The organism is Halomonas sp. TG39a (genome assembly GCF_000744395.1).
In the GTDB taxonomy this organism is placed as follows: domain Bacteria; phylum Pseudomonadota; class Gammaproteobacteria; order Pseudomonadales; family Halomonadaceae; genus Vreelandella; species Vreelandella ventosae_B.
This window is the reverse complement of record NZ_JQLV01000001.1, coordinates 1614804-1730146: the sequence shown is the minus strand read 5'-3', so window position 1 is coordinate 1730146 and position 115343 is coordinate 1614804. Positions and strand designations below refer to the sequence as shown.

The following is a 115343-nucleotide window of genomic DNA, read 5'->3' as shown; positions in this document are numbered from 1 at the left end:
TGACCAAACTTTCAACGGGAGTGTGAACTCGGTCAGCACGGTAACGGATATCGATAATATGTCGAAACCCGACACTGATATCGAATTCGACTGGGAAGCTAAACTCCCTATTTTTGGCAAAGTCGAGGGAGATGCTAATTTACATATCGATAACTCGGATTGGGGGCTAGGAGAGCTAGGCGCGATTGAGAGCACCGCAACGGCGGTCGCCAATAACGGCAACCTTGTGACGGATGCAATGACTAACCTAGATGCCAGTCAGATTTGGAATGGCTCGGGAACCGTTACAGCTACATCTTACGTGGGGAACATCGACAACATGACAGTTGATAGCGCTGCAACGGCAGTCGCCAATAATCTGTCTGTGGATGTACAGCCTACCTATGGTTCAGACTCCATATTGTTGGCAAACATTGTACAAACAGGTACCGGTACAGTGTCAGCCTTCTCTACCGTAAACGATGTGGATCTAAGTGTCGCAGCTCCTAGCGGCTTCGAAGGCCCTCATATCAGCTCAGTTGCTACCGCAGTGGGCAACAACGTCAACGTTAGCGTGGGAAATCTAGGCAATTAGTAATTTTCAACATCAAGGATCCAGAGGGCTGGCTTCAGCCCTCTGGAGTAAAGGAGGCATCATGAAGCTTTACTCTTTTCGATTTGACTTAACTCTCTGCTGCTTTATGTTGGCCATGTTGTTAATGCCCACGCTCGCCATGGCCAGTGACGGCTCGCTAATCGGACCGAAACCTTATACTTTTCCGGCACGTAGCGCTCAGTCTGCCCTGATTCTCTATGAGAACAAGCGGAGCGGTAACCTAGGACAAGGCGTGGGTGCAACCACGATTTACAGCAATACGTCGATTTCAGCGAACAACTGGCAGCAGATCGAAATGACACTAGGAGACAATGCAGAAGCCGCACTAGACGTAGAGTCTAGTCAGAGCTCTGAGGGTAGCCAATCCACCACTAATTCGGATTTTCTTAATAGACGTGCAGAGACACAAGGCGAGGAAGAACTGCAAAACCAGGACTAGCTAATGAGCGAGACACGTATCAATAAATTGGTGTGATATGTCCAGCGCGGACCGTCTCATTTATGCCCCTAAACTTAATCATTAGTTCATTTTTAAAAATGAAGCAGTCAACCTATAAGGCTGACTGCTCCAGAACTAATTTAACCCACTTAGGCCATACAACAGCCTCTGAGGTCGGCAGCTATTTATCAGATGTAATACGCTAGCCTAACACTGGCGAATTGCTCCCCAGAACAGGGATCTGGCAGGCGCGCTTTATCAAGCAGCATGGCTTTCGTAACCTGCGACAACGCTTAGGCGATCAGAGCCACAGGCTCCATCCCCTTGTACTGAATCTTTTATTGCAGCCCAGCCCAGAACGCCTCTGCATAGGGGCTCAGCGGAGCGACAGGTCTGGTGAGGTGAATCTCCAGCGGGATATCCCAGCTCTGATCCAAAACACGATGCAGCCGCCCATCCGAGATCTCCTGCTCGGTAAGACTTCTGGGCAGCCAAGCGCCCCCTTTGTTCTCCAAAGCCATCGACATTAGAACCGCCGCTAAATGACTGCTAAAGCGCGGTTTCAGGTGCAATAACGCTTCTTTTCCTTGAAGCCTATGCGAAACGATACGCCCTAGCCCTGATTCTTCGGTGTAGGCAAGGTAAGGCAATGACTCAGGCGAGGCGTCGAACTGCGCTGATCCTCCAACTAAGGCAAGTAGAGTGTCGCGACCAATTTCTTTACTGACGAACTGATCAGCCGTTAAACGCGGGGGAACATCCGGGTGACGGTGGCAGAGTAAAAACTGTACTTGGCCATGCACCAACATTTGCTCGCAAGTGGCCATACTGTCGGAGTGCAACCGAACGGATTCGATGGGTGCGCCCTTTTCTGTGCTTCTGATCCAACGTGGAAAGAACGTAAACGACAGTGAATGGGTTGCCGCAAAGTGAAGTGTTTTAGCGGCCGTGCCTGCAACTTCTTGCGCCTCGGCTCTGATACGATAGAGCCTGCTAGCCGCATCTTGCGCGCTAGTCAGAATATGCTTGCCAGCTTCGGTCAACGTGGCGCCTTGGGGGGTGCGGATGAACAGATCTGCTCCAATCCAATTCTCCAATGAACGTATTCGTCGGCTGAATGCTGGCTGAGTGATGTGCCTAGCTTCTGCGGCACGGACGAAGCTGCCGTACTCGGCCAACGCTTCAAAATCTTCCAACCAAACGAGTTCCATAGGGCAATGCCGTCTCAGTATAGGGCGCGGCATTTATAGCATTGGGCGCGCCTCCTCGCCAACCTTACCATGGTCGCGTCAACCACAAGAGGAGCACGTCATGCGTATCGTAGAAATCCGAGAAAAAACTGTTTCTATTGCCTCACCTATCGCTAACGCCTACATCGATTTCTCCAAAATGACCTGCTCGGTCGTAGCTGTCATTACCGATGTCATTCGTGATGGAAAGCCTGTCATCGGCTATGGCTTCAATTCCAACGGCCGTTACGGCCAAGGCGCGTTGATGCGGGATCGTTTCCTGGATCGCATCAGCGAAGCGGATCCGGAATCGCTGATCGACCAAGAGAACGATAACCTCGATCCATTCGCCATCTGGAAGACCTTGATGACCAACGAGAAGCCGGGTGGCCATGGTGAGCGTTCGGTCGCTGTTGGCACCATTGATATGGCTGTCTGGGATGCTGTTGCCAAGATCGAAGGTAAGCCTTTATACCGCTTGCTGGCTGACCGTTATCGTGACGGCGTGGCCGATGACAAGGTCTGGGTTTATGCAGCGGGGGGTTATTACTATCCCGGTAAAGACCAATCCAGGCTCAAAGCTGAGATGCAGAGCTATCTGGATCGCGGCTATGACGTTGTAAAAATGAAGATCGGTGCCGTTCCTCTGGATGAAGACATTCGTCGCATTGAGGCCGTGCTAGAAGTCGTTGGTGACGGTCGCCGCCTGGCCGTTGATGCCAACGGTCGCTTCGATCTGAAAACAGCCATCGCTTACGCCGAGGCCATCAAGAAGTACAACCTGTTCTGGTACGAAGAGATCGGTGACCCACTCGACTATGCCTTGCAGGCCGAGATGGCGAATCACTACGAGCTACCGATGGCCACCGGTGAAAACCTGTTCTCCCACCAAGATGCCCGCAACCTGTTGCGTCACGGCGGTATGCGTCCTGATCGCGACTTCCTGCAGTTCGACTGCGCACTGTCCTACGGCCTGGTGGAATACATGCGCACTCTGGATGTAATGAAAGAACTTGGCTGGTCGTCGCGCCGCGTTGTACCGCACGGTGGTCACCAGATGTCGCTGAACATCGCTGCTGGATTGCACCTGGGCGGCAACGAGTCTTATCCGGATGTGTTCCAGCCATTCGGTGGTTTTGCTGATGGCATCAAGGTAGAGAACGGCTATGTCGCTTTACCTGATGTACCGGGCGTGGGCTTTGAAGCCAAGTCCGCACTGTACGCGGTCATGCGTGAACTCGGCGAAGGCTAAGTTATGTCTACGAATGCCCCGCCACGTGCGGGACATTCGTGCTTTTGGCATCAGCCCCTGATGCCAGCCACAATGCCCATAATAAGAATACCTGAGATGCGTCAGTGGAAACGTGCAAATCACGCTAGTACAGCCAGCTTTATGTACAAGTGCTGATCGACATAGCCATCGGCGCTGTGAACGGTACCAAGCTGCAGTCGTTTGCGGATGAAATGTCTAGCTAATCGTTATTGATCCAATGGATGGAGTAAGCTGGCTGCCTGAGGCGGCCAGCTTTGTGAAGGCGTTATTTAGCAGGTTCTCCAGGAAAAGGAATGAACTCAGCATCGTCTCCGGGGGGAAGACGAAAGCGACCATTCTCAAAATCTGCCTCTACCCAAGCCTGTTTGGCGGCCTCTAGCTTTTCTCGCGAAGAGGCAACGAAGTTCCAGGATATATAACGGGGGCCATTCAGCGTTTCACCGCCCAGTAGCATCAGCCGAGTTCCGGATTCGCCCGCTACCACCGTTATCGGGTCGCCTGGTCTGAACACCATCATGCAGCCAGCTTCAAAGGTTTCCCCTGCGATAATGACACTACCGGACATGACATAAATACCACGATCCTCATGGCCATCCGGCAAAGGAAGCTTTGCCCCTGGCTGCAGTATCGCATCTGCATAAAACATTTCAGAGAAGGTCTTTACTGGGGCCCGCTCTCCCCAGGCCGTGCCCAGGATCAAACGCACTTCCTTGCCCTCGCCTTCCAGCATCGGTAGTGACTCCTCGCTATGATGCTCAAAGCTGGCAGGCTGGTCTTCATAAGCTTCAGGGAGCGCTATCCACGTCTGTATCCCCAACACAGAGTGCTTGTTCTGACGAGTAATAGCACTGGTGCGCTCCGAATGGGTGACCCCATTACCAGCTACCATCCAATTAACCGCGCCAGGATGAATCATTTGGTTGGTGCCCAGGCTATCGCGGTGTTGGAACTCCCCTTGATATAGATACGTAACAGTGGCAAGCCCAATATGGGGATGTGGGCGAACATCAATGCCTTCGTCGTTAAGAAACTCAACGGGCCCCATCTGATCAAAAAAGATGAACGGCCCCACCATCTGCCGTTTTGGGGCAGGCAGTGCACGGCGCACCTCGAAACCACCTAAATCCCGAGCGCGTGGAACGATCAGTGTCTCTATATCATTCAAGCTACCGGCGGAGGGGCATTTTGGCTCTAAATCAGGCATCCAACTCATAGGTTTTCTCCAGAAGTGAGAGGTAGGAAAATGGAGTGCGCACCTTACAAGAGCACATCGTGCCACTCTGAGTGGCGTGCAAATTGTGCTTTTGCAAATGGGCATAACGGCATGATTTTCTTGCCCGAGGAGCGAACGTCTTCGACTGCTTTTGCGACTAACGCAACACCCACTTTTTGTCCGCGCATGGCATCAGGCACTTCAGTGCTATCAATGATGATCATCGAATCACCCGCTTTCGAATAGGTCATCTCTGCTTTAGCCCCATTGAGCTCAACTACATAGCGCCCCTTGGTATCACTGGTTTCATGCTCAATGGTAAAAGAAGCTTCAGGTGTACCAGACATTGCTTTCTCCTTATCGTATTACTCAGCAAACAACTCAGTATGTGTTTCTATAACTTAATAGTTATCAGGAGCCTTTTCTTTCAATAGCACTTAAGACCTGTACTTAAGACCTGTACTTAAAATTAGCACTAAGCTTAGTACTTAGCCCGCCGATTGCTGCGATGCAAGTTGGCTCGCCGGGTCCTTCAACAATTCTTTTGATGAACAACGCGCTGGTGCATGGCCCCAGCCGGGCCATCTTGATACTCACTGGAGATTTGGTGGCTATTGCCGGGCTCGCGGCTTGCTCACTCCTGGGAGTCGGGGCGTTGCTGGAGGCAAATCCAAATGTATTTATGGCTATCAAAGTTATCGGTGCTGTTTATCTTTTATGGCTAGGTATGCAGCAGTTTCTTATGGCACAAGCGATTCCTATGAGTAGCGGTCAGCCTACAACATTGCAAAGCATTCCCGTGCTTTGGCGACAATCGTTTATGGTTGGGCTCAGCAATCCCAAGGCGATTCTATTTTTCTCATCGCTATTGCCGCAATTTGTAAGTACCCAGCAAGACTCGCACATTTCTGCGTTGCTTCCTCTAATCCTGTTATTTGTGTTTATCAAACTGATCGTTTCGAGCGCTTACGCATTAGCCGCCCAAACAGTGGTCACGAAACTGGCGAAACCAGGTGCCGCCGTTTGGGGTAAGCGCGCGGCCGGAGGAGTGTTAATGGCTTTTGGGATCGTAATGGGCTTCACTGCTTTTTACTAAACACCCACGTGTTGGAAAAAAACCACTTCCAACACTGGAAATACCCTACGAAAGTTCAATCGCAAGTTTCCCCGAGTGCGCTGCTGGACGGGCGCTGCACAATAAAACCTTCCCCTCTGGTGGTGATATTCCTTCTGGGTAGGTCACTTCACCCGCTGTCATTGTGCAGGCGCATTCTCCACAGCTACCGCTGCGACATCCATAGGCAGGGTGAAGCCCTGCTTTTTCGGCGGTTTCTAACAGGCTTTCGCCCGGCTGCCATTGGGCAACCACGCATTGATGGGTAAAGCTAACGTCTATCGGTTGCTCGGCGACAGGCGCTGCGTATGCCTGCGTTAGCGCCGAAGGGCCGAACGCTTCCGTATGTATCTGCTCCGTCGAAAACCCAAGCTCTAGCGCCTCCTGATGGTAGCGCTGAACAAAAGCGGCGGGGCCACAAAGATACAGCTGCAACGCCGACAGCTGCTGATCAGCAACAACCTGTTTCAACGAAACCCGTCCAGCAATCCAACCATTAGGTGCAACCTCTGACCCCGTCACGTGACGCCGCAAATGCAGTCCTCGTGCCTGGAGGTCGAGCAGCTCCCTGCCGAAAGGGGCCTCGGCAACATCGCGCACGCTCTGAATCAACGTCACTGGGCCACGACCTGCATCGGTTAACTCATGGGCTAGGCTTACTAAAGGCGTAATCCCGATACCACCACCCAGCAGCACCCAATGGGCACGCTTCGAGCCGCTGGCCGTCGCTGTAAACGAACCCGTTGGCTGACTGACGGCTAGCTCCGAACCCACCTTCAGCGCTTTATGTAAGTAACGCGAGCCTTCACCGTCTGCCTTGATACTGATGCGATAGCTTGCTTGGCTGCTACTGCCTGATAGCGTATAGCTACGCACAAGCGGGGTTCCATCCAAGCGCGGCACACGCAGCGTAATGAACTGCCCCGCGTTAAAGGGTGCCAGCGCTTCGCCCTGTAAATAGAAGGAACGAATCTCAGGCGTCTCCTGCACCACGTCCACCACCTGAACTCGCTGCTGAGTGGAAGGGGCAAGCATCTGCCAAGGCCCAAGAGGATCCGCTTCAACCGCTACTCCACTGGCATGGCTACGCCAGCGCATGATGCCCGGCCGCCACACGATATGTCTCGGCGTCAGGCACCAGTAACGCTCAGCACCGAGGTAATGCGCCCCCGCTGTTTCCTCATCCACAAGCCGCGCCTCGCCGGAGAGGTGCAGCATATCTCCACTGGCGAAATCAGGTATTACCAAGGCAGCGCGACCGCTAGCCAACACATTGCCCAGCGTGTTGAAGAAGCGGTTGCCCGAAAAGTCTGGCAAGATCAGGTCAGCCCCCTGACGACGAATAAAGCCTGCTCGCCCACCGCGATGGGAAGCATCCACCTGCAGGCCCTGTTCGGTATGCGCGTAGCTGCCTACGAAAGCCGTGAGTGCCCGATCAATATGCGCTAGCACCGGCTCAGGCAACTGATCAAGAATCGAGTCGCGCATGGTAAGCACGGTGCCCGGCTGAGGCAGCACCGACTTCATCGCTGACCAGTCATGAATGTACTGGGGGCAATTGCCAAAGGCATGAGTTACCTCTAAATGCCATTGGCCGTTTGAGCCTCGCAACAAGCCGTTTACCCGATTACGGCGGCGCGTGTGCAGCTCGATACCCAGCAGCCCCAGGCTGGCGCCGCTGCTAAGCAACGGAGCAAGGGGATCACCCGAGGGCGGCGCTGCGTTTAATTCGAGCCGACCTTCATCATGCGCATCAACAAACCCCGGCGCGCCCTCCAGGAGAGTCACCCAAGGCCAGCCCTCAGCATCCACCGCAGCTGCCGCCACAAACGGCAACTGAGGAAAGAAGTGCTGAAGCTGTGGTGTTAAGAAAGGCCGCATCACTTTGCTGCCAATCTCTGCCATTTGTTGCTCCGCCCCGACTAAGCGCTGTAGGGCGAGCTCGCCCGCATGCCATGGGCTATTGGTGTCGGCATCATTCACTCTCGACTCCTGACGGGAAGGTAACCCGCTCCGTGCTGAGACGTTTTTTAGGCTGGCTTAGCTATTTAGTGTGACTTAGCTAAGTAGCCCTACCTTGGTAACGCCCATTGGCACGAAGCCTTTCAGCGCTTCGATGCGCTTCAGCCAGGCGCGTATATGCGGGTAAGGTTCCAGCGATACATTGCCTTCCGGCGCGTGAGCGATGTAGCTGTAAAGAGAAACCTCAGCCAGGGTGGCTTGGTCGCCCGCCAGAAAGGGCTGCTGCGCCAAATGCGCATCAACAATTGCAAATAGCTCATGCGCATCGGCAATTAGCGGTGCAGGGTCGAAAGGGGCATTAAAGACGGTGACCAAGCGAGCCTTCATAGCAGAGTTCGCCAACGGGCCTGCCGCGACGGACAGCCAGCGCTGAACCTGGGCTTGTTTCAACGGGTCATTTGGCAGCCAGCGACCAGAACCATAGCGACGTTCGAGATAGACCAAAATGGCATTAGAATCCGACAGAATGACGCCTTGGTCATCCAACACCGGTACCTGAGCGAAGGCGTTCAGATTTAAGAAAGGCGGTGCCTTATGCTCGCCTGCAGCGAGATCGACATCGATAAAGGTGGCGGGCAAACCGAGCAGCGAAAGCATTAACTCGATGCGGTGGCAGTGGCCTGAAAGTGCGTGACGATGGACCTTAATAACTTTGGACATGATCGGCTCCTTAATTAGCATCTTCAAGAACAGGTGGGCTTCAGTGAAGGAAGCAACATCACCTATCCTGAGCCAAAACAGGAACGACAAGAATAACGATTTCAATCAATAGAAAATTGCGTGAGATGAAATAATCAATCTAACAACTGTGCCCGCAACCAGGGGGTCGCTAGCTCCAAAAAAGCCATCACGCTGGCGGGCGCCCTTAGGCCAAGAGCGTAGGTTAACGCCAGAGAATCAGCCGCTGGCCAAAGGGGTGCGAGGACGGGTTCAAGCAGGCCCTGGGCGCAAGCGCGACGCGCCTCTAATTGGTAGCAGCGCACGACGCCCGCGCCCTCAATGGCCGCCCGCAGTGCCCCGGTACTGGTGCTGATACTCAACCTAGGCTGAAAGCGAAGGGATTGGCCTTCGGCCAACCGCCAAACCGGTGCCTGCCCCGCTTCTGTGCAGTGAATTAGCGCGTGGCGAGCCAAACTTTGCAGGCTATCAGGCCGCCCTGCTTTGTTCAGATAACGGGAGCTGGCAAACAGGCCAATGCGCAGGTCACCAAGGGATCTGGCGTATACCGTTTCAGGCAGGGGCCCCTGCATTAGGCGGATGTGAGCAGGAGCCACTGCGTCTATCCGATGGGGATGCTCATCAGCGAGTAGGCAGACCTGCAACGCCGGATACGCCGCTTGCACCCTCAGCACTAACGGCAACAGTAGTGGCTCCATCAACGCCTGAGGCGCCTGCAAATGTAACGTGCCGCTGAGTTCAAGGTGCTCCTGGCGGGCGTTGGTTTCAGCGTCGGCCACGGCGTGAATCAGCGCGTCGGCATGTGCGTGTAATCGCTGGCCCGCTGGCGTCAATGAACTGCCTTTAGCTGAGCTAGTGACTAAAGCGACACCCAGGCGCTGCTCCTGCGCACGAAGCAGGCGATGAAGTTTAGCTGCCGAGAAGCTACTCGCGTCAGTTGCGGCCTGCACACTGCCGTATTTAGCAACGGCAGACAGCGCCATCAAGGCCTCAAAACGCAGCGGTGATTCTGGGGAGAGCGCCATGGTCAGGCACGATAGCCGAGTGCCGGGTCGGCTCGTAGCCGCTCGGCAAGCAAATCAACGAAGGTACGTACGCTGGCGGCGCGCCCACGGCCCGCCGTTACCCAAATATTGATGGGAATGGCCGGTGGCTCAAAACGCGTTAGCACTCGCCGCACTCTGCCTTCCACTTCGCTAGCAGCTACCTGATAGGACAACAGCCGAGTAAGTCCAGCGCCCGCCTCGACCGCCGTTAACGCCGCGTGAATGGCGCTGATGCGCAGCCGTGGCGATGGCGTCACCTCAATGCGTTTGCCCTTCTCCTCAAACCACCAATGGTTGCCGAAATGGCTGCCTTCAGCCACCACCGTGGGCAGCGCCTCCAACTCATGCGGGTGCTGCGGCTCGCCATGCTGTGCTAACCAGTCAGGGCTGGCGCAGACTACCTGCCGCACTTCGCCGACAGGCACGATTATGTGCTGGCAATCCTCGGGCACATGCCCGATACGCACCGCCACATCAATGCCCTCCTCCTGCAGGTTAACCGGCCGATCAATCAGTTCGGCGCGAACCTGCACGTCAGGGTAGTGTTCTAAGTAGTTAACGATCTGCAGCGTAACGAAGTACTCGCCGAACAGCACAGGCGCAGTCACGCTTAAAAGGCCACGTGGAGTGAGATAGCTGCCGGTAGCGGAGGCTTCGGCCTCAGAAAGTTGCGCAAGTACCTGCTGAGCATCCTCCAGATAACGACGTCCCGCCTCGGTCACACGCACCTGCCGCGTAGTGCGCTGTAATAACGCAACGCCCAAACGCGCTTCAAGTGCCGCCACCGCCCGCGTAACACGAGGAGGCGACAGCTCAAGCTGCCGCGCGGCGACCGAAAAGCTTTCCAGCTGCGCCACGGAAGCAAAAACACGCATCTCTTCGAATCTGTCCAAAGCAGCTCCACGATCAGCGGTAGAAATCACTCTCAACATTCTACACACCCACAGGGTGCCCAGGCAGTTGTTGCATTGGTCTTTTAATGTGGGCCTTACGGTTCAACCCAGTGTAGTAAAAACAAGAATGCCAGCGACGACCCAACGGTCAACACGTTGTGGTTTTAAGCGCTAGAAAATGTCTAGAGGTTTTTGACTCGGGCATGACGAAGCTTGCGGGGATACATAGCATTACTATTTTCGTAGTAATAGGACAAAGCAATAGCATATGCCAAGTTTTTGGAAAATATGCCGAGGGTGAGGGTATAGGTGAAACCTACAATAGAAATTGTCGTTTCCACTTCAACCTGACATAGCCGAAACGAAAAAACAGTAACTTACATCACGTTCTCCACCTCAAAATGACATAAACTTTCCACTTCTTAATGACATAAAGTAAAACGATCGTTCATTCTGGTTATAAAATTACGTTATTAAAATACATGGAATAATGCATGCTGTTCCACATGACCAAATATCTGTCATGGACTCAAACTGCCCCTATCAAATAGTAGTGCTAGTCCTCAGCTATTCCTGCGGCCTGTAAACGACTTCTAAGGCGCTGATTCTCCTCGATCAGGTCAGTCGCTAGAGCGGCAAGCTCGGGTACTGCCTCGAAATCCCGCTCCAACTGACACATTCGTCGAGCACGGGTTAGGTCATAACTGGTAAAACGCCAGCTCGCCACATAGGGTGAACCATCAGCCAATAGGCCACTCTCAATCCTCTCGATCACCCAATTGGTTTCTACCGAGCAAGCGCGCGCCAGCTCTTCAAGCGTTAATGTCGCCTCGTCGATTAGTTCGCCGTTAACACAATGCTGTTGCGCCATGTCTAAACTCCCTTCCGTTGGCGCGGATCAAAAGCGAGTTCTTGCGCCATAGTCTCATACAGTTCCCGTGCTTTATCTGTATTGGCCAGGGGTAGCACCACTTCAAGTTCTACATAAAGATCGCCAGGCTCCTGCCCAGGTATACCTCTGCCCTTAAGGCGCAATCGCCGACCCGTCTGTGACCCAGCTGGGATCTTAAGCTTCACTGTCCCTGAAGGGGTTGGGGTTTCGATGTTCGCTCCCAAAGCGGCTTCCCAAGGGGTGACCGGTACGGTTTGATGTACATCCCGCCCTTCGACCCGATATCTCGAATCCGGTGTGAAGTGAATTTCCAAGTAAAGGTCACCAGCCGGGCCACCTCCAACACCTGGGCTGCCCTGCCCTGTCAGACGGATATGCTGGCCCGCTTTGATGCCTTTAGGTATTAGTACGCTGAGAGTGTGTTCACGAGAAGTCACACGGTCATGCGCGTCGACCTGGGGCACTTGCAGGGTAATCTTACGAGTTGCGCCTAGGAAGGCATCCGCAAGGTCGATGATAACCTTGGCATGACGATCCTCACCGCGTATCTGATAGCCGCTCCCGGATTGCCCTGCTCGCCCACCTTGACCAAAAAGATTGGCGAAGAAGTCACTGAACTCGCCGAGGTCAGCCTTCTCAAAACCACGACCACTGAACTCGAAACCTGCATCCCAATCAGGGGGTGGATGGAAATCCTGTCCCGACTGATACTGCTGCGCCAGTTGGTCATAGGCGACGCGCTTCTCCGGGTCGTACAGCACCGCCTTGGCCTCATTGACCTCTTGCATACGCTGTTCGGCTTCAGGCTCCTTGCTGACATCAGGGTGAAACTTACGCGCCAGCTTGCGATAAGCTTTCTTGATCTCCTCGGCCGTCGCGGTCTTCGACACCCCAAGCACCTGGTAGTAATCCTTGAATTCCACTTATAAGAAGCTCCAAGAGAGGAGATTTTTTAGACATATTTTGAACATTTATACGTTTGCTATATTCGTGGATAGCATCCGGGTGGGTCTGTTCGTTATAGCACCTAGCAGCAAATTTAGCTGTCGATCACACTAAATATGAAGTGATGCACTTAGAGCTCGCAGCGTTTTCACCACTGCTTCGCTCATCACCGATTGCAAAGCCTATGCGCGGTATCGCACCGACAGCCGACTGTACACCGGTTAATCTTCTTACACTGGTTCATATTTTGTGTAAAAACACGGCATTCGGTTGAATTCTGAGAACCCTCAGGTAGCGGATTATGCATTTTCGACTCGACGGCATTGCTTGTCGAATACTGATCGTTGACTGGGAGTAAGGCATGTCGTTAAAAGGGCCACAGGGTGACTCAATGGTCGTTGAGCGGGTTGCCCTGCAATCAACAGAAGCTGACACATCAAAAAGCAGCATCACTCGGGCCGAGTCTATTCTCAACTCAATCAGTGATGCGCTTATCAGCACAGATCTTAAGGGCAATGTCGACTACCTGAACCTTACGGCAGAACTCATGACGGGGTGGAAACTGAATCAGGTTCAGGGAAAACCGATAGACACGGTAATGCCACTGATTCACAGCAATAGTTCTACGGTTTGTCAGAATCCGATCAATCTGGTTCTGCAGCACAACAAGCCGGTCAGCATGGTGCCCGGCACTATGCTAGTGCGACGTAACGGTAGCACAGTGGCGATTGACGATTCGGCAGCACCTATCAGAGACTCCAACGGTGAGATCAGCGGCGCGGTTATCGTATTTCATGATGTCACTGTGGCTCGTGACCTAGCCATTAATATGGCCCATCAGGCGCACCATGACGCCCTTACACAACTGCCTAACCGTGTATTGCTTTACGACCGCTTAGACCAAGCCATTAGCTTTGCCGAGAGACAAGGCAATTCGCTGGCCGTCATGTTCCTCGACTTAGACAACTTCAAGAACATCAACGATTCGCTTGGGCACGCTGTGGGTGACAGCCTTCTTCAATCAGTGGCGCAACGATTAACTGCGTCTGTCAGGCGCACAGACACAGTCAGTCGCATCGGTGGAGATGAGTTCGTCCTCCTGCTAACTGAATGCCACAATACCCAGAATGCTGCCATAACGGCACAGAAACTACTCACAGCAGTGGCTGCTCCGTATCAGATAGATCAGCACAATTTGCAGATGACTAGCAGCATTGGCATTAGCGTTTATCCCGCCGATGCCCTTAATGCAGAAGCCCTGATTAAGAACGCAGACACTGCGATGTACCGCGCCAAGCAAGCTGGACGTAATAACTACCATTTCTTCAGGCAGGACATGAATATTCGGGCACTTGAAAGGGAGTCTATCGAAAAAAGTCTGAGGCAGGCGCTAGAACTACAAGAATTCAAGGTGGATTATCAGCCTCTTATCAACCTGCAAACCGGAGCAATTATAGGGGCCGAAGCCTTGCTACGCTGGGAGCACCCTGAATGGGGGAAGACCCTGCCTGAGCGTTTTATGATCGTGGCTGAAGAGAGTAGTTTGATACTGCCCATTGGCCGCTGGATATTAAGGAAAGCCTGTTTGCAGGGCCGTCGCTGGCGTGACGAAGGTCTGGTGTTGAGTTCAATTGCAGTCAATATTTCAGAACGAGAGTTCTTCCACCCTGATTTTGTAGATGGCGTTGGCACTATTCTCAGCGAAACTGGCTTGGAACCAGGTTGGCTTCAGTTGGACATCACCGAGCGAGTATTGATGCAAGATGCCAATACCAGCACTGATATTCTCAACAAGCTCAAAGGACTAGGTGTGCAGCTAGCCGTGGATAATTTTGGCACGGGTTATTCTAGCCTGGGTGCTCTTTTGAAGTACCCCATTGATGTGCTGAAGATTGATAATTCGTTCATCCACACCATTAGCGCACGAAATGACGGCAGTAAAGTCGCCAGTGCTGTCATTGCAATGGCCGATAGCTTTGGCTACAAGGTAGTCGCAGAAGGGGTAGAAACCCCAGCACAGCTGGATTTTCTGCGTATCCAGAACTGTAACGAAGGGCAAGGCTATTTGTTTAGTGGCGGCATAGCGGGCGCAGACTTCACGAAGCTAGTCCGGGCAAATTCAGTCACTTGAACTGACCCCAAGAGTATTCGCCTTCAATCACATGCTGCCTGTGGCCATACTGGCCTTTTCATTCCCTCAGCTTTTTTCAAATTGCCAGCACCCTTAGCGATGCTCTTACCCAGCAATCACCTTACCTATGTGTTCGTTAGCGCACGGTGATTAGGACGCACTACAGGCACGATGTCAGTCGCCATGATTTTGTATATACCTCTGATTTAAGTGTACAGATTCCATGCGCGACAACTGACGGGGGTCAAAGGTGCCAGAAAGCCAAGCGGGTGGTAAGGCAGAAACGGACAATATCGGCACTGTTGTAACGGTTCGAGGCAGCGTCATTGATATCCGCTTTGAAGGGGCATTGCCCTCAATTCACAACCTGCTTCACGCGGGTGCAGGTGATCGGGTGGCTATCGAGGTACTGGCCCAGCGCGATGAGCATCACGTTCGAGGAATCGCCCTAACCCCAACGCAAGGCTTGGCCCGCGGAATGCCGGTAAAAGATAGCGGAGGACCGCTAAAGGTACCCATTGGCAAACCCATTTTGTCGCGCATGTTCGATGTTTTCGGCAACACGGTTGACCGCGGTGCACCGCTGGAAGGTGTGCAATGGCGCTCGGTTCACAATGAGCCGCCGCCATTAGTACGCCGTTTGACCCAATCCAAGGTATTTGAAACTGGCATCAAGGCGATCGATGTGCTCACGCCACTGGAGCGCGGTGGAAAAGCTGGCCTATTCGGTGGTGCTGGCGTCGGCAAAACGGTGTTGTTGACGGAAATGATCCATAACATGATCGGCCATCAACAGGGCGTCAGTATCTTCTGTGGGATCGGCGAGCGCTCACGTGAAGGCGAAGAGCTTCACCGTGAGATGGAAGCCGCCGGTGTGTTGCCCAACATGGTGATGATTTTCGCCCAGATGAACGAACCACCCGGTGCCCGCTTTCGAGTAGGGCATGCGGCGCTGACCATGGCGGAGTACTTCCGTGATGACGAGCATCGCGATGTACTGCTACTCATCGACAACATTTTCCGTTTTATCCAGGCGGGCTCGGAAGTGTCTGGGCTGATGGGCCAGATGCCCTCGCGCCTAGGGTACCAACCCACCATGAGTACTGAACTGGCGGCATTGGAAGAGCGGATCGCTAACACCGATAGCGGCGCTATCACCTCACTGCAGGCGGTTTACGTGCCAGCGGACGACTTTACCGATCCTGCCGCCGTACATACGTTTTCGCATCTGTCAGCGTCGATTGTCCTGTCACGCAAACGGGCGAGTGAAGGCCTTTTCCCAGCCATCGACCCGCTACAATCCAGCTCAAAAATGATCACACCCGGCATCGTTGGCGATTATCACTATGCGATAGCGCAAGCGATTCGGCGCACGCTGGCACAGTACGCTGAGTTAAAGGACATCATCGCGATGCTCGGGTTGGAGCAGTTGTCGCCGGAGGATCGCAAGGTCGTCGCTCGTGCCCGCAGGTTGGAGCGTTTTCTTACCCAACCCTTCTTCACCACGGAGCAGTTCACTAACCTAAGCGGCAAATTAGTTAGTCTGAAAGACGCCCTTGATGGCTGTGAACGTATTCTGGCCGACGAGTTCAAGGATATGCCCGAAAGCGCGCTCTACATGATCGGGGCAATCAGCGAGGCACAGGAAAAAGCCACTCTCAGCACCCAGGCAAAAGAACAACCATCTAAAGAGACCACGCATGCTGTTGATGACGCTTAAGGTGCTACTGCCCTTCGAGGTATTCATCAACGAAACCCGCGTCTCCAACATCGTGGTTGAAACCGTACAGGGATCCTTTGGCTTACTGCCACAGCGCCTGGACTGTGTGGCAGCGGTGGTACCGGGCATCCTGAGTTTTGAAGACAACACGAAAAACGAAGTTTTTGTGGCCTTGGATGCAGGGGTATTGGTTAAGACAGGTCGCGATGTCGTGATTTCAGTGCGACAAGCGCTGCGAGGGAAAGATTTGGCTCACCTTCACGAAGCGATCGAGCAGCAGTTTCTAATCCGTGATGCTCAAGAAGAGGCCATGCAAGCAGCGATGGCTAAGGTGGAAGCGGGCTTCATGCGACGGTTTGCTTCTATGAGTGAACGTTCATCATGAGTCAGGAACCGAAGCGTAAACCACTCACTTCAGCACCAGAAGCATTTTCACGACAGGTAGGCGTCAAGGCTGCCCGCAAACTCAAGGCGCGCCGAAACGGTACGCCCGGAGTCTGGTTCGGGCTGGGGATGATGGGTCTGGTCGGATGGTCGGTGGCCGTGCCCACGCTGCTGGGGGCTGCCCTAGGCCTATGGCTCGATCAACACTACCCCGGAGGCCGTTCATGGACGCTAGCGCTGCTGATGGGTGGGCTCACCATCGGCTGCCTCAATGCCTGGCATTGGGTATCGAAAGAGAACCAGTCGATACATCAGGAACAGGAGGACGATGATGTCTGAAAACATTAACTGGGTGTTAGGAGGGTTAGCACTGCTTGCTGGCTGCACGCTAGGCGCATTTTTCTTTGGCGGCCTCTGGTGGACGGTGCAGCGTGGTGCCGCATCAAAAAACCCGGCGCGGTGGTTCATCAGTAGTCTGATCCTACGCATCGGTATCGTACTGAGCGGCTTCTATCTCATTGGTGCCAGCCAACTACTCTATTTGGGCTTTTGCATGCTGGGGTTTCTGCTAGCGCGAACGGTTGTCTTGCGTATAACAAGTGGCCTCTATGCCGCCACCGTACCCGCAATGGCAAGCCCACCAGGAAACCCGCCATGCGCATGACCCCTGATACCTGGATCTTCTGGCAGTACGGTGTTTTTACGCTCAATGCCACCATTGTGTTCACCTGGGTATTGATGGCAGTGCTGACGCTAGGCGCTTTTTTAATCACTCGCCGCCTGACCACCGACCACGAACGCACAAGCTGGCAGAATCTGCTGGAGATCGTGGTGACTTCGATCATGGGTCAGATAAAAGATGTCGGCCTGAAAAATCCACATCACTACCTTGGTTTTCTTGGCACGCTATTTCTGTTCGTGGCCGCTGCGGCGCTTTCCACCATGATACCCGGCTTCGAGCCACCCACCGCATCGCTATCCACCACTGTTGCACTGGCGCTTTGTGTGCTGGTATCCGTCCCTCTGTTTGGTATTTCCAGCCAAGGGCTTTTGGGTTACCTGAAAACGTATATACAGCCAACACCGCTCATGCTGCCTTTTAACCTGATCAGTGAAGCGTCACGCACCATGGCACTGGCCGTGCGCTTATTCGGTAACATGATGAGTGGCGCTATGATCATCGCCATTCTTTTAGCCATCACGCCTTTTTTCTTTCCCATTGTGATGACGCTGTTGGGTTTGCTAACCGGCATGGTGCAAGCCTACATCTTCACCATCTTGGCAGCGGTGTACATTGCTGCAGCCACCCGCAGTAGTAAGGCGGTCAAGGCACTTCCACCGACGCCAGTAACATGAACCTCTGCCCTACCCCCAATCCACCACCACAAAGGTACACTTTATGGACGCTCTCACCTGGATCGCCGTCGCTTCCATCGTCATGGCAGGCTTGACCACGGGCTTCGGTACCATGGGGCCGGCTTTGGCCGAGGGCAGAGCGGTCGCCGTTGCGCTTACCTCATTGGCCCAGCAGCCCGATGCTTCTGCAACCATCACGCGCACGCTATTCGTCGGCTTGGCGATGATCGAATCCACCGCCATTTATTGTTTCGTGGTGTCGATGATTCTTATCTTTGCCAATCCCTTCTGGAATGCCGCACTGGCGGCGGCCAGTCAGGCAATAGGCGAATAAACCATGCTCATCGATTGGTTTACTGTCGGCGCCCAGGTGCTGAATTTCATTATTCTGGTGTGGTTGATGAAGCGCTTTCTTTACCAGCCGGTACTGAACGCCATTGCTGCGCGTGAGCAAAAGATTGCTGCCGCACTGGCGGACGCCGCCAATACCAAGGCAGAAGCGCACAAGCAAAAAAGCGACTTTAAGCAAAAAAATCTAGCGTTCGAGCAACAGCGTACAGATTTATTGCAGCAAGCCACGGATTCAGCAGCGGCGGAGGGTGAACGCCTGCGTACCGAGGCAACCCAGGCCGCCGATAAAGCGAGCGCAGCGCGCGCGAAGGCATTATCGACGGACACCCAACATCTGCATGCAGAGATCGTTCGCCAGACCCAGCAACAGGTCTTTGATATCGCACGCCGCGTGCTAAGCGACCTTGCAAACACTAGCCTGGAGCAACGAACAAGCGACGTCTTTATTCAGCGCTTACAAAACGCCGACGGCGAGACATTGGCATCACTAAGCAAGGCACTCACGGACACTTCCGAATCTAATCCCGCCCTACTGCGCAGCGCTTTCATACTCCCAGCAGCTCAGCAGATGGCCATCCAAACTGCACTGGAGAATAAGATCGGCCATTCCATTGCACTTAGGTTCGAGACCACCCCTGATCTGATAGCAGGCATTGAAATCAGTGTCCAAGGACAGAAACTGGCATGGAGTATTGCAGACTACTTGAGTGCCTTGTCCTCAATTCCGCCTACGGCGCACGCCAAGTCCGATGCGACGGAGGCTGCATGACCGCCGCAATATCCGACAAAACAAGCCTACAGCGCGCTGTCGAAAGCGCGTTCGCAGCTATCCAGCAGCGTTTGCAGACATTCGAACCGCAACTAACACTACGCGAGGTGGGCACGATCAACAGTGTCTCCACCGGCATTGCACGTGTCCATGGGCTACAGCAAGCCAGCTCCGAGGAGCTGCTGATATTTCCCGGCGGACTATTCGGTATCGCATTCAATCTCAATGAAGACAGCATTGATGTGGTACTGCTAGGTGACTACGCACACCTTCATGCGGGGCAAGAAGTTCAGCGTACCGGCCGGGTAATGGACGTGGCCGTGGGCGACGCCTTGCTGGGCAGAATGATCGACCCGCTTGGGCGACCATTGGATGGTCTGGGGCCGGTGATGACACATCAGCGGCTGCCCATCGAACGGCCCGCGACCGCCATCATGGATCGCGCCCCGGTGACAGAGCCGCTGCAGACCGGACTGAAAGTCATAGACGCGCTGATTCCAATTGGTCGCGGCCAGCGTGAACTGATCCTGGGTGACCGCCAGACGGGCAAGACGGCGATTGCCATCGACACTATTTTTAATCAGCGCGGTAAAGACGTTCTTTGTGTGTATTGCGCCATTGGTCAACGGGCGTCTGCGGTGGCGAAGGCAGTCGCTAACCTGCGCGAGAAAGAGGCGCTTTCCTACACCGTGGTCGTTGTCGCCGAAGGTAACGAGGCCCCTGGTTTGGCCTACATTGCGCCCTACGCCGCCACGAGTATCGCCGAGCACTTCATGGAACAGGGCCGCGACGTACTGATCGTTTACGACGACCTCACCCACCACGCCCGCGCCTACCGCGAATTGTCGCTGTTACTGCGTCGGCCACCGGGGCGAGAAGCCTTTCCCGGCGACATCTTCTATATCCATTCACGCATGCTCGAACGCGCCACCCGCTTAAACAAAGAGCGTGGGGGCGGTTCGTTGACCGCGCTGCCCATTATCGAAACCGAGGCACAAAATATCTCGGCCTACATTCCGACCAACCTGATTTCTATTACCGATGGGCAGATAGTGCTGTCGCCATCGCTGTTCGAACTCGGCATTTTACCGGCCATTGACGTGGGTCAGTCGGTATCGCGTGTGGGTGGCAAGGCACAGCGTGCGGCCTATCGCGCAGTGGCAGGCGACCTTAAGCTGGCCTATGCACAGTTTGAAGAACTTGAAACCTTTGCCCGTTTTGGCGCTCGCCTGGATGAAGATACGCGGCAATCCATCGAGCACGGGAAACGCATTCGCGCCTGCCTCGGCCAGGCCGAATTTTCGCCGGTATCCGTGCCCGCCCAGATCGCCATCCTGCTGGTATTGAACGCAGCCTTGTTTGACGCCGTTCCACTTAAGCACATGTCGGCAGCACAACACGCCGTGGAAGAGATGGCCAATGACCTGCCTGATGACCTTAGCAAACGTCTCACCGCAGGCGATAAGTTGACCGACACGGATCGTCTGCAGATCATCGAAGCAGCCCGTCTAGCACTTGCAACTTTCCTGCCCCCAATTGATAACGCGCTACCACAAGCGACGACTGCTCATACTGAAATCAGTGCCCACCCATGAAAAGGCACAGCGTTAACAGTCCCTATAATAACGCCAATGAAGCGCAGCCTTAATGGCCACCACCCTCATTGCCCTACGCCGTCAGATTGATAGCGCCGGAGACCTCAAGTCCGTCGTCAGTACGATGAAGGCATCCGCCGCATCGGCCATTGGGCAGTATGAACGCTCAGTAGCAGCCTTGGCCGATTACGCACACACGGTCGAACTTGGGCTAGGTGTGTGTCTTCGCTCAGCCGAGCAGCGCGGTTTAAAGACGCAAACATTGCCACCACGAACCCATTCAAGTCGGCAGCACGTTGTAGTATTCGGCTCTGATCAAGGGCTGGTGGGACGATTCAACGAGGTGGCTGTCGACTATGCGGTGCAAGCACTGGCGAATACGGAAGCCAAGGTTTGGGCTGTTGGCGAGCGCGCGCATGCGCGTCTTGTCGATGCTGGCATTTCGCCCGAGGGCCTCTTTGCGGTTCCTGGATCGGTGGAACTGATCAGCCGATTGGTCGGCGATATTTTGCTAAACGTTCAAAGCTCAGACATCACAACGGAGGACGAAGGGCATTTTGCCACGCAAAGCACCGCGCTGACCCTCTTCTACAACCGGCCAAATGCTGCTGGCTATGCCCCAGTAAGCCAGCGCCTGCTGCCCCTGGATACTCAATGGCAGCATGGGCTCGCCAAGCAACCGTGGCCCACCCCCCAGATACCCGAAGTACTGGACATCTCTGCGCAGACACTGCGCGCCTTTATCCGCGAGCACCTCTTCGTCTCGCTGTTTCGCGCCAGCGCTGAGTCGTTAGCCAGTGAAAATGCTAGCCGACTGGCCGCTATGCAGCGCGCTGACCGCAATATCGCCGAGCTGCTGCAGTCACTGCACGCCCGCTTTCATCGCCTACGCCAAGCGGGCATCGACGAGGAGCTGTTCGACGTTATCTCCGGTTTCGACGCTTTAATGCCCAGCGACGGTACCAGCCTCAAGTCATGACGATGCTGCGTGCGTTGACGTACAGACAGGCTTAGATACTGGGAAGAGACTAAGCAGAGACTCCAGCCAACCTAAATCCCAGTCGCTGGCAGCAACCCGTACAGGTATCTGAGATGACTCAGCCACAGTCTGACGATTACCGCTCTACCAATGAACTCGCGCCCACAGACAATGAGCTAGGCCAAGCCTCGATCATCGCTGATGCTCTTCAGGCAAAGCTCAAGCGACAATGCCATCTACAGACTTCAGCGCGTGCGTTCACATGAAGAAGCCTAGCGCAGTTCACTCCGCAACATTCGCAGCAACTAGCGTCGATGACGTCACCACGCCCCACGTCCAAGCCAGTGCCGCCTCGCCTGCCAAATTGGGGCTCAGCCTGCTGGTGGCGCTTGTGGTCGGTTCGATCATCGGCAGCGGCATATTTGGGCTTCCGCAAAATATGGCCGCCGGTGCAGGTGCTGGCGCTATCCTGATCGGCTGGACCATTACCGGTATCGGTATGCTCCTGCTGGTAAGGGTTTATCAGATGCTCTCGATGCGCAAACCCGAACTGAACAATGGCGTTTATGCCTATGCCCGCGCGCTGTCAGGTGAATACGTGGGCTTCAACTCTGCCTGGGGCTACTGGGTAAGCGCCTGGATTGGCAATGTCGGTTATCTGGTGGCTGCCTTCAGTGCGCTTGGTTACTTCTTCCCTATATTTGGTGATGGCAACTCTCCGGCCGCCATCGCTGGCGCCTCCATCGTTTTGTGGGTCATACATCTATTGGTACTGCGCGGCATACAAGGTGCAGCAGTACTTAACGCGGTGATCACGTTAGCCAAGATAGTGCCTTTGCTGCTGTTCATTGCACTGGTAGCAATGGCCTTTGAGATAGACACTTTCCGTCTCGATTTCTGGGGAGACGCGGGTCTCGGTTCCGTGCTCGACCAGGTCAAGAGCACCATGCTGGTGACCGTCTGGGTGTTTATAGGCATCGAAGGTGCCAGCGTCTATTCGGCAAGAGCACGCAACCGTGAGGATGTAGGTCGCGCGACTATCATCGGCTTTCTAATTTGCCTGCTGTTGCTGATGGCGGTTTCGTTATTATCGTTGGGAGTGTTCAATCAACCGACACTGGCCGGTCTCAAAAACCCATCAATGGCGGGCGTGCTTGAAAATGCTGTTGGCACCTGGGGTGCCGTCCTGATCTACGTAGGTTTGATCGTCTCGGTGGGCGGTGGATTCCTGGCCTGGATGCTGCTCGCTGCTGAATCCCTGTTCACCCCTGCCGGTGGCGGCGTAATGCCAAAATGGCTGGGGCAGACAAATACAAAACACGTGCCTGCCAACGCCCTTTGGCTGACGAATGGCATGGTGCAGCTATTCCTGATACTGACGTTATTCTCCGAAGCTTCCTATTTGGCGCTGATCTCGCTATCTACCGCGATGATCCTGCTGCCCTACCTTTTCAGTGCCGCTTATGGCCTTTCACTGGCGTTGCGTGGTGAAGGTGTCAAGGCAGCAATCGGGCGTGCGGATGTTCCTGTTGCAGCGCTGGCCACAATGTACTGCTTGTGGCTGCTATACGCCGCCGGTTTCAAGTACTTGCTGCTGAGCGCCATGCTCTACGCGCCTGGCGTGCTGCTGTATGCCTGGGCCAAGCGCCAGCGCAAGGAACAAGTGTTTACTACTTGGGAGTGGCTAGTATTGGCGGCCTTGGTCGTACTGGCCAGCGTGGCAGCCACGCTGCTAGCCATGGGGCGACTCAGCCTGTGAACACGTACCCACTTTCACCCTCTCTCTGCTTGAACAGGAGAACGATGCGATGACGTCTCAAGGTGTACATTCTGAAGTTGGCCGTCTTCGCCGGGTACTGGTATGCCGGCCCGGCCTAGCGCAACAACGCCTGACGCCAGCTAATTGCCACGACTTATTGTTCGATGACGTTATCTGGGTTGAGCAGGCGCGCAATGACCACGACGCGTTCACCAATGCCATGGTGAGCCACGATGTCGAAGTACTGGAGTTGCATGATCTTCTGGCCACGACCATGGCCGACCCGATAGCCCGCACCTGGTTGCTAGATCGTAAATTAGGCCCAGGAACCGTTGATAGTGAGCTGGTCCAGGAGCTCCGCCCCTGGCTAGAAGAGCTGCCACCACAACGCTTGGCGGAACACCTGATCGGCGGTTTGGCACGCGCCGAACTGACGTTCGAACCAGCGGGCCTGTTGGCGAAATACGTTGCCGCAAACGATTTTCTGCTGCCGCCGCTACCCAACACGCTGTTCAGCCGTGACAGTAGTTGTTGGATCGGTAAGGGCGTGGTTCTGTGCCCAATGTACTGGCCCGCACGCCGGCAGGAAACACTGCTAACGGCAGCAGTGTATCGCTTCCATCCATTATTCGCCGGTCAGGTAACAACCTGGTGGGGTGACCCGGACGAAGAGCACGGCGGTGCGACAATGGAAGGGGGCGATGTGATGCCCCTAGGCAATGGCGTGGTGATGATAGGCATGGGTGAGCGTACGTCACCACAGGCCGTGAGCCAACTTGCCCGCAGCCTGTTTGCAAAGGGCGCGGCTACCCGCGTGCTGGCAGCACAGATACCAAAATCTCGCGGCGCCATGCATCTGGACACAGTATTTACCTTCTGCGACGTAGACTTAGTCACTAGCTTCCCAGAAATGGTCGATGAAATCCGTGTACACAGTCTCCGGCCGGGTGAAAAAGAAGGCAGTCTGGATGTACGTACTGAAACAAAGCCCTTCCTCGAAGTAGTCGCTGAGGCGCTGGGGTTGGCCAAGCTACGTTCGGTGGCTACTGGCGGGAATGCTTGGCAATCAGAGCGGGAACAGTGGGACGACGGCAACAACCTGCTGGCACTGTCGCCTGGGGTGGTGATGGGCTATGCCCGCAATACCCACACCAATACCTTGTTGCGTAAGGCAGGTGTGGAAGTTATCACAGTGCCAGGCTCCGAGCTGGGGCGTGGACGAGGCGGCAGCCACTGCATGTCCTGCCCGATTGAGCGCGACGCGCTCTGATCCTAACCCCTGATGAGACGATATCATGAGTTTTAATCTACACAATCGTAGCCTATTGGCGCTAAAGGACTTCACTCCAGATGAAATCCGTTTCCTTCTGGATCTGTCTGCCGAACTAAAGCGCTCTAAAGCGGTGGGCAATGAAGTGCCGCGCTTAAAGGGCAAAAATATCGTCCTGATCTTCGAGAAGCCATCAACCCGCACCCGCTGCGCCTTCGAAGTCGCGGTGCACGATCAGGGTGGTCACGTTACCTACCTCGATTCTGGCGCCTCGCAGCTAGGCCACAAGGAATCGCTGAAAGACACCGCACGAGTACTTGGGCGCTACTACGACGGCATCGAGTACCGCGGGTTTCACCAAAGCGTGGTTGAAGAGCTAGCGCAATATGCTGGAGTGCCTGTATGGAACGGCCTGACGGATGAAATGCATCCCACACAGATACTCGCCGATCTACTGACAATGCAGGAGTTCGGCGAGAAGCCACTGCACGAACTCAGTTTCTGCTATCTCGGAGACGCCAGTTTCAATATGGGCAGTTCGCTACTGGTCGGCGGCACCCTTATGGGCATGGACGTCCGCATCTGTTCGCCCGCAGAACTACAACCACCCGCCGAGCTGGTCGCCCAAATGCGCGAACTAGCCCGCGCCACCGGCGCACGCATCACACTGGAGACCGATCCATTGAAGGCGGTGACCGGCGCGGACTTTCTCTATACCGACGTCTGGGTCTCAATGGGTCAGGACGACGAGGTCTGGCAGAAACGCATCGACCAATTGCTGCCCTATCAGGTCAATACCGCACTGATGCAGGCAACTGGCAAACCCACCAGCCGATTCATGCACTGTCTGCCAGCCTTCCATAGCCTAGAAACTGAGGTGGGTCGCCAGGTCCATGAGAAATATGGCCTCAGCGAGATAGAAGTCACCGATGAGGTATTCGAATCAGACGCCTCGATTGTCTTCACCCAAGCCGAGAACCGTATGCACACCATCAAGGCCGTGCTGGTAGCGACCCTCGGATGAGACCTAACGGAGCCGAATCATGAGGATTGTCGTTGCGCTGGGCGGCAATGCACTCCTGCGCCGCGATCAACCACCCACGGCGGAAAACCAGTTGGAGAATATTCGTAGTGCAGCTTCTCAACTGGCGCGCGTGGCCGAAAAACACGATCTGGTGCTAACGCACGGAAATGGTCCGCAGGTCGGTCTATTGGCACTGCAGGCTGATGCCTATATAAAAGTGGATGCCTACCCGCTGGACGTATTGGGCGCCCAGACGGATGGCATGATCGGTTACCTGTTAGAGCAAGAGCTGGCTAATCGGCTACCTGCCACTCGGGAAGTGGCGACGCTGATAACCCGCGTAGAGGTCGACCCAAAGGACCCCGCCTTTAAACATCCAAGCAAGCCAATCGGCCCAGTCTACGAAAAGGTAGAATCTGAGCAAATAGCCATTGCCAAGGGCTGGAGTATGGCGCCGGATGGCAGTGCGTTTAGGCGCGTAGTTGCGTCCCCAAAACCAGTCCGGGTACTCGGAATACAAGCAATTCGCTGGTTGCTGGAACGTGGCGCTGTGGTCATAGCCGCTGGGGGCGGAGGCATACCAGTGGCACGCAACATGGGTACTAACGACCTCCAGGGCGTTGAGGCTGTGATCGATAAGGACCTATGCAGTAGCCTACTTGCACGTGAATTGCAGGCGGATCTGTTAGTCATCGCCACCGATGTATCAGCGGTTTTTCTAGATTGGGGAAAACCTACCCAGAACGCCCTCGAAAAAGTAACGCCCCAGAATTTAAGCCAATACGACTTCGCCGCGGGATCAATGGGACCAAAAGTCGAAGCAGCGCAAGCCTTTGTTCTCGCTACCGGTAAACGCGCGGTAATCGGCTCGCTAGAACAGATTGAGGGCATGCTCGAAGGAAGTGCCGGCACGCAGGTCTACTCTGCCAACGCAGGTAATGCTGATTAATGCAGTGCTCGCTTAATACTTGTTGGAATAGAGCCGCAATGCTTTAGCTATTCATTTATCTGCCTATCAGGCGCCAGAGAAACGTTCTCAATAATCATTTTTTTGGTGCTTACCTTTTTTTAAGCCTGCCATAAGTCACCTCATTTAGGATGATCCTTGTGCCAATCGACAAATATGTCTTGCACAGCCAACCATCATCGAAAAGAGGTATTACGTATGCGAACTCACATCACTAAGATTATAACGTCAGCTTTGTTACTGACGGCTAGCACGGCTGCGCTGGCCGAGACTCATTGTACTGATGCCCCCAGTGACGAATGGATCAGCCAAGCTGATATGCAGGAACGTATCAGCGAGATGGGTTACAAAATCAAAGAATTTAAGGTCACCGAGGGAAACTGCTACGAGATATACGGCTGGGACGAGCAGGAACGCCGGGTAGAGATCTATTTCAACCCCGTAGATGCCAGCATCGTGAAGCAGGAAGTCGAAGACTGATCAGGAGTTTACCATGGCCGATAATACCCGTATCCGTGTTTGGGATCCGTTGGTCAGGTTGGTACATTGGGCTTTGGTCGCTGGCGTAGGCGTTAACCTATGGGTAACCGAAGAAGGGGGCGATATACACCAATGGGTCGGTTATGCCTTGGTGGCATTAATCGTCGTACGCATCCTTTGGGGGTTTATCGGTCCCTGGAGCGCACGCTGGCGGAGCTTTTGGCCTACGGTGAGCCGACTTCAATGTGCGCTGCGCGGTCGCGACAGCAAGACAGTGCAAACCGGCATTACCCATACACCGCTGGGGGCCATCATGATGCTGGTGCTGCTTGGGCTAATCCTCGGTCTGGGACTTACTGGCTACATGATGGAAGAAACGGATCGTTTCTGGGGGGTTGGCTGGGTTGAAGAAACCCACGAACTCATGGCCAACGCGTTTCTTTTTCTAGTACCACTGCATGTATTGGGTGCTGTGGTAGGAAGCCTCAAGCAAGGCGATAATTTGATCGCTAGCATGTTGCATGGCTATCGCCGCCGCCCTACCTCTAACCCCAACGCTAAGGCTCACGATGTACAGTCTTAAAAGGTACTGTTAAGACGATACCATGATTGTGGCCACTCCTTAATTTTGCACGAGTGGCCTTTTAAGGCCTGCCTGACACAGCGCGATGGCTGCGCTATCTCTTATTTATGCCACGACGCCGAACAAGCGGCCTATGCCGAAGGTCAAGACCATCGCCAGTGCGCCCCAGAACATTACGCGCAACGAGGCTTTGAGTATCGGCGCGCCACCTACACGGGCAGCTGCCGCCCCCAGAAAGGCCAAAAACACTAGCGAGAAGAGCGCCACCAGAAGAATCAGCAAGGACGGCGGCGCCCACCAAGCGATCAGCAACGGCAACAGGGCGCCAGCCGTGAAGGTCACAGCCGATGAAAAGGCCGCCTGGAGTGGGCGAGCTTGGCTTGTCTCGGTAATGCCAATCTCATCTCTGGCGTGAGCGCCTAGCGCATCGCTTGCCATCAGCTGTTCAGCGACTTGAGTGGCCAGCGCCGGTGTTAACCCACGCGCTTCATAAATCGCTGCCAGCTCTTCCAGTTCAGCATCAAAATGCTCCATCAACGCTTGGCTTTCAAGCGCAAGATCCGCATGCTCGGTGTCAGACTGTGAGCTAACGGAGACGTATTCACCGGCGGCCATCGACATAGCCCCGGCCACTAGACCAGCAATACCCGCTAACATAATGTCGCTATGCGCGGTGCTCGCTGCCGCCACACCGAGGATCAGGCTGCTAGTCGAGACAAGGCCATCATTCGCGCCCATGACGGCTGCGCGCAGCCAACCTGAACGGTTAGATCGATGGTGTTCTGTATGTTGCATAGCTTCACCTCGTGATTAATCTCGCCTTTCTTTCCAAACTTAGCCTGATGCGTCGTCATCAGTTCTGCCTTTTCACAACAGCAGCGGCCCCGTTTGATCCAGATAGGTAGGATCAAAACCGACCAGCGTGGTCAACCCATGGTAATCATCAAAAGTCACCACACCATGGCGAAACGTCATCAGTCCTTTTTCGCGTAGTTGTCTAAGCAAACGGTTAACGTGAACCGCCGTCAGCCCTAATGCATCCGCCAAATGGTACTGCGTTAACGGGCAGTAATAGCCTTGTTTATTGCCCATCCCGACCAGTGTCAGTCGAGCGCCGAGTTCAAGTAGAAAATGCGCCATGCGCTCTATGGCACTTCGTCGACCGATATTCACCAGGTGTTCAACCACCATGGCCTCATCACGCGATGCTGCCCATAAAACCGCCGTAGCTAACCGCAGGTGTTGGGCAAAAATGTCCAATAAATCACTCACCAACACTTCAGATACTTCAATATCCGAGATGGCCTCAATACTGTGATCAGAGGTGTGAAGCAAGGCACTTCTCAGGCCTAGAAAATCGCCCGGGATTTGGAAATCGACGATCTGACGTGAGCCATCCAGCAGAATCTTATACGAGCAAACCCAGCCTGCGGCCAAAATGTAGGCTTTTTGGTCTGACTGGCCCTGATGGACGAGATCTCTTCCTGCTAACACGGCCTTACGCCGCTGGTGTAAACGCGAGATAACCGTAAGCTCGACCTCCGACAGAGCCACAAATGCCCCCAGTTTGCGAGCAAGCGGCGTCGTTTCAATCGCCGTCATAACGTTTCCCAATGGGAGAAAAAAAGCAGAAGTCCAAAGCGCTGACTGCTTTCGATTAGCTCAGCATAACGGGCTTTGTGCCAATCTGCTGCAACTCATATGTGAGACGCATTGATTTAACGCTCGCCACTTAACGGAATGGAGAAACTCAGATGTCACATCATGTATCAAAAGATAAGGAGTTCGCAGGGTTGGCCGCACTGGCTATCTGCGAATCGCTGTTGCTGGCCATCAACGATCACCAGCTATTATCGGAAAGCGAAATCATCGGTGTGCTCACGGATGCCGCCAACACCCATGAGAATGCAGTGGGCCTGGATGACGAGTCGGAGACACACGTAGGGGTGGCCGCGTTAATCAACGCCATCATCAGCGGCGGCAACTCGGTACGGCGGCTTTAAGACAACGGGTTGCTAAGCGTCAGCTCCCCCCCCCTTTGGGTCCTGGGCTGCCTTCTTCCGAGAGTCGAACATGCTGGCCCGGCTGGCCCACTTTCACACCTTTAAGTATCCACAAATTGAGGGTGCGTGTTCGTAAGGCGACACGCCCCTGAACATCTACCTCAGGCATCTGTACGGCCCAGAGAGAGGCAAAAAACACCGACTTTTAACCGGAATAACTGATGCTGATCAGCTTGTCACATGCGTGCAAGGGCTATCCTCTTTACATCTAGCGGATGGAACAGTTTGGGTGAAATCGTTTGGAGGTAACGGCGATTGAATTCATAAAGGAGCAACGATGTTAAAACGTCCGGCAACCACGGATACCGATAGGACCGTTACCGAAAGCGACACAGCGGCCGAAGACAACGCGGTATCGACCTTTTATCAAACCATCGACCAGTCCGCCCACCGGGCAGTGGCGAAAGCAACGTCAGGGCTTGCCCCTTCGGTGCTGGCGGTAGCGTGGATCGATTGGGCAGTCCACCTGTCTGTTTCACCGGGAAAGCAGTTGCAGCTGATGTCCTCAGCGATGCGAAATGCGCAGACGCTGTGGACACAGGTACTCGCATCACCAATGCGCGGGCCTCAAATGTTGGCCTCCCAAGCATCAGGCGACGAGCCCGACACCTTGGACCGGCGATTTGCTGATCAACGCTGGCGGCAATACCCCTTTAACATTTTGTCGCAGGCGCACCGCCAATACTGGCAATGGTGGCAAGAGGCCATGACCGGGGTCCATGGTGTGGCCCCTGCGCATGAAGACCTCATGGCGTTTGTCACCGGCCTTATGATTGACACAGCCTCGCCGTCCAATTTCGCCTTTACCAATCCGCAAGTCATCGCCGCTACGGTGGAGGAGAAAGGACAAAACGTTGTACGTGGTGCCAAGCAACTGGCCGAGGATGTCTACCGCAAGACCGGCAAAGCACAGCCTGCGGGCCCGCAGCCCTTTGAAGTAGGGCGCAATCTTGCGGTTACCCCCGGCAAGGTCGTCTTTCGTAACGATTTGATAGAGTTAATTCAATACACACCCAGCACCGAGACGGTTCGCCCTGAACCGATTTTTATCGTGCCTGCCTGGATCATGAAGTACTACATTCTTGATTTGTCAAAGACGAATTCACTGGTTCAATTTTTGGTGGCCCAGGGCTTCACCGTGTTCATCGTCTCTTGGAAGAACCCCGACGCAGAAGACCGTGAACTGGGCATGGATGAGTATCGTCAGCTGGGCATTATGGAAGCCATCGATGCCGTTCAAGCGATCACCCATGCTCCCAAACTCCATGCCGTCGGGTATTGTTTAGGTGGAACGCTCCTGGCTATCGCGGCGGCAACGATGGCGCGCGACGGCGATGAGCGTTTCGCGACCGTCACTTTCCTGGCCGCTCAAATCGATTTCACCGAGGCGGGACCGTTGCGTCTGTTCATCAACGACGCCCAGGTGACCATGATTGAAGACATGATGTCCGAGACCGGCTATCTGTCATCGGATCAGATGGCCGGCGCCTTTGCCTTGTTGCGCGCTCGCGATTTGATCTGGGCCCCTGCCATTCAGCGTTATTTGCTGGGGTTGCAGGGCCACTCCTTCGACCTGATGGCGTGGAATGCGGACGCAACGCGTATGCCCTCCCGGATGCACTCAGAGTACCTACGCTGGCTGTTCCTGAACAATGACCTGGCCGAAGGTCGCTACCAGGTGGATAGCAAAGCGATTGCGGTTACCGACATTCGTGCCCCCATCTTTGCCGTTGGCACTGAAGACGATCATGTGGCGCCCTGGCGTTCCGTCTACAAACTTCACCTATTAGTGAATGCTGATGTGACCTTCGTGCTCACCAGTGGCGGGCACAATGCGGGGATTGTGTCGGAACCGGGTCATCACAACCGCCATTTCCGCATCGCCGACACCGATGCAGATGCCTCTTACCGTTCACCTGATACCTGGTGCTCAGATACCGAGACACAGGCGGGATCGTGGTGGCCTGCGTTCACTGATTGGCTTGAAAAACAGTCGGGCGATCCCATCGCGCCTCCCCCACTGGGTGCCCGCTCAGGCCGGTATGCGGCACTGTGCGATGCGCCTGGCACCTATGTGAAGCAAACATGACCGCCCTCCACAACGGCCTGGAAAACGATCGGAAAGACGAGGAGCTTCCAGCGCTTGCTCTTAAAGACAAGGTCGCGCTGGTGGTCGGTGTCGCCAACGAGCACTCCATCGCCACCGGCTGCGCGCAAGCGTTTCGCTTAGCGGGTGCCGACGTTGCGCTGACCTATGCCACTGAACAGGCAAAGCCCTTTGTGATGCCCGTGGCTGATGCCATCGGCGCGGCGTTGCTGCTGCCCATGGACGTAGACGTTGAGGGCGAAATGGAGGCGGTCTTTAGCGCCATTGCCCAGCGCTGGGGACGACTCGACATCCTGGTCCACTCCATCGCTTATTGTCCTGCCGGGGATCTGCATGGGCGCGTCACCGATTGTTCACGCGCTGGCTTTGCCCAGGCCATGGATATATCCGTCCACTCACTGATACGTATGGCGCGCCTGGCCGAGCCACTGATGGTACAGGGTGGCTCAATCCTGACCATGACCTACTACGGGGGTGAGAAGGTCATCGATCATTACAACATCATGGGGCCCGTCAAAGCGGCGCTGGAGGGCACCATGCGTTCGCTGGCCGTTGAGCTGGGCCCCAAACGAATTCGCGTCAACGCCATCTCGCCAGGGCCGCTTAACACCAGAGCAGGCTCTGGGATTGCGCACTTCGATGAGCTCATAGACGCAGCGCGGTTACGGGCGCCGGAACAAGCGCTGGTGACGATTGAGGATGTCGGCCATATGGCGGTAATGCTTTCCAGTGATAACGCACGCTGCGTGTCAGGCGATACCGCCTATGTAGATGGAGGTTTTCATGTCCGAGCTTGAGCATGTCGAGGCGACACCTACCTATATAGAGAACAAAACCTACGACGAGATTTCGATCGGGGACAGCGCACAACTGACCCGGAGGTTAAAAACGCAGGACATTGAACTCTTTGCGGTCATGTCAGGCGACGTTAACCCCGCCCACGTGGATTCTGAATACGCTAAAACCGATATGTTTCATGGGGTCATTGCCCATGGCATGTGGGGCGGTGCCTTGATCTCGGCGGTTCTGGGCACTCAGCTACCCGGCCCCGGTACCATTTTCCTGACACAGAGCCTGAACTTCCTAGCCCCGGTCGGCCTAGGCGATACGGTCAAAGTGAGAGTGGAAGTCACCGAGAAACACCCCAAAGGCCGCTTGACCCTCGCCTGCACGTGCTTCAACGAGCACAACACGCTGGTGATTAACGGCACCGCGGAAGTCATCGCACCGCGTGAAAAAGTGCGCCGCCCTCGGGTTGTGTTGCCCGAAGTACACCTGCACGTGCAAGGCGCACACTATGCCAAGCTGATCGCCGCAACGCATCACCTATCCCCCATCCGAACCGCTGTCGTTCACCCCTGCGATGAACTGTCGATCACTGGCGCGCTGGAAGCCGCTCGCCAGGGCATGATTGTGCCCATCCTGGTGGGGCCCACGGCCAAGATTCACGCAGCGGCCAAGGCTGCCGGGGAGAGCCTGGCTGGCATAGAAATCGTCGATGCGGCGCATAGTCATGCCGCCGCGGATGCCGCCGTGGCGCTTGTCCGGGCCTCGCACGTGGCCGCGCTCATGAAGGGGTCGCTGCATACTGACGAACTCATGAACGCGGTCGTGAACACCGACACGGGCCTGCGCACTGAACGACGAATGAGCCATGTCTATGTGCTGGATGCTCCGCCCTACCCCAAACCCCTTTTCATTACCGATGCGGCGATCAATATTTACCCTGATATCGCGACTAAGCGTGACATCGTGCAGAACGCTATCGATCTTGCGCATACCCTAGGCATCCCACAACCCAAGGTGGCGATATTATCTGCGGTCGAAACCGTCAACCCCCACATCACCTCAACGCTGGATGCTGCAGCGTTGTGCAAAATGGCCGATCGAGGGCAAATCACCGGCGGTTTGCTCGATGGTCCGCTGGCCTTCGACAACGCCATTTCTGCCTCGGCAGCGGCCACCAAAGGGATCGTGTCTGACGTGGCGGGTGATGCCGACATATTGGTCGCCCCTGATCTCGAAGCAGCGAACATGATGGCAAAGCAGCTGATCTATTTGGCCGGTGCTGATGCGGCGGGCATTGTGCTGGGCGCGCGCGTGCCGATTATTCTGACCAGCCGAGCAGATAGCCCGATGGCGCGACTGGCCTCATGTGCCCTGGCACAGTGCTTTATCAGCTACGGGAACAATGGCTCTAGCGGGGAGAAAACAGCGCCATGACAGACGCGATTCTGGTGGTGAACGCGGGCTCATCGAGCCTCAAGTTTGCCCTCTACCCAGAGAGTTCCAACCCTACAGCGGCCCTCTTGCGAGGCAAGATTACCGGCGTTGGCAGCCGCTGTGTGTTTTCAGCGCGTGATGGCGAAGGCCGAGCCCTACCGCCAAGCGAAGGGATGTCTGTCGACGCTGTGGCAGCGCTTGATGATCTGATCCCTACGCTGCTTGAGTGGCTAAAAAATCACCGTGGGGGTGTCAATATCCTCGCGGCCGGTCACCGCGTCGTGCATGGCGGGCGCCACCACACCGGCCCCGCCAGGGTGACTGAGGCCCTGCTTGATGAACTGACAACCCTCGAACCGCTGGCGCCGCTTCATCAAGTCCACAATGTAAAGGCGATTCGCGCCGTGGCCGCTGCTCTCCCCGGTCTGCCTCAGGTCGCCTGCTTTGACACCAGCTTTCACCGCACCCAAGACCGGCTTGCCCAGCTGTTCGCACTGCCGCGCGCACTGACCGATGCGGGGATTATTCGCTATGGCTTTCACGGCCTGTCCTACGACTACATTGCCAGCACACTGCCTCACCATCTCGGCGCCAGGGCGGATGGACGCGTTATCGTGGCTCACTTAGGCAATGGCGCCAGCATGTGTGCCATGCAGGCTCGCCGCAGCGTGGCCACTAGCATGGGCTTCACTGCGCTTGATGGGCTCATGATGGGCCAGCGCTGCGGCACCATTGACCCCGGCGTTCTCTTGCATCTGCTTGACTGTTTGGGGATGACCACTCAGGAGGTCGGGCACCTACTTTATGAAGCGTCGGGGCTGTTAGGCGTATCGGGTATCAGTAATGATATGGCGATACTGCAATCAAGCCCTGCTGTCGAAGCGCGCGAGGCCATCGAGTTGTTTTGCTATCGCGCGGCAGGCGAACTGGCCATGCTGGCAACGGCCATCAAGGGGCTCGATACCATCGTGTTCACCGCCGGTATTGGCGAGCACTCGGCACTGGTCCGTCGTCTTATCTGTCAGCAGCTCGAATGGATGGGGGTGGCGTTGGACACTGACGCCAACGAACGTGATGCCGTCCGCATCAGTTCGACGGCATCAAGCGTTGACGTGCTGGTCATTCCCACTGATGAAGAGATCGTGATGGCCGGTGCGACGCACCGGCTAACCACGGGAGTGCATGCCCCCTTCCCGTCTCATGGCGCTAGTCATCCGTCGCCTCAGATCCGCACCCAAGGCCAGCAAGCTAATCAACGATCTTGATGCTGGTTTTCTCCCACGTCACACTGACCGCCAGCCCATTGGGTGTGCGATTATTAAGCGTAAGGTGTGCGTTTTGGCGCTGAGCCAACTCCGAGACAATCGATAAACCCAATCCGCTACCGGTGGTGCCCTGGCCAGACGCGCGCCGAAAGCGCTCCGTGACTTTATCCAACAGTGCCTCGGGGAGCCCGGGGCCAGTGTCTCTCACCGTGAGTTGAGGCAACCCCTCCCAAAGCGCCAACTCTACCTCTACTTGACCGCCTTCTGGCGTATAGCGCAAGGCGTTATCCAGTAGATTACGGAAGAGAATTCCCACCTCGACTTCGTCGGCGCGAACCTCCAACCGGGTTAAGCCGGTTAGCCTCAAGTGCTGATCTCGCTCTTCAGCGAGTGGCCACAGCTCAGCTACCAGTTCAGCAATAATCGGATAGAGGTCGATAGTGGCCGGTGAGGTTGTGGCAACTTGATCCAATCGAGCCAAAATAAGCAGTTGCTCTACCACCCGCTGAAGCCGCTCAACCCCGACATAAGCCTTTTGTAATGATTGCTCGCCCCCTGCCTGCGCATTATCTAAGTGGATTCTCAGCGCTGCCAAGGGCGTGCGTAATTCATGGGCCGCATCTGCAGTGAAGCGCCGCTCACGTTCTAACGTTGCTTTCAACCGGGCGATAAAGTCGTTTAGCGATTGACGTAATCCATTAAGCTCTTGAGGAACCGAATTATCAATTTGACGCAGGTCGTGGGCGGAGCGGCCTTGTACCTGGCTGGAAAGCGCTTGGATGGGTGCAATACCCCAACGAATAATTCGACTCATCAGCCAAAGAAGGAGTGGCAGCAACAGGAGCATCGGCAACACGTTGTTCCAGGTGATGCGCTCCACCACTTCATCATGAAACGACCCTCGCAGCCCCATGCTGATCCAGGTATCGCTGGCAACATCGAACATGCTGAAAACCCGCCAACGATGGCCATCGTAGCTTTCCCAGCGAAAACCCTCCTCTAAAGGCGCGGGGAAAGGCCCTGCATCACTCCATTTGCCCCCTAATAGCCTGGGTGAGCCATCGGGATTCCAAAAACCCAGTACTAATTTAAGCTCTTCCTCGTGGTAAAGCTTGGGACCTGATACAGAGCTGCTCACGGGGACTGCGTTACCGTCGCGATATAGCTGGGCCGGATGTTCTGGTAGGCCCATGCGTGAAGCCAAGCGAGCATAGTCGTCAATGGTCGCGTTGGGATCGAGCTGGCCAGCCACAATCCGGCTGTGCAGACTGAGCTGTGTATCGAGAATTTCTTCTAACTCGTGATCGGTAATTAAGTAAGCCGCGGTAACCGCCACGCCCCCGGCGACAACCATGGTAATGGCTAGCGTGCGAAGAAGATAACGCCGTATCGATCTCATTGCGCCTGGCTATCCAGCCGGTAGCCAATCCCACGCACGTTAATAATCAGATGCTTTTCAAGCTTTTTACGCAGATGATGAATGTGAACTTCCACCGTGTTGGACTCTACCTCTTCGCCCCAGCCGTAAAGCAAATTTTCTAAACGAGGGCGAGATAGCACCCTGTCAGGGTGCCTAGCTAGCTCTAGCAATAAGGCATACTCGCGTCGGCCCAACTTTACGTCTTTGCCCCGCCAACTCACCGCATGGCGAGCCTCATCAATACTCAGTGCACCCAGCGTCAATATTTGTGAGGCACGCCCCTCTGCGCGTCGCATGACGACACGCAAACGGGCAAGTAGCTCCTGCAAATTGAAAGGCTTGAGCACATAGTCATCCGCCCCCGCATCTAAACCGCCAATACGGTCTTCCATCGCATCGCGGGCCGTCAAAATCAGAATAGGCAGAGTAGATTGCTGTCGGAGTAAATGCAGTACCTGCATACCGTCCATATCAGGCAGTCCAAGATCCAAAATAATCACGCTGAAGGTCTCGCTGCCGATAGCACTAATTGCCTCGCGGCCAAGCATAAACCAATCGACCGCGTAGCCCTCGCGCTCTAGCGCCGTCTTAATGCCATCCCCAAGCAAGGGGTCATCTTCTATGAGCAGTGCACGCATGCTGATTCCCTCAATCGACAAGCCGCTATCTTGGCTACCAAAACTTAAGCTTTTCTTAAATGCGGCAACTTACTTCCCAAAAAGCGACCTCATCTGAATTCAATCAACAAGCCTAACACTCTATTTTTGCGAATCTCTTGCGCGGTTTAACTCTTCTTTAAGTTATTTAGGCTCAAGCTTCCTCTTTCGCCATGGGCAAAGCCAAAGCAGCGCCTTCAATGGCGGTCATTTTGAATCTGCCCTATCGCTACCGTGGGCAGGTCATTTTCAATTAACTGAACAGAGCGCCAGAGTATGCACTTACTAACCCTCATTAGAACAAACTATTATTTAAAAATAATGGCCCGTTTTTTAGAAAAAAAATGAAGCGATATTTACTGGGAGGCATAAAGTATATCGTCAAAGCGCCTGAACCAGAAACCATTGACAGCCTTGTGGGCATAGAAAAAATCCTAATTATTCGCCCCAATTTTCGTCTAGGCAACGCGCTAATTAGTACCCCTGTCATCGATGCTTTTCGTGAACGTTTTCCTTGCGCGCGCATAGACTATTTAGCGACTGATAAAACATGGCCACTGTTGCAACAACGACCTGTTGATTATTTCTTTTTACTGTCTAGAAGCGCCATTCTTCGACCTTGGCAGTGTGTGACATTATTACGACGTTTACGAGCACAACGCTATGACCTGGCGGTACAAGTGAGCGGAGGATCAACGAGCGGCTTTATCGTGACCCGGTTAATAGGGGCACGGTACAGCATGGGTTCACGTAAAGGTCACCAGCGCTGGTACAGCATTGAGGCGGAAGGTAAGTCATCACATGCCTACGATGCCATCGTCAACTTGACACGTCCGCTCGGTGTTGACTGCCGTAACCGGCCATTGCTCCAGCCAACAGAGCAGGAACGCAATTAGGCAATGACGAAAATACAGCAGCTTGTCAGCCTTCATAGCGATCATCCATCAGATACAAATTTTATTGCCATCTTCGTTGGTGGGCATCAAAACAAACGTTGGCCGTTGGAATTTTGGTTAATGCTCATCGATGCCATGGAAGCCAGTAAAATACGCTATGTCGTATTTCTTGGACCGGAGGAGTTTAGGCTTCTAGCACCTATTGAGCGGCGTTTGATGTCATCACTTTATGGCAGCTTATGCCCACCACTTCCTATCCGCCAATTTGCCGCCGTTTTGGAACGTGCGCGGTTACTCGTGACGCCAGACTCGGGGCCTATGCACTTAGCGGCAGCACTCGATGTCGCCACCATTTCCCTAGTACGTCAGAAAAAATCACTCGCTTTCGTACCACGAGAAGCCTATGACACTATTCTGTGGCGCCCAGAAATCAGCACGGTAATAGAAGCCATACGCGCTAATCTTGATGGCCAAAACTCAACGGCTCCCGTTCAATCGGCCTCGGCAACAAACCAACTAACACAGTGGGTAACACCACCACCCAGTGCTGACCCTTTGTATTCTAGCTACTGAATTAAAGTGCATAACTGTTCGTTAAGTTTTGCACTTTATAGTGACCCTACTGTTACGTTATCGAGAGTACTGCCTTGCCTATTTCAACGACGTCAAAACCCAATGGCACGGGTGTTAAACGCATATTCCGCGCCTCTAGAAATGCAGCATCGGGTTTAAAAGCTTGCTGGATAAATGAATCTGCCTTTCGACAAGAGGTAATGCTCTGTCTCATCCTCTACCCTTTTGTATTTTTTGTTAATGTCACTTCTGTGGAAAAAGCATTGCTGTTTTCTTCACTCACACTTGTATTGATAGTGGAGCTCATTAACTCCGCCATAGAAAGCACCATTGACCGTATCGGACTAGAACATAACGAACTTAGCGGACGTGCTAAAGACATGGGGGCTGCCGCCGTCATGATGACCCTTTTTATGATGATGGGTGTGTGGCTATGCGTACTACTCTACTAAATGTTCTCAAACCCGTAGCATCCACATGGATTTTATTTCTAATCGCCATGTCAGTTTTCAGCATTTTAAATATAGATTTCACGTTAACTGACTTTATATACCGTCTTCAGGGAAATTTCTGGGCATGGAAAGATACCTTAATTACCCAAAAAATACTTCACAAAGGCGGCAAATGGCTAAGCTTGACGATGGGTTTAGCCACATTACTCCTATTGATACTAAGTACCATGGTGACGCATCTTAAAGCGTATCGCACGCCGCTTTTATATCTTTTTTCCGCAACGCTTATTTCAACGCTGCTTGTCGCAACAATTAAGCACTTGGTGAGCATGGAATGCCCTTGGGATTTAGATCGCTATGGTGGGGCACGAGACTTTATTGGCTTGCTCAACAACCGGCCTTCTTCAATACCAGCGTCCGCCTGCTTTCCCGCCGGGCATGCCAGCGCAGGCTATACGTGGATAGCCTTCTACTTCTTTTTTGCCGCCATACGGCCCAACTGGCGATGGGCAGGGCTTGCACTGGGTTTAGGGCTTGGCCTTACGTTTGGGATCACTCAACAGTTACGCGGGGCGCACTTTCTCTCTCACGACCTCTGGACCGTCATGATTTGTTGGACCGTAAGCTTTGTCCTTTCAAGATTTTTATTAACCCCCAGCGTTCATTAATCTTTTCGTACAGAGAGCCTTTCGATGCCCCCTTTACTATCATTGCCTTCAAAAATTGTTGGCACCGCTTGGCATTATCGCCCGACATTAAGCACGGAGCAGCTTGTCTTATGGGTCGTTGTCATATTCAGTGTTTTTTACAATATGCCTTTTTGGCAACAAGCCTTTGCTGGCTATGACCTTCTTGCCGTCCAGACATGGCTAACCTTTGCCAATATGTTTTTGGTGATGACCTGCCTTAACTATTTGGTCTTCATTAGCCTTGCTTTTCGAACGCTGGTAAAACCCTTATTAATCTTACTGTTTCTGATTGCCGCCTTCGTCAGTTACTTTACTAGCTATTACGGCACCTATTTTGATACTTCAATGTTAGACAACGTGCTTCAAACGGATACTAACGAAGCACAGGAACTTTTCACAGCTGGTTTACTGATTCATTTGGCCATCTTTTTTGGCTTGCCTACCGTCATGATTTGGCGCGTTAACATCACACCTTCATCCTGGAAGAAGGCAATATTGCGTCGCTTGGCTTATTGCCTTGCCAGCACTGTTATATTGCTGTTAGCGCTCTTTTTATCTTATCAAGAAGTGTCGTCACTCATGCGCAACAATAAAGAGCTTCGCTACTTGGTGACCCCAGGTAATTATATTGTTTCGATGGCGCAGGCGCTTTCCAGCCAACACGCTTCCGCGAATACGGTGCGTTCCCCAGTGGGTGAGGACGCCAGTATCAGTTCACAAGCGGGTGACAAACCCACACTGCTCGTCATCGTGGTGGGCGAAACGGTACGGGCGGCGAATTGGGGGTTAAATGGTTATGAACGCCAAACCACACCTAAACTTGCCCTGCAGCCTGACGTTATCAATTTTTCAGATGTTTCCTCATGCGGCACAAGCACTGCAGTTTCATTACCCTGCATGTTTTCATTACCAGGGCGTGCTGATTACGATAAATCTTATGCTCAGCAACATGAATCCTTGCTGGACGTATTAGCCCACGCCGGGTTAGAGGTCACCTGGCTTGATAACCAGTCAGGCTGTAAAGGTGTCTGCGACGGAGTGACAACAAAAGCGCTCTCGCCAGAGGAGTATGCGTCTTTGTGTCCAGAAGGGCGATGCTTGGATGAAGCACTGGTTCAAGCCTTGAACAAGCAAATTAGCGGTACCTCAGCTGATCAGGTGGTCGTGCTGCATCAGCTAGGCAACCATGGCCCCAGCTATTACCAACGTTACCCTGATGACTACGAACGTTTTGTTCCCTCTTGTACCACTGCGGATTTAGCCAAGTGCTCAAGTGATGCTATTACCAACAGCTACGACAATGCCATTCTGTATACCGACACTGTGTTGGATCAGGTGATTGAGATGTTAAAGCGTCAGGATGACTACGCAACTGCGATGATCTATCTCTCTGATCATGGTGAATCATTAGGCGAAAAGGGGTTTTATTTGCACGGCATTCCCTACGCCATTGCCCCAGACGAACAGACGCATGTGCCTATGGTTTGGTGGCTGTCCAGTTCATTCTCACAGCAGCAAGGGCTTAATACGGACTGCTTACGCCAAGTCGCTGATGAAACTGCCTCGCACGATAACTTATTTCACAGCGTGCTGGGTTTGCTTAACGTAGCAACGGACGTTTACCAGCAGGCAAAAGATATTAGCCAAACGTGCCGGAGTCTCACCAATTAATAAATGCTTAAGTGATCGTTAAGTATTCCATGGCAAGCTGCTATCCACTCTGCTCAACTATTCTGGTGTATGCACATGGTTTTATCGCATTTATTGGACTCCAGCCAAGTTTTTTGGAGACGGCTGCTACCCAAAAAAATGGCAACCTCGGAGGACTTGGTAGGCGGCATCAATACATCTATTCATTCTGCTGAATGGCCTACCATTAGAGCCAGCGTTGTTTTAGTCACTTTACTAACGCTTCTTCTATGGATGACGGGAATAGAAAAAATCGAGATTATCATCGCCTCACTAAGTGTAATGTCAGCTGGTATATCACAGTTGCTCAGTCGCTATTTTCTTACAATGTATTAAAAATAGTAGAAATTGAGTTAATAGAAACGCTTGACGCTTTAGGAGCTGCAGGAGTTGGAACCTTAATAGCTTTATAGCTTTATAGCTTTATATTTATTGAATTAACAAACTTAATATTTAATTTAGGAAATAGGCCTCTTATTTATGCCGCTAGGTAAAATTGAAGAATGAAAAAATGGCGGATGCATAAACCCTCTGCGAAGACTCAACAATTATTAAGTTATAATTTTTTGCGCTGCAAATTTATAGAGATTTTTGACACGAGAGTGGCAGACTTTGCGCCTATACATGACACCACACCATTTCGTAGGATTACTACAAAAATCGGTTATGTCACGACAAACCGCAAATTATGTCATTTTGGCTGGAATTTATGTCACAACAGACTGGAAACGACAAGAAATGGAGGCGGCCCCAAAAGCCACATCCCGGCACACGCAGCCACCACTACCGTTGCTCCCTTCCGGGCCTGGCGGGGTTCGCAGTTTAGCGTTGCGGGAGGACCTAAGGGGCCACCATAACGGCACACTCTGTGATTTATCCTACTGCTTACAGGCAGTAGCGAGTGTGCTGAGGTTGATGTGGTGGCTACGCCCTGATTTGAACAGGGGACCCCATCATTATGAGTGATGTGCTCTAACCAGCTGAGCTACGTAGCCTTTTCCTCATCAACGGGTGCAGATTATGCCTACCTTAATGACGAAAGGCAAGCCGGATTCCGGCTTGCCCTGCTAGTCAAAAAGCGTACCGAAATTGGCTTACTGAATAGCGGCGCGAACAGCCTCTGCTCCAGGCTCGCCATCGCGGGTTGTCACACCTTCCAACCACTCATCCAGCACACCATCGTTGGCGTTCAAGTATTCCCGAGCGGCATCACGAGGGTCTTCACCATCATCCATGATCGCGCTCATCAATTGGTTTTCCATTTCCAGTGTAAACGTCATATTGCGTAATAACGCTCCCACATTGGGGCACTCATCCACGAAACCGGCACGGGTATTGGTATGCACCGTCGCGCCGCCTAAATCGGGGCCAAAATAGTCATCGGCATCAGAAAGATAGGCCATATCAAAGTTGGAGTTCATGGGGTGCGGCTCCCAACCTAAAAACACCATCCACTGCTCATTAGGCACCCGAGCGCGCAGTTCTGCCAACATGCCGGCTTCACTGGAATCGATCACCTGCCAATCGCCTAACCCGTAAGCATCGTCATCGATCATCTGCTCGATGAGCTCGTTGCCGTCGTTACCCGCTTCGATGCCGTGCACGCTGCTATCAAACTGATCTGCGTGCTCTGCTAAATCGTTAACCGACGTTACGCCTGCATCGTAAACATATTGAGGCACTGCCAGTGTGTACTTGGCCCCTTCCAGGTTGGCTACCAGACGTTCGACTTCACCGCGCTCGATGTAAGGATCACTAATGGAGGCCATGGAGGGCATCCAGTTACCCAGGAAGACATCGAAATCATTGTTGCGCATACCGGCGTAGGCAATCGGTACGGAAACTGTATCCACGCTCGGCTCGTAACCCAACCCCTCGAGGACTTCGCTGGCGAGCGCAGTGGTGGCGGTGATATCCGTCCAACCCACTTCGGCAAAGCGCACGCTGCTGCACTCATTGGCATAAGCCGCCGTTGGCAAACCCGCTGCCAGTAATAAAGCACCCGCGTAGCGTGAAGAAATTCTGCTCATCATCGTTGTCCCCTTAAAGCGATAAATATTGTCGACGTCTTTTTATTGATTGAACGTTCAATAAAAAAATGCCATCATGGTTAGGTAATCATGTCTACGCCCGGGTTTCAAGCATCGACCCGCGTCAGACATTCAACGAATTGGGAGAACATCTCTAGGAGAACACTGTGCCAAAGGTGGGAATGGAACCGATACGCCGCCAGCAGTTAATAAATGCGACCATGGCAGCCATTGATGAAGTCGGCCTAGCCGAAACCACCGTGATGCGCATTGCGCGTCATGCGGGCGTTTCAGCGGGCATTATCAGCCACTACTTTGGCGGTAAAGATGGCCTGCTGGAAGCGACCATGCGGCAAATCCTGACCGACCTAACCACGGCTGTTGCGGTGCGCCGCCATGCGTTAGAAGACGACTCTCCGCGCGCCCATATCGGTGCCATTATTGAAGGTAACTTTGACCGCACTCAGGTCACCGGCCCCGCCGCCAAGACCTGGTTAGCGTTCTGGGCCAGCAGCATGCACAAGCCGATGCTGCAACGGCTGCAAAACGTTAATGATCGACGCCTTTACAGCAATTTATGTCACCAGTTTCGACGTGTGATGCCTCGCTTAGAGGCCCGTAACGCCGCCCGCGGTCTGGCCGCCATGATTGATGGGCTATGGCTACGCGGCGCACTAACGCCAGAAGGCCTTGATGCTGAAGAAGCGCGCTTTCTTGCCCACACCCATCTCGATCAGCTTTTTGCTCACTATGGATGCCAACAACCCGCATCCAACACTTACAGCTAATTTTTATCTTATTTAAGGAGTCCTACATGGCCGCTCAAGATGTACAGCCACTCTATATTGATGGTCGCCAGGTAGACGCCACTTCAAGCGATACGTTTACCGTTACCAACCCTTTTGATGGCAGCCTGCTGGCCACTATCGGCCAAGCCAGTCAAGCCGATGTCGATTCAGCCGTCGCCGCAGCCCAGCGCGGCCAGCGCGAGTGGGCGGCGATGACCGGCATGGAGCGTTCACGCATCATGCTGCGCGCCGTTGCGCTATTAAGAGAGCGCAATGACGAACTTGCCGAACTGGAAACCCGCAACACCGGCAAACCGATCAGCGAAACCGCCAGTGTCGATATCGTGACCGGCGCGGATGCGTTGGAGTACTACGCAGGTTTAGCACCTGCTATTGAAGGCAGCCAGATTCCTCTGCGTGATAGCTCGTTTGTGTACACCCGCCGTGAGCCGCTGGGCGTGATCGGCGCGATTGGCGCCTGGAACTACCCCATTCAAATTGCCTGCTGGAAAGCTGCCCCCGCGCTGGCGGCAGGCAACGCGGTGGTGTTTAAGCCCAGCGAAGTGACCCCGCTTACCGTGATGAAACTGGCGGAAATATTCACAGAAGCCGGCCTGCCTAACGGCGTCTTTAACGTGGTACAGGGTGACGGCAGCGTGGGCGCCATGCTTACCGAGCATCCAGGCATCGCTAAAGTCTCGTTCACCGGCGAAGCGGGCACCGGTAAGAAAGTGATGGCCGCCGCCGCTAGCTCGACGTTAAAAGACGTCACCATGGAACTGGGCGGCAAATCGCCGCTCCTGGTCTTTGCAGATGCCGACCTTGATCGCGCTGCCGACGCCGCCATGATGGCCAACTTCTACTCCAGCGGCCAAATTTGCACCAACGGCACACGGGTGTTTGTTGAACGCAGCGTTAAAGATGCCTTTGAAGCCAAGTTGGTGGAACGCGTCAAGCGTATCAAGGCAGGCGACCCCATGGACCCAAGCGTTAACTTTGGCCCGCTGGTCAGCTTCGAGCATCAGGAGAAAGTGCTCTCCTATATTGCCCTGGGCAAAGAGCAAGGCGCTCGCCTGCTCGTGGGTGGCGACGACTGGAACAGCGGCAGCTTTGCCGATGGCGCCTGGGCTGCTCCCACGGTGTTTACCGACTGCACCGACGAAATGCGTATCGTGCGCGAAGAGATTTTCGGCCCAGTGATGTCGGTACTCGCCTTTGACGACGAGGCAGAAGTCATTCGTCGCGCCAATGACACCACCTATGGCCTGGCCGCCGGTGTCTTCAGCGAAAGCCTGAATCGCGCCCACCGCGTGATTCATCAGTTGGAAGCGGGTATCTGCTGGATCAACACCTGGGGTGAGTCACCTTCCGAAATGCCGGTAGGCGGTTACAAAGAGTCTGGCATTGGTCGTGAAAACGGTATCGAGACGCTAAACCACTATACCCAGACCAAGTCAGTACAAATCGAGATGGGGCCGTTCGAGTCAGTGTTTTAAATCAAAGCACCACTTTTTGCGCACTAACCGACCAGGGCGCTGGGGGTGGCTTGTAGCGAGGGTCTTTTCCCATGGCCGAAACCTGGTCCCTTCAGTTTCGGCATTCCCGCCATCCGTGGCGGTCAGATGGGAAAAGTAGCGCCCAGGGATGGGTTCACAGCGCCCTCGCGTAAAGCTACCGCCAGGAAGCCCCGCCCCATCTTCAGACTCGGTAATTCACTATGTCTCAACCACGCGAATTTGATTACATCATTATCGGCGCAGGCTCGGCGGGCAACGTGCTCGCTACCCGCCTCACCGAAGACAGCAGCGTCAGCGTACTACTGTTAGAAGCGGGCGGCCCTGACTACCGCTTCGATTTCCGCACCCAAATGCCCGCTGCCCTGGCATTTCCGCTACAGGGCAAGCGCTACAATTGGGCATTTGAAACCGACCCCGAGCCGCATATGGATGGTCGCCGCATGGAGTGTGGTCGCGGCAAAGGTCTGGGCGGCTCCTCACTGATTAACGGCATGTGCTATATCCGCGGCAACGCCCTGGATTACGACAACTGGGCCAAACAGCCCGGTCTTGAGGATTGGGATTACCTTAGCTGCCTGCCCTACTTCAAAAAGTGCGAAACCCGCGACATCGGTGCCAACAGCTACCACGGTGGCGACGGCCCGGTCAGCGTTACCACGCCAAAAACAGATAACAATCCGCTTTACCGCACCTTTATTGAAGCGGGAAAACAGGCGGGCTACCCGGAAACCGAAGACGTTAACGGCTACCAGCAAGAGGGCTTCGGCCCCATGGACCGCTTCGTTACGCCCAAAGGCCGCCGCGCCTCAACGGCCCGCGGCTACCTGGATACCGCAAAGCAGCGCCACAACCTCACCATCGAAACCCATGCCGTCACCGACATCATTGAGTTTGAAGGTAAGCGGGCAGTCGGCGTGCGCTATGAACAAAAGGGCGAAAAGCAGCAGGCCTACGCCCGTCGTGAAGTACTGCTGTGCGGTGGCGCTATCGCCTCCCCGCAAATTCTTCAGCGCTCCGGCATCGGCAACCCAGAACTGCTTAAAGAGCTCGATATCGAGACGGTACATGCCCTGCCCGGCGTAGGTGAAAACCTCCAGGATCACCTGGAAATGTACATTCAGTACGAGTGCAAAGAGCCTATCTCGCTCTACCCGGCGCTGAAGTGGTACAACCAGCCCAAAATTGGCGCCGAGTGGCTGTTTAGAGGGACTGGCGTGGGTGCCAGCAACCAGTTTGAATCCTGTGGTTTTATCCGCAGCCGCGATGAAGAAGAGTGGCCCAATCTGCAATACCACTTTCTACCCATCGCGATTAGCTACAACGGCAAAAGCGCGGTGCAAGCCCACGGCTTCCAGGCCCATGTTGGCTCTATGCGCTCGGAAAGCCGCGGTCGTATTCGGTTAACCTCGAAAGACCCTCACGCCGCACCCAGCATACTGTTCAACTACATGGCCAAAGAGAAAGATTGGCAAGAGTTCCGCGATGCCATTCGCCTCACCCGCGATATCATCGCCCAACCAGCGTTTGATAAATATCGTGGCCGTGAAATAGCCCCTGGCCCAGGCGTCCAGACCGATGCGGAGCTGGATGCTTTCGTCAAACAGCACGCCGAAACCGCCTACCATCCCTGCGGCAGCTGCCGAATGGGCGATGACGATATGGCAGTCACCGATGGTCAGGGCCGCGTTCATGGCATTGAGGGACTACGCGTAGTCGATGCCTCACTCTTCCCGGTGATCCCCACCGGCAACCTGAACGCGCCGACGATTATGCTAGCGGAGAAAATCGCCGACCGCATCAAGGGACACGAGCCGCTTCCCCGCGCCAGCGTTGACTACTATGTGGCAAACGGTGCACCGGCCAAACGCGCTTGAACATTTAGTCTGTTTACCACTCCAAACGCTATGGCTTGCCGCCATGGCGTTTTTTTTGGCTACGTTAAAGGAACAAGCTGCGCCAAACGTGCCTAAAAACTTGCGTGTGATAGCCCCCATCTGCCAATATTCAAACAAGTGTTCGACTCAATATCTCAACAACGATGTTACTCGCGTTTTATTAACAACAGTCGGCCTGCAACAGTGGCCAGCAAAAAGAGAGATAACCTATGCTCACCCTACTTCTGATCGTGCTCGCCATTGTCGGCTTGCTCGTGGTCATGCGTCGCGAAGCAGGCGCCCCCGCGGCGCTAGCTGTGTTTGGCGTATTAGGCCTTGTTGGCCTACTGTTTGACGCGGAAATCATTGGTGGTCTGCTGCTTCTTGGCGCTGCGGCAGTAGCCGTGGCAGGCCTGCCCGCGCTGCGTCGCAAGTGGCTTACACCGCGTTTATTCGCCACCTTTAAAAAAGTCGCTCCCAAAGTGTCCGCTACCGAGCGCACGGCTCTGGAGGCAGGCAGCGTCTCTTGGGACGGCGAGCTATTTTCAGGCAAGCCCCAGTGGGAAAAGCTGCTCGCCTTTAAAGACGATGGCCTGCGCGACGATGAGCAAGCCTTTCTGGATAATCAGTGCGCCAAAGCCGCGGGTATGTGCAACGCCTGGGATATCGCCCAAGAGCGCGCCGACCTGCCCCAGCAGCTGTGGGATTTTCTGAAGAAAGAGGGCTTCTTCGGCATGATTATTCCGAAGGAGTACGGCGGCCTTGGCTTCTCGGCCAAAGCGCAGTCAATGGTGCTGCAAAAGCTCTCTGCCAACGAAACCTTGATGGTCACCGTGGGTGTGCCTAACTCATTAGGCCCTGGCGAGCTACTGCTCAAATACGGCACCCAAGAACAGAAAGATCACTACCTGCCGCGCCTGTCCGATGGTCGTGAAATCCCCTGCTTTGGCCTCACCGGACCCCGTGCCGGTTCAGACGCTACCTCGCTGCCCGATACCGGCGTCGTCTGCAAACAGACGATCAATGGTGAAGAAGTGCTTGGCCTGCGCCTTAACTTCGAAAAGCGCTGGATCACCCTAGCACCGATTGCCACCGTCGTAGGCTTGGCCTTCCGTCTGTTTGACCCGGAAAAACTGTTGGGTGACGAAGAGGATCGTGGCATTACCCTGGCGCTAATCCCCCGCGATACTGCCGGTATGGAAATCGGCCGCCGCCATCACCCTATCGGCAGCCCGTTTATGAACGGCCCGATTATCGGTAAAGACGTATTCGTACCGCTGGACACCATTATTGGTGGCCCAGATATGATCGGCCAAGGTTGGCGCATGCTGGTGGAGTGTCTGTCTATCGGCCGCTGCATCACGCTGCCATCCGGTGCTACCGGCACCGCCCGCTACGCCCTGGGCTGGAGCGGCGGCTTCACCCGCGTTCGTCGCCAGTTCAATGTGCCGGTTGCCGAGATGGAAGGTGTGCAAGAGCCTCTCGCTCGTATGGCGGCATTGGCTTACATCTCCCAGGCCACCGTGTATCAAACCGCCAATATGATTGATCACGGAGAAAAACCCGCCGTACCCTCGGCGATCCTGAAAAGCCAGCTGACCGAGTTCCAGCGCGTGCTGCTTAGCGACGCCATGGACGTTCACGGCGGCAAGGCGGTGACCCTTGGCCCACGTAACTACCTGGGCATCGGCTACAGCGCCAACCCAGTGGCGATTACCGTGGAAGGCGCCAACATCATGACCCGCAACCTGATGATCTTTGGTCAGGGTGCTATCCGCTGCCATCCCTACGTGCTGGACGAGCTGGCGGCGAAAGACGCCAATGATATGCAGGCGTTTGATAAAGCCTTCTTCGGCCACGCGGGCTTAATCTTTGGTAACGCGGCCCGCGCCTTTACTTTGGGCTTTGGCATCGGCAAAGCCAGCGTGCCCTTCGATGGCCCCGCCGCCGTCTATGCTCAGGATATTGCCCGCCTCTCCGCTGGCTTTGGCCTGTGTGCCGACGCCGCCATGGCGAGCTTGGGCTCAGCACTTAAAAAACGCGAAATGATCTCCGCGCGGCTGGGGGACGTGCTGTCTAACCTCTACCTCACCTCCATGGTGCTCAAACAGTGGCAAGCAGGCAGCAAGGTAGAAGGCGAAGAAGCGTTGCTGCACTACAGCTGCCGTTTCTTGCTCCAGCGTGCCGAGCAGGCGTTTGTAGAGATTTTTGATAATTTACCCAACCGTGCGCTGGGCAAAACGCTCAACGCCGTAGTGATGCCCACCGGCCGCCGCTGGAACAAACCACACGACGATCTGGCTCGCGATATCGCTAAGCGTGTGTCTACTCACAGTGCCCTGCGTACCAAACTGCTGGAAAACACCTGGGATGCGGACGACGGTGAACAGCGCAACCCGCTGGCACGCTACAACGCCCTGCTGGTGGATTATGACCGCGCCGAGAAAATCTATCGCACCGTCAACAAGGCCTATGCCAAAGGCGAGCTACCGCAGACGGCGCTTCACCCTGAAGCACGCGTTGAGGCTGGCTTGGAAAAAGGCTTGATCAGTGCCGAGGATGCCGAGTTTATGCGCACCTTCGAGACCGAAGTTCTGGAAATGCTCACCGTGGACGATTTCGCCTACGATGCCTTTGCCAAGAACAAAACCACGCTGATCGATCACAACGCGAAATCTGAACCAGCGCCTAGGCGGGAACAAGAAAACGTTAAGTAATACTTATTTTTCAAGGTATTACCTGTAAAAAAAGCCGACTCCTGTGCCCAGGAGCCGGCTTTTTTGTGTTCACTTTCTACGCCTAAATGCGTAGTCAAATGCGCCAAAAACGCGTTGCAAGTTCGCAAACGATCAACTAGCCTTTCGTAAACGAAAACGATCTGCACTATTCAATAAATCTACAAAACTTTCCAACAACAATGACGCTAGCGAGATCGGCATGTCCTTACATTTGCAAAATATCGATCACATCGTTAACGGTGTGCCGCATATCAGCGGAATAGACTTGGCCCTTGAGCCAGGCTCTTTCAACGTACTGTTGGGTCGAACGCTGGCCGGGAAAACCACGTTGATGCGCTTAATGGCGGGGCTGGAGCCACCCACCCGCGGCAAAGTGATTATGGATGGCAAAGACGTAACGAACGTCTCAGTGCGTAAACGCAATGTCTCCATGGTGTACCAGCAGTTTATTAACTACCCCAGCCTTACCGTTTACGACAACATTGCCTCCCCTCTCAAACTGGCCAAGCAGCCTAAACACGAAATTGATAAGCGGGTTGGCGAAATCGCTGAAATGCTGCATATCGAGCAGCTACTTAATCGTTACCCCCAGGAGCTCTCCGGCGGCCAACAGCAGCGCACTGCCATGGGGCGGGCACTGGTCAAAGACGCCGATTTGATTCTGTTTGATGAGCCGCTGGTCAACCTGGATTACAAACTCCGCGAAGAGCTGCGCGATGAACTGCGCGAGCTGTTTAAAGCGCGTAACTGCATCGCCGTATACGCCACCACCGAGCCCAATGAAGCGCTAGCGCTGGGGGGCAACACGGCGGTACTCCATGAAGGGAAACTGCTTCAATACGGCCCTACCGAGCAGGTCTATCGCGAGCCTAATGGCCGCTTTAGCGCCGAAATGTTCTCCGAGCCACCGATCAATATTGTTCCCGGTCAGCTTACCGAAAACGAAATCACCTTCGACCAATCGCTGCATTTCCCCTGCGATGATGACCTAAAGCGCCTTAAACCCGGGGATTACGACTTTGGCGTGCGGGCGTCGCACCTTACTCTGCAACCCCAGCAGACCGATGACCTGGCGCTGGATGTGCATGTAGATGTAGCAGAAATCAGCGGTTCAGAAACCTTCCTGCATGTTCATCACGAACGCTTTCCTCTCGTTCTGCACTTAGCAGGCATTCACCAGTTTAGTGTTAATCAACCCTTGAAAGTGTACTTCCCTACCCACCAACTTTACGCCTTTGACAAGCAGGGCCATACGGTACATATTCCTGCGCGTCAGGGAGGAGCTGCCCATGGCTGAGATCACCTTAAAAGGCTTGGCGCACTCCTATGAGAAAACGCCCAAGGGCGCGGCGGATTACGCCATCCGGCAGATGGATCACGTATGGCACCAGGGTGGCGCCTATGCGCTGCTGGGCCCATCGGGCTGCGGTAAATCGACCCTGCTGAACATTATCTCTGGCCTGCTGGAGCCGTCGGAGGGTGAGGTACTTTTCGACGATCAGCGAGTGAACGAGCTGCCGCCGGAAGAGCGCAATATTGCCCAGGTGTTTCAGTTCCCGGTGATCTACGACACCATGACGGTGTTTGACAATCTCGCCTTCCCCCTGCGCAATATGAACACCCCCGAGTACCGGGTGAAACCCAAGGTGCTCGAAGTCGCCGATATTCTTGAGCTAACCCCGCTGTTAGATCGCAAAGCCAAAAACCTAACCGCCGATGAGAAGCAGAAAGTCTCCATGGGCCGTGGTTTGGTGCGCGATGACGTCACGGCCATTTTGTTTGATGAACCGCTAACCGTTATCGACCCGCAGCTTAAGTGGAAGCTTCGCCGCAAGCTCAAAGAGATTCACGAGCGCTTTAACATCACCATGATCTACGTGACCCACGATCAGTTAGAAGCCTCTACCTTCGCCGATAAAATTGCTGTGATGTATGAAGGTCAGGTGGTGCAGTTTGGCACCCCGCGAGAGCTGTTTGAGCGCCCGGCGCATACTTTTGTAGGTTACTTTATTGGCAGCCCCGGCATGAATTTTATGGCCGTCGAACACCGCGACGATCAGGTAATGTTCGGCGCACAGCCGCTACCGGTTAGCGAGCACATGAAGCACGCCGTCGCCAACGCTAGCTCAGCCAATATCAAGCTAGGTATTCGCCCCGAGTTTATTGCGATTTCCTCAAGCTCTTCAGCCAACAGCGTGCCGATTCAAGTAATTAGCGTGCAAGACCTGGGCACCTACTCCCTGCTGACCTTCAAGCTCAACGAGCAAACCTTTAAAGCCCGCCTGCCTGAAGGACACTCACCGGTGAGTGAAGCGGCGTTTGCGCACTTCGATGCTGCCCATGTAGCGCTATATATCGATGAATATCTGGTGGAGGCTGGCCATGAATAACAAAGTACCCAATAACAGAGCCTGGCTACTGGTGCTTCCCATGCTGGTGTTGGTAGCCTTCTCTGCCATCATTCCACTAATGACCGTGGTCAACTACTCGGTGCAGGACGTGCTCGGGCCGAACGCACGCTTTTTTACCGGCACTGAGTGGTTTCAAAGCATGCTCAACGACGACGCGCTGCAGGCAGCGTTTCTGCGCCAAATTTCGTTCTCGCTGATTATTCTGGCTATTCAGATTCCGCTAGGGATTGGCATCGCGCTCATTATGCCCAAACGCGGCTGGCAGGCCTCGGCGGTGTTGATCCTGATTACCCTCCCGCTACTAATCCCTTGGAACGTGGTGGGCAGTATTTGGCAAATCTTTACCCGTGGCGATATCGGCTTAATGGGCTGGGGTCTGCGCGAATTAGGCGTCGAATACAATATTACCCGCAATGCGGGCGATGCCTGGGTAACCATCATTTTAATGGACGTTTGGCACTGGACGCCGCTGGTGGCCATGCTGTGCTATAGCGGCCTGCGCTCGATTCCCGAAGCTTACTATCAGGCAGCGCGTATCGACCGGGCCTCGAAATGGGCTGTGTTCCGCTATATCCAGCTGCCTAAGCTTACCAACGTACTGGTTATCGCCGTACTGTTGCGCTTTATGCACTCCTTTATGATCTACGCCGAGCCCTTTGTATTGACGGGTGGCGGGCCAGGCAGTGCAACCACCTTCTTAAGCCAATCCTTGACCACCATGGCGGTCGGCCAACAGGACTTAGGCCCTTCTGCAGCGTTCTCGCTTATCTACTTCCTGGTGATTCTGCTGGTGAGTTGGGTGTTCTACACCACCATTATGAATATGCAGAAAGACAAACCGCCGCATGGAGGTGCTTAACATGAGCTATCAACTCGAAAACACCCAGCGCGGTGAAAAGTACAACACGATTTTTAGCAAGGTGTCACCGGCCAAGCGGCGTAACCGCACCGCCCGTGCACACTGGCGCTCGCGTCTCTTGCTTGGCCTGTATCTGGCTCTGATGATTCTGCCCATTTACTGGCTGATCAATATGTCGCTACAGACCAATAGCGAAATTCTCGGCTCGATGACGTTGTGGCCCCAGAACATTACTTTTGATAACTACATCGGCATTTTCACCAACTCAAGCTGGTACATGGGCTACGTCAACTCGATGCTCTACGTGGCGATGAATATGCTCATCACCATCTGCGTCGCGCTACCCGCCGCCTACGCCTTTAGCCGCTACACCTTTATTGGCGACAAGCATCTATTTTTCTGGCTGTTGACCAACCTAATGGCACCGCCCGCGGTGTTCCTGCTGCCCTACTTCCAGCTCTACTACTCGGTAGGCCTGTTCGATACCCACATCGCCGTCGCGCTGGCTCACTGCCTGTTCAATATCCCGCTGGCTATCTGGATTTTGGAGGGCTTTATGAGCAGCGTGCCTAAAGAGATCGATGAAACCGCTTATATCGACGGCTATAGCTTTCCGCGCTTTTTCGTCAAGATTTTTATCCCCATGATCCGCTCAGGTATTGGCGTCACGCTGTTCTTCCTGTTCATGTTCTCCTGGGTGGAGCTGTTGCTGGCCCGCACGTTGACAGCCACTGACGCCCAGCCCATTGGCATGATCATGACGCGCACATCGACTGCTTCTGGGATTGACTGGGGCACTTTGGCCGCCGCCGGTGTACTCACCATCATTCCCGGTATTCTGGTGGTCTACTTCGTTCGTAACCATATCGCCAAGGGCTTTGCCCTGGGCCGTACCTGAGGAGATCTCACTATGTCTTGGATGGTATGGACAGTGCCCACCGCCATATTCTTTTCATCAATTGCGGCCATGCTGGCAGGTATGACGGTGTGGGAGATTTTGTCGCCCACAATCGAGCGCAAAGGGTTTTTACCCATTGCCACCACCCGCGGAGACCGGCTGTTTATCGGCCTGCTCTCAGCGGCCTTTATCCACCTGGGTGTGATTGGCTTCACCTCACTCTCCATTTGGATAGCACTAGCAGTATCAGCCGTATGGCTGCTGGTTTTAATGCGCTGGGGATAGCCCTTGGGGAAATGCCACCAGCGTTTAATCGGTATCAAGGACGGCCAAGCCATCAAGGAAGAACACAACAAAACGAGGTCAACATGCAAAAGCGCTACAATAAATCCAAACTGACTAAGTTCAAACTGACTACCCTCGCCGCCAGCTTGCTGCTGGCATCGGGTACGCTGTCAGCGCAGGAAGAGGATACCCGCGCCATCGCTGAACGCTTGGTCGATGAGCACTTCCAAAACTCAACGCTAAGCCGCGAAGAGCAGATCGAAGAGCTGATGTGGTTTGCCAAAGCCGCTGAGCCGTTCCGCGACATGGATATTCAAACCGTCGCCGAAGGTCTCACTACCCACGTTTATGAAAGTGAAGTGTTGGCGGAAGCCTTTAGCGAGCTTACCGGTATCAATCTGACCCATAACATCATCGGTGAAGGCGATGTTGTCGATACCATGCAGAACCAGATGCAGTCGGGGAACAGTATCTACGACGGCTTCGTCAACGATACCGACTCCATCGGCACGCATATCCGTTACGGCACCACCATCAACCTGTCTGAAGCAATGGAGAACGAGTGGGCCGACTACACTCTGCCAACGCTGGATCTAGATGACTTTATTGGCCTGCAGTACGGCACTGGGCCAGACGGCAGCCTCTATCAACTGCCCACTCAACAGTTCGCTAACCTTTACTGGTTCCGCTATGACTGGTTCCAGCGCGAAGACCTGCAGGAGCAGTTCCGGGAGATTTACGGCTATGACTTAGGGGTGCCCACTAACTGGACGGCCTATCAAGACATCGCCGAGTTCTTTTCCGAACATGTGGGTGAGATAGACGGCACCAAGGTGTATGGCCACATGGATTACGGCCGCCGAGATCCGTCGCTGGGCTGGCGTTTCCACGACTCCTGGCTCTCCATGGCAGGCATGGGCAGCCCCGGCGTACCTTCCGGCAATCCGGTGGATGACTGGGGTATCCGTGTCAATGAAGATAGCCAGCCTGTTGGCGCAAGCGTAAGTCGAGGTGGTGCTACCAACTCACCGGCCTCAGTATTTGCAATGCAAAAAGCCGTCGATTGGCTGCGTGACTATGCCCCTGAAGAAGCCCAGGGCATGACCTTTGGTGAAGCGGGACCCGTGCCTGCACAAGGACATATTGCTCAGCAAATTTTCTGGTATACCGCCTTTACCGCCGACATGACTGACCCTGCGGTCGCAGTGACCGATGACGAGGGTAATCCGCTGTGGCGCATGGCACCTTCCCCCACCGGCCCTTACTGGGAAGAAGGTATGAAAGTTGGTTATCAGGACGTGGGTGCATGGACGTTCTTTGACTCAACGCCAGAAGATCGTCGCACCGCAGCGTGGCTGTTCGGCCAGTTCACCGTGTCTAAAACGGTGTCGCTGGAAAAACTCATGCACGGTCTAACGCCGATTCGTGAATCTGACATCTTTTCTGAGCAGATGACCGAGATGGCGCCGAAGCTGGGTGGCTTAGTTGAGTTTTACCGCAGCCCCAACGAGTCGAACTGGACGCCTACCGGTACCAACGTACCCGACTATCCGCGCATGGCCCCCCTGTGGTGGCAGAACCTAGCGCCTGTTATGAGCGGTGAAGTCACGCCTCAGGAAGGTCTCGATAAACTGGCGGCGGATATGGACAGCACGATGAACCGCTTGGCTCGGGCCAACGTCTTCGACAGTTATGCGCCCGTGCTCAACGAAGAGCAGGATCCGCAAGTCTGGTTGGATCAAGAAGGCTCACCCAAACCCAAGCTAGATAATGAAATGCCCCAAGGCACCACCGTTCCTTATGACGAAATGATGGAAGCCTGGATGGAAGCCGGTACGCGCCAAGAGTAACCACGCGTAACGCTTGCAGGGTGGGCAACCGCCCTGCAAGGGTTTCATTGGCGGCAGGCCATAGCACAAGAGAAAACCCCCACTGCAATAGGGCTATTTATTTGTTAATTGGATCCGCTATGAAACTGCGAAATCGAAACATCGAAAAATTACCTACCGAGACCTTTGATGCCCTGATTATCGGGGGCGGTATTAATGGCGCAGCCACCGCAGCGGCGCTGGCGGGTAAAGGAGCCAAAGTCGCGTTGATTGATCGCGGCGACTTTGCTGGCAGCACCAGCATGCACTCCTCCAACCTAGTATGGGGAGGCATTAAGTACATGGAAAGTAAGGATTTTGCGCTGGTTCGCAAACTGTGCAAAAGCCGCAACCACTTAATAAAGAGCTACCCTTCTACGGTACAGGAGATTCGCTTCCTGACCACTATTTCAAAAGGTTTCCGCCACTCACCACGCTACCTGTGGGCGGGCACCTGGCTTTACTGGCTGATGGGCAACGGCTTTACCAAATTGCCGCGCCTGCTCACGCCGAACAAGATTAAGCAGCAAGAGCCGATTATTGATGTTGAGGGCGCCGTTGGTGGCTTCGAATACTCCGACGCCTACCTCCACGACAACGACGCCCGGTTTGTTTTCAACTTTGTCCGTCATGCGCTCAACTATGGAGCAATTGCCGCCAACTATGTTGAATCACTCGGTGCCGAGCGTGACGGCGACCTATGGGTAACCAAAGCGCGCAACGTGATGGATGGCAGCACCTTCGATATCCGTGCCAAAGTGTTGATCAACGCCGCAGGCCCTTGGGTAGATCAACATAACGAGCTGACCGGCCAGAAAACCACCCATCATCACCTCTACTCCAAGGGCATTCACCTCATTGTTCCACAGCTAACCGACTCTCAGCGGGTGTTGGCATTTTTTGCCGACGATGGAAGGCTGTTCTTCGTCATTCCCATGGGTAATCGAACCTGTATCGGCACCACCGATACCCATATGGAGCACCCTGAGGTAGACGTTACCGCTGACGATATCACCTTTGTGCTGGAAAATATCAATAAGCGGCTCACTTTAGATAAACCGCTCACCCAGGACGACATTATCTCAACGCGCTGCGGCGTACGGCCGTTAGCCATCAAAGATGATCAGGGTAGCGACCGTGACTTTCTTCAGCTATCGCGCAAGCACGTGGTCGATACCAATACCGAAAGCGCCCATATCAGCATCTTTGGCGGCAAGCTCACCGACTGTTTGAACGTTGGCGATGAGATTGCCGAAGAAATGAGCCGCCTAGGCGTTTCCCTTTCAGACCCCGACTTTCAGTGGTACGGCGAACCACCCAAGCCCGTGAAACAGCAGTTTATGGATCAAGCCAAGCGTATGAACCTGGATGCCATGACCGCTTCTACCTCATCGGAGCTGCTCTCTACTCGGCTGTGGCGGCGCTACGCTGATCAAGCCATCCAGATGCTTGAGAAAATTCGTCAGGATCCCGCTCAGGGCGAAATCTTAATTGAAGGCACTGAGTATATCCGCTGTGAGATTGAGCATGCCCGCGACCACGAAATGATCACCCAGCTTGAGGATTTCCTGCGCCGCCGTGCCAAAGTCTCACTGGTGGTACCGCACGAGCAGTTACGCCACTCCACCGGCTTAAAAGAAGCGTGTCGAGTTCTCTTTGGCAACAATGCTGAAGCGCGATTTAATCAGTACTTTGAACAAAACCGCGATACGGCGCTACCGCCGACTTCAGCGTCAGCGCTTTAAGATAAAAAAGCCCCCTCACCTAAATGAGGGGGCTGACGATGACTTATTCATTAAACGCTATTATCAAACAAGCTCATCAAATAATCGTTCAGTAAGTCGTGCCCTACTCTTCATCTTCAATGCGCAGTTGAGAATCCCCTGAGAGCACTTCATCCCAGGCTTCTTCCACTGTGCAGCCTGCGCGGCTGTCCACGGTGTCGATAACCTCAACGGCATGCTGCAGTGATTCACGGTTGCCCTTCAACGCCACAACGAGTCTGGCGAGATCTTGCTTGCTGAAGGAGCTGGCGATGCTGTCGGCTTGTTGGCTCAATTCGATGCAGTTCATTAGTAATACCTCATGGTATGGTCATCCGCTGCCTAACCGCCTATCGGTTTAAATGCAGCCATCTTAATTAACGACGTATGGTGACGTTGCTACTCATGCTGGGCCGGGTAAGTGCCCAGTTCGGTAACTGCGAAACGGTCACAAGCTTTGCAAGACCTTCGCCTTTAGCGCTTGGGTAATACTGAAGCGCTATGGTTCTGTAGCAGGGATCAGTTCAGTGATTCGGGATAACGAAGCGCCCTCCTGATCCATGGCTTTACTATGGTTCACGGGAGCTATGCCCACAATGCGTCATTGGCCGCAGGGGTGGTTGTAACTCGACTACATAACCGCTTATTGGCGGTTAAGTGTGTTAAAGACTTTCATGAGGGGCGCTAAAAGCGAAGAAAGGCGGCCAATTGCTTAATTGGCCGCCGCATTATAAGAAATCGCTAGCGCAAAGCGATAGTGTGCTTAAGTAGGGGGGGCTAAGGAGTAGAGCGAACGCGCGAAACGGCGTCTAGCCAGCCTTGATAAAGCTGCTCCCGGGTGGCCTCCTCCATCGTCGGCATAAAGCTTTTCTCACAGCGCCACAGCTGCTCGATCTCTTCCAGCGTTTGATACCAACCTAAACGTAGCCCGGCTAGGTAAGCAGCGCCCAGCGCGGTGGTCTCCAAAATCGTGGGGCGATCCACCTGGACACCCAGCATATCGGCCAGAAACTGCATCACCCAGCTGTTCTTCACCATGCCACCGTCGACGCGCAAAGTGCCCGGTGGGGCCTCCATATCGTCGTTCATACAGTGCTGTAAATCGCGGGTTTGATAGCACACCGCTTGCAGGCCCGCAGCGACTATTTCAGCAATGCCGGTATCACGGGTTAAACCAAAAATGGCGCCACGTGCTTTCGGGTCCCAGTGGGGAGCACCTAAGCCGGTAAAAGCGGGCACCAAATAAACACTGTGGCCGCTACGGGTCTGCTGGGCCAAGGCTTCGGTTTCCGATGCGTCGGCAAACAGGTTCAGACCATCGCGCAACCACTGCACCGTCGCCCCAGCCACAAAAATACTACCCTCCATGGCGTAGGTCGGCTTGCCGTTTAGCCGGTAGCCAATAGTAGTCAGCAGGCGATTACGCGATAGCGACGGCGTTTCACCGGTATTCACTATCATAAAACAGCCGGTGCCATAGGTACTCTTACCCATCCCCGGCTGAAAGCACGCCTGCCCCACCAAAGCCGCCTGCTGGTCGCCTGCCACACCGGCAATGGGCAGCGCGGCGCCCAGCCAGTGCGCCTCGGTAGTGCCAAAATCATCGCTGGAGTCTTTCACTTCAGGCATAAGATTGGCGGGTATATTAAATAACTCCAGCAGCTCTTCATCCCACTCTTGGGTATGGATATTAAACAGCGCCGTGCGTGAAGCGTTGGTGGCATCGGTAACGTGCTGCTGGCCACCCGTCAGCCGCCAGATTAAAAAGCTATCCACCGTCCCAAAGGCCAATTCGCCCTGCTCAGCGCGCTCGCGAGCGCCCTCTACGTTGTCTAGCATCCAGGCGAGTTTCGTTGCCGAGAAATAGGGGTCAATTAAAAGCCCCGTTTTAGCTTGAACGACATCAGTGTGGCCTTTATCGCGCAACGACTGGCACAAATCTGAGGTGCGTCGATCCTGCCAAACGATGGCATTATAGAGTGGCTTATCGGTTTCCCGATCCCATAAAATGGTGGTTTCCCGCTGATTGGTAATGCCGATACCGGCTATTTGGTCGGCGGAAACCTCAGCGGTGCTCATTACGTCCCGGCAGGTCGCCACCACGGTTTCCCAAATATCTTCAGGGTCGTGCTCAATCCAACCGTCATGGGGAAAGTGCTGCTTAAATTCCTGCTGGGCAACGGCGGCCACCTGGCCTTGGCGGTCGAACAGAATAGCGCGGGAACTGGTAGTGCCTTGATCAATGGCGAGTATAAAAGAGGACATATCGAGTTCGCTTTGTTGTATTGTCTTTCGATTTTGTATACTTACTTTCGCTTTATTATCATCTAAGGCTACTCCAGCCATCCAAAATGCTCAAGGATGAAACGGCTACAGAGACTATAGAAGGAGTGTCTGAAAAGTCAGCGAGCGACGCTCAGGCTAGGCGATGTAAAGCGCAACATCGTGTTGATTGAGCAACCGCTGGATCGCTTCCGGTGGTTTGCGGTCAGTAAACAACGCATCCAGCTGCTCCAGATTACCTTGCCGCACGACCGGGTTACGGTGAAATTTAGAGTAGTCTGCCGCCAGATAAATGCGCCGCGAATTAGCAATAATCGCCTGTGCAACGCGTACTTCCTGGTAGTCAAACTCCAGCAGCGAGCCATCCTCGTCGATACCACTGATGCCGATAATGCCGTAGTCCACTTTGAACTGATTGATGAAGTCGATCGTTGCTTCACCGATAATGCCGCCGTCCCGGGAGCGCACCTGACCACCGGCGATAATCACAGTGAAATCCTCTTTATGCTGCAGGATGGCAGCAACATTAAGGTTGTTAGTAATAATCTCAAGGCCCTGATGCTCTAACAACGCTTGAGCAATCACTTCATTACTGGTGCCGATATTAATAAACAGTGAGGAGTGATTAGGGATGTGCTGGGCTAAACAACGGGCAATGCGCTCTTTCTCTTCCAGATGGAGCGTCTTACGCGTGCTGTAAGCGGTATTTACCGTGCTTGACTCAATGCCTACCCCGCCATGGACACGCCGGACCCGGCCTTCATCGGCCAGGGTATTCAAATCGCGACGAATGGTTTGCGGTGTAACGGCAAAATGCTCGGTGAGCTGTTCGATACTCATGTAACCGTGCTGGCGAACCAGCTCGACAATGGCATCCTGACGAAATTGTTGATTCATAAGCCCGGCCTGTTCGATTTTTATTGATATCTGAACATAATCTAGCAAAATTTTCGAAATCTAATAGCACTCTTCAAACAATTCAGCAGGTGCCAAATCGACAGACCGAGCGTTTATTTCACATCATAGCGGCCACACCAAAAGAATCATTGGCATGGCCACGATCAGTACCACAAGCGAAAGCGGCAGGCCCAGCTTCCAATAGTCGCCAAAGCGGTAACCGCCCGGCCCTAGCACCAACGTATTGGATTGGTGCCCGATAGGGGTTAAAAACGCACAGGAAGCGCTGACAGCCACCACCATCAAGAACGGGTCGAGTGAGACATCGAAGCCATTGGCTAAGCTCACCGCAATAGGCGCCATCAGCAGCGCCGCCGCCGCATTGTTGACCACGTTAGAGAGCAGCATAGAGAGTAAAAACAGCCCGACCATGGTAACGACCACCGGCCAGTCGCTGCCAAAGCTAAGCAGCGCGTTAGCAATCAAATCCGCACCACCGCTGGTTTCTAATGCTTCACCCACGGGTATCATCGCTGCTAGCAGCACGATCACAGGGCCATCAATCGCTTGATACCCTTCGCGTAACGGTAACACGCCAATCAGCAGCGAAATCAGTGCTGCAACGCTCATGGCCACTGCGGCCGGGAGTAGGTCAAACAGCATGGCCATAATCGCCAAAGCAAAAATGGCAATCGACACGGCAAGCTTGCGCGGCTGCCCCAGGTGCAACTCGCGGCTAGCCAGGGGTAAGCAGCCCAGCGAGGCCAAGCTGTCAGAGATTTCATTTTCACTGCCCTGCAATAGCAAAACGTCGCCGTTCTTAAAGCGGATATCCCGCAACCGCTGCTTCAGGCGCCCGCCATCCCGTGCAACGGCCACCAAATGCAGCCCAAACTGATGGTTTAATCGTAGCTCTCGCACGCTGCGGTTAATCATCATAGAGTCATTGCGCACCACGGCCTCGATCAACTGCAGGCCTTCGGTATCCACACGCTGTTGATCCTGTGTAGCGTCTTTCTTTTTAGCCTTATCTGCCTCTTTGTCACTGGCTGGATGCTCAGCGTCTTCCACTTCTGAATCTGCTTCGGCCTCTTCATCCAGCTCAGCAATCGCGCTAAGCCCCACTTTGTCTTCCAGCATTTGGAGTTCATCAGGCCCTGCTTCTAATAGCAGAATATCGCCATCTTCCAAGGCGCCGTGGAAGTTATACCCCGCCCGGCGGTTGTCATCGCGCACCACCGCTAACACGGGAATAGTTTCGTCCAACTCGTCGCGCAGCTGCTGTAGCGTTAAGCCTTTAGCTTTCGACTCTTCGCCTACTTTCAATTCGACTAAATAGTTGGCGGTATCGAACATTTCATCGGTAGAGGCCTGGCCACTACGCTTGGGCGTCAACCGCCAGCCTACTAAAACAATAAACGCCAGCCCCGCCAGCGCTACCACAATGCCAACAGGCGAAAAGCTAAACATGCTAAACGCCTCATCCGTCACTTCCCGGCGATAGCTGGAAATAATGATATTGGGTGGGGTGCCAATCAAGGTGGTCAGGCCACCGAGCAAAGAGCCAAACGCTAGCGGCATCAACAGTAAAGAAGGCGAGGTATTATGTTCGCGAGCTAGCCGCATAGCCACCGGTAGCAGCAGTGCCAGGGCGCCCACGTTATTCATAATGCCCGACAGCAAAACAATGGTACCTACCAGCACCAAGAGTTGGAGCAGCAGGTTCTCCCCCACTTTAAGCACTTGGTTGGCGATGATATCGACGACCCCCGAGCGCTCAAAGCCACGGCTAAGCACCAGCACAGCAGCCACGGTAATCACCGCCGGGTGGCCAAAACCGGCGAAAGCGCTTTCGGCCGGCACAAGCCCCAGCATGACCGAACCCAGCAACGCCGCCAGCGCTACTAAGTCATAACGAAAGCGACCCCATATGAAAGCGGCAAGCGTTAGCCCAAGCACAATAAACACCAGCGTGCTCGGCGCGAGCGTTAACCAGCCAAGATCTAACGTTTCAATGCCTGAATTCTCAACCCCAGAGCCCTGTGCACCTGAGCTTTCAACACTTAAGTCCTCAGCCGACATCCTTTTCCTACTCCCTTGCCCCCGTTTGATAGGGGCAGCCTACGGTTGATGCACGCCACGCCCACAGCATGACATTTCTACTGCACATTAGACGTTTACTATACACAGGTATAGCCCCTGCATACGCTAGCCTATAAAGACATCACTTCAAGGCCAAACCGCCAAATACAAAAAAGCCCGGCGAGGCCGAGCTAATGTATAGCGGTGATATACGAGGAATAACGCGAGGCTATCTATGTCTTTACTGCTCACGCTCGACAATAATGCGGGCGTCGACAATCGCATAGGGTTGGGCATGGTCTGCGGGGTATAGAACCACCGGGTTCAAATCCAGCTCCTTGATCGCTGGATACGCTTCCACAATGTGGGCGACTCGCATCAACAGCTCAACTAACGCGTTGTTATCAATCGCCGCAGCGCCGCGAACACCCTTTAAGACCTTCTGGGCTTTAATCTGCGCCACCATGGACACAGCGTTCGAGCGCGTCATCGGCAATGCGCGAAACGCTACATCCTCAAGTACTTCAACGAAAATACCGCCCAACCCAAACATTAGTACCGGGCCAAAAATTGGGTCGCGCAGCATACCAATGATCACCTCGACGCCCTTCTCGGCCATTGGCGTGACTAACACGCCTTCTATATTGGCTTGAGCATTATAAGCGTGAGCTGCGCCCATTATGGTGTGATAGGCAGCGCGTAGTTCGGCTTCACCGCGAAGGTTGAGCATGACGCCGCCAGCATCAGATTTGTGCAAAATATCTCTGGAAACCACTTTCATGGCTAGCGGCTGCTGGCCGAACTCAGCGGCGATCTGTGTCAGCTCATCGGCGCTAACAGCGACGCGCTCGGTAGGCACTTGGATACCGTGTTCCAGCAATAGCGCCTTGGCTTCAAACTCCAGCAAGTCTCGTTGCTGGAGTTTTGCCGTATCTATCAACCGTTGCCCGAGTACCCGGGGCGCCGCGTTGGTAGCATGGGCACGTTCGCCACGTCCGTTTGGAGTGCGCTCGTTTTGAGTATGTTGGTACTGAGCTAGATAGGCGCCGCGCTCAGCTAAGGCCGCCAACACGCGCACTGCATGCTCAATAGAGGCATAGATGGGTAGACCTGCTGCGTGCAAGCGCCGCAATGCGGGTGGTTTTATCGGTGCATAAAGGCTGTAAATCACTAACGGTTTTTGGGTAGCTTGGGCGAGTTCAATCATCATTTCGGCGCCGCGCATTTCATCCGCGTGCAGCGATTCATCAAAGCGCAGGCCGTAGCCGCCAAACATGCCGACCAGGAAGAGGCTATCAACGTTGTCATCTTCCGCCACAGCCTGCATACACATTGCGAGCAGTGAAGGATGGCTATCGGAAGAGCCTGCCACGTCGACAGGGTTCGCTGTCGAAGCCTGTGGGAACAGAATTTCGCGCAGCTTAGCGCGGGTGCTCTCTGCCAGCTCCGCCAGAACCAGACCGGCTTCAGCCAAGCGGTCAGCCGCAATCGTGGCCTGCCCGCCGCCATCGGCAATCACTGCCACGCGCTTTCCCGCTGCTTTTTGCAATAATCCCAGGCCTTCTGCCACGGGTAATATTTCATCGGAGTACTGGACAACGCTCACGCCTGCCTGGCGAAGCAGATCCACGCTCATTTGGTAACTGCCCGCCAGCGCGCCGGTATGCGAGCTAGCCGCTTGTTGGCCCTGCTCGGTAGCGCCGGATTTATACACCACCACCGGTTTTACTGCCGTGACCTCCCGGGCAACGTCTAAAAACTTGCGGCCATCGCGAAAGCCCTCCACATACAGGGTGGCCACGCGGGTATTTTCGTCTTCACCTAAGTAGCGCAGATAATCGTTAAAGCCAATATCACTCTGGTTACCGGGGCCTATATAGGTGCTAAAGCCCACCTGGCCGTTGTGTTGCGCCTCAAGCGCCAGCGCAAGCAGCATATTTCCCGATTGCGACACAATGCCGATACCACCGGGTTTAACGTTATCCAGCGCCAGCAAATTAATAGCGTGATGAAGGTTAAACATACCGGAGGTATTAGGGCCAATAATACGCACGCCGTGTGCCTGGGCTTGCGCCATCATAGCCTGTTCCAGCAACACGCCCGCAGGCCCCGTCTCCGCAAAACCGCTGGCAAGCACCACCGCACCTTTAATGCCCTGTCGGCCACATTCGGCAATTAGCCCAGGCACGCTCACTGCAGGTGTACACAGCAATGCCAGCGCAGGGGTATCAGGAATCGCAGCGATGGAGGACCAGGCTTTAATGCCTAAAATCATCGTGGCTTTGGGGTTTACCGGATAGATCGCACCGCGATAACCGCCTTTTATGAGCCCCACCATGGCTTTGTAGCCGCGCTTAGTGGGATCAGCAGAGGCACCGATCACCGCGATACTTTGAGGCGCCAAGATAGCGTGCAGCGGGCTACGTGAAGGAAGGTGGCCTTCAATAGGGTTCATGATAGTTACCTACTTAATATACGAGAGCGTGAAGGAGCCCAGCTAATAGGGGCTACTGACCTTTGAAATTCGGCACTCGTCGCTCGGCAAAGGCATCTACGCCCTCTTGCCAATCCTGGGTGGTGGAACAGGTAAAGACGGCATCCAGTTCTTGCTGAAGCTGGCTTTCCAGATCGGTATGCCCACCACGATTTACCAGCGGCTTAAGCAGCGCCATGGAAACCGGCGCCTGTTGGGCTAAGCGCCCTCCCAAGGCCAGCGCTTCGGGCATTAACTGCGCCAGGGGATAGTGGCCAAGCGCAAGGCTAATGCGTTTAGCCTCTTTGCCGGCTATTTTCTCACCGGTAAACAGCAGCCGTCGGGCTTGGCTTAAGCCCACCAGTTGGGGCAGCAGCTTGGAAACCCCGCCGCCGACACAGGTGCCAATGCTGGTTTCGGGAAAGCCGATCTCGGCGTTATCTGCCATAAGGATAAAGTCACAGGCCACGGCCATTTCAGCCCCCGCCCCGAGGGCGTAGCCATTAATTGCCGCGATAACAGGTTTCTTGAGGCGAAGAATGGCGTCGCATACATCGTTGCCCAGCTGAAGATACTGCCGCCGCTGATAAAGCGTGCGGTCTGCGCCGCCATGCTCTTTCATATCCGCACCCACGCAAAACGCTCGCCCTTCGCCGGTTAACACAACGGCGCGCACCTTTGGCGACCAATCAGCAAACGCCAGCACGTCGATTAAATCGGTATACAGCGCCTCCACCACCGCGTTTAGCCGATGGGGTCGATTGAAGCGTATTTCTAAAACACGATCGTGCAGGGTAACAATCAGCGTTGGGTAACTCGGCAGTTGCGCAATCGCCGCGGTGTCAGTCGACATAAAAATTTTCAACCTAAAGCGTGGAAGGGCTATTAAACGAGAGAAATAGAAACATACGTTTCTAAAAACAACACTGAAAGGCACATACGTTTTAAATAACCATAAAGCAATGCTGAACCCGCCGTCAATACATACGTACCGAGATACGTTACTATTGGCACAATCGTACTCACGACAGTCCATTTTTAAGGAGCAAGACGTGCCCTCCTCTAAACATTTGTCACAGGATGCCGATAGCACGCAGCCAAATGCGCGCTTGGCTGATATCAATCATCAGCTTGCCGAGACCTACCCAGCGCTTAGCCCGCAGCTAAAATTGGCCGCGGGCTATGTACTGGAACACCGCATGGAGATTGCGTTTCAGTCGATCCGTAAAACCGCCAGCGCCGCGAACGTGACGCCTTCCACGCTGGTGCGTTTAGCTAAGCGGCTTGGCTTTGAGAGCTACGAGCAGTTTCGTGAGGTGTTCCAGTCTGCCGTTCAGGCCGCTCCCGTCGAATTCACCGGCCGGGCTAATAAATTGCGCGATCAGGCGAACCTGCCGGATGACCCGTTATTTTTAGAGGTAGGGGACGCCGCACTGGATAATATTGGTCGGCTGTTTACCGTCGATAATCAAGCGCGAGTACGCGAAGCCGCCCAACTGATATTGGCGGCGCGTAGTGTTGCCGTGGTGGGATTTCGCGACACCTTTGCCTGCGCTTATCACTTTGCTTACGTGGGGCAAATCGCCATGCCAGGGGTAACGCTGATTCGCGGTTTAGAGGGAGGTTTACTCACCGAGCTGGATCGTTTTAATGAGCAGGATGTGGTGGTGATCTTTGGCTTTGAGCCCTACTGTGCTGAAACGGTCAAGGCGCTTGAGATCACCCGCGCTAACGGCGTAAAGGCTATTGTGGTGACCGACACCTTACGTTCGCCTTTAGTCCCCGGCGCGCGCATCACCTTTAACGTTGCCAACGCCACGCCGCACTTTTTCCCTTCGCTGCTTGCGGCGATTACCTTATGCGAAGCAATCTTGGCCGAGTGCGTCGCGTTCGGGCCCGACAATCTGGTCGACAATGTGGCCAATTTTGAAACACGTATGCGCAAGCTGGGCGCTTATGTGAAGGTAAAATAGCAGAAGCCGCCTAAGCGGCTTCCAAATCAGCTATTTTAGCAGGGCTAATATAAGGCTACGGCAGTAAAATAGTAGACCCTGTGGTTTTACGGCTTTGCAGCGCATCTTGAGCTTTTCCGGCTTCTGCCAGCGAGTACCGATTGGCGATATCGATGTTAACTTTGCCACTTTCAAGCATGGCGAAGAACTCTTCGCACATCATCTCCAACCGCTCGCGGGTGTCGGCGTAACCGTTAAGGCTGGGGCGAGTCACGTAGAGCGCGCCCTTCTGGTTGAGAATACCGATATTAACGCCATCCACCGGGCCAGAGGCGTTGCCAAAGCTGACCATCAGCCCACGGGGTTTTAAGCAGTCCAGCGACATTTCCCAAGTGTCTTTACCCACCGAGTCATACACTACATCGCACATATCGCCGTTGGTGAGCTCGCGTACACGCTCAACCACACTCTCTTCGCTGTAGTTGATCGTCGCCCAGGCGCCGTTGGCCATGGCTAGATCCGCTTTCTCCTGGGAGCTAACGGTACCGATCAGCTTAACACCCAGCGACTTCGCCCACTGGCAGGCAATCGACCCCACCCCACCAGCCGCGGCGTGAAACAGAATGGTCTCGCCCCCTTTTAGTTCATAGGTTTGGCGCAGCAGATACTGCACGGTTAGGCCTTTCAGCATACTCGCCGCTGCGGTGTCGAAATCAACGAAATCGGGGAGTTTGACCACTTTAGCCGCAGGCAACGTATGCAGTTCGGCATAGGCGCCCAAAGGGCCTTGGGCATAGGCCACGCGGTCACCCACGTTTAGATGTGTGACACCTTCGCCAACCGCATCGACAACACCGGCGCCTTCGGTGCCTAGCCCAGACGGCATAGAGGGCGCTGGATAAAGCCCGGTGCGAAAATAGATATCGATAAAATTAAGGCCGACAGCCTTATTGGCAATACGCACTTCTCCCTGGCCGGGTTCAGCGGGAGTAACGTCGACCAGTTCAAGCACCTCAGAACCGCCGGTACTGGCAAATTGGATTCGCTTAGACATGAGTATTTCCTTATGAATTATTGAGTTTGTTCATGGTTAACATGGCAACAGGTGTCGTTATACAAGCGTGTCGCGGCGTTTAAATCAAGCTAGCACGCTAGCGTTTTTTTACCTCTATCTTTTAATGAGCAGAATTTAAGGGCTAGGTTTTAAGGATCAGGGTCTAAGGATCAGGACTTAAAGATCAAGCCACGAAGGCGATGAAATCCTGCTGTCATGCACTCATGCTAGTATTAGCGCTCTTTTATCGTCTAAGGCTTAGAGATTTGTCATGACGCATCCCGCCATTCAAGTACCCACACTCATTGCCCACCGCGGCTACTCCGCCGCCGCCCCAGAAAACACCCTAGCAGCGGTGCGCGCAGCCCACCAAGCGGGGGCCACATGGGTCGAGCTGGATGTGCAACTACTGGGTGACGGCACCCCGGTAATTTGGCACGACAGCGATGTCGCACGTTGCTCAAACGGCCGCGGCGGGCTGGCCTCCATGGATTGGACCAAGGCGCAAACCCTGGATGCAGGAAGTTGGTTTGACGACCATTTTGCGGGTGAGAAAATGCCCAGCTTGGCGCAAATGCTGGCACTGCTCAACGAGCTGGAAATGGGCGTGAATATGGAAATAAAGGTCAACAAGGGCCGCGACCCCATCGCGCTGGTTGAACGCGCGCTGCCGGAAATGCTGGACACGCTCCCCCCCGAGCGTTTGATTATTTCCTCCTTCAATGCCAGCGCCCTTACCCATTGCCGTCAGTTCGCCAGCACAGAACGGCTGGCCCTGGGCGTGCTATTCGGCAGCGTGCCGAAAAGCTGGCGTGAGCAGTGCGAGGCCATTGAGGCGTTCAGCGTGCACCCTCACTGGCCACGCTTAAAACGTGCCCAAGCCGACGCCATGCAGCGCGATGGCTATCAAATATTGTGCTATACCGCCAATGACCCCAGCGCCTTTCATAGCCGCTGGGCGTGGGGTATCGGCAGTGTCATCACCGATGAACCCGCCGCGTTTAAGCGCTTTTTAGATAGTCACTGATAAACTCAAACACTGACAGGAGTCGACCGTGAAGTACCTAGGAGCCCATGTGAGCGCTGCTGGCGGCGCAGACCAAGCCGTACACCGGGCGGTGGCAATCGGCGCAGACGCCTTTGCGCTATTCACTAAAAATCAACGCCAGTGGCAAGGCAAGCCACTCACCGATGAAGCGATCCAAGCCTTTCGCGATGCCTGCGCCGAGCATAGCTTCGCCCCCGAGCAGATTCTGCCCCATGACAGCTATCTGATTAATCTTGGCCACCCGGAGGAGGAAGGTCTACGCAAATCCCGGGATGCCTTTCTGGATGAGATGCAGCGCTGCGAGCAATTGGGGCTGACGCTGCTTAATTTTCACCCCGGCAGCCACTTAAATAAAATCAGCGAAAGCGACTGTTTAAAGCGTATTGCGGAATCCGTTAATGAAGCACTAGCGCATACCCAAGGCGTCACGGCGGTGATCGAAAATACCGCGGGGCAAGGCACTAACTTGGGCTGGCGCTTTGAACATTTGGCCGAAATCATTGCCCACGTAGACGATAAAACACGCGTTGGGGTGTGTATTGATACCTGCCACGCCTTTGCGGCGGGCTATGATTTGCGCACGACAGAGGCCACCCAAGCAACGCTCGATGAGCTAGGCAGCGTTGTGGGCTTTGAGTATCTGCGCGGCATGCATTTAAACGATGCCAAAAGCAACCTTGCCAGCCGCGTGGATCGCCACCATAGCCTGGGCAAAGGCAACATTGGCCTGCCCGCTTTTACCGCTATCATGCAGGAGCCACGGATTAACGGCATTCCGATGATCCTGGAGACTATTGAACCGGAGATCTGGACTGATGAAATCGCTTGGCTGCGCGCTCAAGCATCCTGAGCGATAGCTAAATAATGTACTCAGCGTTCAGCGGTTTTTGCACGCCCGGTAATGCTTGCCTACGCTTAAACTCCTTTACCCAAGCCCCAGCCTACGTAAGGAGTGTGCAATGAGCGATACCGATCTCGGCAGTTTAGATGCCCAGACCCTAGCTCACTTGTTTGAAAGCCGCGAGGCCTCCCCGCTAGAAGTCACCCGCGCCGCTCTTGATCGAATCGAGCGCTTCAACCCAGACGTTAACGCCTATGTGTATGTCGATGCTGAAGGTGCGGAATCGGCGGCCAAAGCCTCGGCGCGGCGCTGGGGGCAAGGCAAGCCGCTAAGCCCCATCGACGGGGTGCCGGTATCGCTTAAAGACCTGACCCAGGTGGCGGGCATGCCCTGCCGAGAAGGATCGTTAACCTCTTCTGAAGCGCTATGCGACACCGATGCGCCACCCGCGCGCATGCTGCGTGAAGCGGGCGCCATCCTGCTAGGCAAAACCAACACGCCCGAATTTGGCTGGAAAGCAGTAACGGATAACCGTGTTTTTGGCGCCACGGCCAACCCCTGGGATACGCGTTTAACCCCCGGAGGCTCTTCCGGCGGGGCCGCCGCGGCCGCGGCGCTCAATATGGGGGTGCTGCACCAGGGCGGCGACTCAGGCGGTTCTATCCGGATTCCCGCTGCATTCACCGGGGTTTTTGGCTTTAAGCCTACCTTTGGCTGGACGCCCCAATGGCCGCCAGCTAAAGAGCCCAGCCTATCGCACCTGGGGCCATTAACGCGCACCGTTCGAGATGCGGTGAGTATGTTAAACGTGATGGGCCGCTATGATTACCGGGACCCTTACGCCACCCGCGGACAGCCTGAAGACTGGGGTGTCGATTTAGATAAAGGCTTAACCGGGCTGAGGATTGGCTACTCAACTGATCTTGGCTACGCGAAGGTAGACCCGCAAATTGCCGAACGCGTGCGCGAAGCGGCCAATCGGTTGGAGGCATTAGGCGCTGAAGTGGTCGACGTGCATCCCGGCTTTTCCTCACCGCTGGATACCTTTCGCAAGCTATGGTTTACCGCCTCTTTAGAACAGTGGTCACAAATGGATGACCACCAGCGTACGCTGCTAGATTCAGGCATGATAGCCAATGCCCGTAAAGCCGAACCCTGGAAAGCCGTTGAACTGTTTCGTGCCTTGGCAGATCGCGCGGAATTAACCCAGCGCCTTGAGCACTTTAACCAAGAGTACCATCTGCTGATGACGCCCTCGGTGGCGATACAGCCGTTTGAAATAAACCAAGAAGTTCCGCCAGGCAGCGATATGCGCGACTGGGAAGAGTGGGCGCCCTTTAGCTATCCCTTTAACCTGAGCCAGCAACCCGCCGCGTCAGTGCCCTGTGGCTTTACCGACAACGGTTTACCGGTGGGCTTCCAGCTCGCGGGCGGCAAATATGATGATGTGCGCGTTTTGCGTGCCTGCCATGCCTACATGGAAGCGCACCCCCCGCGTTTTCCTAGCGTTCCCAACCCTGCCCAGTACGCTTAAATTGCAGCGCCACAGATGTGCATAAAAAAACCCAGCCGGGCATAACGCCGGGCTGGGGTTTATGCTTTCGCAGCGTAGTCTTACATCGCTGAAAGCTTCTCTTCATCCAGTACGCCTGACATGCGCACCATGGCGAGCGCTTCATCCAGGCTGCCCACTTCTTCCATCATTACCAGTTCGCTCTCTAAACTCACCGGCTGACCGGCTGTTTCAGACAGCAGTTTTTCCAGAGAAGCGACATCCATAGCGTCGTCCAATTGGTGAACATCCACTGAGGCGCTGTTGCGGCCCGGCAGGTAGATGGTGCCATTAGAGAAATCCACGGCGTAGGCAATCACTCCGGGTACGATAAAGAACAGCAAACCCACCCCATTGGCGATAGCAATCACCGGATCAATATCACCGCTTAATTGGCCTTTACGCTCAGGATGAAAAAGCGTACCACAACCACTCAGTGACACGATGGAAGCGCCAACCACGGCGCCAGTCAACCAGCGACGAACTGCTTGATGCATGAAGGTTCCCTCAAACAAAAAAGTAACGATAGTCGTCGATATAGCGCATTGCGCTTGGTTTTTTTGCCGACTATCGCGCCATAAAACTCGATAAGTTTAGCACAGCCATTTCAAAGCATAGATGATTTGGCGATAAGGACTATTTTGCCGCTTTAACCGCTAGGCCGTACAATGCCTGCATTCAACGCTTTTAAGCACTTTTTCAAGAACTAATTCTCAAGAACTTTTTTCAAGAACTAAGGAATGCTCACGCCCATGCGCGCCAGCCAATTACTGATTGCCACTCTAAAAGAAACCCCGGCTGACGCCGAAGTCATTAGCCACCAGCTAATGCTCCGCGCCGGGATGATTCGCCGTTTAACCTCGGGGCTTTACACCTGGCTGCCACTGGGCCTGCGCACGCTGCGCAAAGTGGAAGCCATTGTGCGTGAAGAGATGAACCGCGCAGGTGCTCAAGAGGTACTCATGCCCGCCGTGCAGCCCGCCGAGCTATGGCAAGAGTCTGGCCGTTGGGAGCAATACGGTCCCGAGCTGTTACGCCTCAAAGATCGCCACGATCGCGACTACTGCGTCGGCCCGACCCACGAAGAGGTCATCACCGACCTGGTACGTAAAGAGATCGCCAGCTACAAGCAGCTGCCGGTTAATTTCTACCAGATCCAAACCAAATTCCGCGACGAGATTCGTCCGCGCTTTGGGGTAATGCGCTCACGCGAGTTCATCATGAAGGACGCTTACTCCTTCCACTTGGATGAAGCCTCGCTGAAGCAGACCTATCAGGATATGTACGACGCCTACACGCGCATTTTCACGCGCCTTGGCCTCGACTTCCGTCCGGTAATCGCCGACAACGGTTCCATTGGGGGTACTGGCTCCCACGAATTCCACGTGCTCGCGGATTCCGGCGAAGACGATATCGTGTTCTCCACCTCTTCCGACTACGCGGCCAATATGGAAAAAGCCGAGGCTCTGCCAGCACCGCTTGGCAGCCAGGCAGCCCGCGCTGAGCCCAGCGAAGAGATGCACCTCGTTGACACCCCCGATGCCAAAACCATCGCAGCATTGGTTGAGCAGTTCGAGCTACCGATTGAGAAAACGATTAAAACCTTAATGGTCCACTCGGCTGAAGGCGGCTTGATTGCGCTACTGGTTCGCGGTGATCATGAGTTAAACGAGGTAAAAGCCGAAAACCTACCCCAGGTCGCCGCGCCGCTAACCATGGCCAGTGAAGAAGAGATTCGCGCTGTGGTTGGCGCTGGCCCCGGTTCACTTGGCCCGGTGGGCTTGAAAATGCCGGTGATTATCGACCGTAGCGTAGCGCTGATGAGCGACTTCGGCGCGGGTGCCAATGTGGATCACAAGCACTACTTCGGCATTAATTGGGAGCGCGATGTGGCCCTGCCCGAAGTGGCCGACCTGCGCAATGTGGTGGAAGGCGACCCTTCTCCCGATGGCCAAGGCACGCTCTCTATCAAGCGCGGGATTGAGGTTGGTCACGTCTTCCAGCTTGGCCAAAAGTACTCCCAGGCCATGAACGCCAGCGTACTGGGCGACAACGGCAAAACCAGCCACCCGTGGATGGGTTGCTACGGCATCGGTGTGACCCGTGTGGTCGCCGCCGCCATTGAACAGAACCACGATGAATCCGGCATTATCTGGCCCAACGCTATTGCGCCCTTCCAGGTGGCACTGGTGCCAATGAATGCGCACAAATCCCAGCGTGTACGCGAAGAGTCTGAACGTCTTTACCAAGCGCTCACTGCCGCAGGCTTAGACGTCTTACTGGATGACCGCGACACCCGTCCCGGCGTTAAATTTGCCGATTTGGAACTGATGGGCGTTCCTCATCGCCTTGTGATCGGCGACCGCGGCCTGGACAACGGCGAACTGGAATATAAAGGTCGCCGAGATAGCGAAGCCACCATGGTGCCTGCGGATCAAATCATCGACTTTTTGCGTGAGAAAGCTAGCTAAGGTAGTAACGCTTAGCGGGGTCTTGCTGAGCGGCGCTGGGTTTGTAGCGACAAGCCCAGTTGCTGCTCTACCCCAAACCCTGCGCCCTACCCTTGAAGCCGCTAATCAGCAGCATCAAACGCCCCAACAACGCTGGGTAGCGCGTCAGTGGCGTGAACGTATGGACACGCCACTGGCGAGTTTTATGGAGGATGCCGCGCAGCGTCAGACGCTACTAACACGCCTCTATCAAGAAGCCAGGCTGGCAGGCTTACCGCCGGATTTGGTGTTAGCGTTGATACAGGTGGAGAGCGCCTTCAAAGCGGATGCTGTCTCCTCGGCAGGCGCCGTCGGTTTGATGCAAATCATGCCTTTCTGGGTCAGCGAGCTAGGGCTGCCAATTGACGACTTGACCGACCCGCCGCGCAATCTGCGCTATGGCTGTACGATTTTGGCCCACTACCTGGCCATTGAGAATGGCGACTTTACCCGGGCACTGGCACGCTACAACGGTAGCTTGGGGCAAACCTGGTACCCGGAGCGGGTGATGCATGCCTGGCGGGATACCTGGCGCTAATCAACACAACGTTAAGCAACGCACTCTTCATCGATAAAAGCTAACTTGAGAGCTGGTGCCAGTAGCTGGAACGGTGCTTAGCAAAAACAAAAGCAAAAGTGTTAGCTTACCGTTAAGCCAAACGCATGACTTTCTTGGCTAATCCATCCACTATTAAGCCCAACACAGTGCTGGCGAACTACGAGCTAGCTTAATAAGGGGATGCCTGTCTCAATGCCAAAACAACAATGTCGCCCATGTATGGGTTTTATCAGTACATACGCAGCCCCGCTAATTGCACTGGCGATAATCCCCCTACTTGGCTCCACCGCTAACGCCGCGCAGATAACGGTTCGCAGTGCTGACGGCCAACCGCTTGAGGACGCCGTCGTTGAGGTTTACTACGACACAGCGGCAGGCAACCCTCCTCAAGAAGAGAACATCTATCAGCGCGATGCCGCCTTTCACCCCAAGGTACTCACGGTGCCTACCGGCAGCTATGTCGCCTTTCCCAATCAGGATACAACCCGTCATCACGTCTACTCTTTTTCATCCGCCAAAACCTTTGATTTAAATCTCTACCTGCAAGAAACGCCGCCGCCGGTTCAATTTGACCAACCCGGCATTGTCGTTTTGGGGTGCAATATCCACGACCATATGCAGGCTTTTATTGTTGTCAGCGACGCCCCCTATGCGGCGACAACCAATGCTGAAGGCTCGCTTGCCCTGCCTACGCTGCCATCTGGCGAGCATCGCGTGCGCGTTTGGCACCCTCAACTCGATGATAGCCAGCAACTCTGGTGGGAAGGCAACGTTAGCGATACCGACCAACTAGACGTCAGTTTGGAACTCAACGCGCTCCCTCCCCCAGCGCCAACGCTCTCGCCCCTTCAGCAGCGATTTAAAGATGCCAATTAAGCCCCTACCAACGTTCGGGAAATGGCGATCCGCCACTTAGTGAGGTTGCTATGCGCTTTAGAACGCGCCTGATGCTAGTGCTACTGACCGTGGTGATTGTCTCGCAGCTCGCCACCGGCGTGGCATTTCTTCGCGCGACCCAAAATGACGTCATTGCGAAAGGCTCCCAACGTTTAGAGGTGGGCGCCAATGTATTGGCACAACTGCTGGACGCCCGTGGTGAACAGCTAGCCAATAATGTCGCGATCCTCGCCGATGACTTCGGTTTTAAAAGCGCTGTTTCCACTCAGGATACCGAGACCCTCTACTCTGTGCTGGCCAATCACGGTGAGCGTGCCAAGGCCGATATCGTGTTGCTCAGCGGTCTCGATGGACATATTTTAGCCAGCAGCCATCACGCACAAAACAGCCCCATGCCTTTCCAGCAGCTATTCGAACGAGCTCGCCAAGAGGGCGAGGCGGTTAGTGTCGTCATAGCAGATGGGCAACCTTATGAGTTTGCCCTGCTACCCGTACGTGCGCCCAACCTGATTGGCTGGGTCGGCATGGGGTTTCTAATCAATCAGGCGGTGACGGAAGAGATTAATGCATTAACCGGGCTGGACATTAGCGTGGTTAACTTCCGCGCTAACCGTGAGATCAGCTACCTGGCAAGCACCCACGATGAGCAGTTAGCCCAGCAGTTAATCAGCGGGCGTGGGAGTGAGCTCATCGAAGGCGACTACACCCTACACAGCCAGATGACGCCGGATGCTGAGTACCTCTCCTATGCGAGCCAGCTCTATTCCGACGACGCTAATCACACCTATGCGCTGCTGCAACTCTCCCGCAACGAGCTACTCGGCGCTTACCGTTCATTACAGTGGCAGCTGCTGGGCATTATTGCCCTGATCTTACTGTTTACCGTGCTGATTGCCATGTGGAGTGCACGGAGCATGAGCAAACCGCTAATGGAGCTGGCGAAAGCGGCACAGCGCATTGGACGCGGCGAGCGTTTCACCGAGTTACCGATCGGTACTGAGCGCAGCGAAACCGGGCTACTGGCGTCGACACTACTCGCTATGCAGGAGGGCATCGCTCAGCGCGAGGCCACGCTGCATCACCAGTCCCGCCACGACTTACTCACCGACCTGCCCAACCGCATCAGCGCCCAGGAGGATATTAGCCTTTTGATCCAACGCGGCGAGCCTTTTACCCTGCTGCGTCTGGCGATTAATAACTTCCGCGATATTAACGACACCTTCGGCTACGCGCTGGGGGATCATATGCTGGTCACCCTGGCCAAGCGCTTACAGCACTTAGATGCTGATAGCACAGCCTACCGGCTTGATGGTGATGAACTGCTGCTCCTGGTGAAGCAGTCGAGAACTGACTTTGCCTGGCGGACACGCCTTTTCACCACCTTGCACCAGCCTATCGACCTTGATAAATCCCCCGTCACGCCGTCACTCTCGGCGGGTGAAACCAACTACCCCGACCACGGCGACAGCCCGCAACTGCTGCTGCGTCGGGCCGATATCGCACTGGATATGGCGCGCCGCCAGCGCCAGCCCCACCAACGTTACTTAGAGGGTCAGGATGAGCACCATTTACGCCAGCTCACCTTGATTCGTGACCTACAGGACGCGGTGAGCAACGGTGAGCTATGGATGGCCTACCAGCCTAAAGTAGACACACGCAGCGGCCATGTTAATCAGTGTGAAGCGTTGATGCGTTGGCGCCACCCGTCGCTGGGCTTTGTACCACCTGATGAATTTATTGGCTTAGCTGAGCGCTCGGGAAGCATCCGCATGCTCAGTCAGTGGATGTTGGCCAATGTCTGCGCCCAGCTGCAGGCCTGGCAGCAGCGTGGTTACCACTTATCGGTAGCCGTTAACCTCTCCGCCAGTGATGTGATGGATCGCCAATTAACGACTTATCTGGCTAACCTACTTGAACGCTACCGCCTTGCCCCCGCCCGCCTGAGTATCGAGGTCACTGAAAGCGCTGTCATGCAGGATGTAGATGCCGCCATGGCCACGTTGACGGAGCTTAACCAGTTGGGGCTGCGTATCGCCATCGATGATTACGGCACTGGCTACTCCTCTCTGGCGCAAATCAAACGCCTTCCCGTAGACGAACTCAAGATCGACAAATCCTTTGTATTGGCGATTGATTCGCAAAAAGATGACTTAACCATTGTCAGCTCGACCATCGAAATGGGCCACAGTTTAGGACTGCGTTTAGTGGCCGAAGGCGTTGAGAATCTCGCCAGCGCAGAGCTGCTGAGCAAGCTCGGCTGTGACTATTTGCAGGGCTATTGGATTGCCAAACCAATGCCCGCTGACGAGCTCCCCGCTTGGTTGGATAATTTCACCTCGCTGTCGTTGCCCCACCCGATGTCTTCCATACTAAAGATGCTCCAGAGAAAGCCATGATGTTATTTCAATCGGTGTGTTCACTGCACCGTTCAACCTTTCGGCACTTCCTTTCCGGCTGCCTGGCGCCCTGCCTAGCCCTGCGATTAGCCCCGTGCTTAGCGGTCTATTTAGCGCTTGCGGCCGCTCCATCGTTTGCCGGTAGCCGTATTGTAGGTACGGGTGGGGTAAGTGCTATTGAAGGGGCCGCAGGAGGCGGATTATCGCCTTGGGCCGTGCTATCCAGCACCGCAAGCGAGCAGGAAATAGGCGTAACGGCTGCCGCCACTCGTGCCTGGGTGGACGACTACCGGCTAACGGTGACCAGCGCCAGCGTGAATATTTATGATCGTGTTGAAGTCTCAGCGGCTCGTCAAACCCTTGACTTAGAAACCCTGGGTGGCGAGCTAGGCCAGGATATTTACGGCGCAAAGGTGCGCTTATTCGGCGATGTGCTCTACCACCCTTGGGGCATTTGGAGTGCTGGCGTACAGCATAAACGACTGGTGGATGGCACTATTCCCACCGCCCTGGGGGCCGATGAAACGCGCGGTACCGATGTATACCTTAGCGCCAGCAAGCTGCTGTTTAGTGCGGTTGCTGGACGCAATGTTCTGCTCAACGCCACCTTGCGCAACACCGACGCCAACCAGGGCGGCCTGCTCGGCTTTGGCGGTGATCAGGGTAGCCGCTCGTGGGTAGCCGAGGGCAGCGTGGGCGTCTTTATGACCCCGCAGTGGGTTGTCGGAGCCGAGTATCGCCAGAAACCCGATAACCTAAGTGTGGCTAAAGAGGACGATTGGCAAAGCCTCTACACTGCCTACTTCTTCAATAAGCACTTATCACTGACGGGCGCCTGGTTGGATTTAGGCGACATTGCCGGTCTACCTTCTCAGCACGGCGGCTATCTTTCACTCCAGGCAGCTTTTTAAGCGGGGCGCTATGATTGATCAACGCAGCACCTATCAAAACAAAAGCTATCAAAGCAAATACACTCGTGCACGTGGTTGTTTAATAGCGCTTACGTTTGCCGCGCTCACATTGACACTCGCTGGCTGTGTTCATCAGCCAACTCAAACGACGCTCTACGAGCGCCTGGGCGGTGAAACTACGATTGATGCAGTGGTTGAGAACCTGTTATACCGAATTGCGGATGACCCTGAGGTAGTGGTGTTTTTTGCTAACACCAACATAGATCTGTTTGCCGAATCGCTAGCCAGCCAGCTGTGCGATGTCAGCGACGGCCCCTGCCATTACGATGGCCCGCCAATGGATCGAGCTCATCAACATATGGGGCTGACGGATGTGCATTTTAATCGCTTAGTGGAACATCTTGATGCCGCCATGCAGGAGGAAGACATTGCCCTTGGCGCGCGTAATGAACTACTTGGCAGACTCGCGCCCATGTACGCCGACGTTATGCGTCTTCAGTAACCTGCCAGCCGTCACGGCCCATCGTTTTTACCCGGTAGAGTGCTTTGTCAGCGGCTTCGTAGGCGTAGGAAAACGTTGCTTCATCGGCCACAAAACAGCTGCCGCCCACGCTTAACGTCACGCCTTTTTTATCCGGATGGGCGGGATGCGTAAAGTCAGCTTCACGCAGCCCTTCAATTAACTGATGACAGTAGCTCTTTAGCGTATCAATGTCTGGGCAATGGAGTAGTGCCGCGAACTCATCACCTCCCAAGCGATAGAGCTGCGCTTTATCATTCAGCGTTTTACCAATCAATGCAGCCAACTGGCGCAACAGGGTATCGCCTTGCGGGTGCCCGTAGGCATCGTTGTACTGTTTAAAAAAGTCGATATCGACCAGAATCAGCCCCAACGATTGATGCTGCTTCGCCAACACATCCTGGTGCAAAGCGCTGCGATTGCCTATCCCAGTGAGCGGGTCGCGCATGGCACGCTGCATCCACTCGAAGGTCTCCTGAGTGGCGCGATCCGTGCGCCGCAGCTGGCGCTCGTGAAGCCACCAAAATAACAACCCCATCACAAAGATTAATAAACTGGAGTAAGTCAGCACTAGGCTATGCTGGCGGGTACTTTCTGAAAAATCATTAATCGCCGCACCCCGGCGATCAAGCTGATCCATCTCAATGTGGGTTAAGCATTGAATCGGTGCGAACAACGCCATCGCCGCAGCGACACGGTCAATGTCGCGTGCCGCTAACGAAGCCACCAGCCGATCTAACTCCGTCAAACTAGGCTCGGAACAAGCATATTCACGCCGATATATGTGCATATCGGCTAAACCGTAGGCCAAGTCAATATCCATGGTGGCAGCATCCAGCGCTTCTAGCTCTGGCTGATCGCTCAAGAGCTCGGACTGGGCATTTTGTAGGTAGACCCGTGCCCGCGTAGAGAGCTGCTGGCCTGTAAGACTCCCCGTCTGGCTGAAGTACGCCTGTATTTCGGGGTAGACCCAGCGCGATTCATAAACTATCAACACCATAAGCGCCAAAAAGCTCATCAAGCTCAGCGACAACCACGTAATGTAGCGATGCTGGCGCGCTAGAGGCCGTGGTTGCATCGTTGGCTGCGCAGCTAGCTTGGGTTTGGATGTCACCACTTCGCCTCTATGCTACGAATCATCCAGATCCAGTCGTTAAACTCACGCAGGTTTTCTACGTCGCGATCACCATAGTCACGTTCCACCAGACGCACAGGGCCTCGCGTGCGGATGGTGAGCGGATCGCCATCCTCAGAGCTAACCAGGTACCAATTAGGGTCATTCCAGCCTTCTAAGGTAACCTCGTAGTCATCCCAGGCGGTAAAGTGAAGTGCTGGGGGTACTTCGCCAAACTGTTCAATCAGAAAGGTACGAAAAGCGACTCCCTGCATCTCCACTTCGCGCCCCTGATAGGGATCGTAGAGCGTAAACGTCTCGTCGGACATGGCGCGTAAATCACTAAGGGCGACCTTTTCAGTGACATCGCCGTTGATCATATTCAATGCCTGGGCAAAGACAGTCGTTGGAAGTGTTATGCCCACGACAATTAACGTACACGCCAATCGATCACGTACACGCCCCCATGGGCTGCGGTGTAAGGCAACTGCGTTCATGGCAAAGCTTCCTGGTGTGTGCATTCTTTTAAAGAACTTTACCAGAGCAAGCTTTACATTGCTCTTAAACGCACGCTACGTGTTTTCAACCCAGCCGATTTTGATATTTCAAAAAAAAGCCAGCCCATTATGGGCTGGCAACAGGAGGCTTACTACGCTAGCAAACCCCCTCCCCTGACAAGGTTTACATGAATTGGGTAAGCTACTTCTTGCGCTCATCTTTACGTAGATGATCGCGAATCACGAAGCCCACCCAGCCCACCATAAATGCGATTACTAACGCGACGGTGGATAAGCCGAAGATAATTGTGTCATCCCAATACATGGTGAATCCTCCCGCCGTGATGTATGCGTTCATACTAGTCACTCAATGGCGGGAGAATACTGACCTAGGTCAAGTTACGGCAGGCGGGGGAAGGCGGTTAAACAGGAAATTGATACCGATCAATTTTTGGGCGTGATGAGCACTAAAGCACCTTGCGGTCTTCGACTTTGCTGTGCTCGGTACCTGGCGGTAACGGGTGGCCTTTGGCTAACTCTGCACGGGTAGCTTCGCGTACGTCTAAAATGGTCACTTTATAGTTTAGCGTGCGCCCGGCCAGGGGGTGGTTGGTATCAACGGTGACCCGGTCGCCATCAACTTCGAGTACCGTGACAATTTGCGGCCCGGCTTCGCCTTCGGTTTGAAAGCGGCTGCCCGGCGCTAACTCAGCGTTCCCAAAAGAGCCGCGGCTGACTTCTTGAACCAGGTCTTCGTTGCGCACGCCATAGGCATCGGCAGGCATTAGTTGAACGCTTAACTCGGCCCCAGCCGTTTGGCCTGATAAGGCACTCTCTAGCCCTGGCACGATATTGTCGTGACCATGCAAATACTCTAGCGGCTTATTGCGCGCCTGGGAGTCATCCAATACCTGCTTGCTGCCATCGTTGAGCACGTCGCTAAGGACATAGTGCAAGGTAACGACCTGATGCGCCGTAATCGACATGGAAAACTCCTCTCCGGTAAGCTGTCGGTTTTGTGATAAAACTTTGTATTAGAACACTGTCTTAGGCTTTGTACGAAAAGTCGGCGAGCGAAGGTCAGGTAAGGCAAAAAACGGCGAAAAAGCGGAGTTTACGGGGTGTAAATGAGCATTTTGAGCCGTTTTTTAACGCAGCATGGCCGAGCGCAGGCAGTTTTCGTACAAAGCCTAGTTTACCACCTGGCCATCGCCAGCGTCTTTCCACCAGGAGTAGCGTTTCATGTTAAGCCCCACCCCCCAGCGCAGTTGGCTTGCCGCGCTGGCTGTTTATTGTCGTGCGCCCGTTATTACCATGCTGTTTTTGGGGTTTTCCGCTGGCTTACCATTTTTGCTGGTGTTTTCAACGCTCTCAGCCTGGCTGCGCAGCGATGGCGTTGAGGTCGCGGCGATTGGCTTTTTTGCCTGGATAGGCATGCTCTACTCAATCAAATTTTTCTGGGCGCCGGTGGTGGATCGGCTAGCGCTACCGATTTTGACCCGCGCCTTTGGGCAACGTCGTGGCTGGATGCTACTGGCTCAAGCGACCATTGCTGCGGGGCTAGTGGGACTCGCGGGTTTGAGCCCGGTGGGTAACCTCGGTTGGGTGGCCCTGTTTGCACTGCTGGTGGCCTTTGGCTCGGCGACCCAGGATATTGCCATTGACGCCTACCGTATTGAGTCCGCCGATGACGATGTTCAGGCGGCTATGGCCTCGACCTATATTATTGGCTATCGCGGTGGCTTACTGGCCGCCGGTGCCGGTGCGCTGTATATCGCGGCGTCGGCCTCTTGGGATGTGGCGTATCTCAGCATGGCAGCGCTTATGAGCATTGGCGTGCTTACCGTGTTAGTACGCCCGGAGCCCAAACGCGCCTCGCTCTCCATCCAGCTTATACACGAGCCAAAGGTGCGGGCGTTTATTCGCGCCAGCCGGGGCAAACCTAAAGTGCTACGCCGCCTGGGTGCCTGGAGCATTGGCGCGCTGGTCTGCCCGTTTACCGATTTCTTTAGCCGCTATGGAGTGAAAGCACTGTGGATTTTGGTGTTTATTGCAGTGTTTAGAATCAGCGATTTAGCCATGGCCTCCATGGCCAACCCGCTGTATATCGACCTGGGCTTTTCACTGGCCGAGATTGCCAGCGTCACCAATATATTTGGCATTGCCATGAGCATTACCGGCGGAATTTTAGGCGGGCTTTGCGTGGCGCGCTACGGCATTGGACCGCTGCTGATTTTCGGTGCGGGGTTGGTGATGGTCACCAATTTACTGTTTGCCTTGCTTGCCTTAGTGGGCAATCAGCTACCCATGCTGGTGGTGACGATTATTGGTGACAACCTTGCCAATGGCTTAGCCAGCGCAGTGTTTATCGCTTTTCTCTCCAGCCTCACATCACGGGCCTACACCGCGACGCAGTACGCGCTGTTCTCGTCATTAATGACGCTACCAGGGAAATTTTTAAGCGGCTTTGGCGGGCTGGTCGTTAACGCCCAGGGCTACCCAAGCTTTTTTGTTATCGCCACCCTGCTCGGCTTACCGGCTATTTTACTGGCGGTCTGGATCAGCCGAGACAAACAATTAGTGCCCACCCCCAAGCCTGCTTAAACAGGCTTGAAGGCCAGGCTTGAAGGATTAGCCGAGTGAAGGTTTAGAACTAGCGGTGTGCTTCCAGCCAGTCCAACGCCCCTGGCGTCGTGCGCCACTGATCGCGCATCAGCGTTCGGTACTGCCACGCTTCCGCCCGGGAGCCGGGGTCAACCTGGCCATCTGGGTGGGGCATGGAGGGCCGGGGGTTTTCGGCACAAATCAGCTCCAACGCATAGCGGTTATGGCCGAGCACATCGACAAGCGCGGTCTCAGCGGCTTCACGCTGCTCTAATCGATACAGCGCCAGGGTTTTGCCCATTAGTAGACCAAGCACCAGCGAGCCGTCGTCGTCATTCTCTTCCGCTAACGCCAACGCTTCTTCATTGCGGTCATCGCGCAGCAGTTGATCCAGCACCAGCTCACGCAGACCCAGGCTATCCTCTTGGTCAATCAGCAATAGCTCTTCGGCCAACTCGCGAGAGTGCTGGCGGGCGCCGCGCTCCATACCCACCACCAGCGCTAGCCCTGTGCGTAGCAACATGGCGTTGTTAGCATCGTCCCAGCACAGGCTGCCGTCGCCTTCGGCGCGGGCTTGTTCCAACCAGCGTGAGAGGCGCAGCGCCAGCGGTTCCAGCAGGCTCGGCGCCATCCACGGCAGGCTGCCAAAACGGCTGGTGAGCGCCAGCGTCAAATCTTGCACCACCTGAGGCGCGTCCAACCACTCCGGGTGTGCACACAGTGCCGACATCCACTCAATGGCGTTGCCCCAGGGATCATCGCGAAAGCCCAGCGCTACGTCTTCATCCACCAGCACCTGGAACTGCTCATGCCAGGCGGCAAATAGCGTCGCCTCGCGGGCACTGGTGTTATAAAACAATCGGCCGGTTTCAGCATCGGCGCTGATATCGATTTTGGGGGCGGTGGGCAGCGCAGCCAGCAATGCCTGCAGTGCCACCAACGGCGTGGCCAGATCCTCTTCGGCGCTGAGCAACTGATCAGCCAGCGTTGCACCAGGGTTATCCGCTAGCGCGGCCAAAAAATCCAGCTGGTCTTCGTCCAGCTCGCCCTGGCGAACCAGGCGGCGATACCAGAAGTTGGCGCGCTCTTTGGCTTCCTGCTCATGGCCTTCATGCAGCAACAGCATGGCTTCAATGTAAGCCAAGGTAGGCGAATCGGGTAGCGCCTGCTGGGCTTTTACAAAGGCGCCACGGGCACTGTCCAAATCATCGTTATCCAGATGCATCAAACAAAGCCGCTCAAGGGCCACACCGCGCAGAAACAGCGGTCCGCGCTCCATCACTTCATCAAGCAGGTCGGCGCGTTTACGACTAAAACCACGCTCTTGATAAATATCCAGCAGGATTTCAAAGGCGGGTTCGGCCTGCTCGGGCAGCCGCGACCAGTCGCTGCCATCGAACAGCGACTCGAGGATTTGCATAGCGCGCCCCGTCTGGCCACTTTCCGCGGCGATCAGCCCGGCTTCCAGCAGCGCTTGAGCCGGTGCCTGCTGGCTATCCAGCGCGGCTTTCAGGGTCGCGCCCTTCCATTCGCGCAGCGAGAGCATCCACATCATCTGATCGGGAATTTCGGTGGGAAACTCGACCTGGTAGCAGCACTGCTTAAATTTGCGCCCGGAATCGCACCAGCAGGGCTCGTTACGCCCTGGCGTGGCGAGGGGCTCGCAGGCAAAATCGAGCCGTTCCAGCGGTGTTTGCGACCACAGCAACGGCGCTAGCGCCTGGGCCATGGTCACATCACCTTCAAAGGCGTCCGCACCTTTGGCGCGCACCCAGGTCATGAAGTCCGGATAGTGTTCTTGTTGCCTGATTGCCGAGAGTGCCCCGGAGGCGAATCCCAGCAGCTGATCGACCCATACCGCCAGCATTGCCGTCTCCACTTATAAAAGACCCTATTGAAAAGCGACATAGTCTAGCATGCAGTGGGGCGCTACCGCAGCGGCAATCGGTTGATCGTTAATGGGCTCGTTCCAAGAGTGGACGCGTACGCCCATGCATATCCAGCCGCGCGCCCAAGCGCACCAGATTCCAGTAGTGGCCGTTCAGCGCGCGGGAGAGCAGCAGTGTATCTGCAGGGGGCTGCAGGCGGTCCATCGCTGCCCACACTTTAGGGGTTAATTCGCGCAATCGCCGGTGCACTCGCACATCGCTAAAGTCCTGCTCACCCGGCTCGAACAGCGGCGCAATACACTCCGCCGACTCACGATACAGTGCCAACGGCGCGCCCTGCCCCTGGCGCCCGCCCATTTTCATCAGCGCTTCGTCCATTCCCATCGCATCATGCTTTAAGGTGGCATCGAGCAGTTGCATCATGGCTTTTATACGCGCCTCAGGCACGGCAATAACCGCCCCTAAATCATAAATCACCAGCCGCCCTTGAGCATCAGCGGCAAAGTTACCGGCGTGAGGGTCGGCGTGCAGTTCGCCGTAAGTAAATAGCTCTTGGGTGATCCAGTCGGCTAACGTTTGGGCTATGCCTTGGCGCGTTGCATCATCGGCGTCTGCCAGTTCTCGCAGCGGCGTGCCGTCAACATAGCGCATTGCCAACACATAAGGCCCCGAGAGCTTCGGCAGCGCCTCAGGAATCACCAGTCGGGGATCATCTTTATAACGCTCGCGGTAGCGGGCGAGGGCATCCGCTTCAGCGTGGTAATCCAACTCCCCACGCAGGCTTTCGGCGAGCTCTTCAAACAGCGCATCCAAGCGCGCCTGGGGAACCTTAAACCAGCGGCCTAAACGCATAATGCGCCGCACTTGGATCAAATCACTCTCCAGCACATCCGCCAAGCCTGGGTACTGCACTTTAAGCACCACCGTTTCACCTTCATGGGTGGTGGCACGGTGCACCTGCCCCATGGAGGCGCTGGCAAACGGGCGCTCCTCGATTTCACTGAAGTAGTAGTCGATATCAGCGTATTGCAGCACCAGCGCTTCACGAATTTTTGGCCACGGCATCGGCTCGGCCTGACGCTGCAGGCGGGCAAGCTCCTCAGCGAGATCCGGGGGCAGCAGGTCATCCCACTGGGACATAATTTGCGCCAGCTTCATGGCCGGGCCTTTAAGCTCTGAAAGCCCCTCAAACAGCGCTTCGCCCAAGGCACGCCAATCCGCTTGGCCGCCTAAACGGGTTTTCAGCAGCGCGCCGCCGGTGCGCGCGCCCAAGCCCATTAATCGTCGTGTCCTGCCTCGCTCACGCATTGGCTATCCCCTTGAATTTCACCACACCAAATTATTTATACACAATTTATACAACTTAACAGCATTGACCACTTACCGCATCATTATCCTGCGCCGCTCCAGCTAATCTTTAGAGCGTCTGCTACCATAGCGGCCACCGATGGATACGATGAAGGCTTCGCTGCTATGCGCCTGATAATTGCCGAAAAACCCAGCCTCGCCCAAGCCATTGCCGAGGCGTTGCCGGGCACTAGCAAGCGCCAGGATGGCGCCATTAACTGTGGTGACACTACCGTCACCTGGTGCCTGGGGCACTTATTAGAGCAGGCACCGCCAGAGGCCTATGACCCCGCCGACAAACAGTGGCGGCTGGATCGGCTACCCATCGTGCCGCAACAGTGGAAACTGATGCCGCGCTCTAAAGCGCGTGGCCAGCTCGCGGTGATTCGCAAACTGATCAAGCAAGCAACGGATGTAGTGCACGCAGGCGACCCTGATCGCGAAGGCCAGTTGCTGGTGCAAGAAGTCATTGAGCATATGAAGTATCGCGGCCCGGTTCAGCGGCTGCTAATTAGCGACCTTAACAAGCCCGCGGTAAGTCGGGCGCTGGCAAAACTGCGCTCTAACGCCGAGTATCAGCCGCTGTTTCAAGCCGCCCAGGCCCGCTCCCGCGCCGACTGGCTGTATGGCATTAACTTAACCCGCGCCTGGACACTCACCGGCCGTCAAGCAGGCCATGATGGCGTGCTCTCTGTTGGCCGCGTTCAGACACCGGTACTCGGCTTAATCGTGCGCCGCGACAACGCTATCCGTGATTTTGTGCCCCATCCGTTTTATCCGCTATGGGTGGATTTGAAGGTTGCCCAAGGCCAATTGCGCGCCTGGTGGGCACCCAAAGAGCACGCACCACTGGATGACCAAGGCCGCTTAATTGACCGTACCCCCGCCGACGCTTTAGCGGCTCAGTTGCCCGGCGCAACGGGGCAGCTCACCAAGCTCGACCAGCAGGAGAAACGCCAGGCGCCGCCACTGCCCTACTCGCTCTCTGCCCTTCAGGTAGATGCCGCCCGCCGTCACGGGCTTTCCGCGCAGATGGTGCTGGATATTTGTCAGCGGCTGTACGAGCGCCACAAGCTGATCACCTACCCGCGTTCAGATTGCCGCTACTTGCCCGAAGAGCACCTTCAACTTGCCCAGCGAAATCTAAGCAGTGCGTGCCAAAATGATGAAGGGCTTCAGCAGTGGCTAAATGGAGCGGACTTCACCCTGCGCTCCAAAGCGTGGAACGATAAGCAGGTCGGCGCCCACCACGCCATCGCCCCCACCGGCAAACCTGCTGATTTTGGTCAGCTTTCCGATACTGAAGGCCATGTGTTTAGGCTGATCGTGCGCAACGTCATGGCGCAGTTCTACCGGCCCCTGCGCACCTTTGAAGTAAAAGCAGAATTTACGCTGCTAAATGAAGCCTTCCGTGCCCGTGGGCAAAGTATTCTCGACCTCGGCTGGAAGCCGCTATTTACCACCCGCGATGAAACGCCACCGCTACCACCGCTCACCCAAGGCGAGCCCTGCCAAGCGTTAGGCGCAGGCGTGGAAGAGAAAGAAACCCGCCCGCCGGAGCCCTTCACCGATGCCAGCCTGATCAAAGCGATGATGAATATCGGCCGCTACGTGGATGACCCCGCCGTTCGCCGCACCCTGCGCGACACCGACGGCCTGGGCACCGAAGCCACCCGGGCAGGCATTATCGAAACCCTGGTACAGCGCGGCTACCTGGTACGCCAGCAAAAGGCCCTACGCGCCACCAAACTCGGCTGCGCGTTAATCGCCGCCCTGCCCAGCGCGGTAAGCACACCGGAGCGCACCGCGCTATGGGAGCAGCGGCTGCGGGCGATTTCTGAACAGCAGGATGATCCTGGCGCGTTTCAGCAAGCGTTACTGGACGACTTACGTGGGCTGCTCACCCATAGCGACGCCGCCAAATTGAGGCAGAGCCTGCAAACCGCCCAGGGAGAGGCTGGTAGCCCGCCGAAACGCACGGGTAAGCCGAGAAAGAGCTATGCGAAAAGGAAAAGTACGGGAACCCGCTCGAGTAAGCCAGGCAAGCGCAGTAAAGGGTATATGAGTAGCGATTGAGGGGTATTTTTAGACTTAAAGTCAGTGAGGCACAGCGATATCGACCAGGTGAGTCGGCGGCAATAGATCAAGGCTCGCTTTCATGGTGCGCACTTCCTCTGCTGGCGGGCGGCCAAAAAAACGCTTAAATTCGCGGCTAAACTGGGAGGGGCTCTCATAGCCGACCCGGCTAGCGGCGACGGCTGCCGTTACCCCGTCACGTATCATTAGCAGCCGCGCATGGTGCAAACGGGTGGATTTAATGTACTGGATAGGCGAGGTTTGGGTCACCGCCTTGAAGTGAACGTGAAAGGCTGGCGCACTCATGCCTGCTTCATTGGCCAGGCTGGCGATTTCCAGCGGATCCGCATAGTGGGCATGAATACGGTTGAGCGCCTTAGCGATTTTGCCAAATTGGCCATAGTGGGAGAGTGCTGTTCGAACACTGCCCCCCTGCTCTCCCGTCAATACCCGGTAGCAGATCTCCCTGACGATAAAAGGGGCGAGTATATGCGCATCCGTTGGGGAGGCAAGCGCACTCAGCAGCCGTAACGTTGCATCGGCCAGCGGCGCTTCCAGCGGGCTGGAAAGCATTCCACGCGGCGCCTCTAATGGCCCTCCCGATGCTTCCAGCATCGTCACCAACTCAGCGATCACTACTGCATCCAGGCGGATCGCAATCCCTAGCATTGGCTCTTCAGGGCTGGCTTCTGTTTCCGACGTAAATGGCAGGGGCACCGATAACACCAAGTAATGCTGTGCATCGTAGATATAGACCTCATTACCCAAATAACCACGCTTTCGGCCCTGGCAGATAATGACAATACTCGGCTCGTAAAGCACCGAGGTATTTTGCAGTGGGCGGTTAGAGCGCATAAAGCGCACGCCATCCAATAACGACTGGGTATAGCCTTCGTGGGGTGCCAGTTGGTATAAGCACTCGACGATCTTACGGTAAACCTCAGCATCGCTCTTCAATGTCATGTTAACCACCTCTGTATATGCATGCCGCACCGGAATTAACTCGCCGCGCCGGGCACCTCTTAAGAGTAATATACATGCTGGGTGACTTAACGCGCCGCACGCTATTAACAATCAAATAGGATTAGGCAATGATGCAATAGGAACGCCTATACTGATGCCCGCCGTGGCAGCTTATTCTTCTCAAGGTCAACCACCGAGAGGATTATCCAATGACGGCGTTATCAACCCCATCTTCTAAAGTTGTTTTATTAACCGGTGCCAGCAGCGGTATCGGTGAAGCCACTGCCCGCTGGCTGGCAGGCCAAGGGCACCGCTTGATCATTGGTGCACGCCGCACCGACCGGCTGGAAGCATTGACCCACTCCCTGCGCGCAGAGGGTGGCACAGTGGATTTTCAGGCGCTGGATGTCACCAACCTTGAAGACATGCAGGTGTTTGCGGATTTCGCGATCAATACCCATGGCCGCATTGATGTGATCATCAACAACGCTGGCGTGATGCCACTCTCCCCTTTAGCGGCGCTCAAGGTTGATGAGTGGAACCGCATGATCGACGTTAATATTCGCGGCGTACTCAATGGCATTGCTGCCATTCTGCCGACGATGCAGGCCCAGAAGAGCGGTCAGGTGATCAATATTTCTTCCATCGGCGGCCTCACCGTTATGCCCACCGCCGCCGTTTATTGCGCCACCAAATATGCGGTTCGCGCTATTTCCGATGGCCTACGCCAGGAAACCGACAATATACGCGTGACCTGTGTCTACCCAGGTGTGGTGGAATCGGAACTGGCCCATACCATCACCGATGCTGAAACCGCAAAAGCAATCGACATTTACCGCCAGATTGCGCTCAAGCCCGAGGCGATCGCTTCAGCCATAGCCCATGCCATCAACCAGCCCGATGACGTCGACACCAGCGACATCGTGGTGCGGCCTACCGCCAGCCAATAACACCCCTTGCGTCACGCCCGAGCGGTTGCCGGGTGTGCGCCTAAGCACGAGTGACTTCACATGCAAGAAACCAAGCCTTCCATATACTGGACACGGGCACTGGTGGTCGCTGGCATTATCACTATTTTTCCAGCGGCCACCTCTGCTCAAACCACCCCGAACGAAGGAAATGCCCCCATGACAGACCACCCGTATGTTGGAATGTGGGTCACTAAAGATGGTCGCATTCGCCATCAACTTTTAGCCAACAATCGTTACGACGAGGCCCGCGGTGAGCGTGAAAGCGCTTACCAAGGACGCTATCAGGTGACGGGTAACTATATCGAATACTGGGACGACACCGGCTTTACTGCAGACGGCGAATTTATAGATGGCGTGCTGTATCACGCCGGTATGGTGCTATATCGCAAGGAGTAACTTTCAATCCAAATGGGGCACTAGCAATAAATAACCACGCCCTTACATCAAAGCCATTAAACATCGGAACTATCTTCATCATGCCCTGAGTGGGAAGCTTTTTTCTTGCTGATGGGGCGCGAAAAGAAAGGCACCACATAAAGCACCATCCAGGCCAGCAACGTACACAAAACGGCTGTCTGCTCGCGCCCCAGACCAACCGCTACCCCAATGGCGGCAGTCAGCCAAATACCGGCCGCCGTGGTGAGCCCTGAAGTCGCCTGCTCATCTTTTCGAGTAATGATAGTGCCCGCACAAAGAAAACCGATGCCTGCAATGACACCTTGAATAACACGACTCATCTCTGAATCAGAAATACCCGCTTGCTCGGGTATAAAGATGAATAAAGCAGCCCCCATGCAGACCAGCATATGGGTCCGTATACCGGCCGGCTTGCCTCGCTGCTCTCGCTCGAGCCCCAACAGGCCCCCGAGAATAGCCGCCAGCAGTAGCCGGATTACCACAATGATGAGCTCACCCACATCGTTAAAATCTGAAAACTCTGAGATTATAATCTCTTTGATTTCTTGCACCTTTTAGCTCCTATACGTCCTGTCTGATAGTCCATCATACCCACACGTTAGTGCGCTTGAGCACACAACCCACCCGGCACCGCCACTACCCACTCACGTATAGCCAGAATCGTTGGATCATGCTGACGACTTTCCGGGTAAACCAAAAAGAACGGCTTGCCTACCAATTCCGGGCCGAACGGTTGCACTAAGCGCCCCTCCTCTAATTCATCCTTAATCAACTGACGGCTCATCAGCGCTACGCCCTGCTCTCCAACGGCAGCAGAAATCGCGTGGGTCTCATCGGAAAACACCAGCCCGGCACTAACATCCAACCCAGGCACCTTTGCGTGTTTCTGCCAGAAGCTCCAATTCAGTGGCGCAGACACTTCTCCCTGAGGGCGAAAATGAATCAACGGATGCAGAGGCAACTTTGCTACATCACGCAGGCCAAGGCGCGGGCTACAGGCCGGGACAAAGGTGTTATCAAAAAGTTTCTCCGCTACCAACCCCGGCCAACGGCCATCGCCATAGCGAATGGCAATGTCTGCCGTTACCCCATCCAGCGGAACCGGCTCATGGGACGCATGAATGCGCAGATCAATATCGGGATACGAGTCGCGTAGCAGGCATACCCAGGGCAGCAACCAGCGGACCGCCACGGCTGGCGTTGTAGACAGCGTAACGGTTTGGCGGACAGGTACAGCGCTCAGTCGTTCGACGACATGGCTGATGCTATCAAAGGCTGTTTCCAACACCTGCTGCAGCTCCCGGCCCTGAGGTGTCAGCTCCAATTGACGAGGTTTACGCAAAAATAGCGAAACGCCCAGCGCCTCTTCGAGGCCTCGGACTTGGTGGCTAATGGCAGTGGCAGTCACCGACAGCTCTCGTGCGGCCTGCTTGGCGCTTTCATGGCGGGCAGCCGCTTCAAAAGCGCGAAGCGACGAAAGAGAGGGTAATCGGCGATGGTTCATGAATGAGTTTTGCTCATCTATAGCTGCAAGAAAAGATCGTTTGTTCAGGCTGAAAGGCAAAGCCTAAGCTAAGCCTGTTGTTAATCATAGATGAGTTAAACTCAGATTAGGAGACCACCATGACACACATCCTGCATATAGACGCTAGCGCCCGCCCCGGCATTGCTGGCACAGATAACCACGGTTCGCATAGCCGCCATCTGACTGATCAGTTTGTCAGCCAGTGGCAATCAGGCCGACCACAAGACACGGTTAACTATCGCGATATAGGTCAAAACCCGCCTTCTATAATTAACCACGACTGGATTGCGTCTGCTTTCACCCCCGAGTTAAGCCTAGAACCCTGGATGAAGGACGCGCTTGCAGAAAGCAATCAGCTAGTTGATGAGCTAATTGCAGCAGATATTCTGGTGATAGGAACGCCGCTATACAACTTCGGTATGCCTGCCGCCCTTAAGGCGTGGATCGACCAAGTAGTGCGCGCTGGCCGAACAGTGGATATTGATGAGAGCAACCCGACCGATCCTTACATTCCAAAACTGGATGATCGAACAAGGCATGCGATTATTCTTACAGCCAGAGGCGGCATAGGCTTTGACCCCGGTGGAGAGATGGCACATATGAATCACTTGGAGCCAAATCTGGCCACAGCGCTTGGTTTTATCGGTATTACCCGCCTTCACTACATTGCTATCGAAGGCCAGGAAGTGGGCGGCGAGGTATTGGCCAAATCGGTTGCTGACGCGATACATAAAGTCGAAACGCTTGTTGAAGAGTTGCAGGTAGCGTTGGAAAGTGCGCCATCACCTCAACCGGCCTAAATGATAGCTAATAGTCTTTTATCGTAAATACGCTGAAATATAAGGAGCGACTATCGCTACCCAAGGATGTCCGCTCCTTTATGCCCTTCTGGTACGCCTTGCACTAATAGCACATCGCCCTCTGTATTCCGGGTACGAAATGGGCGGATCGCTTTATAAGCAGCCGAGTCATACCAACCTTGCGCATGCTCCATGGAAGGAAACTCAATCACCACCATATCGCCTGCCCATGCCCCCTCAAGCGGAACGTATGGCCCACCATGCACGAGGTATTTGCCCGAGAATGGCGCGAGGGTTGCATCAATGCCTTCTAAATATTGTTTAATTTCAGGATCGAATCGGGTTTCGCGGATAAGAGCAACGGCGTAGGCAGACATAATCACCTCCCATAGATATTCGCTTAACTATTTATCGGACTGAGCCGTCAGAACACTGCCGCATGGCTACCCTCTTCAAGCTTCAGCTGTTGAATCCACTGGCAAGCTGTCGCACTAGCCTCGTTGTTTATAACGAGTCCCAAATGCGATGCGCCCTTTACTATGTCAATCTCTGCATGCGGAATACACGGTCTGACAGTAGACTCAAAGCGATCAGCAAAGAACGCCTCATCCTCAGAACCGGCAATGAGCAGCACAGGAGTTTGAATTAACCTTAGTTCTTTCTGGAAGTTAACGGGATTAAAGCCTGTCATAAGTCGGTAAGAGTATGCGAGCGTCTCCGAACCATCACGATATTCAGATGGCATATTGAACTGCAGCACGCGCGTCTGATTAAAGCGAGTAACACCGAATTTATTCAGAATAGATAACGCAATAATCTTGCCTACATTGGCATTTACCCACCCGCCTGACTTACCGCGAACGGTTGGCGCATTATGTCCAAGAAATGGAGCAAGCAGCAGATAGGCGGAAACCAAGTTTCCATATTGACCACCGGCAAAGCGTACTGCAAACCCTCCACCTGATGAATGACCACCCACAACGACACGGGCTAACTCGACATTGGCTTCAATATGGCCGATAAGATCAGCAAGGTCATCTTCAAGCTGCTCAATATAGTCGATATCGCCTCGCCGAGCGGGAAAGCTTCCGTGTCCGCGCATATCAGGCGTGTATACGGTAGCGACGCCAGCCTCAGCTAATCCATGTGCGAAATTTGCCAAGTATTTGCTGTCTGTGGCGGATCCATGCAACAGGATTAGCGCAGTGCTCGATACGCTTGGGTAATGACGATATCTCAGTACCGTTCCGTCTCGTGCCTCAAACTGGTTAAGAACTGCCAGCCTTTGCTCTGAGCGAAACTCAGATACCACTGCACCGAAATTCAGCCCGCTCGAGCTTTTTCCTGAAGACATTGTAAATATGCTCCCATGGGCGTGGGCAATACGCTGTTACACTGTCACGTTCTTTCGATGACATCGACTTTTTGCATAAGCGCCTGCGCAGATCTTTTCACTTGGCCAACACTATCTCTTGGAATTACCATAAGGGGGTATGAATCAGAATCAATATCTAGAATGATCAAATTCATTGAGTAACTGTCTAAGACAATAGCCACCAACTTAAATAAGTCCTCGGAATATTCATCACTTTCGTTAATTTTAGAAAAATCGATCGCATTAGCTTTGCAAATTTGAAGCTGTTCAAGATTCCAGACCAAATCTGCAGCGTCGAATTTCCAATCAAGTTCTACTAATGAGGCGCTACGAGTTAGTCCATCAACCAGCGCTATCCAAGGAGTAACCTCAGATGGATCTTCTATCCCGCGCTCCATGAGATCATCGCTGTATTTTTCGAAGTAGCTCTCTGGATCTGAAAGCGCCAAATTGACTTCAACCACGAGTTCATCATCTCGCGGGCATAGCTGTCTACAGATGTTTCCCCAAGTGCTTTCAAAATCCATGACCTACCTCAACGCTGTTATTTCAAATTGATTGCTTCCAACTTTCGAGCAAGAGCTCAAGCTTATTTACTAATTTTAATTTACCACTTACATCACCTGTTGACCATTCATACGGCGGCGCGGAGGTGCTTTTAAAACGCGTGACATATTCAACCTACCTTGCACTAGCAGCCAGCCGTGCACCGAGAGCTACAAACAGTGCCCCCAAGCTTCTATCCATCCACAACCCAACGCGTGGCTTTCTCTTTAGGTAAGCACCCAACTTAGCGCCCGCCAGAACCAAAGGGGGCTCTATTACGGCAGCAACTGCAATAATAAGACTGCCATGCAATAAAAGCTGTGCCTCCGCTGGGCCAGCGCCTTCCACGATAAATTGCGGCAAGAAAGCCAGGAAGAAAATTGCCACTTTTGGGTTTAGCGCTGATACCAGCATGCCCTGCCAATAAACAGAGGATAAGCTCTTGCGACTCGGTTGTTGTTCCGCTGCCACAAATTGATCGCCTCGAGACAGTAACATTTTAACGCCAAGCCAGATCAGATACGCCGCCCCGACCCATTTAACAATCGAAAACGCCAGAGCGGATGTCGCCAGAATTGCTGAAAGACCAACTGCGGCCATTGCTACATGCAGCACCGCTCCTGTCCAAATCCCAAACATAGCGGCAAACCCTTGCCGTCGCCCACTACGTAATGTTTGCCCCAATATATAGGCAATATCTGGCCCCGGCGATAAGTTCAAAAGCACGGCAGCAGAGAAAAACGTCATCCAGTGAAGCAATGTATACTCAAACATAAACACTCTCTTGTATTTTTCCGTTGCCAAGCTAAAAGAATATTAAAGCGCTAGCTTGAAAGGTTAAGCTGCCAAGAAACGCCATATTTATCATTCAACCACCCAAAGTTTTCACTAAAGCCGTAATTATCTAGAGGCATCAACACGTTCCCGCCATCACTCAATGCTTTAAATACGTCTTCTATTTCTTTCTCTGAGTCGCACTCAACGTGTAATGACATTGATGGCGTAAAGCTGAACGGGTGGTCGTAATAGCTATCCATTGCCAGGAAGAGAGTGCCGTTTATCGAGAAGCGGGCGAGCTTAACGGCCCCTTTGGGGTCATGCTCCCCAGCTTCGACACGCTCGATATCGATGATCTTCGAGTTCGCAAATAGCGAAGTGTAAAACTTGATAGCTTCTTCGGCTTTACCTGCCTGATCACCTACAAACATCAGAGATGTTTTGATAGCTTTCATTTTAGCCCCCCATTTCATTCGACCCGCTAAGCGTTACTGTAGAAAACAGACGCGACATTGACTACCTTGACTAAAAGGCATTCTTGAGCGCCTCTTTAATGAAATCCCCTTTAGCCGCCGTATAGGCTTCTCGATCTGATGCAAATTCCGCCACCCACAGGCGCTTCTTTTTCTCATACCGCTGCGCCAGTTCAGTATCCACGCGCAAGCTATTGCGAAAAGCCAACCGACGATGCCACTCCTCGCTGCCATGTACCATAAGATGCAAATGATGCGTCCTACGCCCGTCAGCCCAGCGCATTAACCAACGTCGCCCCACCAAAGAAGCGTTGTACTCCATTGATGTAGCATATTGGGCACGGCATAACGGCTCCAATAACTCATCAGCCCGGGATATTGAGTCAACGCCTGCCAGTATATCGATGATTGGCTTGGCCGAGAGACCATGAACAGCGGTACTTCCGATGTGCTCAACGGCTAGAAATTCATCTGGAAATAATCCTAGTAGCCGGTCTCGCTCCTTCTCGAATAGAGCTGGCCAAGTGGTATCGTATGCAAATAGCGCGACCTCCTCATGGATGGCTCGATTCAAAGATTCCGTTTCATCCATGGTTGAGGTTCCCCTGTAGCGAGAATTGTTGGCTATGCATCATCTGATAACAGTGGCGGCATGGGGCAATCGAGAATATCGGCCATAGCACGGAACAGCTCGGCTTCGGCAGGCAAAATACGTCCGCTGTGCTCAATACAGCGCGCCATCGCTTGCAACAGCGTAGGCTTTTGCAGAGGCTTTAAGCGCCGCAAACGCTCAACCGCCAGGCTGAGTGCACGCATATCACTTATATCGTCAGTGACCCTCAATGAGAACGGCAGCTCACTCTCAGCGGCATTGAGCGCGGCGCTTATCTCAACCGGGTCATCTTGCCCGGCGGTTGCAAGCACCGTCAGTAGCATCTGACACTCCCGCTGCAGGTCGTTTATCTTGAGGTTTGCAGGCCCACTGCCTTGCTTGCTGATGTTATTCAACACCAACTGATATAGCGTCCACTCCAACAGGCTGACCTTACCATCTGCCTCGATCAACCGTTCCATACAGAGGCGAAAGTGTTGGGCCTGCTCCATCGAGAGCGAGCGTAACGCTGGCAGCGCCAGTTCAATCAGTGGCAAGCGTAACTGTACATCCAGCCTCAACATTTCAGGGCCATAATCCATCAGCGCTCGGTAAACATCTGGCAGTGCAACTTGATGCAACGCCTTAAGCTGATGCTTACGCATTGTTTTATCCTGGCTGAGCAGTAGTGAATAGATCAGAGCACGAGCGGCATGGGGCTCATGGGCGGCGATTTTAATCCGCTCAGGCAGCGCATCTAGTGTCGCTCTAGCCTGGTTAAGATGGCGCTGGTCAGGCTGGCCCATGGTGTTAATGGCAGTTTGAGCAGAGGCACCGGTTAACACAGCAGCCATTGCCCCCGTTCCAGTTGCTGTTCCCGAGCCAAATCTGGGCTCCGCTTCAGACCGCTCACCGTTGCCTTCTGGTTCTGTTGCGTCATTCTCGGCTTGCTGGATGGGCCAAGTGACTTCAAAGCGGCCATTCCAATCAGGCATGACCCGCTTGATACGATCTTTAATCGGCGGATGGGTGGCCATCATTTGGCTAAACCCCTGCCGTACGCCTTGACCGAAGAACAGGTGGCTGAATTCCGCCGCCTGTGTCGCTTGCAGTTGAGAACCCTGGCTGTGCGAGCCGATTTTAACCAGCGCATTACCAATCCCCTTAGGGTTGCGGGTAAACTGCACCGCAGAGGCATCCGCCAGATATTCACGCTGCCGACTGACCGCCGATTTGATCAAATTGCCAAAAAAGGTACCCGCGTAGCCGATCAGCATTAGCGCCGCCCCCAGCGCTAAAACGACAGCGCCTGAGTTGTCACGTTTTCCACCGCCCACCCGTCGAAAACGCATACTGCGCAGTAGTGTACCGCCCAATAAGCCAATGATTAGAATGCCATGGAGGATGCTGATCAGGCGCATATTCAACCGCATATCACCATGCAGAATATGGCTAAACTCATGAGCTACGACGCCCTGCAGCTCATCCCGCGTCAGGTTTCGGATCGTGCCACGAGTAATCCCGATCACTGCGTCATTGGTTTGATAACCGGCGGCGAAGGCATTGATGCTCTCCTCCTCCAGCACATACACGGAGGGCACTGGCGTTCCAGAGGCAATCGCCATCTCTTCAACCACATTGAGAATACGTCGCTCATCAGCATCACGGGTATTAAGATTGATCTCGCGTCCACCAAGGGCTTCTGCCACTACCCGGCCACCACGCCTTAGCTGACTGCGTTTGAATAGACCACCCAGCACCACGACGGCCAACACTGCAATAGCAACGCCAATGACAAGTTCAATCGAGAGTGCCGACCACATTCCCTGAGCAGAAAGATTGGTTTGCGTAGCAGATTGTTCCCCCATTAGATGCAGCGCGATGGCAATTGCCAGCGTGGTAACAACAATCAAGGCGAGTACTGCCAGTACCATCAAAACAACCAGACGCCCGGTTTTACGACGAGCGTGATCCTGCGCGGTAAAAAAATCCATGTCGCGTTTTCCCTGAAATTAGAACGACACCTTCGGCGCCGCTTGAATCTGGGCGCTGTCTTCAAACTCTAACAACGAGGCATCCTGCCCATGGCCGAACATGCCAGCCACTGCTACCGGCGGGAAGCTCTGCCGATAGGTGTTGTAGTGCATCACCGCATCATTAAATGACTGCCGCGCAAAGGCCACTTTGTTTTCAGTGCTGGTTAGCTCTTCTGACAATTGCTGCATATTTTCTGAGGCTTTTAGATCCGGGTAGGCTTCCATGACCACATTGAGCCGCCCCATCGCCTGTGTCAGCGCGCCCTCTGCACCGCCCAGGTCTGCCATGGCTTTGGCACTGCCTGGGTTTGCCGCGGCCGCTTTTAGCCCAGCGGCCGCTGTATTACGAGCCTCGATGACCGACTGGAGCGTCTCCCGTTCATGGCTGAGGTAACCTTTTGCGGTCTCTACCAGATTAGGAATCAGGTCATGCCGACGCTTAAGTTGCACTTCAATTTGAGCAAAGGCGTTCTCAAACCGATTTTTCAACGACACAAGCCGGTTGTAGATACCGATGACGTAAAAGGCAATAACGGCGATGATCGCCACGATGATGATGATAGTGAGCAGCATGGTTCTTCCTTGTTAGTCGGCATTCGTCAGTAAAAGCCGGTCTTTGAAAAGCTAGCCAGTGAAAAAAATAGCACACCTGTTCAATATCAGACGTTAACACGTCACTTTGCAAGCTTAGGGAGAAAGGAAATGTCGACATAGTATTCACTAAGATCATCTTTCTCACAAAACACTGTAATCGTATCAGTATGAATGTAGCTCGATGGATCAAACCAAATATTATTGCTTTTAAACACATGCACTTCAGAGGTTGCAGGATTTTGCCATTGAGTTATTACCTGGAATGGATGCCTGCCATTCACTGAGAAGCGTGTATTTAACTCTACCCCCTGATAGTGGGTATCGATAGGCACACCATTTTGCTTTAAAGATTCGCCTTTGCGATGCCTAAACTCAGGCACGAACATAAGAATAGCGCCTGCCAGCAAGAACACGATGCCTATACCGGCAAGAATCGACTCTGCGCCCCATAGTGAAAAAAAGCTATTGATTCGAGCGCTATTTCGCTCACCTGGCTGGTATAAAACCTCCACCTGCTGTCCTGGTGAGTAGCTCGGCGGATTGCTACTTGTTGATGATGCAAAATTCACCACCTGTCCGCTCTCATTTTGAAATTGAACCAAAGGGCGATAAGTGATCGAATCAGTTGAGCGAGACTCAACCAGCTCAAGCACCGTACCTTCGGTGATAACGGCCTCTGAAAGAAAGTCTCTTGTATTAAGCAATAGAAATGCAGAAGCGACTAGCAAGGCAATACCAACCACTAACGACGTTAGCTTTACAAAGAAAAGTGTTTTCACTTCCACTCCTTGGAGAAATTCAGGTCGGCTTCGCAGCCTAGAGCTAGGACAGCCTTATATAGACTAACCGGTTTATTAGCTTTAGCTTAAGAAAAAACCACACGCACGTCAAATGGGAAACGTTCTCAGTCACAACGCTTAATAGATACATGCAAGGAGAAAAATCAGCCGATCACGGCAGGCGGCAAATATATGGTGAACTCGTTGATAGGCTCAATTAATACGCTGTACGGGGAGCTTTGCTCAGCTGCATGAACAATACCCAGGTCAGATAACAATTTAAATTGAGCGGATTTTAACGTAGCAGGCTTCACCGCCAACTCTTTATGCCAAACACGATAGCTACCTAACTTGCCGTCGCGTCGATAGTAAAAACCGGCAAGCGGATGGGTAAGATAAACCAATGCTGATTCAGTATCGGGAAACCCAGGAAAGTTAAAATTTGACTCAGATGATTGCGCAAGCTCAACGGAAGCTTCAGCCCATTTAGACGCCGTTTCCATACGATAATGGCTATACAGACCGGTTGTCTCATCGTACTTGCAATCGAAAGAGACTTTGCCTGCATGCCAAGGTAAATTCCAAAGATATCTGGGAACAACCAACGTCCATGAATCTAAAGTTGTACCCAAAAACCATACACATCGCTCCCCCGTATGCTTGTCGATGATATAGATACGGTAGTTGGTTTGCCCCATAGTAAATTTTGGGAAAGGAAATACGGCAGAGGTGAAGTCCACATCGACAAAAGGCACCACGGAGATAAGCCCCATTGCCTGGCCATCAATCTCAACAGCGTCCAACACAAACCTTCCAGGGAAAAGTCCCTCGAATCGGCTTGCCGGCACAGCATAGGTAATAATCGCAAAGTGCTTAAGACCACACAGCACATCTATACCGTTAGGCTTTGGCCGCTTAACCAGATAATCCTCAAACTTTCGCGATGCCTGCACTAAATCTTCCTTATTTAAATAGGCTGTTTTGCCACCAATCAAGATAGATTGCGGGTACCCTACCTTCATCATCGCACCCACTCAGGATAATTTACCAGTAATGCCCTGTTTCAAAGCGGCTAACGCCGGCAGCAATTCATTTACTCTTTGAGGGCGTCCAGTCACTAACGTCACGTCAGCTGCAAGCCCCCTTACCAAAAATAGAAACTACGTTTGAAAAATCCACAATTGTTTGCCAGTACGTTCCTTGCTAGCTTGAATTCAAATAAGAATAGCAAGGCATTATCAGTAAGATACCGCCAGGTGAGACCACGCCCCAGTTTTCCAGTCACCCCCTAACGCATGGTACTACTTGCCAATGCAATGTTTGGGTAAGCTTTATCAATAACAAAGGTCTTTAGAGAGATGACAATCCGTCTATTTTCCACTGCCAATGGCAGCTGCTTCCTTCGAAAAGTGACATTAAATCTGCGGCAAGAGCTTCATTAAATTTAAAAAACTTTTTACAGCGGAGATGATAATGTCAACAAAAACCCGTTCCAACGAGCATAACCCCGATAGAATACGTAGTTCCGACAACATAGAGCGCAAAAAACTGCCGATGCCGGATGTGTTCGTCATCTTGTTCGGCTTCATGATTCTGATTGTACTGGCTTCTTATATTATCCCCGCCGGTAGCTACGAGAGGGTCATCAATAATGGGCTCACCCAGGTAGATACCGATAGCTTTCGCTATATAAGCGCGGAGCCGCTGGGCTTTTTGGATCTGTTCACTGCCATTCATAAGGGGCTGGTAGGCGCATCGAGCATTATCTTTTTGATTTTGGTGGTTGGCGGTGTGCTTAAAGTTATCGAATCAACGGGCGCTATTAGCTCAGGCATACACCGCCTGATTAATCTTGCCAAGGGCAAACAGAACATCCTTATTTTGGTTTTCTGCACCACTTTTGCAGTGCTGTCCTCTGTAGGCATTGCGCCAAATTTAGCGATTGCTTTTATACCCATTGGGCTTTTGCTTGCCCGGTCGCTGAACCTGGATCCCATCGTAGGCATGGCCATGATTTTCCTGGGCGCCTATGCGGGCTTTGCTGGCGGCGTATTCGACCCCGTGGTGACCGTTACGGGGCAAACGCTTGCCGAGCTACCGCTGTTTTCAGGTTTTGTTTATCGCGGCGTTATCTTCATTACATTCCTGGCCATTACCACCGCTTATATCTGTCGCTACGCCGCCAGAGTAAAAGACAACCCCACAAATAGCTTTATGGGGCAACACACCTTTACGAGTAATGACGCAAACACTCCTCTTGAGGAGCCCGCGACGTTCACGCTTTCCCACAAGCTAGTGCTGGGCTTATTTGTCGGCTTTATTGGCTTTTTCCTCTATGGAGGCTTCAACCTGGGTTGGGGTATTACCGAACTTTCCGCCATCTTTCTTATACTCGGCGTCGTTACGGCCATGCTATGCAGAATCAACCCTAATGACTTCGTAAAGCGGCTGATGAGCGGCGCAAGCGAAGTGATGTATGGCGCACTGGTAGTGGGAGTTGCAGCGGCGGTTATCGTGCTCCTCAAGCAAGCCCAACTGATCGATACGATTGTGCATAGCGTTGCCAGCTCTTTAGATGGCCACGGCCAAATAATGGCGATGCAGTTGCTGTACCTGTTCAATTTGACGTTTAACGGAATTATCACCTCGGGTACCGGCCAAGCGGCCATTGTGATGCCAATTATGGTGCCGATTGGCGATATGCTAGAGGTGACCCGTCAGTCTACCTTTATCACCTTTAAACTGGGTGATGCGGTGACGAACATTATCACCCCCCTTTCGGGCACGCTGATGGCCTGCTTGGCCATTGCACGTATCTCCTATGTAGAGTGGTTTAAATTTGTACTACCGCTGGTAATGATCTGGGTAGTGGTTGGCGGAGTATTTGTCGCTATTGCCGTCGGCATCAATTACGGCCCATTTTAAGCCCACGGCTTGATGACAGAAACCCGCGTATTCGTGAATGATGGTTCAATCAACCATGGCACAAGTACGCGGCTTTACTGAACGGCGGCTACCAATTTCTTCTCCAGATACTCGACAAACGCTTCCAAATGGGCAGGCAAATGACGCTCTGCCATCACTTGCACCTGAAGACTACGAAGGGAGAGCTGAGACTCTTGAATCGGCTTCAGTACAAGGCCCTCTTGTTGAGTTTTACCGCTAACGGCCACGGCGCTACACAGCCCAATCATATTAGGGTGCTCGCATACCATGGTGTAGGTTGCCCCAAGGGAGTCACAAGAGAAGCTAGGAAGCACTTTTATACCCGACAAGCTACACGCCACATCAAATAAGTAGCGCATGGTCGAGCCGTTTAGCGACATGGTTAATGGGTAGTGGCTTAAATCTTTTACCTGTAGGACATCTTTGCTTGCCAGAGGATGACTCTTAGCCATCAGCGCACTGATCGCGGCATTGTGACTTGAGATCACCTTCACGCCGATATCTGGCGAGAGGCTAAAGGTTAAGGCAATATCGGCCTCGCCCTCTTTCACCAGCTCGGAGGCCCGGGTTGACTCGACCACGTGCAGATCAAATCGGGTATCAGGACATTGAATAATAAAGCTGGATATAACGCTGGGAAGGAAGTGCCAGGCCATACCATCCGGGCACGCCACGGTAATTTTGCGCATTTGCCGCGTCATTACGTCCTGCATTTCCGCAATCACACTGCTGATTTCCAGCTGATTACGCAATGCATAGGCCTGCAGCACCCTGCCCGCTTCCGTTAACTGCATCCCGCGCGGTTGTCGGTTAAACAGCTTGATAGCCAGCCGTTGTTCCAAATTGGTAATTTGGCGACTCACCGCTGAAACCGCGACGTGCAGTTCTTCCGCCGCGGCCGACAGAGAGCCCGTTTTAGCGACGCTTTGAAAGTAACGTAAATTGAGTTCCTGCATAGCGGCCTCTTTTTGCCCAACAACAACAAGTTTGAGCGAGTTACCTGCGCCACTTGTTTGCGCCTGGTTTCTTATAATTAGAAAGATTATTTGAAATATTAATGATGGTTGCAAACATAGGCAAGGACTACTCTTTTTCTAACGACTTTCTTCCTACTACCTCCAGACACCATAACTATGTCCAAATACCATAACGGTCAATAAAAAAGGCAGGCAATGGATACAACGCAGCTTTCAGGGCGTGAACTCGCTCTTCAACTGGCGAGCAACGAACTCTCCAGTGGCAACTTTTACCAGACGTTGGCAAGACGCGTCGGCCTTAGAACGGTTAGCCAAGATCCTGAACGTAGCGATACGCTACGTGACTACTTAACGGAAGAAATAGTCCCGCACCTCTCTAAATTAGGCTTCGACAGCCAAGTGATCGAAAACCCTAAATCCGATCACCCGCCTTTATTGATCAGCCAACGTATTGAAAATCGCACGCTTTCTACACTGCTGCTTTACGGCCATGGAGATGTCACCGATGGGCAAGAAGATAAATGGACTGACGGCATCGCACCCTGGGAACTGACGTTTGTTGATGGCCGCGTTTATGGGCGCGGCACAGCTGATAACAAAGGCCAACACAGCATCAACCTGGCAGCGCTGGAGGCCGTTATCAAAGCCCGCGAGGGTCAACTTGGCTATAACGTCAAGATCCTCTTTGAGATGAGCGAGGAAATAGGCTCCCCAGGGTTAGAAGAAACCTGCAAAACCTATAAAGAAGCGCTTAAGTCCGATCTTTTCTTGGCATCTGACGGCCCTCGAATCCGCCATGACATGCCCACCCTGTTTCTCGGCTCACGGGGTGTTGTTCAGCTCAAACTTGCTTTGAACACTGGCAATGGCGGCCGACATTCCGGCAACTGGGGTGGCATCATCACCAACCCCGCGGTAGTGCTGTGTAACGCGCTTAGTACGCTACTCTCCAGCGAAGGAAAAATTCTGGTCGACTTTCTTAAATCACCCGCAATTCCTGACGAAGTAGCCCAATTGGTGCGCAATCTCCCGGTGGGCGGCGGCGGCAATGACCCAGCCATCAATCCCGCCTGGGGCGAAAAACAGCTAACCGATGGCGAGCGCCTGTATGGTGCCAATACATTGGAAATTCTGGGTTTGAGCGCAGGGAGAACCGACAAGCCGGTGGGCGCCATTTCTGAAAGTGCTGAAGCCATTTTGCAGCTTCGCTTCGTCAAAGGCACCGATTGGCAAGCAGTGGAAGAGAACCTGCGCCAGCATCTTAACGCCCATGGCTTAGAGGATATTCAAATTCAGTTTATGGGTGGCTACGCCGCCACCCGGCTTGAACCCAGCCACCCTTGGGTTTCCTTTGTGGCCCAGTCTGCAGAGAACAGCTTGGGCCAGGCGGTGCATATCCTTCCCAACCTGGGCGGGACGATCCCCAACCACTGTTTTTCAGATGTACTCAACCTTCCCACGGTATGGTTGCCTCACTCCTATGCATCGTGCAATCAGCACGCCCCAGATGAACACCTGCTCGAAACGATTATCGAGCAGGGTCTGAAGCTCGCCGCCGGTATACTCTGGGACTTAGGTGAGCCTAAAGAACAGGCTTTCAAACCAACGACAACAACCACACATCGCACAGCCACCAAGGCAGAATAAAATGACGACTCCTGAAGAAAACAGCGTCGATAATGAAGCCATTCATTGGGATCAGGATATTAGCTACGGTCAGTACCTGGATCTGGAACCCTTGCTTGCTTGCCAAAATCCGGCTTCTGATGAACACGATGAATTACTCTTTATCGTTATCCATCAAGTATCGGAGCTATGGATCAAACTGTGCCTTCACGAAGCTCATGGTGCCGCAGCGCATATTCAAGAAGATAACCTGCGCCCTGCTTTCAAGATGCTAGCGCGGGTTTCCAGAATTCAAGAACAGCTTATCAAGGCCTGGGAAGTGTTGGTCACCATGACCCCCGCCGACTATGCCAGCTTCCGAGACAGCCTTGGCCAAAGCTCTGGGTTTCAGTCCTATCAATATCGGGAAATGGAATTCCTGTTGGGTAACAAGAACGCCAAGCTAATCGAAGCTCACCGATCAAAACCCAAACACTACCAAAAACTTCAGGAATCCCTCCACGCGCCCAGTCTTTACGATATCGTACTGCAGCTGCTTGCCAAACGCGGTTTCAGCATTCCGGAAAGCAAAACCCAACGCGATTGGAGTATCCCCTACACCGCCAGTAGCGAGGTGGAAGCGGTCTGGACGGAAATCTACCGCAACAGCGAACAGCACTGGGATCTATACGAGCTCGCTGAAAAACTGGTGGATGTCGAATTCAACTTTCAGCGCTGGCGATTCAGCCACATGAAAACAGTCGAACGTATCATTGGTTATAGACGCGGCACAGGGGGAACGGCTGGGGTGAATTATCTGGTCAAAGCGCTGGATCTTCAATTCTTCCCGGAACTGTGGAGTGTTCGGACGACGATATAAGCACTTGGCGCACTACTACGCACCCAGTTGAACTACCGTCATGATATTCAAAACAGCGACATACAATTTTTCGGAGCAGCCATATGCCTGTAAGCCTGGATAGTGTTCGTAAGCGTGACCGCCAAGACCCATTGGCAGACTTTAAAGGCCATTTCGCCTTGCCCGAAGGCGTGCTTTATCTTGATGGGAACTCACTAGGCGCCCAACCGAAGGCCGCCAAACAAGCGGTCGATGAGACTCTGGATCAGTGGCGCGACCAGTTGATCAAAGGCTGGAACCAGGGCTGGTTCGACGCCCCAGAACGCTTGGGCAATCTACTAGCCCCGGTGATTGGTGCGCAACGCGGTGAAGTGAGCGTCACTGACAATATCACGCTAAATATCTTCAAGCTGCTGGGGTATATCCTCGGCCAAGGCAAGGAGGGTCGCCAGGCGGTTCTTAGCGAAGGCGGCAACTTCCCGACCGATGGCTACATCGCCCAAGGCTATTGCCGGGTGAGTGGCGCAGAGCACCGCTTCCTGCCAGAAGGAGGCAACTTGGCCGAACACCTCGACGGTGTAGCCGTGGTGGTACTGAGTCAAGTTAACTACCGTACTGGCAAATTACGCGATATGGCTACCACCACGAAACTGGTGCACGACCACGGCGCAGAAGTCATCTGGGATTTGGCCCATTCCGCAGGCGCACTGCCCATTGATCTAAACGGTTGCGGCGCTCGCTACGCCGTAGGCTGTACGTACAAGTACCTTAACGGCGGCCCTGGCGCGCCAGCTTTTTTATACGTGCATAGCGATCACCAAGACAAAGGTTGGCAGCCGCTTTCCGGCTGGCACGGCCATGCAGCGCCCTTCGCTTTTGAAGCGGATTATACCCCAGCAGGGGATATTTCCCGCTTTCGCACTGGCACCCATTCGGCACTTGCCTACGCCGCTCTGGAAGCCTCACTCGCTCTATGGAGCGAGGTGGACATGCAGGCGCTGAGAGAAAAAAGTCTGACCATGAGCGACCTATTTCGAGAGTGTTTAAGCGATATTTTTACCACTCATAATATTGACGATATAACCCCATCAGCCAGTCAGCGTGGCAGCCAGGTATCACTGGTGGATAGTCAAAACGGCTACGCTATCGTTCAAGCCTTGATTGCCCGCGGTGTGATCGGCGACTACCGGGAACCCGGCCTAATGCGTTTTGGTTTTACCCCACTGTATCTCAGTTTTGAAGATGTTTGGCAGGCCGCTCAGCACTTCCGCGCGGTAATGGAAAACGGTGAGTACCAGGATCCGCAGTTTCATGTGCGTGATGCTGTTACCTAATAGAGGTATGTTATGACTGAAATACCCCTGAACCTCGCCTACTCGCCGAGCCATTTCGCTCGGGATTACGAAGCCACTTTAACGCGCCAGGCAGCTTTAGGTATCGACCTGGTGGCACGCCACCAGCCGATTACCCTGCGCTACGGTGAAGATCCGGCGGCCCGCCTCAACCTGTTCGTCCCGGAAAGTACCGCGGGCCCCTGGCCGCTGATGCTATTTATTCACGGCGGCTACTGGCAGGAGCTGGATAATACCGCGACGGACTTTCTGGCTGAACGCTACCTGGCCCGTGGTATGGCCTTCGCTTCCCTGGGTTTCGGTTTAGCACCGGAAACCTCCATTCATACCATGGTGAACCAGTGCATTGAGGGAATGGCGGCCGCATGTGACGCCCTCGCGGATAACGGTGGCGTGTGGTCGATTGTATTAGGCGGCCATAGCGCCGGTGCCCAGCTAGCCTACTGGGTAGCCGCCAGTGGTGATATACCCATTGATAAGTTGATACTGGTTAGCGGCGTTTATGACCTCACGCCATTGGTGGATACCTACGTTAACGAAGCGCTGGAGCTCACTCCACCCCAAGCGCTTGCGTTAAGTCCTATATTTGCCGATTCCAGCAAACTACCCTCATGCCAAGTGGTGATCGCCGAAAATGATCCGCCCTCTTTCCGCCAACAAGCACACGATTTTGTCGCAGCGTTAAAGACTAGCCATATCCAAGTCGAGCTCGTGGATATAGCTTACTGCGATCACTTTGATGTGTTAGATGCGTTATGAGTTTGAAGCAATTGCAGAAAACACGGTGCCCGATCAATCGCCTGCCAGTACCGCACGGTTGCGGCCTTCTAGCTTGGCACGGTAAAGCGCCTTGTCGGCGCGGCTGATCACTTCATCAATGCTCTCGGTCTGGCGGTGAAGCGCAACACCCAGGCTCAATGTAACCGCCAAGTTGCCTGCTGAGGTGGCAAAAGTCGGCTCAGCAACGGCTCGACGTACCTTTTCGGCGACGGCCATAGCGCTCTCAACGGTGGCACTTGGAATCAGTAGCAAAAACTCCTCTCCACCCCAGCGGGCAACCCGATCACCACCGCGAAGCGTAGTGGTGAACCGAGTAGCAAGAATGGTGAGCACTTCATCACCCACTTCATGGCCATACTGGTCATTAACTGCCTTGAAGTGATCCAAGTCGGTCATCAACACAGCAAAGCACTGTTCGTCGCGTTTAGAGCGGCTCCATTCTGCCTGCAAGTCTGTTTGCATCGAGCGCCGGTTGGGCAAGCCGGTCAGCGCATCGGTCAAAGCACTATGCTCAAGTTGCTGGCTGGCAATAAAGGTACGCTGGTGTTCCTGGTAAAGCATAGTAGCAATGACGACGCCTATGCCCATCGCAGCGGGAATGAAGATCAAATGAATGAGGTTATCTGGAAACGGGCTACCTGAAAAAACAATGAAAGCGATTACTGCCATAAGCGGCAAGCCGTATATCAAAACCAGATCTCTAACACCGTAGACGGTCGCTGTAGCCACAGCAATGATGGCCAAGGTTAGCCCCTGAGTGATGTAGAGAAGGTGCCCGCCCTGCTCCGAATAGTGCAATACGAACATGGCAGCCATCATTCCCACTATTGAAAGGTTCAACATCAGCAATAGCGGATAAGCCCAAAAGCCTGGGTCTTTCTTACGATGGAGCAGCAAAAAAGTAATCGCCAGAATAGCGGCGGGCAGGCGGAGGAGAATATGTTTCCATATCAACTCCCCATTAGAGTAGCTGACCAGAGTCGCATCCAAAATGGTGAAAACGGGTAACAACACTAACACTACGCCAGACAGCAAGTAGCCAAGTCGGCGCGACCGTGAGTATTGATTAAGAAGAAAATCGGCCCACCATTCGGCGGGGATTGACGCATGCTTTCTCATCATCACCTGTTTCCGGAACTGGATAGTTTTACACCACCCACCACCTACCGGGAAACACCGGTGAGATCAGGATCTTCTGACGTGGCTAATGGGCGATTACATATTGTAACATATTGAGTTTCAATGCTCATAATGCCCAAGTTAAGCCGATTTTCGAAATCTTATTACTTTAAACGAAGAGTCAACCAATCCTATCTCAACCGTGAAGCGCCGCCTCAATGTCCGCGATGTTGATTTTTCTCATCTGCATCATCGCGTCGAATGCGCGCTTAGCGACGGCAGGATCGGGATTGGTAACGGCCTTAATCAGCACAGCAGGCGTTATCTGCCACGATAGTCCCCATTTATCCTTGCACCAGCCACAGGCGCTTTCCTTGCCACCATTACTAACAATGGCATTCCAATAGCGATCCGTTTCGGCTTGGTCATTCGTTGAGACCTGAAAAGAGAACGACTCATTATGCGCAACCCCAGGCCCGCCGTTGAGCCCAAGGCACGGAATGCCCAACACGGTAAACTCGACGGTCAATACATCCCCCTGCTTACCCGATGGAAAGTCTCCCGGTGCGTGATGAACCGCCCTGACAAACGAATCAGGAAAGGTATCAGCGTAAAAGCGCGCTGCCTCTTCTGCACCACCATCGTACCAAAGGCAAACAGTGTTCTTTGCGGGTATTGCCATGTCACATCTCCACTAAAACCATCGCGTCATCAAGCCCAGTGAAATATTTACCGAGCTTACCAAGTCTCCTCAGAGCCCGGTGGCCCCATATCGATCTGCATATCAGGCGCTATATCCACTACGCCTTTGATCTTTTTCAGCCGTTCCGCCGTGGCATCGTCAGCCGAGCCGGTAATACAGCCGATCTCCTCCAGCACCTCCTGGATGGTTAATCCTTCAGCGCTGAGGCGCGTGGCCATTTCATTTATCGGTTGATCGCTGGAAATAGTGATCAACCATAACGCTACCGTTGGCATCTGGCATATCTCCATAGCAAGAGCACTGGGCGACCAGAAAGGAGCGCCTGCCCAGCGCGTCGTCTAACATTAGGGCGCTTGCACCAACCCTGCTCCTACGCCGGATTCAGGCAACGGCAGCTCTTGCACCGAAGCCACCAGCTGCTCCCAAAGTTTCCTGCCCCGCAGCGAGGCATCTGATTGCGCCCACAGTGCCGCGCAACCTGCCACATGTGGCGCCGCCATGCTGGTGCCACTGATCGTTTTATGGCGAGTGGGCCGAGGCCATGAGGAGAAGATATCGCGCCCAGGCGCGGCAATCTCGATCTTGCCATGATTGGAAAAGCTGGAGGGCTTCAGGTTCGGATCGAGTGATGCCACCGACATTACAGTAGGCGAGTTGGCAGGCGCCCCTGTATTGGTAGCTGAATTACCCGCTGCAGCGATAACGAGACACCCATTACGCAGTGCCGCTTCACCAGCATGGGTGTAAGCGGCCTGCACCGGGCTCTGGCTGCCAAGCGACATCGAGATCACCTCACAGCGGTTGGCGATGGCCCAGTTCAGGCCAGCGAGAACGCCCGCCCCGGTACTGCTGCCCGAGTTGGTCAGCACCTTGCCGACGAAGACCTGCGCCTCATACGCGATCCCGTAACGCTGTGTGTTTTCACCGGGCGCCTGGGGGCCACAGGCCGTGCCGATACAGTGAGTACCGTGCCCGTTGATATCCTGCACCGGCTCCCCAATGAATGAGCGGGTAACGAACTCCCTACCCTCGAAATCCGGGTGGCCAAGATCCATCCCGGTATCCAGCACGGCGACTTTTATACCCGCGCCACTCCAGCTACTTTGCGGCACCTTACAGCGTTTTAGCCCCCAAGTTGGCCGAAGGGCGTCCTCTTCAAGGTTCTCTTCGCCTTCTTCCAACTCCAGCTCAACGCCAAGATCACGAGCGATGGTGCTGGCTGCACGCAAAAAACCACGTAGATATTCAGAATTTTCAGAAAAGGCGAAATACTCTGGCTCAATAATTTCGATGGGACTATCCGCAGCGACCTTACCCAGCGCACTCATGCCATGCTGCTGCAGGGCATCGCCGCCTACCAGTGCCACTCCAAGCTCCGGAAATACCATTGCCTCAGCATCTCCGGCATCTTCCAGACTAACGGCTTGATCGGTGAAATCTCGCGCATCAGCGATGCGAAATTTCTGGGCTTTTAGCGACTTAATGCCTTCTTCTACCCGCCCCTCACGATAGCTAATCAGAAAGCGCCCGGTTTCAAGGCAACTGCCGCCCCGCTCTAAGGCCGCCAATAGCAATTTTTCGGTGCCGCATGAAACAGTGGCGAGTGACTCACCCGCTGGCGTATTGCCTTTACCTTTACCTGTCGGTTTTTTCGCCATCGTAGACATCCTTTTCATTTAGCTGTTAAGCGATATGGAATAGGTGAATCATAGACTCCATGCAAGGGAAAGCATGCCTATCTATGTAGCACCCACCATTTCAGCTTAACGCACCTGATGTGCTTCGCCAGATCGATTTCAGGCTACGATCCTTAAACATACAGGGCGCTTAAACGAAGGAGGATGGAGCATGGTCGTTATTGGTTAATCTCAGTAGGGATGCACTCGTTATCGCGGAGTGTTAGCACTTCGACACCAGAGGCTGTGACCGCTACCGTATGCTCCCACTGAGCAGACAATTTCTTGTCACTGGTCACTACCGTCCAGCCATCCCGCTTGGTTTTTATTTTGGCCCTGCCCTGATTAATCATGGGCTCGATGGTAAACACCATCCCTTCTTTCAACGCCAGGCCTCTGCCTCTCTTCCCGTAATGCAGCACTTGCGGCTCTTCATGCATTTCGCGACCAATGCCATGGCCACAATACTCACGAACGACAGAGTATCCGTGTTTTTCGGCATATTGCTGAATTGCATAGCCTACATCACCCAACGTGGCACCGGGCTTAACCGCTTGTATTCCTTGCCACATGGCCTCGTAGGTTTTATCGACCAGGCGCTTGGCATAGGGAGTCACATCGCCAATCAGATACATCTTGCTGGAGTCAGCAATAAAGCCGTCTTTCTCCAGGGTAATGTCGACATTGACGATATCGCCTGTTTTGAGTATTTGCTTGTCGGATGGAATGCCATGGCACACCACGTGGTTGACTGAGGCATTCAATACGTACTGGTAACCGTATTGCCCCTTACTGGCCGGGCGAGCCTGCAATTGATCGACGATATAACGCTCGGCCCAATCGTTAATAGCCATGGTGGATACGCCGGGCGCTATCCGATGGTCGAGATGACTGAACACCAATCCGAGTAGCCGTCCTGCTTCCCGCATCAAACGCAACTCCTCCTCGCTTTTTAACGTCAGCTCACTCACCGGCCACCTTCCTTACTTCAACGTCGGCTTGCTTCATTTGCTCACGCATGATGTCAGAGAAGGTCATGCCCGGATTGGCCTCAGCCAGCATGCCCACCTTTATCCAGTACTCTGCCTGGGCATTGATTGAGCGCACCATGACAGTGCTTGCCTTGCGAATATCCTCATGCAACTGGTCATTGATCTTAACGATACCCATCACACCACCTAATATATGAAACGAATATGAAACATATACGAATCATATATCGCGTA

Annotated in this window: 109 protein-coding genes, 1 tRNA gene and 1 other RNA gene (1 of these 111 only partly in view); 61 read left to right on the top strand and 50 right to left on the bottom strand. The window is 54.1% G+C overall.

Annotated features, from left to right (window positions below; genetic code table 11):
• Together U738_RS07600 and U738_RS07595 are read left to right on the top strand one after the other, a co-directional pair.
• On the top strand, positions 1–574 hold the 3' portion of the coding sequence (locus U738_RS07600; RefSeq protein WP_035578923.1) for a hypothetical protein. 191 nt of this gene lie to the left of the window's left edge; the window shows 574 of its 765 coding nt (coding positions 192–765); its start codon lies beyond the left edge, outside the window; it ends in the stop codon at positions 572–574.
• A gap of 61 nt (positions 575–635) precedes the next feature.
• Positions 636–1034 (top strand): hypothetical protein, encoded by a 399-nt coding sequence (locus U738_RS07595; protein WP_035578921.1) that lies wholly within the window; start codon positions 636–638, stop codon positions 1032–1034.
• Positions 1035–1372: 338 nt separating this feature from the next.
• On the opposite strand, the gene U738_RS07590 is transcribed toward U738_RS07595, so the two are convergent.
• Positions 1373–2245, bottom strand: coding sequence for a LysR family transcriptional regulator (locus U738_RS07590; RefSeq protein ID WP_035578919.1), 873 nt, complete (start codon positions 2243–2245; stop codon positions 1373–1375).
• A gap of 100 nt (positions 2246–2345) precedes the next feature.
• Here U738_RS07590 and U738_RS07585 point away from each other — a divergent pair, with 100 nt between their 5' ends.
• Positions 2346–3515, top strand: coding sequence for a mandelate racemase/muconate lactonizing enzyme family protein (locus U738_RS07585; RefSeq protein ID WP_035578917.1), 1170 nt, complete (start codon positions 2346–2348; stop codon positions 3513–3515).
• Positions 3516–3801: 286 nt separating this feature from the next.
• On the opposite strand, the gene U738_RS07580 is transcribed toward U738_RS07585, so the two are convergent.
• On the bottom strand, positions 3802–4749 hold the full coding sequence (locus U738_RS07580) for a pirin family protein (RefSeq protein ID WP_035578915.1): 948 nt from the start codon (positions 4747–4749) through the stop codon (positions 3802–3804).
• 44 nt (positions 4750–4793) lie between these two features.
• Entirely contained in the window at positions 4794–5096 is a 303-nt protein-coding gene (locus U738_RS07575; RefSeq protein ID WP_035578913.1) for a GNAT family N-acetyltransferase, read from the bottom strand.
• Between the two features lie 161 nt (positions 5097–5257).
• On the opposite strand from U738_RS07575, the gene U738_RS07570 reads away from it, so the two are divergent.
• Positions 5258–5845 carry a LysE family translocator gene (locus U738_RS07570; RefSeq protein WP_050713523.1) on the top strand — a complete coding sequence of 196 codons (588 nt, stop codon included), beginning with the start codon at positions 5258–5260 and terminating at the stop codon, positions 5843–5845.
• Positions 5846–5890: 45 nt separating this feature from the next.
• On the opposite strand, the gene U738_RS07565 is transcribed toward U738_RS07570, so the two are convergent.
• The 6 genes from U738_RS07565 to U738_RS07540 form a co-directional block, all read right to left on the bottom strand.
• Positions 5891–7846, bottom strand: coding sequence for a 2Fe-2S iron-sulfur cluster-binding protein (locus tag U738_RS07565; RefSeq protein WP_035578910.1), 1956 nt, complete (start codon positions 7844–7846; stop codon positions 5891–5893).
• 75 nt (positions 7847–7921) lie between these two features.
• On the bottom strand, positions 7922–8545 hold the full coding sequence (locus U738_RS07560; RefSeq protein ID WP_035578908.1) for a glutathione S-transferase family protein: 624 nt from the start codon (positions 8543–8545) through the stop codon (positions 7922–7924).
• A 134-nt stretch (positions 8546–8679) separates the two neighbouring features.
• Positions 8680–9588 (bottom strand): LysR family transcriptional regulator, encoded by a 909-nt coding sequence (locus tag U738_RS07555; protein ID WP_035578906.1) that lies wholly within the window; start codon positions 9586–9588, stop codon positions 8680–8682.
• 2 nt (positions 9589–9590) lie between these two features.
• Positions 9591–10502, bottom strand: coding sequence for a LysR substrate-binding domain-containing protein (locus U738_RS07550; RefSeq protein WP_035583319.1), 912 nt, complete (start codon positions 10500–10502; stop codon positions 9591–9593).
• Positions 10503–11058: 556 nt separating this feature from the next.
• Positions 11059–11373 (bottom strand): chaperone modulator CbpM, encoded by a 315-nt coding sequence (locus U738_RS07545; protein WP_035578904.1) that lies wholly within the window; start codon positions 11371–11373, stop codon positions 11059–11061.
• A 2-nt stretch (positions 11374–11375) separates the two neighbouring features.
• Positions 11376–12317: a DnaJ C-terminal domain-containing protein gene (locus U738_RS07540; protein WP_035578902.1), complete on the bottom strand. Its 942-nt coding sequence runs from the start codon at positions 12315–12317 to the stop codon at positions 11376–11378.
• 383 nt (positions 12318–12700) lie between these two features.
• Between U738_RS07540 and U738_RS07535 the strand changes: the two genes are divergently transcribed.
• From U738_RS07535 to U738_RS07460, 16 genes are all read left to right on the top strand, one after another.
• On the top strand, positions 12701–14470 hold the full coding sequence (locus U738_RS07535) for a sensor domain-containing protein (protein WP_050713525.1): 1770 nt from the start codon (positions 12701–12703) through the stop codon (positions 14468–14470).
• 250 nt (positions 14471–14720) lie between these two features.
• A complete protein-coding gene (gene atpD, locus U738_RS07530) occupies positions 14721–16190 on the top strand; it encodes a F0F1 ATP synthase subunit beta (protein WP_050713526.1) in 1470 nt (489 codons plus the stop codon).
• On the top strand, positions 16171–16575 hold the full coding sequence (locus U738_RS07525) for a F0F1 ATP synthase subunit epsilon (RefSeq protein WP_081899061.1): 405 nt from the start codon (positions 16171–16173) through the stop codon (positions 16573–16575). Before atpD ends, U738_RS07525 begins: the two co-directional genes overlap by 20 nt.
• A complete protein-coding gene (locus U738_RS07520; RefSeq protein ID WP_035578900.1) occupies positions 16572–16913 on the top strand; it encodes an AtpZ/AtpI family protein in 342 nt (113 codons plus the stop codon). The genes U738_RS07525 and U738_RS07520 overlap by 4 nt, the downstream gene beginning before the upstream one ends.
• A complete protein-coding gene (locus U738_RS07515; protein WP_081899060.1) occupies positions 16906–17238 on the top strand; it encodes an ATP synthase subunit I in 333 nt (110 codons plus the stop codon). Before U738_RS07520 ends, U738_RS07515 begins: the two co-directional genes overlap by 8 nt.
• Positions 17229–17930, top strand: a complete 702-nt coding sequence (locus tag U738_RS07510) for a F0F1 ATP synthase subunit A (RefSeq protein ID WP_035578898.1) — start codon at positions 17229–17231, stop codon at positions 17928–17930. The genes U738_RS07515 and U738_RS07510 overlap by 10 nt, the downstream gene beginning before the upstream one ends.
• Positions 17931–17973: 43 nt before the next feature.
• The gene (locus U738_RS07505; protein WP_035578896.1) at positions 17974–18264 is read left to right on the top strand and encodes a F0F1 ATP synthase subunit C; all 291 of its coding nucleotides are present in this window, start codon (positions 17974–17976) and stop codon (positions 18262–18264) included.
• A 3-nt stretch (positions 18265–18267) separates the two neighbouring features.
• A complete protein-coding gene (locus U738_RS07500) occupies positions 18268–19050 on the top strand; it encodes a F0F1 ATP synthase subunit delta (protein WP_050713527.1) in 783 nt (260 codons plus the stop codon).
• On the top strand, positions 19047–20645 hold the full coding sequence (locus U738_RS07495; RefSeq protein WP_050713528.1) for an alternate F1F0 ATPase, F1 subunit alpha: 1599 nt from the start codon (positions 19047–19049) through the stop codon (positions 20643–20645). The genes U738_RS07500 and U738_RS07495 overlap by 4 nt, the downstream gene beginning before the upstream one ends.
• A 52-nt stretch (positions 20646–20697) precedes the next feature.
• Positions 20698–21624 carry a F0F1 ATP synthase subunit gamma gene (locus U738_RS07490; RefSeq protein ID WP_035578894.1) on the top strand — a complete coding sequence of 309 codons (927 nt, stop codon included), beginning with the start codon at positions 20698–20700 and terminating at the stop codon, positions 21622–21624.
• Positions 21625–21886: 262 nt separating this feature from the next.
• On the top strand, positions 21887–23383 hold the full coding sequence (gene arcD, locus U738_RS07485) for an arginine-ornithine antiporter (protein WP_081899059.1): 1497 nt from the start codon (positions 21887–21889) through the stop codon (positions 23381–23383).
• Between the two features lie 49 nt (positions 23384–23432).
• Positions 23433–24653, top strand: coding sequence for an arginine deiminase (gene arcA, locus U738_RS07480; protein WP_035578892.1), 1221 nt, complete (start codon positions 23433–23435; stop codon positions 24651–24653).
• A 25-nt stretch (positions 24654–24678) separates the two neighbouring features.
• Positions 24679–25677, top strand: a complete 999-nt coding sequence (gene argF / locus U738_RS07475) for an ornithine carbamoyltransferase (protein ID WP_035578890.1) — start codon at positions 24679–24681, stop codon at positions 25675–25677.
• A gap of 19 nt (positions 25678–25696) precedes the next feature.
• Positions 25697–26626: a carbamate kinase gene (arcC, locus tag U738_RS07470; RefSeq protein WP_035578888.1), complete on the top strand. Its 930-nt coding sequence runs from the start codon at positions 25697–25699 to the stop codon at positions 26624–26626.
• 216 nt (positions 26627–26842) lie between these two features.
• Positions 26843–27124: a PepSY domain-containing protein gene (locus U738_RS07465; protein ID WP_035578886.1), complete on the top strand. Its 282-nt coding sequence runs from the start codon at positions 26843–26845 to the stop codon at positions 27122–27124.
• 13 nt (positions 27125–27137) lie between these two features.
• Positions 27138–27707 carry a cytochrome b/b6 domain-containing protein gene (locus U738_RS07460; RefSeq protein ID WP_035578885.1) on the top strand — a complete coding sequence of 190 codons (570 nt, stop codon included), beginning with the start codon at positions 27138–27140 and terminating at the stop codon, positions 27705–27707.
• 105 nt (positions 27708–27812) lie between these two features.
• Here U738_RS07460 and U738_RS07455 read toward each other — a convergent pair whose 3' ends face one another.
• Entirely contained in the window at positions 27813–28502 is a 690-nt protein-coding gene (locus U738_RS07455; RefSeq protein ID WP_035578882.1) for a VIT1/CCC1 transporter family protein, read from the bottom strand.
• 72 nt (positions 28503–28574) lie between these two features.
• Positions 28575–29309, bottom strand: coding sequence for a Crp/Fnr family transcriptional regulator (locus tag U738_RS07450; RefSeq protein WP_035578880.1), 735 nt, complete (start codon positions 29307–29309; stop codon positions 28575–28577).
• A 152-nt stretch (positions 29310–29461) separates the two neighbouring features.
• Between U738_RS07450 and U738_RS07445 the strand changes: the two genes are divergently transcribed.
• From U738_RS07445 to U738_RS07425, 5 genes are all read left to right on the top strand, one after another.
• Positions 29462–29710, top strand: a complete 249-nt coding sequence (locus tag U738_RS07445) for a hypothetical protein (RefSeq protein WP_035578878.1) — start codon at positions 29462–29464, stop codon at positions 29708–29710.
• A 337-nt stretch (positions 29711–30047) separates the two neighbouring features.
• Positions 30048–31859, top strand: a complete 1812-nt coding sequence (locus U738_RS07440; protein ID WP_035578875.1) for a PHA/PHB synthase family protein — start codon at positions 30048–30050, stop codon at positions 31857–31859.
• A complete protein-coding gene (gene fabI / locus U738_RS07435; protein WP_081899058.1) occupies positions 31856–32674 on the top strand; it encodes an enoyl-ACP reductase FabI in 819 nt (272 codons plus the stop codon). The genes U738_RS07440 and fabI overlap by 4 nt, the downstream gene beginning before the upstream one ends.
• Positions 32661–34100: a bifunctional enoyl-CoA hydratase/phosphate acetyltransferase gene (locus U738_RS07430; protein ID WP_050713530.1), complete on the top strand. Its 1440-nt coding sequence runs from the start codon at positions 32661–32663 to the stop codon at positions 34098–34100. The genes fabI and U738_RS07430 overlap by 14 nt, the downstream gene beginning before the upstream one ends.
• Entirely contained in the window at positions 34097–35365 is a 1269-nt protein-coding gene (locus U738_RS07425) for an acetate/propionate family kinase (RefSeq protein ID WP_081899057.1), read from the top strand. The genes U738_RS07430 and U738_RS07425 overlap by 4 nt, the downstream gene beginning before the upstream one ends.
• Here U738_RS07425 and U738_RS07420 read toward each other — a convergent pair.
• Both U738_RS07420 and U738_RS07415 read right to left on the bottom strand, forming a co-directional pair.
• Entirely contained in the window at positions 35349–36764 is a 1416-nt protein-coding gene (locus U738_RS07420; protein WP_035578873.1) for an ATP-binding protein, read from the bottom strand. The two genes, U738_RS07425 and U738_RS07420, sit on opposite strands and share 17 nt — an antisense overlap.
• Positions 36761–37423 (bottom strand): response regulator, encoded by a 663-nt coding sequence (locus U738_RS07415; RefSeq protein WP_035578869.1) that lies wholly within the window; start codon positions 37421–37423, stop codon positions 36761–36763. The genes U738_RS07420 and U738_RS07415 overlap by 4 nt, the downstream gene beginning before the upstream one ends.
• A 362-nt stretch (positions 37424–37785) precedes the next feature.
• Between U738_RS07415 and U738_RS23570 the strand changes: the two genes are divergently transcribed.
• From U738_RS23570 to U738_RS07395, 5 genes are all read left to right on the top strand, one after another.
• Positions 37786–38337, top strand: coding sequence for a glycosyltransferase family 9 protein (locus tag U738_RS23570; protein ID WP_235208637.1), 552 nt, complete (start codon positions 37786–37788; stop codon positions 38335–38337).
• Between the two features lie 3 nt (positions 38338–38340).
• Positions 38341–38910 carry a glycosyltransferase family 9 protein gene (locus U738_RS23565; RefSeq protein WP_231896715.1) on the top strand — a complete coding sequence of 190 codons (570 nt, stop codon included), beginning with the start codon at positions 38341–38343 and terminating at the stop codon, positions 38908–38910.
• Between the two features lie 74 nt (positions 38911–38984).
• A complete protein-coding gene (locus U738_RS07405) occupies positions 38985–39362 on the top strand; it encodes a diacylglycerol kinase (protein ID WP_231896716.1) in 378 nt (125 codons plus the stop codon).
• The gene (locus U738_RS07400) at positions 39344–40030 is read left to right on the top strand and encodes a phosphatase PAP2 family protein (protein WP_035578864.1); all 687 of its coding nucleotides are present in this window, start codon (positions 39344–39346) and stop codon (positions 40028–40030) included. The genes U738_RS07405 and U738_RS07400 overlap by 19 nt, the downstream gene beginning before the upstream one ends.
• 42 nt (positions 40031–40072) lie before the next feature.
• Positions 40073–41722 carry a phosphoethanolamine transferase gene (locus U738_RS07395; protein WP_235208636.1) on the top strand — a complete coding sequence of 550 codons (1650 nt, stop codon included), beginning with the start codon at positions 40073–40075 and terminating at the stop codon, positions 41720–41722.
• A 766-nt stretch (positions 41723–42488) separates the two neighbouring features.
• Here the strand turns inward: U738_RS07395 and ffs are convergent.
• The 3 genes from ffs to U738_RS07385 all read right to left on the bottom strand — a co-directional run bounded on the left by ffs (position 42489) and on the right by U738_RS07385 (position 43773).
• Positions 42489–42585, bottom strand: an RNA gene (gene ffs, locus U738_RS22885) — signal recognition particle sRNA small type.
• A 73-nt stretch (positions 42586–42658) separates the two neighbouring features.
• A tRNA-Met gene (locus U738_RS07390) sits at positions 42659–42735 on the bottom strand.
• 99 nt (positions 42736–42834) lie between these two features.
• Positions 42835–43773, bottom strand: a complete 939-nt coding sequence (locus U738_RS07385; RefSeq protein WP_081899056.1) for a choline ABC transporter substrate-binding protein — start codon at positions 43771–43773, stop codon at positions 42835–42837.
• Between the two features lie 164 nt (positions 43774–43937).
• Here U738_RS07385 and betI point away from each other — a divergent pair, with 164 nt between their 5' ends.
• From betI to U738_RS07330, 11 genes are all read left to right on the top strand, one after another.
• Positions 43938–44558, top strand: coding sequence for a transcriptional regulator BetI (gene betI, locus U738_RS07380; RefSeq protein ID WP_186436934.1), 621 nt, complete (start codon positions 43938–43940; stop codon positions 44556–44558).
• Positions 44559–44584: 26 nt separating this feature from the next.
• Positions 44585–46054, top strand: a complete 1470-nt coding sequence (gene betB / locus U738_RS07375) for a betaine-aldehyde dehydrogenase (protein ID WP_035578857.1) — start codon at positions 44585–44587, stop codon at positions 46052–46054.
• Positions 46055–46275: 221 nt separating this feature from the next.
• Complete coding sequence (betA, locus tag U738_RS07370; RefSeq protein WP_035578854.1) at positions 46276–47949, top strand: choline dehydrogenase; 1674 nt, start codon at positions 46276–46278, stop codon at positions 47947–47949.
• Positions 47950–48179: 230 nt separating this feature from the next.
• Entirely contained in the window at positions 48180–50666 is a 2487-nt protein-coding gene (locus U738_RS07365) for an acyl-CoA dehydrogenase (RefSeq protein ID WP_035578851.1), read from the top strand.
• A 220-nt stretch (positions 50667–50886) separates the two neighbouring features.
• Positions 50887–51984 (top strand): ABC transporter ATP-binding protein, encoded by a 1098-nt coding sequence (locus tag U738_RS07360; protein ID WP_035578850.1) that lies wholly within the window; start codon positions 50887–50889, stop codon positions 51982–51984.
• Entirely contained in the window at positions 51977–53077 is a 1101-nt protein-coding gene (locus U738_RS07355; RefSeq protein ID WP_035578847.1) for an ABC transporter ATP-binding protein, read from the top strand. Before U738_RS07360 ends, U738_RS07355 begins: the two co-directional genes overlap by 8 nt.
• Positions 53070–53957 carry a carbohydrate ABC transporter permease gene (locus tag U738_RS07350; protein WP_035578844.1) on the top strand — a complete coding sequence of 296 codons (888 nt, stop codon included), beginning with the start codon at positions 53070–53072 and terminating at the stop codon, positions 53955–53957. Before U738_RS07355 ends, U738_RS07350 begins: the two co-directional genes overlap by 8 nt.
• 1 nt (position 53958) lies before the next feature.
• On the top strand, positions 53959–54855 hold the full coding sequence (locus U738_RS07345) for a carbohydrate ABC transporter permease (protein ID WP_035578841.1): 897 nt from the start codon (positions 53959–53961) through the stop codon (positions 54853–54855).
• A 12-nt stretch (positions 54856–54867) separates the two neighbouring features.
• A complete protein-coding gene (locus U738_RS07340) occupies positions 54868–55140 on the top strand; it encodes a DUF2160 domain-containing protein (RefSeq protein ID WP_035578838.1) in 273 nt (90 codons plus the stop codon).
• Between the two features lie 83 nt (positions 55141–55223).
• Positions 55224–56990, top strand: coding sequence for an ABC transporter substrate-binding protein (locus U738_RS07335; protein ID WP_035578835.1), 1767 nt, complete (start codon positions 55224–55226; stop codon positions 56988–56990).
• Between the two features lie 119 nt (positions 56991–57109).
• The gene (locus tag U738_RS07330; protein WP_035578832.1) at positions 57110–58753 is read left to right on the top strand and encodes a glycerol-3-phosphate dehydrogenase/oxidase; all 1644 of its coding nucleotides are present in this window, start codon (positions 57110–57112) and stop codon (positions 58751–58753) included.
• Between the two features lie 103 nt (positions 58754–58856).
• Here U738_RS07330 and U738_RS07325 read toward each other — a convergent pair whose 3' ends face one another.
• From U738_RS07325 to U738_RS07300, 6 genes are all read right to left on the bottom strand, one after another.
• Positions 58857–59081 carry a hypothetical protein gene (locus U738_RS07325; RefSeq protein WP_035578829.1) on the bottom strand — a complete coding sequence of 75 codons (225 nt, stop codon included), beginning with the start codon at positions 59079–59081 and terminating at the stop codon, positions 58857–58859.
• 467 nt (positions 59082–59548) lie between these two features.
• Entirely contained in the window at positions 59549–61036 is a 1488-nt protein-coding gene (glpK, locus tag U738_RS07320; RefSeq protein WP_035578826.1) for a glycerol kinase GlpK, read from the bottom strand.
• A 156-nt stretch (positions 61037–61192) separates the two neighbouring features.
• Positions 61193–61951, bottom strand: coding sequence for a DeoR/GlpR family transcriptional regulator (locus tag U738_RS07315; RefSeq protein WP_035578823.1), 759 nt, complete (start codon positions 61949–61951; stop codon positions 61193–61195).
• Positions 61952–62074: 123 nt separating this feature from the next.
• A complete protein-coding gene (locus U738_RS07310) occupies positions 62075–64033 on the bottom strand; it encodes an SLC13 family permease (RefSeq protein ID WP_035578821.1) in 1959 nt (652 codons plus the stop codon).
• Positions 64034–64274: 241 nt separating this feature from the next.
• The gene (locus U738_RS07305) at positions 64275–66488 is read right to left on the bottom strand and encodes an acetate--CoA ligase family protein (protein WP_035578817.1); all 2214 of its coding nucleotides are present in this window, start codon (positions 66486–66488) and stop codon (positions 64275–64277) included.
• 52 nt (positions 66489–66540) lie between these two features.
• Positions 66541–67359, bottom strand: a complete 819-nt coding sequence (locus U738_RS07300; protein WP_050713534.1) for an enoyl-CoA hydratase/isomerase family protein — start codon at positions 67357–67359, stop codon at positions 66541–66543.
• A gap of 199 nt (positions 67360–67558) precedes the next feature.
• Between U738_RS07300 and U738_RS07295 the strand changes: the two genes are divergently transcribed.
• Positions 67559–68479: a MurR/RpiR family transcriptional regulator gene (locus U738_RS07295; RefSeq protein WP_050713535.1), complete on the top strand. Its 921-nt coding sequence runs from the start codon at positions 67559–67561 to the stop codon at positions 68477–68479.
• A gap of 55 nt (positions 68480–68534) precedes the next feature.
• Here the strand turns inward: U738_RS07295 and U738_RS07290 are convergent, their stop codons facing one another.
• The gene (locus tag U738_RS07290) at positions 68535–69512 is read right to left on the bottom strand and encodes an NADPH:quinone reductase (RefSeq protein WP_035578814.1); all 978 of its coding nucleotides are present in this window, start codon (positions 69510–69512) and stop codon (positions 68535–68537) included.
• Between the two features lie 271 nt (positions 69513–69783).
• Between U738_RS07290 and U738_RS07285 the strand changes: the two genes are divergently transcribed.
• From U738_RS07285 to U738_RS07275, 3 genes are all read left to right on the top strand, one after another.
• Entirely contained in the window at positions 69784–70539 is a 756-nt protein-coding gene (locus tag U738_RS07285; RefSeq protein ID WP_035578812.1) for a glycerophosphodiester phosphodiesterase family protein, read from the top strand.
• A gap of 28 nt (positions 70540–70567) precedes the next feature.
• The gene (gene nfo / locus U738_RS07280; RefSeq protein ID WP_035578809.1) at positions 70568–71410 is read left to right on the top strand and encodes a deoxyribonuclease IV; all 843 of its coding nucleotides are present in this window, start codon (positions 70568–70570) and stop codon (positions 71408–71410) included.
• A gap of 109 nt (positions 71411–71519) precedes the next feature.
• Positions 71520–72935, top strand: coding sequence for an amidase (locus tag U738_RS07275; RefSeq protein WP_035578807.1), 1416 nt, complete (start codon positions 71520–71522; stop codon positions 72933–72935).
• Positions 72936–73015: 80 nt separating this feature from the next.
• Here U738_RS07275 and U738_RS07270 read toward each other — a convergent pair whose 3' ends face one another.
• A complete protein-coding gene (locus U738_RS07270) occupies positions 73016–73450 on the bottom strand; it encodes a hypothetical protein (protein ID WP_035578804.1) in 435 nt (144 codons plus the stop codon).
• 255 nt (positions 73451–73705) lie between these two features.
• On the opposite strand from U738_RS07270, the gene U738_RS07265 reads away from it, so the two are divergent.
• The 6 genes from U738_RS07265 (at position 73706) to U738_RS07240 (ending at position 80707) form a co-directional block, all read left to right on the top strand.
• Positions 73706–75424 (top strand): proline--tRNA ligase, encoded by a 1719-nt coding sequence (locus U738_RS07265; RefSeq protein WP_035578803.1) that lies wholly within the window; start codon positions 73706–73708, stop codon positions 75422–75424.
• Positions 75408–75980: a transglycosylase SLT domain-containing protein gene (locus tag U738_RS07260; protein WP_035578802.1), complete on the top strand. Its 573-nt coding sequence runs from the start codon at positions 75408–75410 to the stop codon at positions 75978–75980. Before U738_RS07265 ends, U738_RS07260 begins: the two co-directional genes overlap by 17 nt.
• A gap of 213 nt (positions 75981–76193) precedes the next feature.
• Positions 76194–76877 (top strand): Cupredoxin, encoded by a 684-nt coding sequence (locus tag U738_RS07255; protein WP_050713539.1) that lies wholly within the window; start codon positions 76194–76196, stop codon positions 76875–76877.
• A gap of 50 nt (positions 76878–76927) precedes the next feature.
• The gene (locus U738_RS07250) at positions 76928–79294 is read left to right on the top strand and encodes a bifunctional diguanylate cyclase/phosphodiesterase (RefSeq protein ID WP_035578800.1); all 2367 of its coding nucleotides are present in this window, start codon (positions 76928–76930) and stop codon (positions 79292–79294) included.
• Positions 79291–80205, top strand: a complete 915-nt coding sequence (locus U738_RS07245; protein WP_231896717.1) for a DUF3034 family protein — start codon at positions 79291–79293, stop codon at positions 80203–80205. Before U738_RS07250 ends, U738_RS07245 begins: the two co-directional genes overlap by 4 nt.
• Positions 80206–80215: 10 nt before the next feature.
• Positions 80216–80707, top strand: a complete 492-nt coding sequence (locus tag U738_RS07240; RefSeq protein WP_081899054.1) for a group I truncated hemoglobin — start codon at positions 80216–80218, stop codon at positions 80705–80707.
• Here the strand turns inward: U738_RS07240 and U738_RS07235 are convergent.
• From U738_RS07235 to U738_RS07225, 4 genes are all read right to left on the bottom strand, one after another.
• Entirely contained in the window at positions 80691–81803 is a 1113-nt protein-coding gene (locus U738_RS07235; protein WP_050714184.1) for a GGDEF domain-containing protein, read from the bottom strand. The two genes, U738_RS07240 and U738_RS07235, sit on opposite strands and share 17 nt — an antisense overlap.
• A 32-nt stretch (positions 81804–81835) precedes the next feature.
• Positions 81836–82336, bottom strand: coding sequence for a hypothetical protein (locus U738_RS07230; protein WP_035578799.1), 501 nt, complete (start codon positions 82334–82336; stop codon positions 81836–81838).
• Between the two features lie 202 nt (positions 82337–82538).
• On the bottom strand, positions 82539–82694 hold the full coding sequence (ccoM, locus tag U738_RS23430; protein WP_157693175.1) for a cytochrome c oxidase subunit CcoM: 156 nt from the start codon (positions 82692–82694) through the stop codon (positions 82539–82541).
• A gap of 109 nt (positions 82695–82803) precedes the next feature.
• Positions 82804–83322: an FKBP-type peptidyl-prolyl cis-trans isomerase gene (locus tag U738_RS07225; protein ID WP_035578798.1), complete on the bottom strand. Its 519-nt coding sequence runs from the start codon at positions 83320–83322 to the stop codon at positions 82804–82806.
• 256 nt (positions 83323–83578) lie between these two features.
• Here U738_RS07225 and U738_RS07220 point away from each other — a divergent pair, with 256 nt between their 5' ends.
• On the top strand, positions 83579–84940 hold the full coding sequence (locus U738_RS07220; RefSeq protein ID WP_035578794.1) for an AmpG family muropeptide MFS transporter: 1362 nt from the start codon (positions 83579–83581) through the stop codon (positions 84938–84940).
• A 49-nt stretch (positions 84941–84989) separates the two neighbouring features.
• On the opposite strand, the gene U738_RS07215 is transcribed toward U738_RS07220, so the two are convergent.
• Positions 84990–86807: an SEC-C metal-binding domain-containing protein gene (locus U738_RS07215; protein WP_035578792.1), complete on the bottom strand. Its 1818-nt coding sequence runs from the start codon at positions 86805–86807 to the stop codon at positions 84990–84992.
• Between the two features lie 88 nt (positions 86808–86895).
• Positions 86896–88137 (bottom strand): ABC1 kinase family protein, encoded by a 1242-nt coding sequence (locus U738_RS07210; protein WP_035578789.1) that lies wholly within the window; start codon positions 88135–88137, stop codon positions 86896–86898.
• A 165-nt stretch (positions 88138–88302) separates the two neighbouring features.
• Here U738_RS07210 and U738_RS07205 point away from each other — a divergent pair, with 165 nt between their 5' ends.
• Complete coding sequence (locus tag U738_RS07205) at positions 88303–90252, top strand: DNA topoisomerase III (RefSeq protein WP_035578786.1); 1950 nt, start codon at positions 88303–88305, stop codon at positions 90250–90252.
• A gap of 21 nt (positions 90253–90273) precedes the next feature.
• On the opposite strand, the gene U738_RS07200 is transcribed toward U738_RS07205, so the two are convergent.
• Positions 90274–91215 carry an AraC family transcriptional regulator gene (locus U738_RS07200; protein ID WP_035578783.1) on the bottom strand — a complete coding sequence of 314 codons (942 nt, stop codon included), beginning with the start codon at positions 91213–91215 and terminating at the stop codon, positions 90274–90276.
• A gap of 209 nt (positions 91216–91424) precedes the next feature.
• On the opposite strand from U738_RS07200, the gene U738_RS07195 reads away from it, so the two are divergent.
• Positions 91425–92165 (top strand): SDR family oxidoreductase, encoded by a 741-nt coding sequence (locus U738_RS07195; RefSeq protein ID WP_035578780.1) that lies wholly within the window; start codon positions 91425–91427, stop codon positions 92163–92165.
• 60 nt (positions 92166–92225) lie between these two features.
• A complete protein-coding gene (locus tag U738_RS07190) occupies positions 92226–92582 on the top strand; it encodes an Atu4866 domain-containing protein (protein WP_161786294.1) in 357 nt (118 codons plus the stop codon).
• A 56-nt stretch (positions 92583–92638) separates the two neighbouring features.
• Here U738_RS07190 and U738_RS07185 read toward each other — a convergent pair whose 3' ends face one another.
• Together U738_RS07185 and U738_RS07180 are read right to left on the bottom strand one after the other, a co-directional pair.
• Positions 92639–93154: an MgtC/SapB family protein gene (locus U738_RS07185; RefSeq protein ID WP_035578778.1), complete on the bottom strand. Its 516-nt coding sequence runs from the start codon at positions 93152–93154 to the stop codon at positions 92639–92641.
• Between the two features lie 47 nt (positions 93155–93201).
• Positions 93202–94107, bottom strand: coding sequence for a LysR substrate-binding domain-containing protein (locus U738_RS07180; protein WP_035578775.1), 906 nt, complete (start codon positions 94105–94107; stop codon positions 93202–93204).
• Between the two features lie 119 nt (positions 94108–94226).
• On the opposite strand from U738_RS07180, the gene U738_RS07175 reads away from it, so the two are divergent.
• Positions 94227–94928 (top strand): FMN-dependent NADH-azoreductase, encoded by a 702-nt coding sequence (locus tag U738_RS07175; protein WP_035578773.1) that lies wholly within the window; start codon positions 94227–94229, stop codon positions 94926–94928.
• A 56-nt stretch (positions 94929–94984) separates the two neighbouring features.
• Here U738_RS07175 and U738_RS07170 read toward each other — a convergent pair whose 3' ends face one another.
• From U738_RS07170 to U738_RS07125, 10 genes are all read right to left on the bottom strand, one after another.
• A complete protein-coding gene (locus U738_RS07170) occupies positions 94985–95305 on the bottom strand; it encodes a DUF1330 domain-containing protein (protein ID WP_035578771.1) in 321 nt (106 codons plus the stop codon).
• Between the two features lie 47 nt (positions 95306–95352).
• Complete coding sequence (locus tag U738_RS07165; protein ID WP_050713542.1) at positions 95353–96282, bottom strand: alpha/beta hydrolase; 930 nt, start codon at positions 96280–96282, stop codon at positions 95353–95355.
• A gap of 44 nt (positions 96283–96326) precedes the next feature.
• Positions 96327–96830, bottom strand: coding sequence for a DUF6630 family protein (locus tag U738_RS07160; RefSeq protein ID WP_035578770.1), 504 nt, complete (start codon positions 96828–96830; stop codon positions 96327–96329).
• 154 nt (positions 96831–96984) lie between these two features.
• A complete protein-coding gene (locus U738_RS07155; protein ID WP_035578767.1) occupies positions 96985–97623 on the bottom strand; it encodes a LysE family translocator in 639 nt (212 codons plus the stop codon).
• A 50-nt stretch (positions 97624–97673) separates the two neighbouring features.
• Positions 97674–98081 (bottom strand): VOC family protein, encoded by a 408-nt coding sequence (locus tag U738_RS07150; protein ID WP_035578765.1) that lies wholly within the window; start codon positions 98079–98081, stop codon positions 97674–97676.
• Between the two features lie 70 nt (positions 98082–98151).
• Positions 98152–98691 (bottom strand): GrpB family protein, encoded by a 540-nt coding sequence (locus U738_RS07145; protein WP_035578762.1) that lies wholly within the window; start codon positions 98689–98691, stop codon positions 98152–98154.
• A 32-nt stretch (positions 98692–98723) separates the two neighbouring features.
• Complete coding sequence (locus U738_RS07140) at positions 98724–100685, bottom strand: M48 family metallopeptidase (RefSeq protein WP_035578759.1); 1962 nt, start codon at positions 100683–100685, stop codon at positions 98724–98726.
• An 18-nt stretch (positions 100686–100703) separates the two neighbouring features.
• Entirely contained in the window at positions 100704–101300 is a 597-nt protein-coding gene (locus U738_RS07135; protein ID WP_172821676.1) for a LemA family protein, read from the bottom strand.
• A 101-nt stretch (positions 101301–101401) separates the two neighbouring features.
• Complete coding sequence (locus tag U738_RS07130; RefSeq protein ID WP_035578756.1) at positions 101402–102100, bottom strand: DUF3592 domain-containing protein; 699 nt, start codon at positions 102098–102100, stop codon at positions 101402–101404.
• Positions 102101–102264: 164 nt separating this feature from the next.
• Positions 102265–103122 (bottom strand): DUF2071 domain-containing protein, encoded by an 858-nt coding sequence (locus tag U738_RS07125; RefSeq protein ID WP_197671938.1) that lies wholly within the window; start codon positions 103120–103122, stop codon positions 102265–102267.
• 451 nt (positions 103123–103573) lie between these two features.
• On the opposite strand from U738_RS07125, the gene U738_RS07120 reads away from it, so the two are divergent.
• Positions 103574–105025, top strand: a complete 1452-nt coding sequence (locus tag U738_RS07120; RefSeq protein ID WP_081899053.1) for a YfcC family protein — start codon at positions 103574–103576, stop codon at positions 105023–105025.
• Between the two features lie 74 nt (positions 105026–105099).
• Here the strand turns inward: U738_RS07120 and U738_RS07115 are convergent, their stop codons facing one another.
• Positions 105100–106002, bottom strand: a complete 903-nt coding sequence (locus U738_RS07115) for a LysR family transcriptional regulator (protein WP_035578754.1) — start codon at positions 106000–106002, stop codon at positions 105100–105102.
• Between the two features lie 216 nt (positions 106003–106218).
• On the opposite strand from U738_RS07115, the gene U738_RS07110 reads away from it, so the two are divergent.
• From U738_RS07110 to U738_RS07095, 4 genes are all read left to right on the top strand, one after another.
• Positions 106219–107670 (top strand): M20 family metallopeptidase, encoded by a 1452-nt coding sequence (locus U738_RS07110; RefSeq protein ID WP_050713543.1) that lies wholly within the window; start codon positions 106219–106221, stop codon positions 107668–107670.
• Between the two features lies 1 nt (position 107671).
• Positions 107672–108508 (top strand): tryptophan 2,3-dioxygenase, encoded by an 837-nt coding sequence (kynA, locus tag U738_RS07105; protein WP_035578752.1) that lies wholly within the window; start codon positions 107672–107674, stop codon positions 108506–108508.
• Between the two features lie 83 nt (positions 108509–108591).
• A complete protein-coding gene (gene kynU / locus U738_RS07100; protein WP_035578749.1) occupies positions 108592–109821 on the top strand; it encodes a kynureninase in 1230 nt (409 codons plus the stop codon).
• A 12-nt stretch (positions 109822–109833) separates the two neighbouring features.
• The gene (locus U738_RS07095) at positions 109834–110598 is read left to right on the top strand and encodes an alpha/beta hydrolase (protein WP_035578747.1); all 765 of its coding nucleotides are present in this window, start codon (positions 109834–109836) and stop codon (positions 110596–110598) included.
• A 33-nt stretch (positions 110599–110631) separates the two neighbouring features.
• Here U738_RS07095 and U738_RS07090 read toward each other — a convergent pair whose 3' ends face one another.
• The 6 genes from U738_RS07090 to U738_RS07065 form a co-directional block, all read right to left on the bottom strand.
• Complete coding sequence (locus U738_RS07090; RefSeq protein WP_050713544.1) at positions 110632–111741, bottom strand: GGDEF domain-containing protein; 1110 nt, start codon at positions 111739–111741, stop codon at positions 110632–110634.
• A 193-nt stretch (positions 111742–111934) separates the two neighbouring features.
• On the bottom strand, positions 111935–112420 hold the full coding sequence (locus U738_RS07085; protein WP_035578740.1) for a VOC family protein: 486 nt from the start codon (positions 112418–112420) through the stop codon (positions 111935–111937).
• 56 nt (positions 112421–112476) lie between these two features.
• Positions 112477–112716 (bottom strand): hypothetical protein, encoded by a 240-nt coding sequence (locus U738_RS07080; RefSeq protein ID WP_035578737.1) that lies wholly within the window; start codon positions 112714–112716, stop codon positions 112477–112479.
• Between the two features lie 69 nt (positions 112717–112785).
• Positions 112786–114099, bottom strand: a complete 1314-nt coding sequence (locus tag U738_RS07075) for a S8 family serine peptidase (RefSeq protein WP_035578734.1) — start codon at positions 114097–114099, stop codon at positions 112786–112788.
• Between the two features lie 197 nt (positions 114100–114296).
• Positions 114297–115088: a type I methionyl aminopeptidase gene (gene map / locus U738_RS07070; protein ID WP_035578731.1), complete on the bottom strand. Its 792-nt coding sequence runs from the start codon at positions 115086–115088 to the stop codon at positions 114297–114299.
• The gene (locus U738_RS07065; RefSeq protein WP_035578729.1) at positions 115081–115287 is read right to left on the bottom strand and encodes a ParD-like family protein; all 207 of its coding nucleotides are present in this window, start codon (positions 115285–115287) and stop codon (positions 115081–115083) included. Before U738_RS07065 ends, map begins: the two co-directional genes overlap by 8 nt.
• Positions 115288–115343 lie beyond the last annotated feature (56 nt).

What these genes read in the sequence shown, in the direction of transcription:
- U738_RS07595 (WP_035578921.1), top strand. Translation starts at nt 636, where the DNA reads ATGAAGCTTTACTCTTTTCGATTTGACTTAACTCTCTGCTGCTTTATG.
- U738_RS07590 (WP_035578919.1), bottom strand. Translation starts at nt 2,245, where the DNA reads ATGGAACTCGTTTGGTTGGAAGATTTTGAAGCGTTGGCCGAGTACGGC.
- U738_RS07585 (WP_035578917.1), top strand. Translation starts at nt 2,346, where the DNA reads ATGCGTATCGTAGAAATCCGAGAAAAAACTGTTTCTATTGCCTCACCT.
- U738_RS07580 (WP_035578915.1), bottom strand. Translation starts at nt 4,749, where the DNA reads ATGAGTTGGATGCCTGATTTAGAGCCAAAATGCCCCTCCGCCGGTAGC.
- U738_RS07575 (WP_035578913.1), bottom strand. Translation starts at nt 5,096, where the DNA reads ATGTCTGGTACACCTGAAGCTTCTTTTACCATTGAGCATGAAACCAGT.
- U738_RS07570 (WP_050713523.1), top strand. Translation starts at nt 5,258, where the DNA reads ATGCAAGTTGGCTCGCCGGGTCCTTCAACAATTCTTTTGATGAACAAC.
- U738_RS07560 (WP_035578908.1), bottom strand. Translation starts at nt 8,545, where the DNA reads ATGTCCAAAGTTATTAAGGTCCATCGTCACGCACTTTCAGGCCACTGC.
- U738_RS07555 (WP_035578906.1), bottom strand. Translation starts at nt 9,588, where the DNA reads ATGGCGCTCTCCCCAGAATCACCGCTGCGTTTTGAGGCCTTGATGGCG.
- U738_RS07545 (WP_035578904.1), bottom strand. Translation starts at nt 11,373, where the DNA reads ATGGCGCAACAGCATTGTGTTAACGGCGAACTAATCGACGAGGCGACA.
- U738_RS07535 (WP_050713525.1), top strand. Translation starts at nt 12,701, where the DNA reads ATGTCGTTAAAAGGGCCACAGGGTGACTCAATGGTCGTTGAGCGGGTT.
- U738_RS07525 (WP_081899061.1), top strand. Translation starts at nt 16,171, where the DNA reads ATGCTGTTGATGACGCTTAAGGTGCTACTGCCCTTCGAGGTATTCATC.
- U738_RS07520 (WP_035578900.1), top strand. Translation starts at nt 16,572, where the DNA reads ATGAGTCAGGAACCGAAGCGTAAACCACTCACTTCAGCACCAGAAGCA.
- U738_RS07515 (WP_081899060.1), top strand. Translation starts at nt 16,906, where the DNA reads ATGTCTGAAAACATTAACTGGGTGTTAGGAGGGTTAGCACTGCTTGCT.
- U738_RS07510 (WP_035578898.1), top strand. Translation starts at nt 17,229, where the DNA reads ATGCGCATGACCCCTGATACCTGGATCTTCTGGCAGTACGGTGTTTTT.
- U738_RS07505 (WP_035578896.1), top strand. Translation starts at nt 17,974, where the DNA reads ATGGACGCTCTCACCTGGATCGCCGTCGCTTCCATCGTCATGGCAGGC.
- U738_RS07500 (WP_050713527.1), top strand. Translation starts at nt 18,268, where the DNA reads ATGCTCATCGATTGGTTTACTGTCGGCGCCCAGGTGCTGAATTTCATT.
- U738_RS07495 (WP_050713528.1), top strand. Translation starts at nt 19,047, where the DNA reads ATGACCGCCGCAATATCCGACAAAACAAGCCTACAGCGCGCTGTCGAA.
- U738_RS07490 (WP_035578894.1), top strand. Translation starts at nt 20,698, where the DNA reads ATGGCCACCACCCTCATTGCCCTACGCCGTCAGATTGATAGCGCCGGA.
- arcD (WP_081899059.1), top strand. Translation starts at nt 21,887, where the DNA reads ATGAAGAAGCCTAGCGCAGTTCACTCCGCAACATTCGCAGCAACTAGC.
- arcA (WP_035578892.1), top strand. Translation starts at nt 23,433, where the DNA reads ATGACGTCTCAAGGTGTACATTCTGAAGTTGGCCGTCTTCGCCGGGTA.
- argF (WP_035578890.1), top strand. Translation starts at nt 24,679, where the DNA reads ATGAGTTTTAATCTACACAATCGTAGCCTATTGGCGCTAAAGGACTTC.
- arcC (WP_035578888.1), top strand. Translation starts at nt 25,697, where the DNA reads ATGAGGATTGTCGTTGCGCTGGGCGGCAATGCACTCCTGCGCCGCGAT.
- U738_RS07465 (WP_035578886.1), top strand. Translation starts at nt 26,843, where the DNA reads ATGCGAACTCACATCACTAAGATTATAACGTCAGCTTTGTTACTGACG.
- U738_RS07460 (WP_035578885.1), top strand. Translation starts at nt 27,138, where the DNA reads ATGGCCGATAATACCCGTATCCGTGTTTGGGATCCGTTGGTCAGGTTG.
- U738_RS07455 (WP_035578882.1), bottom strand. Translation starts at nt 28,502, where the DNA reads ATGCAACATACAGAACACCATCGATCTAACCGTTCAGGTTGGCTGCGC.
- U738_RS07450 (WP_035578880.1), bottom strand. Translation starts at nt 29,309, where the DNA reads ATGACGGCGATTGAAACGACGCCGCTTGCTCGCAAACTGGGGGCATTT.
- U738_RS07445 (WP_035578878.1), top strand. Translation starts at nt 29,462, where the DNA reads ATGTCACATCATGTATCAAAAGATAAGGAGTTCGCAGGGTTGGCCGCA.
- U738_RS07440 (WP_035578875.1), top strand. Translation starts at nt 30,048, where the DNA reads ATGTTAAAACGTCCGGCAACCACGGATACCGATAGGACCGTTACCGAA.
- fabI (WP_081899058.1), top strand. Translation starts at nt 31,856, where the DNA reads ATGACCGCCCTCCACAACGGCCTGGAAAACGATCGGAAAGACGAGGAG.
- U738_RS07430 (WP_050713530.1), top strand. Translation starts at nt 32,661, where the DNA reads ATGTCCGAGCTTGAGCATGTCGAGGCGACACCTACCTATATAGAGAAC.
- U738_RS07425 (WP_081899057.1), top strand. Translation starts at nt 34,097, where the DNA reads ATGACAGACGCGATTCTGGTGGTGAACGCGGGCTCATCGAGCCTCAAG.
- U738_RS07420 (WP_035578873.1), bottom strand. Translation starts at nt 36,764, where the DNA reads ATGAGATCGATACGGCGTTATCTTCTTCGCACGCTAGCCATTACCATG.
- U738_RS07415 (WP_035578869.1), bottom strand. Translation starts at nt 37,423, where the DNA reads ATGCGTGCACTGCTCATAGAAGATGACCCCTTGCTTGGGGATGGCATT.
- U738_RS23570 (WP_235208637.1), top strand. Translation starts at nt 37,786, where the DNA reads ATGAAGCGATATTTACTGGGAGGCATAAAGTATATCGTCAAAGCGCCT.
- U738_RS23565 (WP_231896715.1), top strand. Translation starts at nt 38,341, where the DNA reads ATGACGAAAATACAGCAGCTTGTCAGCCTTCATAGCGATCATCCATCA.
- U738_RS07400 (WP_035578864.1), top strand. Translation starts at nt 39,344, where the DNA reads ATGCGTACTACTCTACTAAATGTTCTCAAACCCGTAGCATCCACATGG.
- U738_RS07385 (WP_081899056.1), bottom strand. Translation starts at nt 43,773, where the DNA reads ATGATGAGCAGAATTTCTTCACGCTACGCGGGTGCTTTATTACTGGCA.
- betB (WP_035578857.1), top strand. Translation starts at nt 44,585, where the DNA reads ATGGCCGCTCAAGATGTACAGCCACTCTATATTGATGGTCGCCAGGTA.
- betA (WP_035578854.1), top strand. Translation starts at nt 46,276, where the DNA reads ATGTCTCAACCACGCGAATTTGATTACATCATTATCGGCGCAGGCTCG.
- U738_RS07365 (WP_035578851.1), top strand. Translation starts at nt 48,180, where the DNA reads ATGCTCACCCTACTTCTGATCGTGCTCGCCATTGTCGGCTTGCTCGTG.
- U738_RS07360 (WP_035578850.1), top strand. Translation starts at nt 50,887, where the DNA reads ATGTCCTTACATTTGCAAAATATCGATCACATCGTTAACGGTGTGCCG.
- U738_RS07355 (WP_035578847.1), top strand. Translation starts at nt 51,977, where the DNA reads ATGGCTGAGATCACCTTAAAAGGCTTGGCGCACTCCTATGAGAAAACG.
- U738_RS07350 (WP_035578844.1), top strand. Translation starts at nt 53,070, where the DNA reads ATGAATAACAAAGTACCCAATAACAGAGCCTGGCTACTGGTGCTTCCC.
- U738_RS07345 (WP_035578841.1), top strand. Translation starts at nt 53,959, where the DNA reads ATGAGCTATCAACTCGAAAACACCCAGCGCGGTGAAAAGTACAACACG.
- U738_RS07340 (WP_035578838.1), top strand. Translation starts at nt 54,868, where the DNA reads ATGTCTTGGATGGTATGGACAGTGCCCACCGCCATATTCTTTTCATCA.
- U738_RS07335 (WP_035578835.1), top strand. Translation starts at nt 55,224, where the DNA reads ATGCAAAAGCGCTACAATAAATCCAAACTGACTAAGTTCAAACTGACT.
- U738_RS07330 (WP_035578832.1), top strand. Translation starts at nt 57,110, where the DNA reads ATGAAACTGCGAAATCGAAACATCGAAAAATTACCTACCGAGACCTTT.
- U738_RS07325 (WP_035578829.1), bottom strand. Translation starts at nt 59,081, where the DNA reads ATGAACTGCATCGAATTGAGCCAACAAGCCGACAGCATCGCCAGCTCC.
- glpK (WP_035578826.1), bottom strand. Translation starts at nt 61,036, where the DNA reads ATGTCCTCTTTTATACTCGCCATTGATCAAGGCACTACCAGTTCCCGC.
- U738_RS07315 (WP_035578823.1), bottom strand. Translation starts at nt 61,951, where the DNA reads ATGAATCAACAATTTCGTCAGGATGCCATTGTCGAGCTGGTTCGCCAG.
- U738_RS07310 (WP_035578821.1), bottom strand. Translation starts at nt 64,033, where the DNA reads ATGTCGGCTGAGGACTTAAGTGTTGAAAGCTCAGGTGCACAGGGCTCT.
- U738_RS07305 (WP_035578817.1), bottom strand. Translation starts at nt 66,488, where the DNA reads ATGAACCCTATTGAAGGCCACCTTCCTTCACGTAGCCCGCTGCACGCT.
- U738_RS07300 (WP_050713534.1), bottom strand. Translation starts at nt 67,359, where the DNA reads ATGTCGACTGACACCGCGGCGATTGCGCAACTGCCGAGTTACCCAACG.
- U738_RS07290 (WP_035578814.1), bottom strand. Translation starts at nt 69,512, where the DNA reads ATGTCTAAGCGAATCCAATTTGCCAGTACCGGCGGTTCTGAGGTGCTT.
- U738_RS07285 (WP_035578812.1), top strand. Translation starts at nt 69,784, where the DNA reads ATGACGCATCCCGCCATTCAAGTACCCACACTCATTGCCCACCGCGGC.
- U738_RS07275 (WP_035578807.1), top strand. Translation starts at nt 71,520, where the DNA reads ATGAGCGATACCGATCTCGGCAGTTTAGATGCCCAGACCCTAGCTCAC.
- U738_RS07270 (WP_035578804.1), bottom strand. Translation starts at nt 73,450, where the DNA reads ATGCATCAAGCAGTTCGTCGCTGGTTGACTGGCGCCGTGGTTGGCGCT.
- U738_RS07265 (WP_035578803.1), top strand. Translation starts at nt 73,706, where the DNA reads ATGCGCGCCAGCCAATTACTGATTGCCACTCTAAAAGAAACCCCGGCT.
- U738_RS07255 (WP_050713539.1), top strand. Translation starts at nt 76,194, where the DNA reads ATGCCAAAACAACAATGTCGCCCATGTATGGGTTTTATCAGTACATAC.
- U738_RS07250 (WP_035578800.1), top strand. Translation starts at nt 76,928, where the DNA reads ATGCGCTTTAGAACGCGCCTGATGCTAGTGCTACTGACCGTGGTGATT.
- U738_RS07245 (WP_231896717.1), top strand. Translation starts at nt 79,291, where the DNA reads ATGATGTTATTTCAATCGGTGTGTTCACTGCACCGTTCAACCTTTCGG.
- U738_RS07240 (WP_081899054.1), top strand. Translation starts at nt 80,216, where the DNA reads ATGATTGATCAACGCAGCACCTATCAAAACAAAAGCTATCAAAGCAAA.
- U738_RS07235 (WP_050714184.1), bottom strand. Translation starts at nt 81,803, where the DNA reads ATGCAACCACGGCCTCTAGCGCGCCAGCATCGCTACATTACGTGGTTG.
- U738_RS07230 (WP_035578799.1), bottom strand. Translation starts at nt 82,336, where the DNA reads ATGAACGCAGTTGCCTTACACCGCAGCCCATGGGGGCGTGTACGTGAT.
- ccoM (WP_157693175.1), bottom strand. Translation starts at nt 82,694, where the DNA reads ATGAACGCATACATCACGGCGGGAGGATTCACCATGTATTGGGATGAC.
- U738_RS07225 (WP_035578798.1), bottom strand. Translation starts at nt 83,322, where the DNA reads ATGTCGATTACGGCGCATCAGGTCGTTACCTTGCACTATGTCCTTAGC.
- U738_RS07220 (WP_035578794.1), top strand. Translation starts at nt 83,579, where the DNA reads ATGTTAAGCCCCACCCCCCAGCGCAGTTGGCTTGCCGCGCTGGCTGTT.
- U738_RS07215 (WP_035578792.1), bottom strand. Translation starts at nt 86,807, where the DNA reads ATGCTGGCGGTATGGGTCGATCAGCTGCTGGGATTCGCCTCCGGGGCA.
- U738_RS07210 (WP_035578789.1), bottom strand. Translation starts at nt 88,137, where the DNA reads ATGCGTGAGCGAGGCAGGACACGACGATTAATGGGCTTGGGCGCGCGC.
- U738_RS07205 (WP_035578786.1), top strand. Translation starts at nt 88,303, where the DNA reads ATGCGCCTGATAATTGCCGAAAAACCCAGCCTCGCCCAAGCCATTGCC.
- U738_RS07200 (WP_035578783.1), bottom strand. Translation starts at nt 91,215, where the DNA reads ATGACATTGAAGAGCGATGCTGAGGTTTACCGTAAGATCGTCGAGTGC.
- U738_RS07195 (WP_035578780.1), top strand. Translation starts at nt 91,425, where the DNA reads ATGACGGCGTTATCAACCCCATCTTCTAAAGTTGTTTTATTAACCGGT.
- U738_RS07190 (WP_161786294.1), top strand. Translation starts at nt 92,226, where the DNA reads ATGCAAGAAACCAAGCCTTCCATATACTGGACACGGGCACTGGTGGTC.
- U738_RS07180 (WP_035578775.1), bottom strand. Translation starts at nt 94,107, where the DNA reads ATGAACCATCGCCGATTACCCTCTCTTTCGTCGCTTCGCGCTTTTGAA.
- U738_RS07175 (WP_035578773.1), top strand. Translation starts at nt 94,227, where the DNA reads ATGACACACATCCTGCATATAGACGCTAGCGCCCGCCCCGGCATTGCT.
- U738_RS07170 (WP_035578771.1), bottom strand. Translation starts at nt 95,305, where the DNA reads ATGTCTGCCTACGCCGTTGCTCTTATCCGCGAAACCCGATTCGATCCT.
- U738_RS07165 (WP_050713542.1), bottom strand. Translation starts at nt 96,282, where the DNA reads ATGTCTTCAGGAAAAAGCTCGAGCGGGCTGAATTTCGGTGCAGTGGTA.
- U738_RS07160 (WP_035578770.1), bottom strand. Translation starts at nt 96,830, where the DNA reads ATGGATTTTGAAAGCACTTGGGGAAACATCTGTAGACAGCTATGCCCG.
- U738_RS07155 (WP_035578767.1), bottom strand. Translation starts at nt 97,623, where the DNA reads ATGTTTGAGTATACATTGCTTCACTGGATGACGTTTTTCTCTGCTGCC.
- U738_RS07150 (WP_035578765.1), bottom strand. Translation starts at nt 98,081, where the DNA reads ATGAAAGCTATCAAAACATCTCTGATGTTTGTAGGTGATCAGGCAGGT.
- U738_RS07145 (WP_035578762.1), bottom strand. Translation starts at nt 98,691, where the DNA reads ATGGATGAAACGGAATCTTTGAATCGAGCCATCCATGAGGAGGTCGCG.
- U738_RS07140 (WP_035578759.1), bottom strand. Translation starts at nt 100,685, where the DNA reads ATGGATTTTTTTACCGCGCAGGATCACGCTCGTCGTAAAACCGGGCGT.
- U738_RS07135 (WP_172821676.1), bottom strand. Translation starts at nt 101,300, where the DNA reads ATGCTGCTCACTATCATCATCATCGTGGCGATCATCGCCGTTATTGCC.
- U738_RS07125 (WP_197671938.1), bottom strand. Translation starts at nt 103,122, where the DNA reads ATGAAGGTAGGGTACCCGCAATCTATCTTGATTGGTGGCAAAACAGCC.
- U738_RS07120 (WP_081899053.1), top strand. Translation starts at nt 103,574, where the DNA reads ATGTCAACAAAAACCCGTTCCAACGAGCATAACCCCGATAGAATACGT.
- U738_RS07115 (WP_035578754.1), bottom strand. Translation starts at nt 106,002, where the DNA reads ATGCAGGAACTCAATTTACGTTACTTTCAAAGCGTCGCTAAAACGGGC.
- U738_RS07110 (WP_050713543.1), top strand. Translation starts at nt 106,219, where the DNA reads ATGGATACAACGCAGCTTTCAGGGCGTGAACTCGCTCTTCAACTGGCG.
- kynA (WP_035578752.1), top strand. Translation starts at nt 107,672, where the DNA reads ATGACGACTCCTGAAGAAAACAGCGTCGATAATGAAGCCATTCATTGG.
- kynU (WP_035578749.1), top strand. Translation starts at nt 108,592, where the DNA reads ATGCCTGTAAGCCTGGATAGTGTTCGTAAGCGTGACCGCCAAGACCCA.
- U738_RS07095 (WP_035578747.1), top strand. Translation starts at nt 109,834, where the DNA reads ATGACTGAAATACCCCTGAACCTCGCCTACTCGCCGAGCCATTTCGCT.
- U738_RS07090 (WP_050713544.1), bottom strand. Translation starts at nt 111,741, where the DNA reads ATGATGAGAAAGCATGCGTCAATCCCCGCCGAATGGTGGGCCGATTTT.
- U738_RS07085 (WP_035578740.1), bottom strand. Translation starts at nt 112,420, where the DNA reads ATGGCAATACCCGCAAAGAACACTGTTTGCCTTTGGTACGATGGTGGT.
- U738_RS07080 (WP_035578737.1), bottom strand. Translation starts at nt 112,716, where the DNA reads ATGCCAACGGTAGCGTTATGGTTGATCACTATTTCCAGCGATCAACCG.
- U738_RS07075 (WP_035578734.1), bottom strand. Translation starts at nt 114,099, where the DNA reads ATGGCGAAAAAACCGACAGGTAAAGGTAAAGGCAATACGCCAGCGGGT.
- U738_RS07065 (WP_035578729.1), bottom strand. Translation starts at nt 115,287, where the DNA reads ATGGGTATCGTTAAGATCAATGACCAGTTGCATGAGGATATTCGCAAG.